Here is a 112,716-nt window from a genome sequence, read left to right as displayed (position 1 = left end):
CGGTCCAGTGCGTGCAGCAGCGCCTCGCCGTCGACGTACAAGCAGGAGAACGTCACCAGGTGCGGCAGCCGCTCGACCGGGTCGCCCACGACCTCCACGTCGGGCACGGTCGCCGCGACGGTCGCGCGGATGCGGTTCACCAGGCCGGACAGCCGCACGGCCTCCGTCTTCGCCTCGGCCAGGACCGCCCGCAGGCTCGCCGCGGCCGCGACGACGGCCGGCAGATCGAGCGCGCCCTGCGGCCGCGGCCTGTGAAGATCATCACCAGGGTACGGGGACAGCCAGCGCGTGCCTTTACGGACCACGAGGAGCCCCACCCCCGGCGGACCACCCCACTTCCTCGCGCTGGCGGTGAGCAACGACCAGCCCGGTGGCACCGGAGCGTGCCCGACGGACTGGGCGGCGTCGACGTACAGCGGCACGCCGGCCTCCGCGCACGCCTCCGCGGCCGCGGCCACAGGCTGCACCGTCCCCACCTCATGACTGGCGCTGATCAGCGCGGCTAATGCGACCCCCGGTCCGCTCACCGCGGTGCGCCAGGCGTCGAGATCCAGGCGGCCCTGGAGGTCCACACCGACCTCGGCGGCGTCGCCGTGCCGGGCCGCCGCGTGCAGCACGGCGGAGTGCTCGATGGCCGAGTGGACGAACGTCGTGCCTGCTCGTGCGCGTCCCCCGAGGCCGCCCAGCACGGCGGCGTGGGCTGCGGCCGTACCCGAGGACAGGAAGGTCACCTCGTCCGCGCGTACGCCCAGGCAGTCGGCGACGGTGGCCGTCGCCGCCTCCCTCAGCCGTTGCGCCCGCCGGCCCGCGGCGTGCAGCCGGTCCGGATCGGCCCAGCCGTCCTCCAGCGCGGCCACCAGCGCCTGCCGGGCGACCGGGTGCAGCGGCGCGGCGCTCGCCGCGTCCAGGTACGCGGGCGCAGCGGCTTGTTCCGCCGTGTATTCCACCTGAGGAACGGTATCGTCCACAGGATCAGGGGTATGCACGCCCGGGCGAAGATCCGACCCCCGGTAGCCGGACGGCCGGGCCAGGTCGAGTAGTGTGCGACCGTCGGTGACACCTTGCCGCCGGTGTCCGGATTCAGCGCACCGGGCGGTGCTCTAGGGAGGCAGGAGCAGGTGGTCTCAAGGAGTTCGGTCGGACGGCCGCGCGTCGTACGGCTCGCCGGGCTCGGTGTCGGTGGTGCCATGCTGCTGGCCCTGCTGTCCGGCTGTTCCGCGAACGACATCGGTGACAAGCTCGGCGGCTTCGGCTGGCCGCGGCACGGCATCACCGAGCAGGCCCACAGCATGTACGACCTCTGGATCGCCGCGGTCATCGCGGCGCTGGTCGTCGGCATCTTCGTCTGGGGCCTGATCTTCTGGTGCGTGATCCGCTACCGCAAGCGGGGCGACAACCTGCCGGTGCAGACGCGGTTCAACATGCCGATGGAGGTCCTGTACACGGTCACGCCGGTGCTGATCGTCGCGGTGCTCTTCTACTACACCGCGATCGTGCAGACCGATGTGGACAAGCTCTCGGCGAAGCCGGACCAGACCGTCGAGGTCGTCGCGTTCAAGTGGAACTGGCAGTTCAACTACCGTGACGCGCCCGGCGCGGACGCGAAGACGGTCGCCTCGACGCTGGGCTCGTCCGACGTGATCCCGCTGCTCGTGCTCCCCACCGGACGCAAGATCCGGTTCGAGGAGACCAGCCGCGACGTCATCCACTCGTTCTGGGTGCCGGAGATGCTGTTCAAGCGCGACGTGTTCCCCGGCAACACCCGCAACACCTTCGAGGTGACCCTCGACAAGGAGGGCCGCTACGTCGGCCGCTGCGCCGAGCTCTGCGGCACGTACCACGCCTTCATGCAGTTCGAGCTGGTGGTGGTCTCGCCGCAGAAGTTCGACCAGTTCCTCGCGGCGAAGCAGTCCGGGGCCAGCACGCAGGACGCGATGGGCGCGATCGGCTTCACCGGCGACCAGCGGTTCGCCGTGACGACCAGCCCGTTCGACACCCGCCGCCATGGACAGTCGTGGAACCAGTCGGGTAACACCCCCAACACCGTGGCAGCAGGGAAGTAGGAGCGCGCTGTGAAGACCGAATACAAGATCTTCGCTGGCGTCGCCGCCTTCCTCTTCGGCGCGGCCATCGTGTACGCCGCGTACACCAACGGCGAGGTCGGCCGCGTCGAGTGGGTCGGCACGGTCGCCCTGCTCCTGTCGGGCCTGCTCTGCTCGATGTGCGGCGGCTTCTTCTGGTTCGTCGCCCGCCGCATCGACCTGCGCCCGGAGGACCGCCCGGACGGCGAGATCGCCGACGCCGCGGGCGAGGTCGGCTTCTTCAGCCCGGGCAGCTACTGGCCGTTCGGCCTGGCGCTGGCCGCGGCCGTCGCCGCACTGGGTCTGGTGTTCTGGCAGTGGTGGCTGATCATGGCCGGCCTCATCGCGGTGATCTTCGCCGCGTGCGGCCTGCTCTTCGAGTACTACTCGGGCAGCCGGCACCCCGCCGAGCACTGACCGAACGCACGACCGGAGGCCCGCACCCTGAGAGCAGGGAGGCGGGCCTTCGTCGTTGCTGTCTCCGGCCCCTCAGGTTGCCGCTGGGGGCCTATCAGGCTTCCCGGTAGGTCCGATGGGTCGCCACGTCGCGCAGTAGCTGTCTCGCGACGCGTGTGGCGGCTCGGGCGGTCGGATGCCGGAGCGGCTGTCTTGCGGCGCACGCGTGGCGGCTCGGGCGGGCCGGACGTTGGAGCGGCTGTCCGGCGCTGAGCGTCTCTCTCGCGGCTGGTCGCTGGGGCGGCTGTCGTGCGCCGAGCGGGGTCAGGCGGCCCGTCGCTGCAGCGGGGCGACGCGATGATTGCCCGGGCGCAGCCAGACACGCACCTCGAGCGGCGCCAGGATCTCGGCGGCGTCGCAGCGGGTGCAGACCAGTTCGGGACAGTCGGCGCCGTGCCCGTCGGCGCACGGCGGCACCTCGAACGGCATCTCGGCGTCGCAGATGACGCAGCGCATCTCACGTTCCTGCACGGGTGGCTCCTCTTCGCCGGAAGGTGGAATTACCCGAATGTCATTCAAACGTTGTCACGTCGTCCTCCGCCACGGTTGGACGCGCCCCGGCGTGTCTTGCCGCCGCAAAAGGTCATACAACTCACCCTGCGACGCTACGCCGCGGGTCTCACGATTCGGCTGCGGCAAACCAGACCCGCCGGTCCGACGGTCCGCCGGTCCGACGGTCCGACGGGTGGCGGCCCGGCGGCCCGATGCTGACGGCCCGGCGCCCGGCGGCCCGGCGCCCGGCGGCGGCTTGGCGCCGGCGGCTTGGCGGTCCGACGCTCCGAGCCGGTGGTCGATGAATGCCGGCTCGGCGGGGGTGTCTCGCGGCCGCCGATCTCAGGACTCGGCGGCCTTGGCGGCCTTCGCCGCCTCGACCCAGCGGCCGAGCAGGGCCGTGGCCGCCCCGGAGTCCACCGTCTCGGCGGCGCGGGCGATGCCGGCGCGCATCGTGTCCTCGAAGGTTCCGGGGAAGCCCGCGTGAGCCGCGAACGCCGCCGCCGCGTTGACCAGGACCGCGTCGCGGATCGGGCCCGGCTCGCCGGCGAACATCGTCAGCGCCGCGTTCGCGTTGAAGGCCGCGTCGCCGCCGCGCAGGTCACCCGGGTTGCTGCGGGGGACCCCGAACTCGGTGGCGTCCACCACGGACTCGGAGACCGTGCCGTTGCTCACCACCCACACCCGGGTGGGCGCCGCGGTCGTGAACTCGTCCAGGCCGTCCTCGCCGCGCATCACCAGCGCCGAGTCGCCGCGGCGGGCGAAGACCTCCGCCATCACGGGGGCCATCCGCTGGTCGAAGCAGCCCACGGCGGCGTTGCGGGGCCGGGCCGGGTTGGTCAGCGGGCCCAGGACGTTGAAGAACGTCGGGTGGCCCAGCTCGCGCCGGGTGACCGCGGCGTGCCGCATGCCCGGGTGGAAGCGTGCCGCGAAGCAGAAGCCGATGCCCGCCTCCGACACGGTCCGCGCGACGCCCTGCGGCCCCAGATCCAGTGGGATGCCGAAGTGTTCGAGCAGGTCAGCCGTACCGCAGGCGGACGACGCGGCGCGGTTGCCGTGCTTGACGACCTTGACGCCCGCGGCGGCCACAATGATCGCGGCCATCGTGGAGATGTTGACCGTGTGCGCCCGGTCGCCGCCGGTGCCCACCACGTCGACGGCATCCGCGCGTACGGCGTCGGGCAGGTCCACGACGGTCGCGCTGGCGAGCATCGCTTCGACCAGGCCGGCCAGCTCGGCGGGGGTCTCGCCCTTGGCCCGCAGCGCCACCGCGAACCCTGCCACCTGGACCGGGGTCGCGTTGCCCGCCATGATCTCGCCCATGGCCCAGGCGGTGTCCTGCGTCGTCAGCTCCTCGCCCCGCAGCAGGGCGCTCAACATGTTCGGCCAGGTAGGTGCGCCCATTGTGGGCCTCCGGAAGGGCGAGGTGCGGGCGGGGGAGTGACGCGGGCCCCGGCTTCGACGGCGGTGGCTCGCGGTGCCGGCGACCGGCTGGACAACCCGTGATGCCGGCCGCCGGGCGCGTGACCGATGGTTCGGGCGGCCGGGCGCGTGACCGATGGTTCGGGCGGCCGGGCGCCTGACCGATGCGGCGGGCCGCTGGTCCGGCGCCCGGAGCGGCCGGCGCGGGGCCGGCCACGCGGGGTGCCGCGGGCCGCTGGTCAGCCCAGGGTGCCGAGCGTGCCCAGCGGGATCTGGCCGTCGCGGCGGGCCCGGAGCATGCCGGCCACCGTCTGGCCCGTGGTGACCGGGTCCAGCGGGTAGAACAGCGTGTGGTCGACCTGGGCGTACGCGGCCAGCCACCGGTCCGCGGCGCGGGCGAGCACGACGCAGGTGGGCGGGGGGCCGGCGTACTCGTCCTTGGTCTGGCGGGCGATGCCGAGGCCGCCGGCCGGGGACGCCTCGCCGTCGAGGACCATCAGGTCGATCTCGTAGTCGTCGAGCAGGCGCCGGCACTCCTCCCAGGTGGAGGCGTCCACGAACTCCACGGTCAGGTCGGCGGCGGGGCGTACGCCGATCGCCAGCCGGATCTTGTCGCGGACCGCGAGGTCGTCGCTGTACAGCAGGACCGTGTACTTGTCCGGCTTGGGCTTGCTGTCGTCGCTCATAAGTACGCCTCTAGTCCGGTCATGGGTTGCGGGTGGGGCGGTCGGACGGGCCGGTTCCCACGCTCGTAGGTGCCCGCTGATCGTACCGAACCGGTCAGTCGGCGTCGGGCTGTGGTCGTACCGCCGGACTTTCGGTTGTGATCTTGCTCGCGGCCGGCGCAGCCGGGGCCGCGGTCCGGTCCCGGGCCTCGACCCGGTCCTGCGCCTCGGCCCGGTCCTGCGTCTCGGCCCGGTCCTGCGCCTCGGCCCGGTCCAGGGCCCGGTCGATCCGCTTGGCCTCGCGTTCGGACTGCTTGATCCACTGCAGCACGAGGATGCCGAGCATCGTGACGCTGACGATCTCGCCGCCGGCCCACAGGATGCCGCCCGCCGTGACCTGGTCCTGTTCGGGGCTGATCCAGCCCAGGTGCAGGTTGGGGTACCAGTCGCCGCCGAGCAGCGTCTTGCTCTGCATGATCGTCAGGCCCAGCACCGTGTGGAACGGCACGGAGAGCACCATGAGCAGCGCGCGCGCCGGGTACGGCCACCGGTTCGGCAGCGGGTCCAGGCCCAGCAGCGGCCAGAAGAACAGACATCCCGTGACGATGAAGTGCACGTGGATGAACTCGTGCAGCCAGGCGTGCTCGAGCGTCGCGCGGTACAGGTCGGTGAAGTAGAGGACGAACGGGTTGGCGATGAACAGCCCGAACGCCACCAGTGGGAACGTCAGGACGCCGACCACCCGGCTGTGCAGGAACGCCAGCAGCACCTTGCGGTTCTTCAGCGGCAGCGTCCGCAGCGCCAGCGTGACCGGGGCGCCCAGTGCCAGGAAGATCGGTCCCACCATGGACAGCACCATGTGTTGCACCATGTGCACGCTGATCAGCGTCGTGTCGTACGCCTCGATGCCGGTGACCGTGACCGCGGCGATGGACCCGAGCCCGCCCGCGATGAACGCCACCGTGCGACCGGCGGGCCAGTGGTCCCCGCGCTGTCTGAGCCGGTGCACGCCGTACAGGTAGAGGGCGGCGCCGATGAGCAGGAAGAGCGCGATCAGGCTGGTCAGACGGATCTCGGTGAAGATCTGGGCGACGCTGAACGGCGGGGGGACAGTATCCCCCGCAGCCACGGCGGCGGGAGGCGTTTCGGCGAGCTGCACCATTCGAGGCTAGGCCCATCGGGGTGCCGCGCGTTCTACCGGGCGGCGACACAGACCGGATTAGGCCCCCCGCGACATGTTGAGGTGATCGCGGGGCAATAATGAGCCCGTGACAGCGGCAGCCATCGACAAGAGCCGGATCCACTCGCTGACCCGACCCAACATGGTCAGCGTGGGGACCATCGTGTGGCTCTCCAGCGAACTCATGTTCTTCGCGGCGTTGTTCGCCATGTACTTCGCCATCCGCGCGGCGGACTACAGCATGTGGGAGAAGCACACCGAGGTTCTCAAGATCCCGTACGCGACGACGTTCACGGTGATCCTGGTGCTGTCCTCGGTCACCTGCCAGCTCGGCGTCTTCGCGGCGGAGAAGGGTGACGTGTTCGCGCTGCGGCGCTGGTTCACGATCACCTTCGTCATGGGCCTGATCTTCGTGCTCGGCCAGGCGAACGAGTACCGCCACCTGGTCGAGGAGGGCGTGAAGATCAACGGTGACGGCTACGGGTCGATGTTCTACCTGACGACCGGGTTCCACGGCCTGCACGTCACGGGCGGTCTCGTCGCCTTCATCGTCTACATGATCCGCACGACCATGGGCCGGTTCACGCCGGCGCAGGCCACCTCGGCGATCGTCGTGTCGTACTACTGGCACTTCGTCGACATCGTGTGGATCGCGCTGTTCGCCATGATCTATTGGTTGCAGTAGATCCGCGCCGCCGTCCGTGAGTTTCAGGTCAAGACCCAGAGGGACACAACCCATGACTTCTGACACCCCCGCCGGACGGCGTCTCCGGGTGTTCAACCGGCGGCGGTCCGCGCCGAGCCGGGCGCGCCGGCGCCTCGGCGCCGCGGTCCGCATGGTCGCCGCCCTCGCGCTGGCCGGAGGCGTCTACACCGCCTTCGCGCCGGGCGCGCTCGCCGAGGACAACCGGCCGCTGTCCGCGGCCGCCCAGGAGGGCAAGGCGCTCTTCGACAACAGCTGCATCAGCTGCCACGGCCGCAACGCCGAGGGTGTCGAGGGTCGTGGACCGACGCTGATCGGCGTCGGCTCCGCCTCCGTGGAGTTCCAGGTCGGCACCGGCCGCATGCCGATGACCCGCCAGGAGGCCCAGGCGGAGCGCAAGACGCCGCAGTTCAACCAGGACCAGGTCAAGCAGCTCGGCCAGTACGTCCAGGAGATCGGCGGCGGCCCGCAGGTGCCCACCGGCCCGCTGACCGAGGACCTCAAGCAGAACCCGGAGGCGCTGGCCCGCGGCGGTGAGCTCTTCCGGATCAACTGCACCTCGTGCCACAGCTTCGGCGGCGCGGGCGGCGCGCTGTCCTCCGGCAAGTACGCGCCGAGCCTGCACGCGGCCACCGAGCAGGAGATCTACGCGGCCATGCTGACCGGGCCGCAGAACATGCCGGTGTTCGGGGACAACGAGATCACCCCGGACCAGAAGCGCGAGATCATCACGTACGTCACGCAGCAGCTCCAGCAGGACAAGGACCCGGGCGGCCTGTTCAACCTCGGCCGGTACGGGCCGGTCACCGAGGGCCTGGCCATCTTCCTGGTCGGCATCACCCTCCTGGTGTTCGCGGCGCTGTGGATTGCGGGGAAGTCATGACGGTGACCAAGGACGATCGGCACGGGTCCGAGCGCAAGCCGCTCGACCTGAGCGATCCCCGGCTGTCGCGCTTCGACATCGTCAAGGAAGGCGCGCGGCGCGACGACATCGAGATCGTCACGTACGAGTCGCAGTTCGCCGGGCCGAACACCAAGGCCGAGAAGCGCGTCGAGCGTGCCATCGCGCTGCTGTTCCTGCTCGCCGGGCTCCTGGGCCTGGTCTTCCTGGTCGCCTACATCTGGTGGCCGTGGGAGTTCGGGCTGGGCCACCAGACCAGCGACTACTACACGCCGATCCTGGGCATCTCGCTCGGCCTGGCGCTGCTGGCGGTCGGCTTCGGCATCCTCTCCTGGGCCAAGAAGCTGCTGCCGCACGAGGTCTCGATCCAGGACCGCCACGAGGCGATGTCCACCGACGAGGACCGGCAGATCACCGGCCAGACGATGCTGTTCACGGTCGACGAGCTCGGCGTCCAGCGCCGGCCGCTGCTCAAGGGCGCGGTCGCGCTCGGCCTGGCGCCGCTCGGCCTGGTCGCCGCCGCCCCGCTGGTCGGCGGTCTGATCAAGAGCCCGCACAAGCCCGACCGGGGCGAGAAGTCGCCGCTGTACAACACCGGCTTCAACGCGGACCTCAACCAGGGCAAGCCGGTCCGGCTCACCCGCGAGGACGGTACCGGGGTCCGGCCCGAGGACGTCAGCGTCGGCGGTCAGATCACGGTCTTCCCGGGCATCCCCGGGGGCGCCACCAACGAGTTCGCCGACTCGCCGACCCTGCTCATCCACCTGCGCGCCGGTGACGCCGAGGTGGCTCGCAAGGCTTCGGAGAACGACGAGCACAACAAGGGCGCGATGTGGGGCAATTACGTCGCGTTCTCGAAGATCTGCACCCACGCCGGCTGCCCCGCCAGCCTGTACGAGCAGCAGACCAACCGGCTCCTCTGCCCGTGCCACCAGTCGCAGTTCCTCATCACGGAGAACGCCCGCCCCATCTTCGGACCGGCCAGCCGCCGCCTGCCCATGCTCCCCATCACGGTGGACGACGAGGGCTTCCTTGTGGCAGCGTCGGACTACCGCGAGACCATCGGGCCTGACTTCTGGGAGCGGCCGTGAAGCGCCGAAAGTTCGATCTCGCCTCCGTACCGGGCAAGGCGGCCAAGGGCGTCGACGAACGCCTCCAGGTGGCCACCCCGCTGCGCGGCCTCCTCAACAAGGTCTTCCCCGACCACTGGTCGTTCCTGCTCGGGGAGATCGCCCTCTTCTCCTTCATCGTGCTGCTGCTCAGCGGCGTGTTCCTGACCCTCTTCTTCGACCCGTCGATGAAGGAGGTCGCGTACGAGGGCGCCTATCCGGCCCTGCGCGGCGCGGAGATGTCCGCGGCGTACGAATCGTCCCTGCGCCTGTCGTTCGAGGTGCGCGGCGGTCTGTTCATGCGGCAGATGCACCACTGGGCGGCGCTGCTGTTCATGGCGTCGATCGTGGTGCACATGGCGCGCGTCTTCTTCACCGGCGCGTTCCGCAAGCCGCGTGAGGCCAACTGGGCCATCGGCATCGCGCTGTTCCTGCTGGGCTTCCTGGCCGGCTTCACCGGTTACTCGCTCCCGGACGACGGCCTCTCCGGCACGGGCCTGCGGATCGCCTCGGCGATCATGCTCTCCATCCCGGTGGTGGGCACCTGGCTGTCCGCCTCGATCTTCGGCGGCGAGTTCCCCGGCGAGCTGATCATCGGGCGCTTCTACATCGCGCACGTGCTGCTCATCCCGGGCGGCCTGCTGGCGCTCATCAGCGTGCACCTGGGCCTGGTCTTCAAGCAGAAGCACACCCAGTGGCCCGGCCCCGGCCGGACCAACTCGAACGTGGTGGGCGAGCGCATGTTCCCGCGGTACGCGCTCAAGCAGGGCGGCTTCTTCATGACCGTCTTCGGCGTGATCTGCCTGCTGGCCGGCCTGTTCCAGATCAACCCGATCTGGCTGTTCGGTCCGTACCGGGCCTCCGAGGTCTCCTCGGCCAGCCAGCCCGACTGGTACGTCATGTTCATGGACGGTCTGGTCCGGCTCATGCCGGCCTGGCAGATCGACATCCCGATCGGCGACGGCTACGTGATCCCGCCGCTGTTCTGGCCCGCGGTCGTCGGCCTCGGCGCGCTGACCACGGTGCCCATGTTCTACCCCTGGATCGAGGCGCGGCGCACCAAGGACCACCGCTCGCACCACATCCTCCAGCGCCCCCGCGACGCGCCCGAGCGCACCGGCCTGGGAGCGATGGCGTTCACGTTCTTCCTGATCGCGACCCTGTCCGGCGGCAACGACGTGATCGCCGACAAGTTCCACATCAGCCTGAACGCGATGACCTGGGCGGGCCGCATCGGCCTGGTGATCCTGCCGCCGCTGGCCTACTACGTGTCCGTACGCATCTGCCTCGGCCTGCAGCAGCACGACCGCGAGGTCCTGGCCCACGGCGCGGAGACGGGCATCATCAAGCGCCTGCCCAACGGCCAGTTCGTCGAGGTCCACCAGCCGCTCGGCCCGGTCGACGACCACGGCCACCCGCTGCCGCTGGACTACGCGGGCTGGGTCGTCCCGAAGAAGATGAACCGCCTCGGCGCCCTGGCGCCCGCGGTGAAGGGCTTCTTCTTCCCGGTCGAGAAGCCGGTCGAGGCCCCGGTCTCCCCGGCGGTCCCGCCGGTGGCCGGCCGCGACGAGCGCGAGGAGATCACCTCCGGGCGCTGAGCCCGCACGACGAGAAAGGGAGCCCGGCATCGGGCTCCCTTTTCCGTGTCCGCTTCAGCTGTCCTGCGAGCGCGCGCTTGTGGCTGGCCGCGCCTGTCCGGGACGCCGGGCGGGCTCGGCCCGCCCAATGCGTCGCCCTGGGCGCTCTGCAGGCATGGCCCGCCTTGCTCCTGCGGCCCGGCGCCAGCAGGCGTGGATCTGCTTGCTCGGCGGCCCCCATGCGGTCCGGCCGCCCGCGGGCGTGGCTCGGCTTGCTCATCCGGTCTTGTGCGGCCCCGGCGCCCGCGGGCGTGGCTCGGCTGCGCGGACCTTTCGCCGGCGCGGTCTTGCGCCGTCGCCGGCCGTCAGTCGGCGTCGGGCAGGCCGATCGCGAAGGCATCCTCGAGGTCGTGTCGCGAGTACGCCCGGAAAGCGATGTGCGACTCGGTGTTCAGCACCCCCGGCGTCTTCGAGATCCGCCCGGCGATCACCTCGGCGATGTCGTCGAAGTGCGGCACCCGGACGATCGCGATGAGGTCCACGTTCCCGGCGACCGAGTACACCTCGCTGACCCCGGGCAGCGCCGCCAGCGCCTCGGCGACCTCGGGGATCGAGTCGGTTACGCAGTCGATGTGCACGATCGCGGTGTTCAAGGAAGGCTCCCTCGGGGTCGGCGTCGGTTCATGCTAGCGATCCCCGGAAGGCGCGACCGGCGGAAGGGCGGCGAAGCCCCGCTCAGGCCGCGGTGATGGTGAGGCCCGTCGCGCTCAGGCCGCCGCGACCGTCAGGTCCGTGCCGCTCAAGCTGCGGTGATGGTCAGGCCCGTCGCGGTCAGGCCGCCGCGACCGTCAGGTCCGTGCCGCTCAAGCTGCGGTGATGGTCAGGCCTGTCCCGGTCAGGCCGCGGCGACCGTCATGTCCGTGCCGGCGCGGATCACGTCCGTCAGCACCTCGTCCGCAGCCACCTCGGCGCCCGGCCAGATCACGCAGCGGGTGATGCGGCCCTCCACTGTGGCGCCCGGGCCGATCACCGAGTCCTCGGCGTGGCCGGTCACCGTCGCCGACGGGTCGGTCAGGCCGCGGGCGGCGTGGAGGTTGGCGGCCAGGTAGGTCGCCGGGGTGCCGGTGTCGATGTAGACACCCTCGTACGGGATCAGCTCGAGGTCGCCGGCGGCTTCCGCGGGGCGCCACACCGTACGGACGAGGTCCGAGAATTCGGGGCTCAGGTCGCGGACGTACCGCCATGGCAGCAGGGAGAAGCCCGCGAACCGGCGGCCGCTGAAGCCGCCCGTGTCGCCGGGCGGTACGGGCTTGGTGAGCATCCGTACCGTGTCACCGCTCCAGCCGTCCACCAGGGCCGCGATGTCCTCGCCGGGTTTGCGGTCCGGGTCGGCCAGGTAGGCGTCGGCGTTGCCGACCAGGACGCCGCGGCCGTCGATCCAGCCGCGCAGCCGGCCGATGCCGCCGGAGGTGCCCACCGGCCCGTCCGGTTCCACGGAGAGGTGGGCCCGGTCGCCGACGTGCGTGACGATCTGCCCGGAGAGGTACGCGGCGTTGACGGCGACCGTGTCCGCACCGGCGAGGCCGAGGCCGGCGACGCGGGTGAGCGCGCGGTCCAGCAGCGGTACGTTGCCGACCGGGCACAGCGCCTTCGGAACGAGCGTGGTGAGCGGGCGTAGCCGTTGGCCCTCGCCGGCCGCCAGGATCACCGCTGCGAGGTGCCCAGGCGGGCCGGGATCCGCGTGACCGGGGCGCGCGCGGGCTGTCACGGCGTCTGCCGGGCCGCGCGGGGGCCGATGCCGTACACGCCGAGGACGATCGCCGTGTTGGGCGTCAGGTCGGGGAGGTCGTCGAGCGGGAACCAGGCTGCCTCGAGGACCTCGCCGCCGTCCACGACGAGGTCGGTGGTGGAGGCGGGCACCGTACCCATGAAGACGGTGTCGACCCAGCCCTTGGGGTGCACGATCGCGTTGGGGACGGCCGGGGTGAGGTCGTCGGGGTCGATGTGGACGCCGGACTCCTCGTGCAGCTCGCGGGCCGCGCCCACGGCCGGGGCTTCCGCCTTCTTCAGCAGGCCCGCGGGCAGGCCCCAGCGGCGGCCCGGCGGCTGGCGCAGCAGCAGGAGGCGGCCCGGGTCGCCGGCTTCGGCGTCGCGGATGATGCAAACGGCGCCGACGAGGTATTTGGGCACGATGACCCGGACGATGCGACGCCGCACCCCGTGCGGCAACCGGTAGAACGCCTGATACGCGGCGCCACGCATCCGCCGGGGAAATTTCACGCCCCCAGGCTATCGGGACGCCGCACCGGCCTCGGCCGGGGTCGCCCGCGCCCGGCTTCCGCACCTCGCCGCAGGGCTCGGCTCGGCTGGCCCGCGCCCGCCGCGAGGGGCACGGCTGGGCCGGTCCGCGGCAAAGGGCACGGCTGGGCCGGTCCGCGGCTGGCCCGGTCCGCGGCGAGGGGCTCGGCTCGGTCGGGCCGCGCCAGCCCCGCGAAGGGCTCAGCCGGGCCGCGCCGGGCTTCGATCGCCGGTGGCGGGCTCAGTCGGGGTGGTCGACCAGGGCGATGAGCTGCTCCACCACCTGATCGGGCTCCAGGTTCCGCTCGGTCACCGCGACCAGCATCGTCTCGAGGTCGGGGTAGCCGAGCTCCTCCGCGAGCCGGCGCAGTGGCACCTCGCTGGCCAGGCCGCGGTCGTGCTTGCGCAGCGTCAGGCCGATCGTCGCGCGGCCCAGGCGCACCTTGTCGGCGATGCTGATGCCCGGGGCGTTCTCCTCCGCGAAGTAGCGGTTGATCTGCATCTGGGCCTGCGTGGACTTGACGAAGCCGAGCCACTCCTTGCGGGGCCCGCGCGGCGCCGCGCCCGGCTCGACGTCGACCTGGCCGTCCGACTCGGTGAAGATCTCCACGACGTCGCCGTCGCGGAGTTGCGAGCTGAGCGGGGCGAGCCGGCCGTTGATGGTCGCGGCGAGCGTCTGGTCACCCTTGTCGGGGCTGAGCTCGTACGCGAGGTCGACGGGCGTCGAGCCGGACGGCAGCTCGATCATGCGGCCCTTGGCGAAGACGGTGATCTGGGCCTCGGCGAGGTCGCAGCGCAGCGAGGCGAGGAACTGGCCCGCGTCGGTGGTGTCCTGCTCCCAGTCGAGCACCCGCTTGAGCCAGGTGAGCTGGTCGGTGCCGGGCAGCGACTCGGTGTCGGCCTTCGGGTAGCGGTAGCCGGTGGCGACGCCGTACTCCGCGCAGCGGTGCATCGACACCGTGCGGATCAGCACCTCGACCAGGCGTCCCTCGGGGCCGGTGACCGTGGTGTGCAGGGAGCGGTAGAGGTTGTTCTTCGGGGAGGCGATGAAGTCCTTGAACCGGCCGGCGACCGGGCGCCACTGGCCGTGGATGGCACCGAGAGCGGCGTAACAGTCGGTCTCCGGGCCGTCCACGATGACCGCGATGCGGGGCAGGTCGAACGGTACGGCGTGACCGCCCGCGACCGTGTCCTTCCAGATCGAGTAGTAGTGCCGGGGGCGTACCCGGACCTCGGCGCTGACCCGCTGGCGGCGCAGGGCCGTGCGCGCCTGGCCCGAGACGGCGGCGAGGTATTCGTCCCAGCCGGGACGGTTGCGCACGTGCTCGTCGATGCGCTGGTAGGAATCCGGCTCGAGGTGGTAGAGCACCACGTCGTCGAGGTCACGCTTGAGGGCCTGGATGCCGAGCCGGTCGCACAGCGGCACGAGCACGTCGAGCGTGGCGGTGGCGATGCGGGCCCGGGAGGCGGGGGAGCGGGCGTCGAGGGTGCGCATGTTGTGCAGCCGGTCGGCCAGCTTGATGATCAGCACCCGGACGTCCTTGCCGGCCGCGATGATCATCTTGCGGATGGTCTCGGCCTCGGCGGCCTTGCCATAGAACGCCTTGTCGAACTTGGTCACGCCGTCGACCAGGTGGGTCACCTCGGGGCCGAAGTCGCCGTGCAGCGTCTCGAGCGTGTAGCTGGTGTCCTCGACGGTGTCGTGCAACAGCGCCGCGACCAGCGTCGTCGTGTCCATCCCGAGCTCGGCGCAGATCTGCGCGACCGCGAGCGGATGGGTGATGTACGGGTCGCCGCTCTTGCGGAACTGGCCGCGGTGCATGTTCTCCGCCACCGCGTAGCTGCGGCGCAGGACGCCGGCGTCGGCCGACGGGTGGATCGCCCGGTGGGTCCTGGTCAGCGTGGTCACAGGGTCGTCGTCGTTGCCCTGGAAACTGAGGAAGGACCGCAGTCGCTGGGAGAGCGGCGCGGTCGGCAGGGCACGTCCAAGGGCGGCGCCGTGGCCGGCGTCGACGTCCACTCGGACACCCCCTCACGCTCGACCCGCACAACTCGACCCGCACCGTACGCGCGGAACCCACCGATTTCTCGGCTTTGCTGCCGCGTGCCCTACAGCCTAAGCGAGCGAGCGTCATCCGAACGGTCAGTTACCGATGAGCGAACGGACGAGTCTCTTCTCGACGCCGCGGCTTCCGCCCTGGTGAGAAGCCTACTGAACCGCGCTGCGCCACGCGCCGGTGACACCCAGTCGCCGGAAGTTTCCACCAGCCGGGTGTCAGGACGCTCGAGCCATGCCAGGATGCGCTCGGTCTCCTCGGCGGAGGCCGCCGGGACCGGTCCCGGCCCCGGAAGGACCGTCTCGGCCGTCGCCCGCGCGAGATCCAGGGTCGGCCGGGGGTGCAGCCGCGGCGGTGAGGTCGCCGCGGCCGCGAGGCGGCCGTGCCGGACGACGATGATCTCCCATCCGTACGCGTCGTTGCGCCGGGCCGCCACCAGCTCCCCGAGCCGGGTCAGCGCCCCCAGCCGCTGCATCCGCACGGTGGCGCGCAGCAGCGCGATGAGCCGCGACCGGATGACCGCCGCCTCCTCGTAACGTTGCCGCTCCGACAGCGCCTCGATCCTCGCGAGCAGCGCCTCGACCAGCGGTTCCGGATCGCCGTGGGTCGCCGTGCGAAAGGGCAGCGCGGCGCTGAGCGCGTACTCCTCGGGGGAGATCTTGTGCTCGCAGGGTGCCGGGCACCGCCCGAGCTCGGCCAGCGCGCAGGCCGGCGTGACCGTGCGGGTGGAGAGCTTGTGCGTGCACTGGCGCACCGGCAGCGCGTCGTAGACCCCGGCCGCGGCCAGCTCGGCGGTGCGCCGCGACGAGAACGGCCCCAGATAGGCCGCGCCATCGTCGGCGAGCTGCCGGACCACGGAGAGTCGCGGATATGCCTCCGTGGTCAGCTTCAGCCAGACGACCCGCTCGGGATACTTCGACCTGCGGTTGTACGGCGGCGCGTGCGACGCGATGAGCCGCAGCTCGCGGACCTCGGCCTCGAGCGAGTGCGCGCACTCGACGGCCTCCACCCGGGTCGCGGCGGCGATCATCTCGGACATCCGGGCGCGCTTCTCGCTGGCGGTGAAGTAGCTGCGCACCCGCGTGGCGATGTCGACCGAGGTGCCCACGTAGAGCGGCCGGTCGTCGGCGGCCCGGAACACGTAGACGCCGGGAGCATGCGGCAGGTCGTCGGCCAGGTGCCGCTTGCGCCGCTGCGCCGGGGTGACCGCCTTGGCGAACTCGACCGCGTCGCCGAGCGTGTGCACCTTGTAGCTGCCCAGCCGCTCGATCAGGCCGTGCAGCACGTCGACGGTGGCCTTCGCGTCGTCGAGTGCCCGGTGCGTGGGCTGCACGGCCGCCCGGAAGAACTGCGCGAGCGTGCCCAGCTTGCGGTTGGGCACTTCGTCGCGGGTCAGTGCCCGCCGGGCCAGGGCAGCCGTGTCCAGCACGCGCACCTGGGGCCACTGATATCCGTGCCGCGCGCAGGCCGCCTTCAGGAAGCCGACGTCATAGGGGGCGTTGTGGGCGACCAGCACCGACCCCCGCAGGAACTCCAGCAGGCTCGGCAGCACGACCTCGATCGGCGGCGCCGGAGCCAGCATCGCCTCGGTGATCCCGGTGAGGACCGTGATGAACGGCGGGATGCGCTCACCCGGGTTCACCAGGGTGCCGAAGACGCCGAGCTCCTCACCGCCGCGCACCTTGACGGCCCCGATCTCGGTGATGCCCGCGCCGTCGGGGGCGCCGCCCGTCGTCTCCAGGTCGAGCACGACGAACGTCGTGTCCCGCAGGGACAGCGCCGCCGGATCGACGGAGCCGTCGGCGCTCAGGAGGGTGTCCAGAGTGCCCTGCACGTATGCCGGTTGTACCACGGCGGGCAGATTAGAGGCCGGGTACGACAATCTCCGGGCCGGTGCCCGAAAAGATCACTTGCTTCGACAAGCTTTTCCGCTGCCCACGGTGGGAGAATGGAAAAATGTCCGCGCCGTACGAGCACGACGACCGCCCCTCCGCGGAGGTGGCGGCGCTCGGCGCGGACCCGGCGGGGCCGTCCTCCCCGGGCGCCGGGGACGATGTCTCGCCGCCGGCCGATGCCCCTCCCGTCGGTGACGGTGGGCACGGTTCTCCCGTCGGTGATGGTGGGCAGCGTTCTCTCGCCGGTGATGGTGGGCAGGGTTCTCCCGTCGATGACGGTGGACAGCCCGAGCCGACGCTGCCCGAGCCCGTCCGGCAGCGGATCACCGTGCTGACCGCGGCCGCGCTGCCGGCGCTGCCGGGTGATGAGATCCCCGTCGCGCTGCGCCGGGTCGCGCGCTTCGCCCCCAACCGGCGGGCGCGGCTCGGCGGCCAGGCACTCGCCGCGCAGCTCGCCGCCGACCCGCTGTTCCGGCAGCGCATCGGCGGCCGTGTCGTCGCCGATGCCGGCGACCTGGGCGCTGCTGTCGCGGGTGGCATGGCCCCGGCAGCCGCCGACCCCGTCGAGGTGGCCGCGCTCGCGTACCTCGCCAGGCCCGCCGGATGGCGCGACCTGATCGAGGCGGCCGGGGAGTCGGTGCGTGCCGAGGCCGACAGCGCCGCGGTCGCCAATCTCGTCCGCGAAGCCGAGCAACGTGCCGCCCGCGCCGAGCACGACCGGGCGGTCGCCAAGGTGGAGGCCGACAAGCTCCGCGACGAGCTTGCCCGCGTACGCGAAGAACTCGGGCAGTTGCGGGAGGAAGCCCGCACGACAGCTCGCGCGCTGCGCGAGTCGCAGGCCGCCCACAAGCGAGCCAGCGACCTGCTGGCCACGGAGAAGGGCCGCGCGGCCAAGGTGGCCACGGAGCACGATGCGGAGGTACGGCGGCTGCGCACGCGCCTGGCCGAGGCGGAAGCGGCGGCTGCCTCGGGCAAGCAGAGCGCCAAGGACGCCCGTGCGGCCGACGACGCCCGCCTCTGGCTCCTGCTGGAGACGATCGGGCAGGCCGCCTCCGGATTGCGCCGCGAACTGGCGATCGGTCCGGCGGACAAATTGCCCGCGGACTTCGTTGCCGACACAGCGGCAGACCGTCCCGGTGGCCAGGAGCGCTCCCGGCCCCGAGCGCAGGACACCGACGACCCGGGCCGCCTCGACCAGCTGCTCGCCCTGCCGCGCGCCCATCTGATCGTCGACGGTTACAACGTGACCAAGCGCGGCTTCGCCGACATGTCGCTGGAGCAGCAACGCAAACGGCTGATCACGGGGCTGGGCGGCATCGCGGCGCAGACCGGCGACGAGGTCACGGTCGTCTTCGACGGTGCCGAACGGGTCCACGGGCTCCCGCCGTCGCCGCGCGGCGTACGCGTGCTCTTCTCGCGCAAGGGCGACACCGCCGACGAGCTCATCCGCCAGCTCGTCCGGGCCGAACCGGTCGGCCGCCCGCTGGTGGTGATCTCGTCGGACCGCGAGGTCGCCGACGGGGTACGCCGGCACGGCGCGTACCCGATGGGAGCCGACTCACTTCTGCGACGGCTCGCCCGCGGCTGATTTTTGTCATACCCCTCGCATAGCGTGATTGTCACCGATGGTGGTCGGTCCGCGACAAGCTCTTCCCCCGAGATCGCGGCCGGACCACCGTCGGCACGAGGAGGAAGTGATGATCATCGACTGCGGCCGCTGCCCCGGTAGGGGACGCGGATGCGAGGGTTGCCTGATCAAGGCGATGGCGGAGACGCCGGAGGGCATCACCGACCTGACCCCGGGCGAGCTGCGCGCGATCGAGATGTTCGAGCAGGCCGGCTTCGACGTGCAGCTGCTGGAGACGCCGGAGCCGCCGGTCTCGGTCCCGCTCTTCCGCCGCCACGGCCACGTGGCGTGATCATGAGGGAGGGCGCGGTGGCCGCCGGCGGGTGACGCGGCCGTCGCGCAAGGCCGGATGTGATCATCGGGCGGGCCCGGGCGGGCGGCGAGCTGGGCCGGGCGGCGAGCTGGGCCGGGCGGCGAGCTGGGCCGGGCGGCGAGCTGGGCAGGCGGTGGGCTCGGCCGGGCAGCGGGCCGGGCGCTGGGCGGCGGGCCGGGGTGCCGGAAGGCGGGCCGGGCCGGGCGGCGGGTCGGGCTGGAAGGCGGTCCTGCCTGGCGGCGGTCCGGGCCGGGCGTGCGCGGCGCGCTGAGCTGGGCGTGCCGGCCCGGGTGGGCCGGTTCGGCCTGGTGGGTGGCTGCGGCCCGGGTGCGGCCGGTTCGGGTGGGGCCGGTTCGGGTGGCGGGTTGCCGCCCTAGGATGGGCGATCACGGCTGACGGTGACGGAGCGGGACGGAGGCGGTGGGTGTGACGCCTCGGTGGTGGGCTGCTTGCGCCTTGGGGGTGCTGGTGGCCGGCCTGGTCGTTTACGCCGCGGCGGCGATTCCGTGGCATCGGCCGCCGGCGCCGCGGGCCGATCAGGTGGCCGCGCTCGGGCAGTTGCCCGCGGACAAGGTCGCCCGGGCCCGGGAGTTTCATTCCGCCCTGCGGCCCGCCTCGTACGGGGGGATGGCGGTGGGGCTCGTCGCCGCGCTGCTGCTCGGGTTGACGCCGCTGGGGTCGCGGCTGGTCACGCTCGTGGGGCGGCCGTTCGCCGACCATTGGATCGCTCGGGCCGTTCTGGGCGGGCTCGTGATCGTGCTCGTCGTCGAGGTGTTGACCCTGCCGTTCGCCGCGTGGCGGCACACGATCGTCGTCCGGTACGGGATCTCCACCCAGGGGTGGGGCGCGTGGGCCGTCGACCTCGCCAAGTCGTACGCGGTGGGTGCTGTTCTCGGGGGTCTGGCCCTGCTCGGGTTCTTCACCGTCACCCGGCTCGCGCCGCGGTGGTGGTGGGCGTTTGGTGCCGCCGGTGCCGCCGCGCTGGTCGTGCTGCTGTCGTTCGTGCTGCCGGTGGTGGTCGAGCCGATCTTCAACAAGTTCACGCCGATGGCGGCCGGGCCGCTGCGGACCGAGTTGATGCAGGTGGCGGCGCGTGACGGCGTACCCGTCAAGGATGTGCTCGTCGCCGACGCCTCGCGGCGGACCAAGGCGGTGAACGCCTACGTCTCCGGGTTCGGGCCGACCCGGCGGATCGTCGTTTACGACACGATGCTCACCGAGGCGACGCCCGACGAGGTGGTCTCCGTGGCCGCGCACGAGCTGGGGCACGCGAAACGCCACGACGTGCTCACCGGGACGATCATCGGGGCCCTGGGGGCGGCCGTCTCCGTCATCGCTCTGTACCTGCTCGGGTCGCTCGGCTGGCTGCTGCGGTGGGCCGGCGTCGACGCGATGGGCGAGCCGCGGGCGATCGCGCTGCTGCTCGCGCTGGTCACCCTGGCCGGGCTGGCCGGCGGGCCGGTGCAGGCGCTCGTGTCCCGGCGGATCGAGGCGCGGGCCGACGCGCATGCGCTGGAGCTCACCCGTGATCCCGCCACGTTCGAGGCGATGCAGCGCCGCCTCGGCGCCGTGAACCTGTCCGATCCGGACCCGCCCGCCTGGGAGTACGTCATGTCCGCCTCGCACCCGTCCACCGTGGAACGCATGGCCGCGGCCCGCGCGTACGCCCGGGGCGAGCGCTGATGCCCCGCGCGCTGTTCGTCGCCACCCACGTCGCCGGGGGGCCGCGCTGATGGCCCGCACGCTGCTCGTCACCAACGACTTCCCGCCGCGTCCCGGCGGCATCCAGCAGTTCGTGCACAACCTGGCCGTACGGCAGCCCGCCGGCTCCGTCGTCGTGTACGCGTCGACGTGGCGGGGTGCGGAGAAGTTCGACGCGGAGCAGCCGTTCGAGGTGATCCGCGAGCAGACCGGCGTCCTGCTGCCCACGCCGGCGGTGGCCCGCCGGGCCGCCGAGATCGCCCGATCGCACGAGTGCGACAGCGTGTGGTTCGGCGCCGCCGCGCCGCTGGGGTTGCTGGCGGACGGGCTGCGCCGGCGGGCCGGGATCGAACGGGCGGTCGCGCTGACCCACGGGCACGAGATCGGCTGGGCCGCCCTGCCCGGCGCGCGGCAGCTGCTGCGCCGCCTCGCCCGCGGCAACGACGTGGTGACCTACCTGACCGAGTTCCAGCGGGTACGCCTCGACCGCGCCCTGCACGGCCTCACCACGCTGGAGCGCCTCACCCCCGGCGTGGACGTGGACGCGTACCACCCCGGCGTGGACGGTTCGCAGGTCCGGGCGCGGCACGGGCTGGGTGGGCGGCCGGTGGTCGTGTGCGTGTCCCGGTTGGTGGCGCGCAAGGGCCAGGACATGCTGATCCGCGCGCTTCCGGAGATCCGGCGCCGGGTGCCCGGGGCGGCGCTGCTGATCGTCGGCGGTGGCCCGTACCGGAAGAAGCTCGAAGCCCTGGCCCGCGCCGAGGGTGTCGCGGCCGACGTGGTCTTCACCGGCTCGGTGCCGTGGGAGGAGTTGCCGGCGCACTACGCGGCGGGCGACGTCTATGCGATGCCGTGCCGCACGCGCGGCGGCGGCCTCGACGTCGAGGGCCTGGGCATCGTGTACCTGGAGGCGTCCGCGACCGGGCTGCCGGTGCTGGCGGGCGACTCGGGCGGTGCGCCCGACGCGGTCCGCGAGGGTGAGACCGGGTACGTGGTCGGCGGGCGTGACGTTCCGGCGATCGCGGACCGGCTGGCCGGGCTGCTGGCCGACCCGGAGCAGGCGCGGCGGATGGGCGCGGCGGGCCGGGCCTGGGTGGAGCGGGAGTGGCGCTGGGAGACGAAGGCGGCGCGGCTGGCGTACCTCCTCGAGCGTGAATGAGTCCGTGAGCGCATAGACGGGTGTCGTGGCGGCGGGGTAGGAACGGCTGAGAGCCCACGGGACGGGAGCCGTTGATGCAGGACGCCACCCGGCAGGACGCGGCGAGCACACGGGCCCGCGAGGACCGCGCCGGCGACGCCCCGGCCGCCGAGCGCGCCGCCGAGGGCGATGGCGACCGCCCGGGCGGCGAGGGGGACGGCGACCGCCCGGGCGGCGAGGGCGACGGCGACTGCCCGGGCGGCGAGCGCGTCGCCGCCGAGGACGGTGAGGCCCCGGCGACCGACATCGCCGGTGAGGGTGACGATCTGGCCTTGCCGTACTGGCTGACCAGCACCGAGGAGGCCGCCAACACCAGCTTCACCCGGATGTTCCGGCGGCTGCCGCGGCTGTTGCGGTCCGCGTTGTCGCTCGCGTGGCGGGCCAGTCCCGGCAGCACCGTCGCCGTCGTCGTGTTCCAGGTGCTCGGCGGCCTCGCCAGCGCCGTCGGACTGATCAGCGTCGTCGGGGTGTTCGACGGGCTGCTGCGGGAAGGGCCGACGCCCGAGCGGGTGCGGGCCGCCGTACCGTCGCTGCTTCTGCTCGTCGGGGCCGTCGCCCTGCGCGGCGCCCTCGCGTCGGCGGCCGCGGCGGCCAACGGGCGGTTGACGCCCAAGGTCTTCCAGGCCGCGGAGATGCAGCTGCTCGAGCTCACCACCGGTGTGGACCTGTCCACGTTCGACGATCCGGGCTGGCGCGACGCCATGGAACGGGCCCGGGACCGCGGCATCAACGCGGCCGAGATGCTCGTCGACCGGGCCATCGAGCTCGGCACCAACCTGATCGGCCTGGTCGCCGCCGCCGGGGTGCTCGCCGTGCTGCATCCCGTGCTGCTGCCGTTGCTCGTGCTCGCCGTCGTACCGATCGCGTGGGCCGCCGTGCGCTCGGCCCGGCTCGGGTACCGGCAGGTGCTGCGGTTCATCGCGGTGTGGCGGCGGCAGCGGATGCTCGCCGAGCTGCTCGCGGCCCGCGAGTCCGCGCCGGAGCTGCGGGCCTTCACCGTACGCGACTTCCTGCTGGCAGAGATCAAGCGGCTGCTGGCGGCCGCGACGCTGCAGGAGATCCGGCTGTCCGAGCGACGCGTACGCACCACGCTCATCGGCAACGTGCTCAGCGGGCTCGCCACCGGGCTCACGTACGCGGTGCTGCTGTGGCTGCTGTGGACCGGCCGGATGGACCTGGCCGCCGCAGGCGCCGCCGCGTACGCGATCAACATGGGTATCGGAAAGCTGACGGAGCTCGCGTACAGCGCCAACCGGGTCTTCGAGCAGGGCCTCTACTTCGCCGACTTCGAGGGCTTCTGCGAGCTCTCGCGCGAGCGGCGAGAGACGATCACGGGGCGCGGCGCGCCCACCGGCTTCGCCGAGATCCGCCTCGACGACGTGACGTTCAGCTACCCGGACGCGGAACGACCAGCCGTCCGCAACGTCAGCATGACCCTGCGTCGCGGTGAGATCGTCGCCCTTGTCGGCGAGAACGGCTCCGGCAAGTCCACCCTGGCGCGGCTGCTCGCCGGCCTCTACCGCCCGCAGGGCGGCCACATCCGCTGGGACGACCGCGACCTCGGCGACTTCGACCCGGAATCCGTGCGGCGGCGGGTCGCGGTGGTCATGCAGGAACCGACCCGCTGGCCGTTCTCGGCCCGGACCAACATCACCATCGGACGGTACGACAGCAGCGCCGCGATGCCGCAGGTGGAGGCGGCCGCCCGGGCCGGCGACGCCCACGAGTTCGTGATGGAGCTTCCGCGGGAGTACGAGACGCTGCTGTCCCGCCACTTCACCGACGGCGCCGACCTGTCCGGCGGGCAGTGGCAGCGGCTGGCGGTGAGCCGCTCGTTCTTCCGGGACGCGCCGCTGCTGATCTGCGACGAACCCACCGCGAACCTCGACGCTCGCGCCGAACACGACGTCTACCTGCGGCTGCGGGAGCTGGCGGCGGGCCGTACGGTCGTGCTGATCACGCACCGGATGGCCAGTGTGCGGGAGGCCGACCGGATCTACGTGCTGGACCACGGCCGGCTGGTGGAGGAGGGCGACCACGGGTCGCTGATGGCCCTGGACGGGATCTACGCGCAGCTGTTCACGTTGCAGGCGAGCGCGTACCAGTCCTCGCCGTGAGCCGCGTCGCAGCCCGTGGGCGGCGGGTGGCAGGCGTGCCAGAGTGGGCGGGTGGACGTTCCCGGGCTGATCGCTGTGGCAGCGGTCCTCGTCGTGGGCGTCGCCGCGGGGGTGTGGCGGCGTTCGACCGACGGGCGGCTGCGGACGGTCGCCGGTGCGGCTGCCGTCGGTGCGGCCGCCGCTGGTGGGGCTGCTGCCGGTGGGGCTGCCGCCGGTGGCGCAGCGGGCATGGGTTCGGCGAGCGGGGAGTCCGGTGGCGCGAGGGACACGGCCAGGGATGACTCCGCGGCGCAGCCCGAGCGGATCGATCCCGATCTGCTGGGTGCGCTCGGTGTACGGGCCGGTGAGGTGACCCTGCTGCAGTTCTCGTCGGCGTTCTGCGCGCCGTGCCGGGCGGTGCGGCGGGTGAGCTCCGAGGTGGCCGGCATGCTCGACGGGGTGCGGCACGTGGAGGTGGACGCCGAGAGCCACCTGGACGCGGTACGGGCGCTGGGCATCTGGAAGACGCCGACCCTGCTGGTCGTCGGGCCGGACGGGCGGGTGGCCAGGCGGGCCACCGGGGTGCCGGGCAAGCCCCACCTGATCGCCGCCGTGGCCGACCTGCTGCCTTCCCGCTGACCCGGCGTCTCGGGACGGTTCCCTCCGGAGGGCCGCCCTGACCTGGCTTTCTGCACCTGCGCGCCGGTGATGGCTATCACGGTGGCGAAACCGTCCGGGCGTGCGACAGTCCAGGTCATGCAGCTGGATGCGCGTGGCCCGCGGTTCGCCGCGGTGGTGACCACCGTGGTGCTCGTCGTGGTGCTGGCGACCGGGTGGGGGTGGCTCGCCGCCGCGCAGGCGGTGGTCTTCGCGATCACGGCCGCCGATCCGCGCCGGGGTCCGTACGGCCTGCTCTTCCGTGCCCTGATCGCGCCGCGGCTGGGTCCGCCTGCCGAGCGCGAGGATGCGGCGCCCGTCCGGTTCGCTCAGCTGGTGGGGTTCGTCTTCGTGAGCGTGGCGGCCGTGGGGTATCTGGCCGGGGTGCCGGCGCTGGGCCTGACGTTCGCGGCGCTCGGGTTGCTCGCCGCCTTCCTCAACGCCGCCTTCGGGTTGTGCCTGGGGTGCGAGGCCTATCTGGGGATCCGGCGGCTCACGACCCGCCGTGCCTGACGGCGGGCCGCCGCCCGGACGGACCCGAGAAGTTCAGAAACGCCGAAGGTGCCCGGATCCTGCCCGGAACAGATGATCTGCGCGGGCCGGCGGCGCGCCCGTCCCGGCAAAGAGCGCCCCGCCCGCGGCGCGCCCGTCCCGCAAGGAGCCCCGCCCGCGGCGCAGCCGTCCCGCAAAGAGCGCGCCGCCCGCGGCGTGCCCGTTCCAGAAGCAGCGCCGCCCGCCACCGATCGGTGACGGGCGGAGCGGCGCGCGAGGGAAGCCCTCAGAACTTCGGTGCGTCCGGTGCCTCGAGCAGCCCCAGCCGCAGCGCCGTCATCAGCGCCTGGGCCCGGTTGGCCGCTCCGAGCTTCTCGTACAGCTTCGAGATGTGCGTCTTGGCCGTGGACTCCGAGACGAACAGCTGCTTGGCGATTCCCGCCACGCTCATGCCGTCGGCGAGCAGGCGCAGGACCTGGCCCTCGCGGGGGGAGAGCTGGGGGCCGGACGGGGCGAGCCGGCGCTTCATCGCCTCGGCGAGGTCCGCCGCCGTGAACGCGCTGGGGGCGGACGCCGCGTGGCGGGCCGCCGCGACGACCTCGTCGGCCGGGGCGGTCTTGGGCACGAAGGCGCTGGCGCCGGCCTCGAGGGCGCCGAAGAGCTGGTCGTCGCCCGCGTACATGGTGAGGACCACGATGCCCATGTTGGCGTTGTTCTTGCGCAGGGCCCGGGTCGCCTCGAGGCCGCTGCCGTCGGGCAGGCGCAGGTCCATGATGACCACGTCGGGCTGGAGCGCGCCGGCCTGGCGGACCGCCTCGGCGGCCGTGGCGGCCTCGCCGACCACCTCGAACTGCCGGTCCCGCTCGAACGCGTGCCGCAGCCCCTTACGGATCAGGTCGTGATCGTCGACGAGGAGCACCTTGGTGCGGGTCGTCGGCATCGGACTGGTCGACATGCTCGGGTTACTCCCCTTCTGGTGCGGAAACGCTATCCCGCACGCTATCGCGCCGAGCGGAGGTTCCGAGCACTACCGCTACGGTTGTCCCGCTGGGGTGTCGCGGCCGGATCTCCAGACGGCCACGGATACGTTCCGCTCTCTCCGCCATGATCGCAAGGCCGTAGCGGCCGTCGGGACGGTCGTCGGCGAAGCCCTTGCCGTCGTCGGAGACCTCGATCTGCGCGTACGGGGGGTCGACCGTGCAGGTCACCCACAGGTTGGAGGCGCCGGCGTGCTTGCGCGCGTTGGTGATCGCCTCCTGGGCGATGCGCAGCAGCTCGGCCTCCGTCGCGGCGGGCAGGCGGGCGGTCGACTCGTCGAAGGTGAAGTGCACCCGCAGGCCGGCCGACGTGCCGAGGGTGCGGGCGTACTCGGCGATGGCCGCGGCCAGACCGCCGTTGCGGTCCACCTCGGAACGCAGCTCGAAGAGGCTCAGCCGCAGCTCGGTGATGACCCGGGTGACCTCGCCGCGCAGCGTGCGCAGCTCCTCGGCGGTCTCCTCGGCGCCCTCGGGGAGCGTCGCCTGAGCGTTGTCGATGCCGTAGCCGACCATGACGAGCTCCTGCGCCACGCCGTCATGGATCTCGCGGGCGAGTCGCTGGCGTTCCTCGTTGGTGGCCAGTGAGCGCACCTCGTCGAAGAGCAGGGCGGCCTCCAGCCGCAGCGCGGCCGGGCCGGTCACCTCGGTCACCCGGGAGATCACCGCGGAGGGGTACGCGTTGGGCACGTCCGCCTCGAGGATCACGAGCCCGATCGTGCGTACGCCCGCGACGAGCGGCACCACCAGCGACGACGCGTCCCCGCCGCGGTGCGAGCGGGCCTGCGAGCGCGAGGCGGTCTGCGGCTGCTGGGTGGCCCACGCGTCGGCGATCGCGGAATCGGCGTCGAGGGTGACCTCCCAGTCGACGCGTTCGGCGCCGGTCTGGGCGAGCACCACGAGCCGGCCGCCGCCGCTGGCCGACAGCACGGCCGCGCGGTGCCCGGGCGCCACCACGCGCAGCTCCTCGAGCAGGTGCTCGGAGATGCCGCCCGGGTCGAGTGTGGCGCCGGGCAGGGACCGGGCGACGCTGCGCAGCTGGGTGAGCAGCCGGGTGGCCTCCGCGTACGGCTGGGGGGTGTTCTCGGCCGGCGCCATCAGCTGCCGCATGGTGTCGGCGGCGAAGGTGACGATCGCGCCGAGCACGAGCCACTGGCCGCCGGCGGCGAGGTAGCCGGCCTGGGTGATGATCGTGTCGCCGTCCTCCACGATGACCCCGCCGACCACCATCGCGACCGCGGCGACCCCGAGCAGGGCGGCGCCCTCGGTGGGCCGTCGGCGCAGGGCAGCGGTCAGCAGTGGCACGGCCAGGTACGGCAGGACGGCCTCGGCGCCGAAGCCGGCGTCGACGGTGCCGCGGATGTTGGCGGCGGCGGCGACCGAGCCGGCGGCGAGCCCGGTGACGGCGACCTCGGCGAGGCGCCCGAGCGGCGCGGCGATCCGGTGGTTCGGCGCGAAGAACGCCGGCAGCGCCGCGACCAGCAGCAACGCGATCCAGCGCAGCTGCCCCGCGTCCTGCGTGGCGATCAGGGTGAGCGCCGCGACGAGGGCGAGCATGACGAGGCGGGCCGCCACCGCGAGCGGGTGGACGCGCACGGGAGCGCTGGCTGAGGCTGGCACGTGACGGATCGTAGCCGGACCGCCGCCCGGCGGCCCATCGCCCGATGCGGCCGGACCCGGCGCAGCGGCCCGCGCCGGCGCCGGCCGCCGGACGCGACCGTCCAGCGCCGATGCGGCCGGGGCTCGTCGGTATCGCGGGCCGCACGGGGTAGCCTGCCAGCCATGGCGGACACCTCGACGCAGTCGATCCAGGTCCAGGCCTCCCTCGATCAGGTGGCCGCGGTGATCTGCGACTTCCCCCGCTACCCGGAGTGGGCGGACGCGATGAAGCAGGTGGAGGTCCTCGAGGAGTACGAGGACGGGTATGCGGCACAGGTCCGGTTCGTCATCGACGCCGGTCCGCTCGCCGACGATTACACCCTGGAGTACGCGTACGCCGAGGACCTGTCGCGCATCGAGTGGCATCTCGTGGCACCGTCGAAGATGCAGAAGACGCTGGACGGCTCGTACGACCTCACCGACGCCGGCGACGGCACGACGACGGTGACGTACACGCTCGAGGTGGAGCTCAACATCGGCATGCTCGGCATGTTCAAGCGCAAGGCCGAGAAGATGATCATGGATACGGCGCTGAAGGAGCTGAAGCGCCGGGTCGAGAGCCTCGCCCGCGCATGACGGCCGTTCTCCGCGAGCGCCGCGCGAAGGGCTGGGGACGATGACAGGCAGCACGGGAACGGCACGCCAGGAGGCGGAACGGCTGGTCGCCGCCCTGCTCGCGATGGCGCAGGGCGGTGGGAAGGACTCGGCCGGCCTGGGTGATCTGCTCAAGCTCTTCACGGGTACGGGGTCACAGCAGCACAACCGCAGCACCGGCTGGGCGACTGGCACGGCGGAGTGCTGCGTGTGCCCGATCTGCCGGGCGATAGCCGCAGTGCGCGATCCCGACCCGCACACCGCCGAACGCCTGGCCGCCGGTGCGGGCGACCTCGCGACCGGGGTGGCCAGCATCATGCGAGCGTTCGCGACGATCTCGAGCGTCACGAACGCCAAGCCGCAGCCCAAGCCCGCCCCACCACGTCCCGAACCCACCCCCGACCAGGCCTGGTCCACGGCCACGCGCGCGCATCGTGAGCCGGTGTCCGAGCCGGAGCGCCCGTCGCCGGTGGACGAGACCACCGACCCCTGGGGCGCGGCCACGCGCACCCCCGCACCGACTCCCACCTCCCTCCCCGCCTGGCACGAAGCCGGAACGCGCACCGCCGAGCCCGCCCCGCGCAAGGCCGCGCCCACGGCGAGAATGGACACAGTTCCTGCGGGTGGTGACCTGCGGCCCCGTACCGAAGAATCAGGGTCACCGAAATCCGTGACGCGCCTTACGGATCCGTGGGCTGCGGCGGTCGCGAACTACGCAAACGGGGAGTCGCGTGGCGAAACCGGCGTGGCGGGAACCGGCAGCGTAGATCATGATGTGGCGGCACAAGGGACACCGGCTCCGGCCGAGGACCGCGGCGGCGGTGCGGGCGACGACGCCCGCGGCGACGACGCGGTGTGACACAACAGAGGGGACGGGCAGCGTGACGCTGACCATCGGGATCGACGTCGGCGGCACGAAGGTGGCCGGCGGGGTGGTGGACGACCGGGGGACCGTGCTCTCGCACACGCGGCGCGAGACCCCGGCGGACGACCCGGCCGGCACGCGGGACACCATCGTCGCCGTCGCCTCCGAGCTCGCCGCCCAGCACCCCGGGGCCACCGCGGTCGGCATCGGCGCGGCGGCCTGGATCGACGCGGCCGGGGCGACCGTGCTGTTCGCCCCCAACCTGGCCTGGCGCGACGAGCCGGTCCGCGACTACGTCTCGAAGGCGGTCGGGCTGCCGACGGTGCTGGAGAACGACGCGAACGTGGCCGCCTGGGCGGAGTTCCGGTTCGGGGCCGCGCGTGACGCCGACGACTCCATGGTCATGATCACCGTGGGGACCGGCATCGGCGGCGGCATCGTGCTGAACGGCGCGCTGTGGCGCGGCGCGAACGGCATCGCCGGCGAGCTCGGCCACATCCAGTCGGTCAACGGCGGCCATCCGTGCGGCTGCGGCCGGCTCGGCTGCCTCGAGCAGTACGCGAGCGGCAACGCCCTCGTCCGCTTCGCCCGGGCCGGGGCGCGGCAGGAGCCGGACCGGGCGGCGCAGCTGCTGGGGCTGGCCGGCGGCGACCCGCTGCAGATCACCGGCCGGATGATCACCGAGGCGGCGCAGAGTGGCGACGGGGTGGCCCGCGACGCGTTCGCGCAGATCGGCTACTGGCTGGGGGTGGCGATGGCCGACCTGGCGCAGGCCTTCGACCCGCAGCTGCTGATCGTCGGCGGTGGGGTGATCGACGCGGGTGACCTGCTGATGGGCCCGACCGAGCGGACCTACCGCGAGCAACTCGCCCAGCGCGGGCGGTTCCCGGTGGCGGAGATCCGGGCCGCCGAGACGGGCAACACGGCCGGCGTGCTCGGCGCGGCCGACCTGGCCCGGCGGATCTGAGGGGGACGACGTGGCCGGGGTCCCGCTGCGGGTGCTGAGCTACAACGTGCACGGGCTGCGCGACGACCGCGCGGCCCTGACCGGGCTGGTCCGTGAGCTGGCCCCGGACGTCGTCATCGTGCAGGAGGCGCCGCGCCGGTTCCGCTGGCGGCACAAGTGCGCGGCCCTCGCCGACGACTTCGGCATGGTGGTGGCGGCCGGTGGCCTGCCGTCGCTGGGCAACCTGCTGCTGGTGAGCCTGCGCGTGCGGGTGCACGACACCTGGTGCCTGCGGTATCCGCTCACCCCGGGCCGCCACCTGCGCGGCGCCGCGTTCGCCAGCTGTTCGGTGCACGGCGGCCGCTTCACCGTCTCCGGCTCGCACCTCGCCACAGACCCGGCGGAACGCCCGGACCAGGCGGCGCTGTGGAAGCAGGCGCTGTCCGAGGTGGAGGGTCCGCTGGTGGCGGGCGGCGACCTCAACGAGGGCCCGGCCGGGGGAGCGTGGCGTACGGTCGCCGACGGGCTGGTGGACACCGCCGAGCCGGCCGGTGGCACCGCGCTGACGTTCCCCGCGACGCTGCCCCGGCTGCGTCTGGACGCCTTGTTCGTCTCGCCGGACGTCGAGGTCGCCCGCTACGAGGTGGTGGACTCGGAGGCGGCCCGCCGCGCGAGCGACCACCTGCCGGTCGTCGCGGATCTGATCCTGCCCGGCAACTGACGCGCCGGCGCTCTCGTCACCCGAGGTAGGTGCCCAGGGCGTCGAGCAGGCCCCGGGTGCCTTCCTCCCGGCCCTTCCCGCCGTCCCAGAACTGGTCGAAGAAGACGCCGTGCTCGGCGTGCGTGAACCGGGTGCCCGCGCCGGCCGGCTCGAACTCGAGCGACGCCACCGAGGTCGACATGTGAACGCCGTCGAGCCACATGTCGTACGTCGTGACGATGCGGACGTGCTCGACGATGTCGGTGTACGTGGCCTCGTACCGCGAGACCGGCCCGTCGTGGAAGGTCCCCTCGGCGATGTCCCGTCCGCCGACGCGGAAGTCGAACGCCCACTCGCCGGGCTCCATCGCGTCGCCGGCGCCCCACCAGGACAGCTTCTGCTGCTCGTCCGCGAACGCATCCCAGACGCGCGCGACAGCAGCGGGGTAGTCGCGGGTGAGGGTGAACCCAGAGTGGGCGAGCCGGCGTTCGATCGTCATTTGTCGTCCTGCCGCGTGAAGGTGACGTGGATGGTGCCGCTCTCGGCCGTCTCCGTCGTCACCTGGTGGGTGAGCTCGAGGCCCCGCAGGTCGTCCCACACCCGGGCGCCCCGGCCGAGCACGATCGGGGCGATCATCACGTGCAGGTCGTCGACCAGGCCGGCGCGCAGGAACTCCCGCGCGGTGCCGACCCCGCCACCGACGCGCACGTCCAAGCCGCCGGCCGCCTCGGTGGCCTCGGCGAGCACGTCCTGGATCGCGGTGTTGCGGAAGTGGAACGTCGTCCCGCCGGCCATCGGGAGCGAGGGCCGCGGCGCCGTGTGGGTGAGGACGTAGACCGGGGTGCCGAACGGCGGCTGGTCGCCCCACCAGCCCTTCCAGTCCGGGTCGTCGGGGTACGTGTGCAGGCCGTACATGCCCGCGCCCATGATTTCGGCGCCGACGCCCTCGAAGTGCGCGGCGGCGTGGGCGTCGTCGACACCGGTCGTGCCGCTGCCGCTGGTGTCGCCGAAGATGCGTGCGCGGAACGTGCGGGTCGCGGCCCAGGCCGCCGTGAGGCGTCCCCAGTCCTCACCCATCGGGTTCTCCGGGGTCGGGTCGTCCGGGGTGTAGCCGTCCAGTGAGGCGAACAGGTCGATGCGAACGCGGGTCATGTCAGGTTTCCTTGTCCTTCGGTGCGGGCCAGGTGGATGCCGAGCCGGTCGGCCTGGCGCTCCGCGGGGGTTCGTTGCTCGTCGAGCCACAGGTGCAGGACATCGAGGGCGCCCGGTCGCAGGCTCACGGTCCGGACCCGGCCGTGCTTCTCCGACGTGACGACTCCCGCGTTCTCCAGGACCCGCAGGTGCTGCATCAGCGACGGCAATGCCATGGCGAACGGCGCCGCGAGGTCGGACACGACGGCCGGGGACTTCGCCAGCCGTTCCACGACGGCCCGGCGCGTCGGGTCCGCGAGGGCGCGGAGCACGGCGTCGAGCTCGTCGTGATACTTAGGCACGAGCCTAACTATTCTCGCTGGGACGCGACCGGTCAACCGGGAACTTGCCCCTTCCGGGCGTACGCCGCGTTCTGCAAGGATTCCCGGGTGCACGACACCCCTGAGATCGCCGACCGGCACGACGCGGTCTGTGTGGTCGGCGCGGGCGCCAGCGGCCTCGCGGCGATCAAGAACCTGCGCGAGCAGGGTTTCTCCGTCGACTGTTACGAGCGCGAGACCTCCGTGGGCGGAGCCTGGAACTGGCGGCACGACCGCAGCCCGGTGTACGCCGGCACCCACCTGATCTCGTCCCGGCCGCTCACCGAGTTCCCCGACTTCCCCATGCCCGACGACTGGCCCGACTACCCCGACCACACCCGGGTGCTGACCTACCTCGAGCGGTACGCGGAGCACTTCGCCCTGCGCGACAGCATCTGGTTCGGCACCGAGGTCGTGGCCGTGACCCCGGTCGGCGACGGCCGCTGGGACGTGACGACGTGCAGCACCGGCGGCGGCGCCGAACGGGTGCAGCGCTACGCCGCGGTCGTGGTGGCCAACGGGCACAACTGGTCGCCGAAGGCGTTGTCGGTCGACACGTCGGCGTTCCGGGGGCGGATCATGCACGCGGCGGCGTACAAGGATCCGGCGCAGCTGCGCGGCCGCAAGGTGCTGGTGATCGGCGGCGGCAACACCGGCTGTGACATCGCCGTCGAAGCCGCCCAGCAGGCCACGACCGTCTGGCACTCGACGCGCCGCGGCTACTGGTACGCGCCCAAGTACGTCTTCGGCCGCCCCGCCGACCAGATCAACGCCAAGCTGCTCCAGCTGCGCCTGCCGCTGCGGGTGCGGCAGTGGCTGTACCACCGCACGGTCCGGCTCACGGTCGGCGACGTCACCCGGTACGGCCTGCCCGCGCCGGACCACCGCCCGTACGAGAGCCACCCGGTCGTCAACAGCCAGCTGGTCTACTACGTCGGCCACGGCCGGGTCACGCCCGTCCCCGACGTCGTGCGGATGGAGGGCTCCACTGTGGAGTTCGCCGACGGCCGCCGCGTCGAGCCCGACCTGGTCGTCACGGCCACCGGCTACCTGCCGCGCTTCGAGTTCCTCGCCCCGGAGCTGCTCGGCATGGACGCCGACGGCAAGCCGGACCTGCACCTGCACGCGTTCGCCCGGCGGCACCCGACGCTGGCCGTGGTCGGGTTGGTGCAGGCCGATGCCGGGCTGTTCCCGCTAGCCCACTGGCAGAGCGTCGCGGTGGCCCGCTGGCTGCGACTGCGCGCGACCGATCCGGAGCGGGCGGCCGCGGTGCAGCAGAAGGAGTCGGCGCGGCCGCTGCGCTCGTGGACCCGGCTGCACGTGGTGCCGTCGTCGCGGCACTGGTTCGAGGTGGGTTTCACGAGCTATCTGCGGGCCCTCGGTGACCTTCTGGACCGGATGGAGGCACCCGCATGAGTTCGCGGCTGTTGCGGTTCGAGGACTGGACGTCGCCGGTGCCGCCGGTGCGCCGCGAGGTGCTCAGCGCCCTGCCGCACCCCGACGAGGGGGAGCCGCCGCTGCTGTTCGTGCCCGGGCTGGGGCACGGCGGGTGGGCGTTCCGGGAGCACTGGCTCGGGCATGTCGCGTCGCGGGGCTTCGCCGCGTACGCGCTCACTCCGCGCGAGCGGGGGTCGCTGCGGGCGTACGTGCACGACGTCGTCCAGGTCGCTGCGGGCCTGCCCCGGCAGACCGTGCTCGTCGGGCACGGCACCGGCGCGCTGGTCGTGGCGCACGCGCTCGCCCGGTATCCGGCCCGTGCCGCGGTGCTGGCTGCGCCGGTGCTCGAGGGGTGGCCGGCGCTCGGCGCGGCGCTGCGGGCGAACCCGTTCGGCACCCTGCCCGCCCTGTTCGGTGGTGCGCTCAAGCTGAACCGCAAGCAGCTGTTCGGCGCGGAGGCGCCGGACGCGTACGCCGAACGCCTCACCCCGACGCCGTCCGCGGTCGCCCGGTCGCTGTTCACCGCCCCGGCGCCCGCCGCGCCGGCGGGATCGCCGCCCGTCCTGGTCGTCGGCAGCCCGGACGACCGGGTCGTCACCCGCAAGGCGCTCGACCGCACGGCGGCCCGGTACGGCGGCGCGCCGCTGCTGTTCCCCGGCATGGGGCACGACCTGATGCTGGACGCGGCCTGGCGCGACCCGATCGACGCGATCCTCGACTGGCTCGTCAAGGAGTTGGCCGACCAGCGGCATTCAGGGTCTTAGCCAGGCGGCGATCCCGCCGGTGCGGTCCAGCGCCGTCAGGTACGCCCGCGCCCAGGCGAGGATGTCGTGGCTGGTGAGGTGCGCCCGCATCGCGGCCATCCGGCGCTCCAGGTCTTGCGTGCCGGCCTCCATCGCGTGCAGCAGCGTCTCCTTGAGCCCGTCCACGTCGTGCGGGTTCACCAGGAACGCGTCCTCGAGCTCGGCGGCGGCGCCGGCGAACTCGCTGAGCACCAGCGCGCCGGAGCCGTCCGCGCGGGCGGCCACGTACTCCTTCGCGACCAGGTTCATGCCGTCGCGCAGCGGGGTCACCACCATCACGTCGGCGGTCTGGTAGAGCGCGGCCAGGTCGGCGCGGTCGAACGGCTGGTTGAGGTAGTGGATGGCGGTCTCGCCGACGCGGCCGTACTCGCCGTTGATCCGCCCGACCTCGCCCTCGATGCGGTCGCGCAGCACCCGGTAGTTCTCCACCCGCTCCCGGCTCGGCACCGCCACCTGGATCATCACCGTGTCGCGCACCTTGACCCGCCCGTCGCGCAGCAACTCGCTGTACGCCGTCAGCCGGTGCTCGATGCCCTTCGTGTAGTCCAGCCGGTCCACGCTGAGCAGCACCCGCCGCGGCCTGCCCAGGTCCGTACGCAGCTGCTCGGCCCGGTCCCGCACGTCGGGGCGCGCGGCCAGCGACTGCATCTCCGCCACGTCGATCGAGACCGGGAACGCCCCGGTGCGCACCGTACGCCCGTCCACAGTGATCTGATCGTTGGCGGTGACCGGCGCGCCCAGCAGCTTGACCGCCAGCTGGGCCACGTTGTGCGCGGCCTGCGGACGCTGGAAGCCGACGAGGTCGGCGCCGAGCATCCCGCGCAGCAGCTCCACCCGGCGCGGCAGCTGCATGAACAGCTCCGGCGGCGGGAACGGCACGTGCAGGAAGAATCCGATCAGCACGTCGGGGCGCAGCTCGCGGATCAGCTGGGGGACGAGCTGCAGGTGGTAGTCCTGCACCCAGACCGCGCCGCCGGGCTCGACCACCTCCGCGGCCGCCTCGGCGAAGCGCCGGTTGACGTCGCGGTACGTCTCCCACCAGCCACGGTCGAAGACGGGCTGCTCGACCGCGTCGTGGTACAGCGGCCACAGCGTGGAGTTGGCGAAGCCCTCGTAGTAGCCGCGCAGCTCGTCGGCGGAGAGGCCGACCGGTCGGATCCGCAGGGTGCCGATGTCGGGCAGGGGCGGCGCGTCCCCGACGCCGCCGGCCCAGCCCACCCACGTCGCGGGGGTCTGCTGCAGGATCGCGTGCAGGGCGCTGGCGAGGCCTCCGGGGCTGCGTCTCCACTCGCACGCCCCGTCGGGCGCGGTGCTGTCGTCCAGCGGGAGACGGTTGGCGACGACCACGAGCGAACTCTGGCGCATTCACGAGAGGTTACGCGACGGCTACCAAGCGATATAGAGGTGGGGGTCTATGGGAGGGTTTCAGACGACTGCGCCGTCGTCGAAGTCGTCGTCGTCCTCACCGGAGCGCAGCCGCCACACCAGCGTCACCGCGCCGGCGACGATCGAGGTGAAGCCGATCAGCGTCACGATGGTGCGCTGGATGGGCAGCAGCCACGGGAAGACGAACAGCACGAAGCCCAGGACGACGCCGAGCACCCCGGCGATCGCGTACTTGGAGATGTGCGGCAGCGGGGGCGGGGGTGGCGGCACGTACCGCTCGTCGTCCTCGTCGTCGATGCCGGTGCCGAACGTGTCGAGGCCGTCCAGCATGCTCGGCTCGTCCACCCGGTCGGTGCGGCGGCGGTTGAGCTGGATGCCGGTGAAGTCGGTGGCCGAGGTGAGCTTGTCGCCCGGCTGCGGCTTCGGCGGCTCGTACGCTGGCGGCTCGGGCGGCGCGGCGGTGGGATCGATGCCCTCGGCGGCTGGCCACGGCGGCGCGGTCGGGTCGACGGCGGTGTGGAAGCCCGCGACGATCTTGGCCCACTCGGCGTCGACGTCGGTCTGGTCGCCGCCGGCGAGCGGGTCCGGCCGGGGCGCGGGCGGGGTCGGGCCGGCGCCGCCGGTGAGTTTGTGCAGGTGCTCCCGGGCCGTCGCGAGGTGCAGGCGGTCGACGTAGAGCCGGTCGGTGGGCCGGGCCGGGAAGGTCGTGGCGCGCAGGATCGGGTTCAGATCGGCGGAGGGCTGCAGGTAGGCGGCGATCCCCCCGGCCGCCAGGACGTCGAGCAGGTGCTCTCCGACACGCGGATCCACGTCGCCCGCGGCCGCGTAGTCGGCCGCGTCGAGCCCGTTGTCCCGCCGCCCGCGACGGGCGCCACCCGCAGACACCCTGCACACTCCTCGCCCCCGCGCACCTCGCGCGCGTGCCTTGAATGGTGACACGACAGGTACCGCTTGCGGGAGTGCGTTGTGGCGTGCCGCTCCCGCTTCGTACGCTTTGGCTGCCCCTCGACGGGAAGGACACTGGTGTTCTACTGGCTGCTGAAGTTCGTCCTCCTCGGGCCGGTCCTCAAGGTCGTGTTCCGCCCCGACGTGCAGGGGCTCGAGCACGTGCCGGCGACCGGTCCGGTCATCCTCGCCTGCAACCACCTGTCGTTCTCCGACTCGATCTTCACACCGTTGCTGGTCAGGCGCAGGGTGACATTCGTCGCCAAAGCGGAGTACTTCACCGGCAAGGGGATCAAGGGCTGGCTGATGCGCCAGTTCTTCCTCGGCGCCGGCACGATCCCGATCGACCGTTCGGGCGGCACGGCGGCCCGCGCGGCCCTCGACACCCAGCTACGGGTGCTGCGCTCGGGCAACATCGCCGGCATCTACCCCGAGGGGACCCGCTCGCCGGACGGCCGCCTCTACCGCGGCAAGACCGGGGTGGCCCGGCTCGCGCTGGAGAGCGGCGCCCCCGTGGTGCCGGTGGCGCTGCTCAACACCGACGAGATCCAGCCGACCGGCAAGCTGATCCCGTACGTCAAACGGGTCCGCGTCCGCTTCGGCAAGCCGATGGACTTCTCGCGCTTCGCGGACCGGGCCGGCGACCGCTTCGTCGAGCGCGCGGTGACCGACGAGATCATGTACGAGCTCATGACGCTGACCGGCCGCGAGTACGTGGACGTCTACGCGGCCACCCTCAAGACGTCCGTGGAGGCGCCGGCGCCGGCCGCGGAGAGGAGCCGTACCGCGGCCGGATAGGGCTGCAACGGTCAGCGTTCCGCCATGCCGGCGCGCCGGCGCAGGGCCGACACGTCGGTGACCACGATGCGCCGGCCCTCGGTGCGCAGCCAGCCCCGGGTCGCGAACGAGCCGATCGCCTGGTTGACGCTCTGCCGGGAGCCGCCGGCCATCTCGGCGAGCTGGCTCTGGTTGAGCTCGATCGTGATCATCGGGGCCTGACTGTCGCCGGCGAGCCGTACGAGGGTCTTGGCGACCCGGCCCGGCAGGTCGAGGAACACGTGGTCGGCGTTCTGCTCGGTGAGGCGGCGGATGAGGCCGCCGACCGAGCGCATCACCGCGTCGAGGATGCGCGGGTTGGAGTGCACCAGGTCCATGAACGCCACGCGGGACAGCGCCAGCGCCTGGCTGTCCTCGATCGCCTCCGCGCTCGCCGAGCGGGTGGAGGCGTCCAGCAGCGAGACCTCGCCGAGCACGTCGGGCGGGCGGACCACGGTCAGCACCGCCCGCTCGCCGGTCGGCGCGGTGCGGAAGACGGCGATCGCGCCGCGGCGCAGCACGATGAGCGAGTCCCCGGGGTCGTTCTCGACGAAGAGGATCTGCCCCTTGCGGTAGGTGCGGGGCACGGCCGCGGCGATCACCCGCTGGCGCACGTCGGGCTCCAGCCCGGCGAACATCTCCACGCCCGTGAGCGCGTCGCCCGGCTCCGGCAGCCGATGGTCCACGGTCAGTCCTTCCCCCGGTCGGGACCACCGTCGACTCCGCTGTCCGACGCCGGCCCCTCGACGCGAACGATCACTCTTAGCATGTAGAGCGTCATCCACGCCATTTGATACCTGCAGAGCGCTTGCTCGATCATTTCGCGGATGTCGCTGGCTGTACACCCCCCAATCGCCGCTCGTGACAATCGACGGCCACTGTCGCCCACCGTGTCCGTTGATGTCACCGTGCGTACCGGGATAATCGCCGCCGTGCCGGACCACGACCTCCTTCGATCCACCCTGCGCGACCAGTGGCATCTCGTCCCCGCCGAGATATCGGCGCTGCCCGGCGGGCTGCTCTCCGACGGCTGGGACGTGACCGCGGGCGGTGAGCGCTTCGTCGCCCGCCTCGCGGAGTCCGCCTGCCGCCAGCCCGTCGAGGCCGGGCTGGCCGCCGCCGAGCACCTGCGCGGCACGGGGATCGAGGCGGGGCGGCCGGTACGGACCCTGGCCGGCGCGCTCACCGTCGAGACGCCGTACGGTGCCCTCGCCGTGCTGCGCCGCGCTCCCGGCCGCACGCTCGACGGCCGCGACCCGGTCGACCAGCAGTTCTGGGGCGACCGGCTGGGCGCGGTGCACCGGGCCCTGCAGGGTTTCCACCACCCCGGGCTGCGCCGCTGGAACCTGCTCGACCCCGACGCCCCGCACCTCGCGGTCGAGCCGTGGGTACGCCCCGCCGTCGCCGACGCGGTCACGGCGATGACCCGGCTGACCGTCACCGACCGGCTGACCTACGGGGTGCTGCACGGCGACCCGGCCCCGGAGATCTTCCTGGTCGACCCGGCGACCGGACGTGCCGGCCTGCTCGACTGCGGGGCGGGCGGCACCGGCCCGCTGCTCTACGACGTGGCCGCCGCAGTGGTGTACGCGGGCGGCCAGGACACGTCCGCGGAGCTGCTCGACGGCTACCTGGCGGCCGGCCCCGTGGAGCAGGACGAGCTGTGCGCCGCGCTGCCGGTCATGTTGCGGTTCCGCTGGGCCGTGCACGCCGACCGGGCCGCCCGCAGGCTCGCCGCGGGCGACGGCGACGCCGGCCTGGAGGTGCTCCGGCGGGCGCGGGAGGCCCTGACGGCGGAGGCGGACCCGCGGTAGGCGAGGATGGGCCCCGATGGTCTACCGCTATTTCTACGACTGCGAATTCATCGAGGACGGCCGCACGGTCGACCTGGTCTCGATCGGCATCGTCGACGAGTACGGCCGGGAGTTCTACGCGGTCTCGACGGAGTTCGACGACACCCGCGCCGTGCCGTGGGTGCGCCGCAACGTGCTCGACAAGCTGCCGTCGCCCGCCGACCCGGCGTGGCGCTCGCGCGAGCGCATCCGCGACGACCTGTACGCGTTCCTGGTCGAGCCGGTGCAGGGCCGCGGCGAGCAGATCGAGCTCTGGGCCTGGTACGCGGCGTACGACCACGTCGCCCTGGCCCAGCTGTGGGGCGCGATGCCGGCGCTGCCCCGCGAGATACCCCGGTTCACCAAGGATCTGCGGCAGCGCTGGGACGACCTGGGCCGCCCGCCGCTGCCGACCGCCCAGGGGCGCCACGACGCGCTCGTCGACGCCAAGCACAACCTGGCCCGCTGGAAGGCGATGGGCGGCTGACCCGCGCTCCGTTTCGCCGTTCGCGCCCCGGGAACGTCCGGGGTACGACCGACGGAAGGAACCTGTCATGGCAGACCACGCCGAGCACACCGAGCAGGACAAGCGCGAGAAGCTGAAGGAGCTCGTCAAGGACGCCCGCATCGGGATGCTCACGACGATGACCACGGACGGCAAGCACGTCAGCCGGCCCATGGCGCTGCAGGACGTGGAGTTCGACGGCGACCTCTGGTTCTTCACGTACGCCGACTCCGACCTGGTCGCGCAGATCCGGGCCAACCCGCAGGTGAACGTGTCGTTCAGCGACGCCAAGCAGCACGCCTGGACCTCGGTGTCCGGTTCCGCGGTGCAGACCGACGACCGGGCCAAGGCCGAGGAGCTGTGGAACCCGCTGCTCAAGGCGTGGTTCCCGGACGGCCTGGAGACGCCGAACCTCACGCTGGTGAAGGTGCACGCCGACTCCGCCGAGTACTGGGAGTCCGCGCACAGTTCGAAGGTCGTCACGCTGCTCGGGTACGCGAAGGCCGCCGTCACCGGCAAGACCCCGGACGCCGGGGAGAACGAAACCGTCCGCTTGTAGTGGGGCGTTTTGGTCCGGGGTGGGCCCGGCGACTACAGTGCGTTTGCGGCCCGCCCCCGGACTCGGCAGTGACGCCGGACGACGGATCCCAGGGAGCCGGGCATCTCGCGACCCGATCAGGGAGGACGAGTAATCATGCGTATCGGCGTGCTCACCGGCGGCGGCGACTGCCCCGGTCTCAACGCGGTGATCCGGGCGGTGGTGCGCAAGGGCGTCGCCGCGTACGGTCACGAGTTCGTCGGCTTCCGGGACGGCTGGAAGGGTCCGCTGGAGGGCCTGACGAAGCCGCTCGGCATCGCCGAGGTCCGTGGCATCCTGCCCCGTGGCGGCACGATCCTCGGTTCCTCCCGGACCAACCCGTTCAAGATCGACGGCGGCGTCGAGAAGATCAAGGCGAACCTGGCCGAGCAGGGCGTGGACGCGCTCGTGGCGATCGGCGGCGAGGACACCCTCGGCGTCGCCACCAAGCTCAACGACCTGGGCGTCAAGGTCGTCGGCGTGCCGAAGACGATCGACAACGACCTGAACGCCACCGACTACACCTTCGGCTTCGACACCGCGGTCAACATCGCGATGGAGGCCATCGACCGGCTGCACACCACCGCCGAGTCGCACCACCGCACGCTGGTCGTCGAGGTCATGGGCCGGCACGCCGGCTGGATCGCCCTGCACGCCGGCCTCGCCGGTGGCGCCAACGTGATCCTGCTGCCGGAGCGCAACTTCGACGTGGAGCAGGTCGCCACCTACGTGACCAAGCGCTTCCAGGTCGAGTACGCCCCCATCGTCGTCGTCGCCGAGGGCGCCCAGCCGCTCGAGGGCCAGATGAGCCTGCAGAGCCAGGAGCTCGACGCGTTCGGCCACGTCCGCCTCGGCGGCATCGGCCAGTGGCTCGCCGAGCAGCTGGAGGAGAGGACCGGCAAGGAGGCCCGTACGGTCGTCCTCGGTCACATCCAGCGCGGCGGCACCCCGACCGCGTTCGACCGGGTCCTCGCCACCCGCTTCGGCCTGCAGGCCATCGACGCCGTCCACGAGGGCGACTTCGGCAAGATGATGGCGCTGCGCGGCACCGACATCGTCCGGGTCCCGCTCATCGAGGGCACCGGCGAGCTCAAGACCGTGCCGATCTCGCGGTACGACGAGGCCGAGGTCTTCTTCGGCAGCTGAGCGAATTCATCGCGGACGGGGGCGGGCGGCACACGCCCGCCCCCGGTCTCTTTTCCGGGAGGACTCATGACCGTCGTCGCGGTGCTCGGCGCCGGCAAGATCGGTGAGCTGGTGCTCTCCGGCCTGCTGCGCGCCGGCTGGCCGGCCTCGAACCTGCTCGTCACGGCGCGCCGCCCGGCCCGGGGCGAGGAGCTGCGCGAGCGTTACGGCATCCGGATCGTCGACAACCTGACCGCGGTGGCCGAGGCCGACGTGCTGGCGATCGCGGTCAAGCCGCAGGACGCCGGCACGCTGCTCGGCGAGATCGGCGCGAAGGTCCCCGCCGACAAGCTCGTCGTCTCGCTCTGTGCGGGCCTGCCGACGAGCTTCTTCGCCGCCCGCCTGCCCGAGGGCACCCCGGTGGTGCGGGTCATGACCAACACGCCGGCCCTGGTGGACCAGGCGATGACGGCGATCTCGGCCGGCCCGCACGCGACCGGCGAGCACCTCGCGGTCGCCGAGGAGATGTTCAAGCCGCTGGGCTCGACGATCCGCGTGCCGGAGTCGCAGCAGGACGCGGTGACCGCGCTGTCGGGCTCCGGCCCGGCGTATTTCTACCTGCTCGTCGAGGCGATGATCGACGCGGGCATCCTGCTCGGCCTGCCCCGCCAGGTGGCGCACGAGCTCATCGTGCAGACCGCGATCGGCTCGGCCGTCATGCTGCGCGACTCGGGGGAGCACCCGGTGAAGCTGCGCGAGGCGGTCACGTCGCCGGCCGGCACGACGATCTCGGCGATCCGCGAGCTGGAGAACCACGGCGTCCGTGCGGCCCTGCTGGCCGCCCTCGAGGCGGCACGCGACCGGGCCCGGGAGATCGCCGCCCAGTCCGCCTGAGCCGGGGCCGGGTCTCAGCGCCGTCGGCCACGCCTGTGCGGCCTGTCGCGTCGCGGGTCGTCCCGGGGTGAGACGGTCAGCACGCGCGTCAGCGCCGCGGCCGTCACTGCGCGTACCGTGCCGTGGAAAAGGTCGGCGATGAGTCGTGCGGGGTCGAAGAGGTCCATGCCTCGAGCAAACCGGCCGGGCCGCCGCGGAGACAGCCTTTCGGACGGCCTCGGGCGGGTCCGGGCGCGCGTCGCCGTCCCCGGACGCCGTCGGACAGCGTCGTACGCTGTCGGACATGCAGGTGCCGAGCCCTGAGGCCGTCACGACCGTCGCCGACCTCGCCTACGAGCTGAGGCTGCTGAAGCTGCACGCGGGCGACCCGTCGGTGCGCGACCTGTCGCGCAGGGCCGCCCGCGCCGGTGCGGTCCTGCCGCACTCCACCGCACAGGACGCGCTCGGCGGCAAGCGCGGCCTGCCGCGCCTGGAGACGGTCCTTGCCCTGGTGAGGGCGCTGGACGTCGGGGACGCCGGACCGTGGCGGGACGCCTGGGTGCGCGCCGGTCAGCACCACCGCGGGCTCACCAGGCGTGGACCGGCCGCCACCGCGTCTGTCGCCCCTGCCACACCGGTCCGGCAGGGAACCCGGATCGCCGTGGTGAACGCCGCCCGGGGCGCCGCCCTGGTCGAGACGCTGCCGCTCGGCGAGGTGGTGACGCAGCTGGCGGAGATGTCCGACGAGGCCGCGGCGCGCCGCCTGGAGATCGCTCTGCCGGCGCGGACCGCCGAGGCGCTCGCGGAGATGGACGATCGCCGGGCCGCAGACATCCTCGCCGCCATGCGGACGGACCTCGCCGCGGCCGCGGTGGCCGTCATGCGTCCGTCCGCGGCCGCCCGCCTCTTCGCCGGTATGGACGCAAGCACGAGATCGGAGATCACTCGCCTGCTGACCACCGATCAGGTGGCGGCGATTCGCGCGGAGAGTTAGTACCAGATCGCGATCCGGGCGCCGTTGTTCTCCTCCGGGGGGCTGGGGTGGCTCAGCGCCGCCCCGGTCGCCATCCGGTGGGCGCTCCACGCCACGGCGGCCGCGTCCAGGATGTCGTCCGGCGGGGCCTGGCCGGCCGGGCCGAGCTGGTCGGGGAGCACGATGCCGTGCCGGGCGAGCAGGTCGCGGCGGCGGGCCTGACCGCTCCAGGTCTTCTTCGCGTACGCCAGCGGCTCGCCGGCCATCTGGCGGAAGGACACCTCGGGGTGGGCCTCGAACAGCAGGCCGGGGTGGCGTTCCCAGATGGCGTTGGCCTCGAGCAGCTTGGGCCGCAGCGCCCACGACTGGCGGCTCAGCCCGGCGCCGGTGAGCTCGCGGCAGAGCCGGTTGGCGGCGGCGAAGTCGGGCTCCTGCCAGACCGCGCGGGGCGGCACCCGGAACACGCTGCCGCGGCGTGGGCCGAGCTGATCGGCGGCGAGGGTGTCGGCGGCACGCCAGCGGTCGGGCAGCATGCCGAGCGGGATGTCGACGCCGATGACGGCCGCGCCGGAGCTGCCCGCGACGATCTCGTAGAGGGTGGACGCGAGCATGGCCCGCCCGAAGTGGCCGTCGCGCAGCTCCACTCCGACCCAGCCCAGGGCGTACGCGTCGACGCCGATGACGTGAAGACTCATGGGGAGGCCGCTCAGCGGGGGAGGAGCTTCTCGATGGCGGACACCAGGCGCTCGTCGTCGGGTTGCGTACCGGGGTCGAAGCGGGCCTCGACCGTGCCGTCCGGGCCGACGAGGAACTTCTCGAAGTTCCACTGGATGTCGCCGCCCTCGCCGACGAGCTCGCGGTAGAGCGGGTGCCGTCCCGGCCCGTTGACTTCGATCTTCTCCGTCAGCGGGAACGTGACGCCATAGTTGACCTGGCAGAACTGGTCGATGTCGGCGGCGCTTCCGGGCTCCTGGCCGGCGAACTGGTTGCAGGGCGCGCCCAGCACGACCAGGCCGCGCCCGGCGTAGGTGCGGTAGAGCTGCTCGAGGCCGGCGTACTGCGGGGTGAGGCCGCACTTGGAGGCCACGTTGACCACGAGGACGACATTGCCGCGGTACTGCCGCAGATCGGCGGATCCGCCGGTGAGGGCGTCGAGGTCGACGTCGAAGATGGTCATGACCGCAGACTACGCGCTGTGCCCGTATGAGTGCACGCCGTGGCGCCCTGAGCGGCGAAGTTAAAAGACCGTCTAATACCTCGTCACCTTCTTGACTCAAGTTCATAGATGTGACTACCGTCTCTTCAACTTCCCTTTGGAAAGTTTCCTAACTGTTGGTTGTGAGGAGACGCAGTGAAGAAATCCCTCCGCCGCGCCCTGTGGGCCGGGGCGATCGTGGCGGTGGCCTCCGCCGCGGTCCCCATGGTCCAGGCGTCCGCCGCCGCGGCCTGTGCTTCCCCGTGGAGTTCGACCGCGGTCTACACCAAGGACATGGCTGCTTCACAGAACGGTCACAACTACACCGCCAAGTGGTGGACGCAGAACGAGAGCCCGGCGACCCACAGCGGCCAGTGGGACGTCTGGATCGACAACGGCACCTGCGGCGGCGGCACCACGGACCCGACCACCCCGCCGACGACTCCTCCGACCACCCCGCCCACCACGCCGCCCACGACCCCGCCGACCCAGCCCCCGGGCCCCGGTGGCAAGAACGTCGTGGGCTACTTCGCCGAGTGGGGCGTCTACGGGCGCAACTACCACGTGAAGAACATCGTCACGAGCGGCTCGGCCTCCAAGCTGACGCACATCCTCTACGCGTTCGGCAACACCACCGGCGGCCAGTGCTCCATCGGTGACTCGTACGCCGACTACGACCGGGCGTACACCGCGGCGGAGAGCGTCGACGGCGTCGCCGACACCTGGGACACCGGCGCGCTGCGCGGCTCCTTCAACCAGCTGCGCAAGCTCAAGAAGGCGTACCCGAACATCAAGGTGATCTGGTCGTTCGGCGGCTGGACCTGGTCCGGCGGCTTCACCCAGGCCGCCGCGAACCCGACCGGCTTCGCGAACTCCTGCTACAACCTGGTCAAGGACTCCCGCTGGGCGGACGTCTTCGACGGCATCGACATCGACTGGGAGTACCCGAACGCCTGCGGCCTGTCCTGCGACAGCAGCGGCCCGGCGGCGTACAACAACGTGATCACCGCGCTGCGCAACAAGTTCGGCGCGAACTTCCTGATCACCTCGGCGATCTCGGCCGACGGCTCCAACGGCGGCAAGCTCGACGTGGCCGACTACGCCTCCGGCATCGCGAAGCTCAACCTGGTCTTCCCGATGACGTACGACTACTTCGGCGCCTTCAACGCGCAGGGCCCGACCGCCCCGCACTCGCCGCTGACGTCGTACGCCGGCATCCCGCAGCAGGGCTTCTGGTCCGACGCGGCGATCCAGAAGCTCAAGAGCAAGGGCGTCCCGGCGAGCAAGATGCTGCTCGGCATCGGCTTCTACGGTCGCGGCTGGACCGGCGTCACGCAGAGCGCCCCGGGCGGCTCGGCGACCGGCGCCGCCCCGGGCACGTACGAGGCCGGCATCGAGGACTACAAGGTCCTCAAGAACAGCTGCCCGGCCACCGGCACCGTCGGCGGCACGGCGTACGCCAAGTGCGGCAGCAACTGGTGGAGCTACGACACCCCGGCGACCATCGGCGGCAAGATGACGTACGCCAAGAACCAGGGTCTCGGCGGAGCCTTCTTCTGGGAGTTCTCCGGTGACACCAGCAACGGCGAACTGATCACCGCGATCAGCAACGGCCTGCGGTAAGCAGTCCTAGAGAGTGGGGCGCCGGGGATCCTCCCGGCGCCCCTTTCTCGTCCCTGGTTAGGCTTTCGACATGCGCCGAGAGTGGCATCAGCTCAGTCATCCCGGGGTCGGTGCGACCGCCCTGCAGACCTCCCGTCCGTCCACCGCCGAGGACTCGGCGCTCGGCCTCGACCGGTGGCGCGAGCTGCCGCGCGTGCAGATGCCGCCGTGGCCGGACATGCACGAGGTCGTCGAGGTCTGCAAGGTCCTCGACAACGTCCCCTCGATCGTCGCGCCGTACGAGGTCGACCAGCTGCGTCACAAGCTCGCCGAGGTGTGCGAGGGCCGGGCTTTCCTGCTGCAGGGCGGCGACTGCGCCGAGACCTTCGCCGACAACACCGAGAGCCACCTGCTGGCCAACGCGCGCACGCTGCTGCAGATGGCGGTGGTGCTCACGTACGGCGCCTCCATGCCGGTGGTCAAGGTGGCCCGGGTGGCCGGGCAGTACACCAAGCCGCGCTCCGCGCCGACGGACTCGCTGGGGCTGCCGGCGTACCGCGGTGACCTGATCAACTCGCTGGAGGCGGACGAGGCGGCCCGCGTCGCCGACCCGCAGCGCATGATCCGGGCGTACGCGAACAGCGCCGCGGCGATGAACATGCTGCGGGCGTACCTCGCGGGTGGTCTTGCCGATCTTGCGGGTCTGCACGACTGGAACAAGGACTTCGTCCGGGCGTCGCCCGCCGGTGAGCGCTACGAGGCCATCGCGCGCGAGATCGACCGGGCCCTCGACTTCATCCGGGCCTGCGGCATGACCGATGACGAGGCGCTGCGGACGGTCAGCCTGTACTGCTCGCACGAGGCGCTGGCGCTGGAGTACGACCGCGCGCTGACCCGGGTCTCCGACGGCAGGGCGTACGGTCTGTCCGGGCACTTCCTCTGGGTGGGTGAGCGGACCCGCCAGCTGGACCACGCCCACATCGACTTCATCAGCCGCATCGCCAACCCGATCGGCGTGAAGCTCGGCCCCGGCACCTCCCCGGAGACAGCGATCGAGCTGTGCGAGAAGCTGAACCCGGAGAACGTCCCGGGCCGGCTCACGCTGATCAGCCGGATGGGCAACGGCAAGGTGCGCGAGGCGCTCCCGCCGATCGTGGAGAAGGTGAGCGCGTCGGGCGCCAAGGTCGTGTGGCAGTGCGACCCGATGCACGGCAACACCCACGAGTCGTCCAACGGCTACAAGACCCGGCACTTCGACCGGATCGTCGACGAGGTGCTCGGCTACTTCGAGGTGCACCGCGGGCTCGGCACCCACCCCGGCGGCATCCACGTCGAGCTGACCGGCGAGGACGTCACCGAGTGCCTCGGCGGCGCGCAGGGCATCGAGGACCTCGACCTGCCGGACCGCTACGAGACCGCCTGCGACCCGCGGCTCAACACCCAGCAGAGCCTGGAGCTGGCGTTCCTCGTGGCGGAGATGCTCCGTGGCTGACCTGCGCTCGGACACCGTCACCCGGCCGACGCCGGAGATGCGTGCGGCCATGGCGTCCGCGCCGGTGGGCGACGACGTCTTCGGCGACGACCCGACCGTCAACGAGCTCGAGGCGCACGTCGCGCGGCTGTTCGGGCACGAGGCGGCGCTGTTCGCCCCGTCCGGCACGATGGCCAACCAGATCGCGATGCAGCTGGTCGTGCCGGCGGGGGAGGAGCTGCTCGCCGGGGCTGACGCGCACGTCGTCACGTACGAGCTGGGCGCCGCGGCCGCGCTGGGCGGCATCTCGACCCGGACCTGGCCCTCGCGGGGCGCCGCGCTGGACGTCGACGAAATCGCGGCGATGATCCGCCCGGCCGGCTACCCGTCGGTGCCGACGAGGGCGATCGCCGTCGAGCAGACCCACAACCTCGGCGGCGGGGGCGTCGTCCCGCTGGCCACGCTGCACCGCCTGCACGAGGTCGCCGTGAACGCCGGTGTGGCGCTGCACTGCGACGGCGCCCGCATCTGGCATGCGCACGTCGCGGACGGGGTGCCGCTGTTCGCGTACGGGCAGCTCTTCGACACCCTGTCGGTCTGCCTGTCGAAGGGGCTCGGCGCGCCGGTCGGGTCGCTGATCGTGGGCTCCGCCGAGCGCATCGCCCGGGCCCGGCAGCTCCGCAAGCGGATGGGCGGCGGCATGCGCCAGGTCGGCATCCTCGCGGCCGCCGGCCGGTACGCCCTCGACCACCACGTCGAGCGCCTCGCGCAGGACCACGCCCGGGCCCGCCGCCTCGCCGAGGCCCTCGAACCCTTCGGCGTGGTCGACGCCGCGGAGGTCCGCACGAACCTCGTCCCGCTGGACCTGACGAAGGCGCCGATGGACGCGCCGACGCTGGTCGCCCGGGCGGCGGAACGCGACGTCCGCATCACGGTGATGCTGCCCCGCCTGGCCCGCGCGGTCACCCACCTCGACGTGGACGACGACGACATCGACCGCACGATCGAGGTCCTCTCCGGCCTCCTGCGCGCCGCCTGAGCCGGCGCGTCCGACCCGCCACCGAAAGTGAGAACCCGCGATGAGCCGCCGTGCCACCGGCACCTTCACCACCACGTTCGAGCCGCTGTCGACCGACGACGAGACGCTCGGCCGCATGCGGGTCCACAAGACGATCGAGGGCGACCTCACCGGCACCGGCCGCGCCCAGATGCTGTCGGTCGGCACCCCGGTCGAGGGCTCCGCCGGCTACGTCGCCATCGACCGCATCACCGGCACGCTGCACGGCCGCAGCGGCAGCTTCGTGCTGCAGCACTTCGGTCTCATGGACCGCGGGTCGGGCACGCTGACCGTCCGGGTCGTGCCGGATTCGGGTACGGACGAGCTCACCGGCCTCACCGGCACGTTCGAGATCGACAACAGCTCGGGCGAGCACCGGTACGTCTTCGACTACGACATCACGCCGCACTGAGCCGGACGGCGAGGTTCGTCGGGAACAGCGCGAACGTCTCCCGCTCGCCCACCGGGCCGGCGGACGTGTCCGGCTCCATGGTGAACGCCTGGCACACCATGGCGACCAGCAGCGTCGCCTCCATGAGGGCCAGGTTGCGGCCCGGGCAGACCCGCGGGCCGCTGCCGAACGGCAGGTACGGCTGCTGCCCCGGCGTCGCGTGGCCCAGCTGCCGGTCGGGGCGGAACTCGCCGGGTTCCGGGTACCGGTCCGCGTCGGTGGCCGAGCCGTACGCCTGCAGCACGAAGATCGGCGTGCCCTTGCCGACGCGCAGGCCGCCGACCGTGGTGTCGGCCAGCGGCTCCATGATGACGAACGGCGACGGGGGCCGCAGGCGGAGCGCCTCGTCGACCACCGCGCCGGCGAGCCGCAGCCGGGTCAGGGCCGACGCGTCGCCCGGCGTGCCGTCCGGGCCGAGCACCTCGGCGGCCTCGGCGCGCACGCGGGCCTGCACGTCCGGATGCGTGGCCAGGTAGTGCACGGCCCAGGCGGTCGCCGCCGCGGTGCTCTCCTGCCCGGCGACGATCATGGTGAGCACGCTGCCCACCACGTCCGACGCGCTCAGCGGGTCATCGCCGTCGAGATCCGCGCGAGCCAGCGCGGTCAGGAAGTCGCCCGGGGTGCCGCCCTCGGCCATCCGGCGGCGGGCTTCGCCGTACCGTTCGAGGATGACCCGCCGGGCCTCGGCGACGGCCGCGTCGACCCGGCGGTCGGCGGGGAGCCGCACGAACCGCCAGTACGGCAGCGGGCTGTTCAGGCGGCGCCGCAGCGCGGCGAACACGAGCGTGAGGTGCCGGTGCAACCCGCCGTCACCGCCCGCGCCGAGGTCGTGCCCCATGGTCACGCCGGTCACCACCTCGAGCGTGTACCGCGTCAGATCGTCGAGCACGTCGACGCGCTCGCCGGTGTCCGCCGCGGCCCGCCAGCGGTCGCGCAGCCGCGCGGCCGACGCGGCGACCGTGCCGAACGACGCGCGCAGGGACGCGCCGGTGAGGCCGCGGGTGCCGATGCGGCGCAACCGGCGCCAGTCGTCGCCCTCGGCACTGAACAGGCCGTACCCGCCGAGTTCGTCGATCAGGTCGGAGACGAACCGGCCCCGGCGGAAGACGCCGGGGCGCTCCCGGAACACCGCCTCGACGACGGCCGGCTCCGAGGTGACCACGGCGGTCGTGCCGGGCAGGCGCATCCGGTACGTGGGGCCGTACCGCTCGCGCCACCGGTAGAGCGCCTTGTGCGGCGTGCCACCGCGGGCGAACGCGGGCAGGTTGCCGAGCAGGGGAAGGCCACGAGGCCCCGGCAGGGCGGCGACGGTCGTCGGTTCGGTGAGCATGCGGGCGAAGTTAACAGGTGTTCACATGAGTCCGGGCGGGTCCGGGCTGCGCCTGCCCGAAGAGACCGGCTACTCGGCGCGGAAATCCGCGGGACACTTCTAGCGGCACTGCGCCTGGATCAGGTCTTCGAAGTCGGGGAACTCCGCCCGCCCAGCGGCGATGATCTCGGCGGCCGACCGGCGGGCCGAGGCCGCATGACGCTCCGCCACGCCGGTCAGCCGCGCGTCCCGGCGCGGCGTGTGCTCGTGCTCCGGATACGCCGTGGCCTCCCAAGGTCCGAAGCCGTCGGCCAGCAGCCACAGATAGGACGCGAGATCGCCGGCCACGACTCCGGTCTCGCCCTCGGAGCCGAGGAAGACCACCGGCTGGTGTTCCAGCGGCGCATCCGGCCGGACCATCCAGAACGCCGCCACGCCACCGGTGCCGTCCTGACCGAACACCCTGAACGGGGCCCGGGTCGCCGATGCGTCGCCCGTCCACGAACGCCACCAGTCCACGGTCTCCGCCGCGGTCATGAAGTGCTCGTACGGCTCGAAGTCGACACCGTCGCCGCCGTCGTAGTCGAAGCCCCGCTCGTGGGCCTCCGAGAGCGCGGCGGGCAGCCCCAAATCCTCGCCGGAGCTCATGCCGGGCGGAGGTCCTTGAGCAGGGCGATGTCCGCGGCGTGACCCTCGTGCTGCTCGGTGGGGGTTTCCACGATCACCGGGATGCCCGCCGTGGCCGGGTGGGCGAGCAGCTCCGCGAACGCCGCCGTGCCGATGCGGCCCTTGCCGATCGTCTCGTGGCGGTCGCGGGTGGAGCCGCAGTCGTCCTTGGAGTCGTTGGCGTGCACGAGCATGAGGCGGTCCGGGCCGACCGTCGCGACCAGCGAGTCCAGCGTCTTCGTCATGCCGCCCGGGGTGGCCAGGTCGTGGCCGGCCGCCCAGGCGTGGCAGGTGTCGAAGCAGACGCCGAGCCACGGGTGGTGCTCGACCGCCGCCAGGTACGGCCCAAGGTCCTCGACCTTGGACGCGAGGCTGCGACCGCCGCCGGCGCTGGGTTCGACGAGCAGCTTCGGCAGGCCCTCGGCTGCCGCCCGGTCGAGCAGCGGCAGCAGCGCCTCGCGGAGCTGGTGCATCGCCTTGTCGTCGTGGGCGGGGTCGACCGAGCTGCCCGCGTGGTAGACGACCGCCGTGGCGCCGATCGCCGCGCCGCGTCGCAGGGCGTGCTCGAGGGTCTCGACCGAGCGGGTGACCGTGAGCTCGGTGGGGGAGCCCAGGTTCACCAGTAGCGACGCGTGGATGTACGCCGGCAGCCCCCGCTCGCCGCATCCGTCGCGGAACAATGTGTCCTGCTTCGGGTCGCCCGGCGGCAGCGCCCAGCCGCGGGAGTTGGAGACGTAGACCTGCACCGCCTCGGAGCCCGCCGCGTCCGCATAAGGCAGGGCAGCCTTGGCGAGGCCGCCCGACGTCTTCGTGTGCGACCCCACCGGACGGCTTACAGACAATTGAGCACTACTTCCGTCTGCGGCGGCACCGGGGTGTTCGGACCCGGGGACTGCTGCCGTACCAGACCGTTGGGGTTGAAGTTGATCTTCGCCGTGAGGCCCATGTTCTGCAGCGCCTGGGCGGCCTGCTGGCACGGCTGGTTGGTGAGGTCGGGCACGGTGACCTGCGGCGGGCCCTTGCTGACGTCGAGCTTGATCTCGTCGTCCTTCTCCGCGCCGGTGCCCTGCTCCGGCGACTGCCCGATGACCGTGTCCGCGGGCTGGTCGCTGTCCTTGTACTGCTCGACCACACTCAGGCCGAGGCCCTGCAGCTGGGCGCGGGCGTCGTTGACGTTCTTGCCGACGACCTGCGGCACGGTGATCGGGGCCTTGCCCTTGCTGATCACCGCGGTGACGGTCGCGCCGGGCTTGAGGGACTCGCCGGCCTTGGGGTCGATGGAGATGACCACGCCCTGCGGGAGGGTGTCGCTGTACTTGCCGGCGCCCTCCTTGAACTTGAGCTTGGTGCCCTCGATCTCGCCCTTCGCCGCGGCCTTCTCCATGCCGACCACGTCGGGCACCAGGTAGCGCTCCGGGCCGAGCGACAGGGTCAGGGTCAGCACGCCGCCCTTGACCAGGCGTTCGGTGGCCGGCGGGTCCTGCGCCAGGACGGTGTCCTTGGGCACGTTCTCGTCGTAGCGGCCGTCGTCGAAGCGCAGCTCGAAGCCCTTCGCCTTGGCCTCCTGCTCGGCCTGCGAGCGGGTCATGTTCACCATCTGCGGCGCGTCGGTGTAGCGGCCCAGCGTCACCCACCAGGTGCTGCCGATGATCGTCAGGACCATCAGGGCGACGGCGGCGAGGATGAGCAGCCGGCGGCGGTCGCCGAAGCGGCCGACGGCGCCGTACTCACCCGGGGCCGGGGCGTCGGGGCGGCGGCGCGCGCCGCGGGCGCCGGCCTGCTCGGGCAGGCGCGCCCACGGTGGCCGGTCCCCTGTCGCGGGCGGCATCACCGAGGTGACCGCGGGCACGAGCGCGGTGGCGTCGGCCACCGCGGGCCGGGCGGGCACCTGGCGCAGCAGCGCCGTCTCGACGTTGGCGGCGCCCAGGTCGTCGCGGACCACCTGCACCTCGGCGAGCAGCGCGCCGGCGTCGGTGGGGCGCGCGCCGGGGTCGCGGCGGGTCGCGCGGGCGACGAGGTCGTCGAGGACGGTCGGCAGCCCCTTGACGATGCTCGACGGGGCCGGCACGTCGTTGTCCACGTGCTGCCACGCCACCTCGACCGGCTCGTCGCCGTCGTACGGCACCCGGCCGGTGAGCATCTCGAACAGCACGATGCCGGCCGAGTACACGTCCGTGCGGGCGTCGGCGTGGCCGTCGGTGACCAGCTCGGGCGCCACGTACGCGACCGTGGCCATGAGCTGGCCGCCCTCGTCGGCGCTGGCCTCGACGGCCCGGGCCAGCCCGAAGTCGGCGACCTTGACGACGGCGTCGACGAGGTTGGCGATGCCGCCGCTGGGCGCCTCGGCGACCAGCACGTTCTCCGGCTTCACGTCGCGGTGCACCAGGCCGGCGCGGTGCGCGGCGGCGATGGCGGCGAGCATCTGCTCGAGGATCGCCAGCGCCTCCACCGGGTTGAGGCGGCGGCGCTGGGTGAGCAGGTCGCGCAGGGTGCGGCCCTGGACGTACTCCATCACCAGGTAGGGCAGGCCTTCGTGGCGGCCCTGGTCGTAGACGGCCACCACGTTGGGGTGGGTCAGCCGGGCGATCGTCTTGGCCTCGTCGGTGAACCGGTCGACGAAGTGCACGTTCGTCGCCTGCGACGGGTGGATGATCTTCAGTGCGACGGTACGCCCGAGCCGGTCGTCCACGGCGGTGTAAACGGTCGCCATGCCGCCGCGGGCGACGCGCCCGGTGATCCGGTAGCGCCCGTCAATCGTCGTGCCGATCAACGTGTCGGCGACAGTCGTGTCCATCGGCGTGAAGTGTATGTGCCCTTCCGGGAAAGGCGGTCCAGGATGTCACAGCTGAGACCGAATGGGTACGGCGCACTCCGGACGAGCTGCGCAGATGCACGATATCGGGCCGCGGTCGGGACGGGCCACGACCCTCTTATCGTGATAAATCGGATCAGTCCCCGGGTGTGACACGTGCCCGCTCGGTACCGCTCGGGTGCTCCGGGGCCGGGTACGTCGGATCGGGCGACGGGGAGTCCTCGTCCGGGACGCTCGGCGAGGGCGTCGGCGACGGGCTGTGCGGCGTGGACGGCGCCGCGGTCGGCGTCGGCACCGGCGGCGTGAGGCAGTCGCACGGGGTCGGCGCCGTCGCCGGTGACGTCCGGTGCACGGAGGTACGCCGGGGGGTCGGCAGGACGACGGCGCCGCGGCTGTCCGGCGTACCCGTGGTCGCGAGGGTGTGCGGCACGGTCCGGACCGTGCCGGCGGCGGCCGGTGCCTCCGCGGGGGCGGGCGCCTCCTGCGGCCCCCGGCCGAGCCCCTCGTTGGAGGTCTCGCCCGTCGTCCCGTCCGGCGCCGCCGCGGCCAGCGGGTACGGCTCGGCGCCCGCCGGCTGCTCGCCCAGCATCGCGCCGAGCCCGTTGACCACGGCGAAGTAGCTGCCCGCCGCGCCCGCGACGGCCAGCGTGCCGAACGCCGTGACCGCCACGAGGCGCCGGGGGCGGCGGGCGTAGCCGGGCCCGTACGAGGTGTGCAGCCCGCCGGTGAGGCCGGCGCCGCCGAACGTGCTGTAGCCGGTCGACGTCACGTCCGGGTGCGCCGGCGGGATACCGGCCCGCGCGCCGGTCTCATCGGGCTCGCGGCGGCCCAGGTCGTAACGCAGTGATCGCCACGCGCCGGCCACCTCGGTGCGGGTTCTCCGCCACAGGGTCATCGCGACCTCTCCAAAGATCTCGGGCCGGGACCGTCCCGGCGGGGGTCAGGGGCTCCGCGTGGTGCCGCGGGCACGGCCCGTGGCAGGCTGGTCGGGTGACCGATTCCGTAACCGTGGGCCCGGCGGCCGGACAGCCGGCCGGCCCGGCCGAGTGGATCAACCTCCCCGACGTGGCGGAGCGGCTCGGCGTGTCGATCAGCAAGGTGCACCAGATGATCCGCGACGGCGCGCTGCTCGCGGTCAAGCGCGACGGCATCCGCGTGGTGCCCGCCGAGCTGATCGCCAACAGCATCGCGCTCAAGCACCTTCCCGGCGTCCTCACGTTGCTCCATGACGCCGGGTACAACGACGAAGAGGCGCTCGGGTGGCTGTACGAGCCCGACGAGACCCTCGGCGGCTCGGGCGCGGTGGCGCTCGGCGGCGACCGCGCCCGCGAGGTCAAGCGGCGCGCCCAGGCGCTCGGGTTCTGAGCGGCGTCGATGAGCCACCTGGCTTACCTGCTCGTGCTCGCGGGCTGCCTCGTCTGCGCGTTGTGGCTGGAGCCGGTGCTCAAGGTCAACGTGCTGCGCCGCTGGCGCCGGTTGTTGCTCACACTGCTGCCGGTGATCGTCGTCTTCGTCCTGTGGGACCTGGCGGCGATCGCAGCGGGGCACTGGACCTTCGACCCCGAGCAGACCACGGGGATCCTCCTGCCCGGCGGCCTGCCGCTCGACGAGGTGCTCTTCTTCGTCGTGGTGCCGGTGTGCGCGGTGCTGGGCTTCGAGGCGGTCCGCGCGGTGCTGCGCCGGCCCGCCGGGGACGGTGACGAGTGAGCTACACGGCGGCGGCCCTGCTGGGCGTGGTCGGCTCGGTGCTGATCGACCTGTTCGTGCTGCGGACCCGGCTCGTGCGGCGGGTCGTGTTCTGGGCGACGTATCCGATCATCATCGTCTTCCAGCTGCTGTCCAACGGCATCCTGACCGGGCGGCACATCGTGATCTACGACCCGGCGGCGATCGTCGGCTGGCGGATCGCGTACGCGCCGGTCGAGGACCTGCTGTTCGGCTTCGCGATGGTGCTGCTCACGCTCTCGGTCTGGGTGTGGCTGGGCCGGCGCGGCGTGCAGCGCGAGCCCCGGGCCGGCGAGGGCAGCGCCGTGCTCCGGCTGCTGCGCGCGAGGACGGGTCGGCGCAAACCCGTCGATATGTGACACGATGCGCCGGTGCCTCTGCGCCCGATCCTCCTGGCCGGCTCCGCATTCCTGGCCGCCGTGCACGCGTTCGGCGTGCTGGCGGGCGCTCCGGTGCTGCCCTGGGCCGCGGTGGCCGCCTTCGGCCTCCTGGTGATCCACGCGGGGGCCGAGCCCCGCAACCGTCCTCTGCTCGCCGCTCTGGCAGTGCTTACGGTGCACGCGCTGATGACGATGCCGGAGAAGGTCAACCTCAGCGGTCAATACTTCTGGACCGCGACGTCGGCGACCGGCCACGAGCCGGACCTGATCGATGAGATCGCGTGGCGTGACTACCGCGAGGCCGGGCTCATGCTGCTCGTGGTGACCCTGCTGCTCGTCGCGTCGCTCGGCGGCGGCGCGGTGCCCACCCGCGGCGCCCTGCTCGGCGGCGGTGCCGCGATGGTGATCGTCGTGGGCTACCCCGTGGTCCGGATCGCCGACACCGCGAACCGGATCGCCGCGGAGGCCGCCCTCGGGCGCACCGACCAGAGTCCGTGGTCCACCGGCGCCGCCCTGAGCGTGCTCGCCGCAGTGCCCGTCGCGGCGGGGCTGGTCGCCGTTCTCGGCGCCGTGGTCGGGGTGCGCCGGCCCTGGGTGGTGGCGGGAGCGGTCCTGCTCGTGCTCGGTGCGGTGCTGCGGATCGACTACGGGCTGCGGTCGGTGCTGCTGCCCTACCAGGTCGCGATCCACAACCCCTTCGCCGCGTGGGACGGGCTCACGTCCTCCGCCGTCGTGCCCGGCCTCGTCGCCGGCCTGCGCACGGGCCTCGAGTTCGCCGGGATCATCCTCATCGCCGCCGGATTGTCACACCGCGCGGCGGGTGGCCGCGTCGGCCAGGGCTAGCAGCACCGAGCGTGCCTCGGTCTCGATGACCGGGGTGTCCAGCGCGGCGAGCGCTTCGGTGGTCAGCGCGGTGATCCGGGTCTCGGTGCGGGCCAGCGCGCCGCTGTCGGTGATCAGCGCGCGCAGCCGCTCCACCCGGGCGTCGTCCAGCTTCAAGTCGCCGAGGCCGCGGTCCAGTTCGCTGCGCCCGGCCGCGGGCAGCGCCTCGTACGCCGCCGCGATGAGGTACGTCCGCTTGCCCTCGCGCAGGTCGTCGCCGGCGGGCTTGCCGGTCTGCGCGGGATCGCCGAAGACGCCCAGCACGTCGTCGCGCAGCTGGAACGCCTCGCCGAGCGGCAGCCCGTACGCGGAGTAGGCGCCGGTCACCTCGGGCGGCGCGCCGGCCAGCGCGGCGCCGAGCAGCAGCGGGCGTTCGACCGTGTACTTGGCCGATTTGTAGCGGGCGACCTTGCCGGCGCGTTCCAGCGACGTGTCGCCGGTGACCGGGGTCAGCACGTCGAGGTACTGACCGGCCGTCACCTCCGTACGCATCTCGTCGAAGACCGGCCGGGCCCGGGCCAGCTCCTCCAGGCCCACGCCCGAGCTGTGCAGCAGCTCGTCGGACCAGACGAGGGCCAGGTCGCCGAGGAGCACGGCGGCGTTGTCACCGAACGCGTCCGCGTCGCCGCGCCAGGCGGCGGCCGCGTGCCGCGACGCGAAACGCCGGTGCACGGAGGGCTCGCCGCGCCGGGTGTCCGAGCGGTCCATCAGGTCGTCGTGGATCAACGCGCTGGCCTGGACGAGCTCCAGCGCGGCCACCGCGGCGACGACGTGGTCGGCGTCGATGCCGCCCGCGCCGCGGTAGCCCCAGTAGGCGAACGCCGGCCGCAGCCGCTTGCCGCCGCGCAGCACGAACGCCTCCAGGGCGTCCGCCACGTCGGCCAGCGCGTCGTCGATCGCGAGCAGGCGCGTGCGCTGGGCCGCGAGGAACGCGGCGAGGGCCTTGTCGACGCGGGGGCGCAGGCCGGCGCGCTCGAGCGGGGAGGTCACGGCGCCAAACCTAGCGGGTCTGGGGAAAGGCGCCAGCCGGTAGAGTCTGGGGTGTGTCTCTCGGACTTCCTTCCCGCCTCCCGGCGTCGCCCGCGATCGGTACGCTGATCCGTCGTCCGAAGCCCACATTCTCGTTCGAGTTCATGCCGCCGAAGACGCGCGAGGCCGAGCGGCTGCTCTGGCAGACCATCCGCGAGCTCGAGCCGCTGCGGCCGGACTTCGTGTCGATCACGTACGGCGCCGGCGGCAGCACCCGCGACACCACCGTCGAAGTGACCGAGCGGGTGGCCACCGAGACGACGCTGCTGCCCATGGCGCACCTGACCGCGGTCAACCATTCGGTCGCCGAGCTGCGCAACGTCATCGGGCGGCTGGCCGGCGCCGGCATCCGCAACGTGCTCGCGGTGCGCGGCGACCCGCCCGGCGACCCCAACGGCGAGTGGGTCCGCCACCCCGAGGGCGTGCTGTACGCCGAGGACCTCGTCCGGCTGCTGCGTGAGGCCGGCGACTTCAGCGTCGGGGTGGCCGCTTTCCCGTACAAGCACCCCCGCTCGCCCGACATCGAGAGCGACACCCGCAACTTCATCCGCAAGTGCCGTGCCGGCGCCGACTTCGCCATCACCCAGATGTTCTTCGAGGCGGACGACTACCTGCGGCTGCGCGATCGGGTGGCCGCGGCGGGCTGCGACACGCCCATCGTGCCGGGTGTGATGCCCGTCCTGAGAATGGCGACCATCGCTCGCTCGGCGCAGCTGTCCGGCGCGCCGTTCCCGCCCGCGCTGCTCGAGCGTTTCGAGCGCATCGCCGACGACGAAGCCGCCGTGCGCAAGCTCGGCATCGAGCTGTGCAGTGACATGTGCCGGCGGCTGCTCGACGAGGGTGTGCCGGGCATCCACTTCATCACGATGAACCGGTCGCCCGCGACCCGCGAGGTGTGGCAGCAGCTGTCCGCCGGCGCCGCCACGCCCGCCGCCGCCTGACCGGTGACCTGGGAGCAGTACGCCGTCGCCTGGTCGGCGCTGCACGGCGGTTTCGACCCGCGCACCGCCTCCCCGGTGGTGCGCGGCTGGATCCGGCTGGCGTACCGCGGCGGCGGGCTGCTCGCCCGCCTCGGCGCGGGCCCGAGCGCGGTGACCACGGTCGGCCTGCTGCTCTGCGCGGGTGTGCCGTTCGTGCCGTTGCTCGCCGGCGCGGTCCTCGTGCTGCTGGCGAGCTTCGCCGATGCGTTCGACGGTGCGGTGGCGGTGATCAGCGGCAAGGCCAGCCGGCTGGGGTTCGTCTACGACTCGGTGGCGGACCGGCTGGGCGAGCTGGCCTGGCTGGCCGCGTTCTGGGTGGCCGGCGTGCCGGGCTGGCTGGTTGTGGCGGCCCTGGCGGTGAGCTGGCTGCACGAGTACGTCCGCGCCCGCGCGGCGGCCGGCGGGATGAGCGGCCTCGGCGCGGTGACCGTGGGTGAGCGCCCGACCCGGGTGTCGGTGGCCATCAGCGCCCTCGTGGTCGGCGGTGTCGCCGGCCTGGTCCACCCGGGCTGGGACCGGACCGTGGTCGTGATCGCGGCGATCGTCTGGGTCGCGCTCGGCGTGATCGGGTTGGTTCAGCTGCTCGCCGCCGTACGCCGCGCGCTGATCGATTAATTGCGTTGTCCGTGCCTGCCCGTTCGTCCTAGTTTCTTCACCACGACGACGTGGCCCGGATCCCCGGGCCCGAGGGAGATCACATGACCGCCTTCCGGCACCACGGCAGGGGCTGCCAGCGGGGTTGACGCGTGCGCGCCGACCGCCGTCCGCCCCCTGCTGTCCGGGGCCGGGCGGCTTTTTCATGGCAGACCACAGGGGAGGTGACCCGCGGTGAGCGTGGTCCTCGTTCTCAACGCCGACTACGGGCCGCTGCACCGGGTCAGCGTCCGGCACGCGATCCGGATGCTCTTCCGCGAGGTCGCGGTGGTGCAGGAGGCCCGCCCGGACGCGCGCATCGGGGTCTTCCCGATCCCGACGGTGGTACGGCTCGTCAGCTACGTGGTGACGCGCTGGCGGCACAGCCGCGGTCCCGGCTGGTCGCGCGCCGGGGTGCTGAGCCGTGACGGGCGGCGCTGCGGCTACTGCGGCGGCGTCGCGTCCACGATCGACCACGTGCTGCCGCGCTCCCGCGGCGGCGCGAACACCTGGGAGAACACCGTCGCCGCGTGCGGGCGCTGCAATCAGCGCAAGGGGGACCGTACGCCGGCGGAGGCGCGGATGCCGCTGCGCTCGGCCCCGAGGGCGCCGGGCTGGGCGGAGCTGGCCGCGCGGTGAGGGCGACGGCCGGCGGGTGCAACGGGGGCCCGTCGGTCGTCCACCACCGTCGGCCGCCGCGGATAGGCTCACAAGCATGGCTTCCGACGTGCCCGCCCGTACCGTCCGCGACCTCACGGGCCTGCTGAACTCCGCCGGTCACGCCATGTCCAACCGGCTGGCCGCCGCGCTGGCCGACGTCGGGCTGACCCCGCGGATGCAGTGCGTGCTGGTGCACGCGCTCGAGGAGGACCGTACGCAGATCCAGATCGCCGCTCTCGCCGACCTGGACAAGACCACGATGGTCAGCACGGTCGACGAGCTGGAGCGCCGGGGTCTCGCCGAGCGCCGCCCGTCGGCGGCCGACCGCCGGGCGCGGATCATCGCGGTGACCGAGGAGGGCCGCCGGGTCGCCGAGGAGGGGCAGCGCATCGTCGACCGGGTGCACACCGAGGCGCTCGAGGCGTTGCCCGAGCCGGCCCGCACGGCGTTCGTCGCGGCCCTCCACCAGCTGGCCGAGAGCGGCCCGGGGGAGGGGCCCCGGCCGGTACGCCGGGCGCGGCAGCGGGCAACTGCGTGAGAAGTAGATAGTCTGCATCTGGACTATCTGTTACGGTCTGGTCCATGGCCGTTCTCGCATACCCCCGTCACCGGGCCGCCGCCCTCGCCGTGCTCTGCGCCATGGCGCTCATGATCGTGCTGGACAGCACGATCGTGGCGGTCGCGGTGCCCGCCATCCAGTCCGACCTCGGCTTCTCCGCCGCCGGGGTGGCCTGGGTCGTCAACGGATACCTGGTCGGCTTCGCCGGCCTCCTGCTGCTCTCCGGCCGGCTCGGTGACCTCGTCGGCGCCCGGACCGTCTTCCTCGCCGGGCTGATCGTGTTCACCGCCGCCAGCCTGCTCTGCGGCCTGGCCGGCACCGCGGGCCTGCTGGTGGCGGGCCGCTTCGTGCAAGGCGTCGGCGGCGCCCTCGCCTCGGCGGTGATCTTCAGCCTGATCGTGCGGCTGCACCCCGAGCCGGCCGCCCAGGCGCGCGCGATCGGCGTCTACAGCTTCACCCAGGCCGGTGGCGCGGCGGTCGGCTTCGTCGCGGGCGGGCTGCTCACCGAGGCCGCGGGCTGGCCCTGGATCTTCCTGGTGAACGTACCCATCGGCGCCGGGGTGCTGATCGCGGCGCTGCGGGTGCTCCCGCGCGAGACCGGCCCCGGCCTGCGGACGGGCACCGACGTCGCCGGCGCGGCCCTGATCACCGTCGGGTTGTCGGCCGGCGTGTACGCCATCGTGGACGGAAGCCTCGCGTACGGGATCCTCGCGGCAGTGCTCGTCGGCGCGTTCCTCGTCCGGCAGCGTTCCGCCCGTCACCCCCTCGTGCCGTTGCGCGTCCTGCGCAGCCGCCGTCTCCTGCTCGCGTGCGCCGCGCTGATCCTCGTCTTCGCCACCGGCATGGGCTTCCAGTTCGTCAACGCGCTGTTCCTGCAGCGGGTGCTCGGGCTGGACGCGATCGGCACCGGGCTCGCGTTCGTGCCCACACCGATCGTGATCGGCCTGGTGTCGCTGGTCGCCGCGCCCCGGCTGACCGCCCGCCTCGGTGCGAAGCCCGTGCTGCTGGCCGGGCTCGCCGTGCTGTCGGCCGGCCTGCTGCTCCTGACCCGCATGCCGGTCGCCGCACACTACGCCACCGACGTCCTGCCGGGCCTGGTCGTCATGGGCCTCGGCGTCGGCGTGGTGATCCCGGCGATCATCATGCTCGCGATGGCGAGCGCCGGGCCGGACGACACCGGGCTGGTCTCGGGCCTGGCCAACACCGCGCAACAGGCCGGGGCGGCGCTGGGGCTGGCGGTGCTGGCCGTGGTGGCCGCCCGGGTCACCGGCGCGCACGCGGCCGACGGCGTCGCCCCGGTCGAGGCGTTGCGCGACGGCTATGCCCGCGCCTATCTGACCGCGGCCGGCTTCGTGGTGGGCGCGTTCATCCTGACGGCCCTCGTGCCGGCCGGGTCACCGGCCACTCAGGACCGGCGGCCGGCTCCGGGCGGCACCCCGGTCGGTGACGGGGACCCGGCGGCTGCGGCCGCGGTCGAGCCACCACTCTGCCGCCAGTAGGGGCAGCGTCCACCCCAGCCACGCGGCGATCGCCGAGACGGTCCACGAGAGCAGCTTCCCGTCGCCGTGGAAAGTGGTGTCGAGCTGCGGCGTCAGCGCGACGGCCGCCACGACGCCCCAGACGCGGTTCGAGATGATCGAGGCGGTGAGTGCGAAGCTGCGGACCATCCAGCGGCGGTGGTCGGCGTACCGGCGACGGCGGGCCATGCGCCAGCCGGTGAGCGTGATCGCCAGCCACAGCAGCGCGAGCAGCACGTCGCTGGCCGCGGTCACCGGCCCGAACGGTGTGAAGAACCCCACGACCGGCGCGGTCAGGCCGGCCGGCAGCACGCCGCCGAAGACGTACAGCCGGCCGGCGCGCCGGTGCCAGGCCGGGTGCCTGCGGCGGAACCAGGGCCAGATCTGCACCACCGCGGTCGCGAGCGCGATGCTGCCGAACAGCACGTGCGGCACGAGCGTCCAGAAATGCGCCACCCCGAGCGTCTCCGGCTGCGGGACCCGGGAGCGGCCCGGGTCCAGGCTCAGGTACGGCGGAAGCGAGAACGCCAGGAACATCGCCACCACCGCCCCCAGCGGGAAGATCCACGGTCGCCGCCACCATGCCCTCGTCATCATTCGACATCCCTCGATCTCGTGCGTATGTCGTACGCATGAGCGTATGCCATACGCACACCGGTGCGGAAGGCCCGTCCGTACGATGACCGCGTGACTGGCGAGATTCCCCGTACGCTGCAGCTGCTCTGGGAGGAACCGCGGCGGCCGGCGGCGCGCGGGCTCAGCCGCGAGCGCATCGTGGCCGCGGCCGTGGAGATCGCCGACTCCGACGGCCTCGGCGCCCTGTCGATGTCCCGGCTCGCCGAACGGCTGGGCAGCGCGCCCATGTCGCTCTACCGGCACGTCGCCAACAAGGACGAGTTGCTCACGTTCATGCTGGACGCTGCGCCCGGACCGCCGCCGGAGCTGCCGCCGGACGGCTGGCGTCCCGCCCTGGAAGTCTGGGCGCGAGCCCTGCGCGGCGTCTACTACGCCCACCCGTGGATCCTCCAGGTGACCGCCGGCCGGCCGCCGCTCGACCCCGGCCAGCTGTCCTGGCTGGACAGCGGACTGTCCGCCATGGACGGCACCTCGCTGAGCCACGCGCAACGCTTCGAGGTGCTGATGACGGTGCTGAACTTCGTCCGGGGCGAGGCGCAGATCGGCGCGGTGCTGATGAGCGGCGAGCCGGAGGGCGACTATGCCGCGCTCATCGCCCACTTCGTCCGGCCCGACCGGCTGCCCGCGCTCGCCGCGGCCTCCGACGCGGGAGTCTTCACGCCCGGCCCCGACGACGCCGGGGACTCGTTCGCGTTCGGCCTCACCCGCATCCTGGACGGTGTCAACGTACTGTTGACAGAGTGACGGATCTCGATCAACTCGCCGAGATCGGCCCCGCGCGGGCCCGGCTCGACGAGCGGGAGCTCGAGCTCATCGACCGCGCCCGGCAGGGCGGCGCGACCTGGACACAAATCGCCGCCGCCCTCGGCCTGGCCAGCCGGCAGGCCGCCGAGCAGCGCCGGCAACGACTGCTGGCGGCGGCCCGGGCGCGGCGCACGGACCAGGATCTCCGGTACGCCCACAGCATCGTCGTCCTCCGCGAAGCGGTGTCCGACCTGCACCGCGCCATCGCCGCCGACCGGCGCTGGACCGCACGCTTCACCCGCGCCGCCCTCGTCCGTGACACCGTCGCGATCGCCGTCGACGCGCCTCCGGGCGGCCTGTACGCGTTGGCGCGCGAGGCGGCCGACGACCTCGCCACCGTCGGCGATGGACGGCTCCCGGGCTATGTCCGACTGGCAGTCCGCAAGCTGACCGAGGCCTTGTCAACGTCACGTTGACACATTGCTACGACTGAACTCAACCTCCGACGATGACGGGCATGTCCCGTAACGCCGTGCTGTTCGTGGCGATCTCCGTCCTATCCGGCTTCGGCAGCAGCGCCATGGCCCTCGTTGCCGGCATCTGGATCCTCGACCTGACCGGCTCGCCCGCCCGCGCGGGCCTGGCCGGCCTCTGCGTCTACGCCCCGGCCCTCGCCGGACCCTGGCTCGGCGCCCTCCTCGACCGGCTACCCCGCCGGCCGCTGCTCATCGGCACCGACCTGGCCCTGGCCGCCGCGCTCCTCACGCTGGTCACCGTCCGGTCCGCGGGTCAGGCCTGGTTGATCTACGCGGTCTCCCTCGGGTACGGCCTGAGCTACCTCCTGCTGGACGCGGGCGAGTCCGCGCTGCTGCCCGCCGCCCTGCCCCCGGACCGGCTCGGCGACGTCAACGGCTGGCGCTCCAGCGCCCAGGAAGGCATGAAACTCGTCGCTCCGCTCGCCGGCGCCGGCCTGTACGCCTGGCACGGCGGCGCGGCGGTCGCCGTCCTCAGCGCGCTCATGCCGCTGACCACGGTGGTCCTGTACGCGCTGCTGCGGCTGACGGCCGTACCGTCGCGGCCTGGCGCCGGGGACCGAGGGCTGCGGGCCGGCTTCGACGTCCTGCGGCGTACGCGAGCCCTCCGCCGGACCGTCGCCCTGGCCGGCATCGCCATCGGCATGTCCGGCTTCACGAGCGCACCCCTGTACGCCGTGGTCGTCGACGACATGGCGCTGCCGAGCACGTTCCTCGGCGTGCTGCTCAGCGCCCAGGGCGCCGGCTCCATCATGGCCGGCCTGGCCGCGGGCCGCCTCATCGCCGCACGCGGCGAACTCGCCGCCGGCGTCGCGGGCACGGTCCTCTTCGCGGCCGGCACCCTCTGCCGGTGCCTGCCCTGGTGGCCGGCGATGATCGCCGGCGCGGTGCTCAGCGGGATCGGGCTGCCGTGGACGCTGATCGCGGCGGTCACGGCGGTGCAGGCCCGAACGCCGGACCACCTGCTGGGCCGCGTCTCGGCCACCGCCACCACGGCCATGTTCGGACCAGTGGCGCTGACCAACCCGCTCGGCTCGGCCGCGGTCCACGCCGGCGGACGCCCGGCGATGATCGCGGCGGCGGTGGTGTGCCTGACCTCGGCCGCCGCGGCGCTGCGCCCCGGCCGTCAGAACAGCCGCCCGAGCACCCCTGACTCGACCAGGATGACGACGCCGATCGCGACGAACACCAGCGGCACCAGCCAGTGACCGTACCGCTGCACCACCGCGATCACCCGCCGGTGCGATCCCAGCCACGACGCCACTGCGCACCACACGGCGACCAGCGCGGCGAAGACCAGGCAGGTGACGACGCTGCCGCCCAGGCCCAGGCTGCGGAACACCGGCGTGTACACGGCGATGTTGTCGGCCCCGTTCGCCACGGTCACGCCGGCCACGGCGAACGCATTCGCCGCGGTCATCGGCTCCGGCGGCCCGTCGCCCCGGTCCCGCACGGCGGCGACCAGGCCCCGCACCCCCAAAGCGATGGGTACGAGCCCGAGCAGGCCGACCCACCGATCCGGCACCAGCGTCAACCCGAGCGCGGCGACCGCCGAGACGGCGACGAGGGCGGCGATGCCGGCGTACTGACCCACCCAGATGTGCCACGGCCGGGGACGGCCGGAGGCGCGCGCCGACAGGAACAGAACGGTCAGCACAACGAGGTCGTCGACGTTCGTCCCGGCGAACACACCCGCCGCGGCCGCAATGATCTCACCCATCCGCGCCCAGCGTAGTGAGCTGCCGATGATGCAGAACGGCGGCCCGTCCGGGGACGGGCCGCCGTTCTGGGTGGCGTACGCGGGTCAGCGCTTGCCGACCGCCTTGCGGTAGTCGTTGTTGAGCCGGCCGATCAGCGTGAGCGGGATGCCCTTCGGGCAGACCGTCGTGCACTCGCCCATGTTGGTGCAGCCGCCGAAGCCCGCCTCGTCCTGGGCCTCCAGCATGTCCACGACGCGGCTGTCGCGTTCGGGCTGGCCCTGGGGGAGCAGGCCGAGGTGGGCGACCTTGGCCGCCGTGAACAGCATCGAGGAGCCGTTGGGGCAGGCCGCCACGCAGGCGCCGCAGCCGATGCAGGTGGCCGCCTCGAAGGCCGCGTCGGCGTCCGGCTTGGGGACGGGGGTGGCGTGCGCGTCCGGGGCCGTGCCCGTGGGGGCGGTGATGTAGCCGCCGGCGGCGATGATGCGGTCGAAGGCGCCGCGGTTGACCACGAGGTCTTTGATGACCGGGAAGGCCGCCGCGCGCCACGGCTCGACGTCGATGGTGTCGCCGTCCTTGAAGTGGCGCATGTGCAGCTGGCAGGTGGTGGTGGCCCGCTCGGGGCCGTGCGCCACGCCGTTGATCATCATGCCGCACATGCCGCAGATGCCCTCGCGGCAGTCGTGGTCGAAGGCGACCGGGTCGTCGCCGTCGAGGATCAGCTTCTCGTTGAGGACGTCCAGCATCTCGAGGAAGCTGGCGTCGGGGGAGATGTCCTTGACGTCGTACGTGACCATCCGGCCCTTGTCCTCGGGGCCGGACTGACGCCAGACGCGTACCTGAATGTCCATTACTTGTAGCTCCGCGTGCTGGGGTGGACGTACTCGAACGTGAGGTCTTCCTTGTGGAGCGTCGGCACGTCGCCGTACTCCCAGGCCGCGACGTAGCCGAACTCGTCGTCGTGACGCAGGGCCTCGCCGTCGGGGGTCTGGCTCTCCGCGCGGAAGTGGCCGCCGGCCGACTCGGCGCGGTGCAGGGCGTCGATGCACATCAGCTCGGCGAGCTCGAAGAAGTCGGCGACGCGGCCGGCCTTCTCCAGGTTCTGGTTGAGCTGCTCGCCGGTGCCGGGCACCTTGACCCGGGTCCAGAACTCCTCGCGCAGGCCACGGATCAGCCCGATCGCCTTGGTGAGGCCCTCCTCGGTGCGCTCCATGCCGCAGTACTCCCACATGATGTGGCCGAGCTCGCGGTGGAAGGAGTCGACCGTGCGGTCGCCGTCGACGGCGAGCAGGCGGGTGAGGCGGTCCTCGACCTGGGTGCGCGCCTCGACGACCTCGGGGTCGTCCGGGGAGACGGGCTCGAACGGGCCGGCGGCGAGGTAGTTGTTGATCGTGTTGGGCAGGACGAAGTAGCCGTCCGCGAGGCCCTGCATGAGCGCCGAGGCGCCGAGCCGGTTGGCGCCGTGGTCGGAGAAGTTCGCCTCACCGATCACGAACAGGCCCGGGATCGTGGACTGCAGGTCGTAGTCGACCCAGAGGCCGCCCATCGTGTAGTGCACGGCGGGGTAGATGCGCATCGGGACCTCGTACGGGTCCTCGCCGGTGATGCGCTGGTACATCTCGAACAGGTTGCCGTACTTGGCCTCCACCGCCTTGCGGCCCAGCCGCTGGATGGCGTCGGCGAAGTCGAGGTAGACGCCGAGGCCGCCGGGGCCCACGCCGCGGCCCTCGTCGCAGACGTTCTTCGCCGCGCGCGACGCGATGTCACGGGGGACCAGGTTGCCGAAGGACGGGTAGATCCGCTCGAGGTAGTAGTCCCTGTCCTCCTCGGGGACGTCGGCCGCAGGCTTCCCGCAGTCCTCGGCTTTGCGAGGGACCCACACCCGGCCGTCGTTGCGCAGCGACTCGCTCATCAGCGTGAGCTTGCTCTGGTGCGTACCCGATTCGGGGATGCAGGTGGGGTGGATCTGGGTGTAGCAGGGGTTCGCGAACAGCGCGCCTTTGCGGTGCGCGCGCCACGTCGCCGTGACGTTGCAGCCCTTGGCGTTGGTGGACAGGAAGAACACGTTGCCGTAGCCGCCGGAGGCGAGCACGACCGCGTCGGCGAAGTCGGTGGTGATCTCGCCGGTGACCAGGTCGCGCACGACGACGCCGCGGGCCCGGCCGTCCACCACGATGAGCTCCAGCATCTCGTGCCGGGCGTTCATCTCGATGTTGCCGAGGCCGATCTGCCGCTCCATCGCCTGGTACGCGCCCAGCAGCAGCTGCTGGCCCGTCTGGCCGCGGGCGTAGAACGTACGGGAGACCTGCGTGCCGCCGAACGAGCGGTTGTCGAGCAGGCCGCCGTACTCGCGGGCGAACGGGACGCCCTGGGCCACGCACTGGTCGATGATGTTCACGCTGACCTGGGCGAGGCGGTACACGTTGGACTCGCGGGCGCGGAAGTCGCCGCCCTTGACCGTGTCGTAGAACAGCCGGTAGATCGAGTCGCCGTCGTTGCGGTAGTTCTTGGCGGCGTTGATGCCGCCCTGCGCGGCGATCGAGTGCGCGCGCCGCGGGCTGTCCTGGTAGCAGTACGAGCGCACCTTGTAGCCCGCCTCGGCGAGCGTCGCCGCGGCCGAGCCGCCGGCCAGGCCGGTGCCGACCACGATGACGGTGAGCTTGCGGCGGTTGGCCGGGTTCACCAGCTTGGCCGAGAACTTGCGGCGCTCCCAGCGGGTCTCGATGGGACCGTCCGGTGCCGCGCCGTCGGCGATCGGGTCGCCTTCGTTCCAGAAGGAGTCGGTCATGTCAGTCCACCAATCCGGTGAGCACGGCGAACGGCACCGACAGGTAGCCGGCGACCAGGGCGACGGAGAGGACGAGGGCGGTGGCCCGGGCGATGCGCTCGCCGCGCAGGGTGCGCTGGCCCAGCGTGCGTGCGGCGCTGAACAGTCCGTGCCGCAGGTGGAAGCCGACGCTCACGACGGCGAGCGCGTAGAACAGGGTCACGTACCAGCGGCCGGGCGCGAAGTCCGCCACCACGTTGCGATACGGGTGCTCCGGGTCCGCGACCGGGTTCAGCGTGCCGGTGGTCAGGTCCAGGATGTGGTAGATCACGAAGAGCAGGATGATCACGCCGCCCCAGCGCATCGTCCGCGCCGCGTAGCTGCCCTGCACCTTGGGGCGATGCACGTAGCGCACCGGGCGGGCCCGGCGGGCGCGGCGGGCCAGCACCGTCGCGGCGGTGATGTGCCCGATCACGGCGGCCGTGAGCGCGGCCCGCTGGATCCACAGGAACCAGTCCTCCGGCAGCAGCGGCACGCCGACGGTGCGCAACCAGTGCGCATAGTGGTTGAAGCTGTCGGCGCCGAAGAAGATCTTCAGGTTCCCGAGCATGTGCATGTACAGGAAACCGACAAGCAGCAGGCCGCTGACCGCCATCAGGATCTTGAGCGAGACCGAGGAGCTGAGGCCCCGGGGGCTCCGCTTCGCCGGCGCCTTCTTGTCGAGCGCCTTCTTCGCGGGCTCGGCCGTCGCCTTCGGGGGAGGAGTTCTGGTATCTACCGCCACCCCATGGACGGTAGGAACGCCGGAGCGATTCGTCTAATGCATGATCGACCTGGTGATCATAGCTGTAGGCTATGGACGTGCAGCTTCAACAGCTCCGATACTTCCTAGCAGTGGCAGAAACCCGGCATTTCACCCAAGCGGCCGATTCCCTGGGCGTCTCACAGCCAACTTTAAGTAAGCAGATTCACACCCTCGAAGACGCGCTCGGCGCCCCCCTCTTCGAACGGGTCCGGGGCGCCGTCGCCCTCACCGCGGCCGGCGAGACGCTGCTACCGCTCGCCCGCCGCATGATCACCGACGCGGACGCCGCCCGGGACGCGGTCCAGGAGATCGTCGGCCTGCGCCGCGGCCGGGTCCGGGTCGGCGCGACCCCCAGCCTCTGCTCGTCACTGGTCCCGATGGTGCTGCGCCGATTCCGTACGGAGCACCCGGACATCGAACTGCACGTCAACGAGGGCAGCTCGCAGGACCTCATCGCCGACCTCCTCGCCCGCGACCTCGACCTCGCCCTGATCGTCCAGCCCGAACACGGCGCCGACCCGGCCCTGCACGCCGCGCCGGTGCTGCGCGAAAGCCTCGTGGTCGCCTCCGTCGCCGCCGGGCCCCCGCCCACCCCCAACACCCAGCTCGCGCTCACCGACCTGCGCGACACCCCGCTGGTCATGTTCCGCCCCGGCTACGACCTGCGCGACGTCACCCTCGAGGCCTGCCGGCGGGCCGGCGTCACCCCGCGCTTCGCGGTCGAGGGCGGCGAGATGGACGCGGTCCTCGCGTTCGTGGAGGCGGGTCTGGGCGTCGCGCTCGTGCCGAGCATGGTGCTGGCCAACCGTCCCCTGTTGCGCGCGACCCCGCTCGCGCCGCCGGGCATGCGCCGCACGATCGCCCTCGCGCACCGCCGCCGCGCGATCCTCCCGCACGCGGCCGAGGCGCTGCGCGCCACGGTCCTCGACCACCTCGCCACCGGCGAGCTGCCCATCGGCGTCCACCCCCTGTAGGTTGAGGGCCCGTGATCACCCTCAGTGCAACCCTGTCGTTCATCGCGGTTGTCGGCCTGCTCACCCTCACGCCGGGCATGGACACGGCCCTGATCCTGCGTACGGCCGCAGTCGGCGACACCCGCCGCGCGTGGGGCGTGGTGACCGGCATCCAGACCGGCACGCTCGCCTGGGGAGCCCTCACCTCGGCCGGCGTCACCGCCCTGCTCACCGCTTCGCACGTCGCGTACGAGGTGCTGCGCTGGGCCGGGGCCTGCTACCTGACCTGGATGGGCCTGACCATGCTCTGGTCGACCCTGCGCCGGCGCGGCATCGCCCCGGACGTCCCGCCGGAGCCCACCGGCGACGCGTTCCTGCCCGGGTGGCGGCGCGGGGCGCTGACCAACCTGCTCAACCCGAAGGTCGGCGCGTTCTACGTGGCGCTGCTGCCGCAGTTCATCCCGGCGGGCGCGCCGGCGTTCGGCGCCGGGCTCCTGCTCACCGCCGTCCACATCGGACTCGGTGCGGTCTGGTCGACCGTGCTCGTACTGCTGGCCCGCAGGTTGCGCCGGGCGCTGCAACGGCCGCTCGCGCGGCGGGTGCTCGACCGGATCACGGGGACGGTCATCGCGGGATTCGGCGTACGCCTCGCCCTCAGCGACCATTGACCCCCGCGGACAGCGTGCCCGCGGTGCCGGGTTCACGGTCCTGTACGAGCGCCCGTCCTGGCGGTGGGAAGGGGCGCTGACCAGACATCAGTCGGCCGGGACTGCGATGTGCGAGGGGTCGAGGTAGGGATATCGACCTGTTTGTCCGCGATGGCGAATCGCCACGCGATCCGCGGCTGCGGCGTTTTGGGCAGAACTTGGCCGGTTCCTAACCTTCGGCTGGCCGGCCCTTGGAGCGCACCCGCCTAGCGTTCTGGTGTCCGCCGGAACGCCTGCGGACACCCCTCCCGTCCGCGACCAAGGAGAGCCCTCCTCGTGAAGCTCAAGGATGGTGCAGGGCCTACTCGCCCTGTCCCGCCTGGACAACACGGCGACGCACCCCGTACCGGTCGACGCCGACGCCGTCATCGACGACCGCGTCGCCACCTGGGCGCCGTTCGCCGCCGATCACCAGGTCGACCTGCAGGTACGCGGCGCACCCCTCGGCTTCGTCCAGGCTGTCGACGGCGCCCTCGAGCAGGTCCTGGACAACCTGCTCGCCAATGCGCTGCGCGTGGCACCGTCCGGCAGCACCGTGAGCATCGACCGGCGCCTCGATCGCGACGGCACGGCGCTCGTACATGTCATCGACCAGGGGCCCGGCATGAGCGCGACGGACCGGCGCCGCGCTTTCGACCGGTTCTGGCGTGCCTCCGACTCCGCCGACGACGGCAGCGGACTGGGTCTGGCCATCGTCGAGCGCCTCGTCCGCGCGAGCGGGGGGCAGATCAGCCTGGAACAGGCACCGGGCAGCGGCGTCGACGCCACCATCCGCCTCCGATGCCCCCGGCCCGCCGGTCGCGGCAACCCGGCGCACGCGCGGCCGGCGCGATCCGGCCCCGCCGGGGGTCCTCCGCGTCGCCGGATCGACATCCAGCCGCAGTCGCCGCAGCGCGCCGGGGCCGGGGCGTAACGCGTCGGAACGACGACCGTTCACATGCGACGCGGCTCGGCAATATTCCTCTCGTACCGTCTGGCGCGTGATGATCCAGATGGTGATGGTGACCGCTCTGATCGGGTTGACGCTGTACTTCGGCTTTTTCGCCTTCTACAACTACGCCTATGCGTTCGCGGCGCTGTCGCGGCGGCGGCCGCCAACGGTGGCCGTCTCCTCCGATGCATCGGTCGCTGTCGTCATCGTGTCCTTCAACGAGCGCGAGGTGATCGCCGACACGGTGGCGGCTTGTGGGAAGTTGTCCTACCGGAACAAGACCGTCATCGTCGGTGACGATTCGAACGACCCCGAGACGATCGCGATGCTCCGGAGGCTGGCTGACGAGCACGGCTGCGTCCGCAGGGAAGGCGCTCGCTACGCCGGGACTGACGTCGAACTGTGGGAGTCCGAGAAGTTCGTCCTGTTCCACCGTGCGGACAACGTCGGATTCAAGGCGGGCAACCTGTCGACCATGGAGGGATATCTACGGGAACGCGGCTTTTCCCACATGTATCTGCTGGACGCTGACTGGCGTCCTCAGGCCGACGCGATCGAGCGCTGCCTCGAGGCCATCGAGGTCGCGCCCGATATCGGCTACGTCCAAACCAAACGGCTCTACCACTACGGGCACACCGACCACTTCCAGCGCTGCCTGGCCATCAACGAGGAGGCCTGTTACCTGTCCGATCTGCCGGGCCGGCAACGGCTCGGTCACATGATCCTCTTTTCGGGCTGCTGCGCCATGTTCGACCTGCCGGCCCTCTACGCGGTGGGCGGCTTCCGCGCCGGGCATCTCACCGAGGACATCGACCTGTCCAACCGGTTCTACCTGGCCGGCTACCGGGGCGTCTACCTCGAGGACGTGGCCAACGTCGGCGAGGTGCCGCCCAACTACAAGGCCTTCCGGCGGCAGCAGGAACGGTGGGCGATCGGGTCGGCCCGCACCTTCAAGGAGAACCTCCGGCCCGTCCTGCGATCCGGGCTCGGCGTGCAAACGAAGCTGAGCTTGCTGCGGCAGAACGCCTACTACACCGCCGCACTGGGCATCGAGGCGTCCGCCGTATGGAGCGTGCTGGCCGCGGCGCTTGCCACCTTCGGTCCCCGGCGCGGCTGGACGGCGCCCGAGGGCCCGCTGCGTACCGTCGCATACACGGTGGCGCCGATCATTCTGTTGATGTTGTTCAGCGCCGTCGTGCCACTGATCGTGACGGTCGTGAAGAATCGTCGATGGGTCAACCTTCTCTACATTCCGGCCTGCTGCTGGTTCGCTCTGTCCGTCGTACACACCTATGCGATCGCCAACATCAAGGGCTTCCGCGACACGGCACAAACGTGGTTCGTCACCCCGAAAACCAATCGGAAGAAAGGCGCTGTGGCGGTTCGGCCTGCGCGGCGGATGCGGGCCCTCAACACCATGACGTTGGGCGCGCAGGTCGTCACGTACCTGGTCGTCTGGCGCCAGCAACCGCAGCCGTCGGTGCTGGCGATCGTCGCGGTGTTCGCCGTGTTGTGGATCCCGTCCATGGTCATCGCCTCCCTCAAGAGCTGACGACGAGCCGGGCTCCCGCGCGACGCCGTTACGTGCGACGTCCCGACACGCGGCCGACCGATTGCGGCATTTTGGGGAGAACTTGGCCGGTTCCTAACCTTCAGCTGGCCGGTCCTTGGAACGCACCCGCCTGGCGTTCTGGTGTCCGCCGGAACGTGTGCGGACACCCCCGTCCGCGACCAAGGAGAGCCCCTTCGTGAAGCTCAAGCTCATCATCCCCGCCGGCCTGCTCCTGCTCGGTGGTCTGACGGCTTGCTCCAGCGACCCCGCCACCTCGGCCACGAACCCGGCGGCCAACCAGCAGGCCGCCGGCGGTCAGCCGGCCGAGCAGCCGGCCGCGGAGGCCGGCGAGCAGAAGGAGGAGCCGCTGACCGGTGAGACCAAGGAGAAGGCCGAGAAGGCCGCGCTGGCGAAGTATCCGGGCACGGTGAAGAAGAGCGAGCACGACGTCGAGAACCCCGGCCTGTACGCCGTCGAGATCGCGCAGGACTCCGGTGGCGAGATCGAGGTGTACCTCGACAAGGACTTGACCATCGTCAAGACCAAGGCGGACGAGGGCGACGACGACTGAGGCCGCCGCTGATTCGATCCGTGGCCGCGCCCATACCAGGGTGCGGCCATGCTCGACGACGACGCGGTGAGGACCCCGATGCTGAGTGCCGGGCCCAGCGGAGCAGCGACGACGGTGCTGCTGGTGGAGGACGACAACCGTATCGCCGGGCCGCTCACTGAGGGGCTGGGCCGCTACGGGTTCGCCGTGCATCGCGTCGGCACGGGGCGGAGGCGCTGGGCGCCGAGCGGGCCGATCTCGTGCTGCTGGACCTCGGCCTGCCCGACATGGACGGTATCGACGTGTGCCGGGAGCCGCGGGCGGCCGCTGCAGTGCCCAAGGAGTTCGACCTGCTGGCCTGCTCGCGCTCTGTCGACGGCGCCCTGGAACAGGTCTTGGACAACCTGATCGCCAATGCGCTGCGGGTGGCCCCGCCCGGCAGCACCGTGAGCATCGACCGGCGTCTCCACCGCGACGGCGCGGCGACCGTCCACGTCATCTACCAGGGCCCCGGCATGAGCGTGACGGACCGGCGCCGCGCCTTCGACCGGTTCTGGCGCGCCCCCGACGCCGCCGACGACGGCAGCGGGCTGGGGCTCGCCATCGTGGAACGCCTCGTCCGCGCGAGCGGTGGGCGGATCAATCTCGAGCAGGCGCCGGGCAGCGGCGTCGACGCCACCGTCCGCCTCCGCACGTCCCGGAGTGCGGCGCACGCCCGGCCCGCATCTCACCCTGTCCGCCATCGGCCGGCGCGCTGATCCGCCGCGGCTGGAGCCGGACCGGTCAGCGACCGTCGACGCCCGCCGAGATCTGCTCGGCCGGCGAGATCGTCCCCAGGGTGACCACGGCGTCGTACGCGGCGGCCACATCGGTCTCCTGCCAGCCGTCCAGCACCCGGATGAACGACGCCGTCCCGAGCGCGTCGCGCAGCAGCATCCCCGCCCCCGTCGCCTCCACGCTGTCCTTGCGAGGCGGCGGCAACTCGGCACCGATCACCAACACGCCTCCGGGTGCGTCCGGGTCGCGGCGGCGGGTCGGCGTGATGCCCGAGACGGCGGTCAGCGCGACGGGCACGTACGCGTCGCCCAGCCGTTGGGTCAGATGGGCGCCCATGGTCGGGACCGTGACGCCCGGCAGCGCCATCGGGATTCGCTGGATGTGGCCGTTCGCGGCGCCGACGACGACCTTCGTCCCCGGCTCCAGCAGCGACAGCACCGTCTCCGCCATGCCCAGATCCCGGGCCGCGACATCACCCCGCAGCAGCTGATCCAGCAGCACCAACAGCCGCAGCTCACGCCGTTCGGTCCCGCTGAGGTCGCCGGCGGTCAGACCCGCCAGCAGCGCGGTGATCCGGTCGCGGTCAGCCTCGGGCATGGACGCGTACGCGGCGTACGCCGCCAGACCTTCCCGGTGGGCGAACGGCTGCACCAGGTCGATGATCTCGTCGACCTGAGGACGGACGTGGGGCAGGTGGCGCAGGTGCAGGAGCGCGGGCAGCGGCGACGTGGCCGAGCCGGGCACGTCGATGCCGCTGAAGCCCACCCCGGCCGTGCGCATCCACGCGAGCTGCTCCCGCATCTGCGCGCACCGGCCCATCCGGTACGTGATGTGCCGCGCGGCCAGCTCCTCGAGGTCGCCGGGGCCGCCGCGCGTCCACGCGTCCACGGCCAGGCCCTCGCTGTAGCCGGACTCCATCGCGAACACCGAGAAGCCGCAGCGCTCGACGAGGAACCGGGTGAGCTGGAACCGGACGTCGTAGTACTCGCGGACGTGGTGGGCACTCTCGCCGATCGCCACCACGCGCGCGTCGCGGACCACGTCGGCGATCGCGTCGAATTCTCCCGGCGACAAAGAAGACATTCGCCGACCTTATCGGCCGGTGGAAGGGCCGTCCTACAGTCATGGGTGCGGTCTCCCCGCGAAACAATGCGTGGAAGGGAGCAGCCCGTGAGCAGGTCGGCCAGGAAGCGGAAGCGCCGCGAGGGCGCCGAGGAGACGTCCTCGTTCCGGCGCGAAGGGCCGGACGACGACACCGGCGGTGGGGCGCCTGTCCGGGAGCCTCGACGCCCGAGACCGAAGGATTCCAGCGGAGCCGCCGCCGCGGCGATCGAATACCAGGACGCCTGATCCGCCCGGCTCAGGCCGTCCCGATGGCGTCGGCGACGATCTTCGCCGAGAGGGTGACCATCGGGAGGCCGCCGCCCGGGTGGGTCGACCCGCCCACCAGGTACAGCCCGTCCACCGGGCCCCGGTTGCCCGGCCGCAGCAGTCCTCCCGCCGTACCGTAGATCGCTCCGCCCGGGGCCCCCGTCGCCGCCGCCAGATCGGCGGGCGTGCGGGTCTCCACGAATTCCAGGCGGTCGCGGACGTCGAGGCCGCGGGCCGCGAGGCGGTCGAGGATGTGCGCCGCGTACGTGTCGGCGAGGCCGGGTCGTTCCCAGTCGACCGTGCCCGCGGACCGGCCGTGGCGGGGTGCGTTGACCAGGATGAACCAGGCTTCGCTGCCGGGTGGGTGGACCGCCGGGTCCTCGGCGCGGGTGACGAAGACGGCCGGGTCGGACGGGGGCCGGGCGGGCCGGCCGTGGGCGGGGTCGCCGAAGACCGCGTCGAACTCGGCGTCGTAGTCGCGGGGGAAGAAGACCGTGTGGTGGGCGAGCTGCGGGGTTTCGCCGCGCACGCCGAGCAGCAGCACGAAGCCGGCCAGGCTGCGGTCGGACAGGCCGGCCAGGCGTGCCGGGGACGGCAGCAGGTCGCGGTAGAGCGTGGCGGCGTCCACATCGGACACGATGGTGTCGGCGGTCGCCTCCGAGCCGTCGGCCAGCGAGATGCCCGTCGCGCGCCCCGCGGACGTGCGGATCGCGGTGACCGGCGTGGAGGTGTGGATCGTGACGCCCAGGGCGCGGCAGCGGTCGAGCAGGGCGGTGCCGAGCACGCCGAGGCCGCCGGGCAGGTACCAGCCGCCGAAGGTGAGCTCCGCGTACGGGATCGCGGCGAGGGCGGCCGGCGCGCGACGCGGGTCCGCGCCGGTGTAGGTCGCGTACCGGTCGAGCAGCATCCGCAGCCGCCAGTCGCGCAGGTAGTGGCGGCCGAGCGTGCGCAGCGTACGGCCCGGTGCGATCGCGGTGAGGTCGCCGACGCGCCACGACAGGCGGGCCAGCGTCGCCGGGGACACCTCGCGCTGCAGCACCGAGCGCCACGATGCCGCCCAGATGCGTTCCGCGCGTTTCCAGAAGCGGCCCCAGTCCGCGGCCGCCCCCGCGCCGAACGCGTCGGCGATCCGGTCGCGGAAGACCTCCGGATCGGCTGACGAGTCCAGAGTGGATCCATCCGGGAACACGTGGCGTACCACGGGATCCAGCGGCACCGGGTCGAGCGTCAGGCCGAGGTCGGTGAAGACCTGGGGGAGCGTGAGCAGGCTGGGGCCGGTGTCGAACAGGAAGCCGTCGCGCTCGTAGCGGCCGAGCTTGCCGCCGATCGCCGCCGCCTGCTCGTACACGGCGACCTCGTGGCCCGCCGCCGCCAGCCGGGCCGCCGCGGCGAGCCCTCCGACGCCCGCACCGATCACCAGGATTCTGCTCATACCGGCCGCCCCCGCCAGCTCAGGGCGCCGCGCCGGCGCAACACGAACGACCGGGCGACGAGCCACCCGAACACCAGGATCGAGATCGGCTGCGCCAGCGGATCGGGCCAGGTCCGCCCGCCCGTCGCGGCCGCGGCGATCACCCTTCCGAGCACACCGATCCCGTACGCGGACAGCGTCACCAACGCAAGATCCACCCTTGCGGACATCAGGAGCGGGATCGCGGTCACGGGCGGCGCCGCGTACAGCAGGATCAGCAGGACCACGACGGCCGCCGCGCCGGTCAGCGACCCGAACGACGCCCACATCGACTTGCTGTAACCGCCGACGAGCTCCCGCCACGACGCGTACATGTGGCACTCCGCCAGCCGCGACCCGTCCGCGAGGGCGATCCGGCCGCCGGAGCGCTTGACCGCCCGGGCCAGCCCGATGTCCTCGAGCACGTCGTCGCGCACGGCCGCGTGCCCGCCGGCCCGTTCGTAGCCGGTCCGGTCGGCGACCAGCCACTGCCCGCCCGCCGCCGCCAGCGACGGCCGGGGTGAGCGTTCCATCAGCCGCAGCGGCAGGAACGTCAGCCACGACCACTGCAGCAGCGGCTGCACGAGCCGGCCGGCCCCGGTGATCCGCGGGTACGGCGACAGCAGCGTGACCTGCGCGGACCGCAGCAGCGCGACCCCGCCCGCGACGGCGTCGGGGGCCAGGACCACGTCCGCGTCGACGAAGACCAGCACGTCGCTGCCCGCAGCCGCGGCGGCGAGCTGCGCGCAGGCGTGCGGCTTGCCGAGCCATCCGGCGGGCAGCGGCGCGCCGGTCAGCAGCCGTACCTTGTCGCCGGCGACCCGGCGCACCACCTCGGCCGTGCCGTCGGCCGACCCGTCGTCGAGCACGACGATCTCCAGCTCGGGGACGCCCCGCTGACTGAGCAAGGATTCCAGGCACGGCGTCACCCGGTCCGCCTCGTCACGCAGCGGAAGCAGCACCGCCACGCGCTCCGTGACCGAGGCGTCGCGGGGTGGCCGCCGCAGCAGCATCGCGTTGACGAGCGTGTGACCGGTCAGGGCCAGCCAGGGCAGCAGGGCGAGCCAGATCATGCGCGTCGTCGCAGAGCCGGGAGCAGCGGCAGCACGACCGCGCCCATGAGCACGCCGCCCCAGAGCGCGGACCAGGGCAGCCCCAGGAACACCGCGTGGGCGAGCACGGAGGAAGCGTACGTCCACAGCCACAACGCGATCATCGGGGCGTCCCCGCCGAGCGCCCGGCCGCCCGCCGGGCCCGTGGCCGCCGCGAGGACGGCCATCAGCACGAGCGCGAAGCCCAGCCATCCCAGATAGTTGCCGATCGGGATGCCCGGCACACCCGGCAGCGTCGGCGTCGGCGACTGCCACACCCAGTAGCCCTCGGCGACCATCTGCGGATCCAGGAACAGGTCCCACGCCGCCAGCCCGGCCGCCGCCAGCGCGACCCGGGCCGCACGCGAGCGGGCCAGCCGCAGCGCCGCGAGCCACGCCGGCCACGCCATCCACGTCCACGCCAGCGGGATGATCAGCGGGACGCCGAGCACCTTCGGGCCGAGCTGGCCGGAATAGTCGTACGTGCCGAACGGGAACCCCGTCGCCACCCCGACCGCCTCCACCACGAACCCGCCCAGCGTGGCCGTACCCACGAGCGCGGCCGCCGCGCGCGGGCCCCGGCTGAGCAGCGCGTGGCTCACGGACAGCAGGTAACCCAGCACGACCGTGGTGACGGTGAACCCGGCCCGTACGCCCCCCGAGGTCAGCGGGTAGCAGATCTGGACCAGGACGAGCGCGCCGAGCAGCGCCCACGACGGCCGCTCGGCCACCGCGACAGCCGGGCGCACCCAGGAGGACCGCTCAGATGCCGACAATGCCCGGTGCGTCCTCGGCCGGGGCGCGCTCGGTCAGCGGCAGGCCGCGCCCGAGAATGGCGAACGCCCGCTCGTCGCCCGGGAACATGAAGTCGCGCAGCACGTCCTCGAAGCCGAAGCGCCGGTAGAGCCGCCAGGCCCGGGAGTGTTTCTCGTCGGCCTCCGGCGTCGACAGCAGCACGGTCGAGCCGTCGGCCATCGACAGCAGAGCCCGCAGCTGGCGGGCGCCGATCCCGTGGCCCTGCGCGCTCGGGCGCACGTGCAGCTCGACCACCTCGAAGCAGTCGGACAGCCAGCGCCGCCGGGCCGTCTCGTCGAGCGCCGACCGCACCTGGTCGTGCCACCACTGGCCGGGGCCGGAGGCGTAGCCGTACCCGAAACCGGCGAGGTGCCCGTCGGTGGTCAGGGTGGCGACCGCCCGGAAGCCGGCGCGGCGTACGTGCGCGCCGATGTAGCCGCGGCGGGTCTGCAGCAGCTCGGCGCGGTAACCCATCGCCTCGCCGTACACGCTCACCACGTCGTCCAGCCGCCGGAGCATGTCGTCCGGCTGCCAGGGGACGAGCCTCATCGCTCTCCTTCCCGCCAGCCCAGTACGGCTTTGTCGCCGCTGATGCCGCGCACCGCGAAGCGGGCGAACAGGTCCTCCGCGTACCAGCGGACCTCCCGCGTCCGCGCGATCACCGCGCGATGCTCCGGCTGACGGTACGCGAACCGGGTGAGATCCGCCGCGCCGCGCCACACGCTGACCGTGCCCTGCCAGACCACGGGCGCCTCGCCGACGCCGAAGCGCGCCAGCAGCCCCGGCGCGGCGGCGAGCTCGCGGGCGACCGGCGGCACCGCACGCCAGAACGTCAACGCCCGCGCGGGCCGCAGCCGCGCCCGGGTCAGCGCGAGCACCATGCCGTCGTGCCGCCCGTCCGACGGCTGGCCGAACGGGGTCAGGCCGGACCAGCGACCGTGGCTGGTCAGGGGCGTCAGGTCCACCCGCGCGGAGGCCGTGGCGATCCGGTCCCAGGCCGCGCCGACCGCGCCGAGGTCGCCGCCGTCCGGGCCGTCCCAGGCCACGACGGCCGCGTACCGGGTCAGGTCGGAGTCGCCCGGCCCGAAGCTCGTGCCCGTCCCGGTGCCCAGCAGCTTGCCGAACCGCGCCCCGGGCACCCGACGCAACCGGCGCGGATCCACCGCCATCCGGACGAAAGCCCGCCCCACAGCCCGCCGCGGCACCTGCCACACGTGCAGCGTGACCAGCGGCGGTACGGACGTCATCCCGTCACGCTACCCACGCGGGCCGGCGTCACGCCTGGGCGGGTCGGTCACTTCCACCGAGGCAGTCGGGCCGCTTTTGCGTCGGTCACATGCGCCCACGCCGATCTACGGCCGGTCACTTGCGAGGCGGCTTCCGGACGAGTTCGGTCACCCAGACGCGGTGGAACTGGACGTGCAGCACGACGTTGTAGCGGCGCTGGACCGCCTTCTGCTGGGAGCCGGGCAGCGGGCTGAACGGGCTCAGGCCGCTGGGATCCGTGGACACCAGCCAGATCCGCTTCGTGTCGGCCAGGCACACGACGGTCGGCATGCAGCGCAGGTGCTCCCACGACCAGGCCTCGTCCGGCGGCTGGTCGACGAGCAGCTCCTGCGGCTGCTGTTCGCGGGGCTGGTGGCGCCACTCGTACCGGAAGCCGCGGTGCGCGTACCGGTAGCCGGTGAAGATGATCCCGTCGCCCGGCTCCTCGCGGGCGGCGATGAGCCGCGCGGCGAGCCGGAACGCGAACTCGTTCTCGACCGCGTCGCTGCGGATGTCGCCCTGCTGCGGCCACCCGGCGAAGGTGAGCCCCGCCGCGGCCGCGACGGCGACCACCACCACCTTGGCGGTCGCCACGACGCGGCCCGTCGCGGCGGCCGCCGCGGCCAGCCGGCGCAGCGCGAACCCGGCGAGCAGGATCCAGGCCGGGACCGTGAAGAGCATGTAGCGAGGCCAGAAGAAGTGGTAATCGTGGAAGGTGTAATACGCGACGATCGGCGGCAGCAGCGCCCACACGAGCAGCAGCCCGCCGCGGCCCTCGAAGGCCAGCACGAACATCGCACCGAGGCCGGCGACCAGGAAGAACCCGGCCACCGCGGGGCTCATGAACACCTCGCCGGGGAATTCCTGCACCCGCGCCCACGTCGTGTCGGGGATCCAGGAGATCTGCTCGCCCTGGCGCTGCCCGAGCATGATCAGCGGCGAGATGGCGAGCACCGCGGCCATCACGGACAGCGGCCAGCCGAGCACTGTCCACAGCCGCCGGCGTCCCCGCGCGCGGATCACCGCCGCGACCCACACCACCAGATGCGCGGCGAGGCTCATGAGCGCGACGATGTGAGTGCAACCGACCGCGATCACCGCCAGCGTGTACGGAATCCAGCGCCACACCGTCGGGCGTTCCACCGCGCGCAGCAGCAGCCACACCGCGGCGACCGTGGTGAGCATCGCCAGCGCATACGGTCGCGCCTCCTGCCCGTACCGGCTGATCACCGGGACCGCCGGCACCAGCAGGCCCGCGACCAGGCCGGCCCGGGCGTCGAACAGCCGCCGCCCGATCAGCGCGATCAGCGCCGCCGAGAACGCCATCGCCAGCGCGGCCGGCATCCGCAGCGCCGTCTCGGTGTCACCGAAGAGCGAGACCCAGCCGTGCATGAACGCGTAGTACGGGAACAGCACGACATCGACCGTCTGCACCATCTTGCGCAGGTCGGCGATCTCGAGCGAGGCCGCCCACCAGGTCGCGTTCTCGTCGCGCCACAACTGCCGGTTGCCGATGCCGATCAGCATCACCGTGAGCGTCGCGGCGAACGGGAAGGTCACCAGGGCCAGCGTGGGGACCATCCGGGTCCGCACCCACGCCCACGCCCGGCCGGCCCGCGAGGGCGGCGGCGGTGCGGGCGGCGGGGTCGGCGGGGTGTCCTGGACCGCCGGTGGTTCCGGCTCCGGTGGGGCGGCCTGCTCGGGCGGCGCGGCCTGGTCCGGCGGCGGGTCCTGGACGGTGGCAGGTGTCGCTACCGCTTCCGTTTCCGTGGCGGTATCGGCGGCCATGGTGTCGGGCTCCGAGGGGGTCAATGGGTATGGATGACGCAGTCCTCCATCTTAGGGACGCGCGCCACCTCCGCCCGTCGAGGCGCAGTTCAGTCCAGTGATCAATGACTCAGGCGACATCGGTGGGTACACCGTTGGTGACCCGCAGCAACTCCGCGTACGTGATGGGGAAGACCGCCTGCGGCACGCCGCCCGCGGCCCACACCTCGTCGTACCGCGCGAGGGTGGTGTCGACCAGGGTGCGGACCGGCTTCGGATGCCCCAGCGGCGCCACCCCGCCGATCGCCTGACCGGTGTGGGCCCGGACGAACTCCGGCGTGGCCCGCCCCAGCTTGCCGACGCCGAGCCCGGCGGCGACCTTGCGCGTGTCGACCCGGTGCGCCCCGGAGGTCAGCACCAGCAGCGGCGCGCCGTCCGCCTCGAAGATCAGCGAGTTCGCGATCTGTCCGACCTCGACACCCAGCGCGGCGGCCGCGGCGGCGGCGGTGTGCACGCCCTCGTCGAAAAACACCATGTCAGGCGTGGTGCCCGCGGCGGTCCGCGCATCGGCGCCGGCGAGCGCGGCGCGTACCGCCTGCACGTTGGGATGGTTCTCCATCCCGTCATTCTGCTCGATCGACCGTCCACCATCCGAAGCGTTCCCGGTGCAGCCGCGCCGCCGGGGTCCGGCAGCCCGAAGCGGCGCCCGCCCGCCGGCGGCCAGCCGTTCGTGAAGCGGGTGAGGGGAGGCGGACTAATGCTTGTCCGCGCAGGCTTTCTCGCTGGCTTCCCAGAGCCGCGCCGCGAGCCGGGGATCCGCGCTCCGCCGATCGGGCTCGGTCACCTTGTGCCCCACGTAATAGGCGCCGTTGCGCAATTCCTCCGCCGGCGCCGTCGCCAGCCACACCAGCAGCGCACCCGCGTCGCGGGGACTGGTCAGGAACGGCGCGACCTTGTAGAAGAACCGCGTCACGGAACCGGCGCCGAAATTGCTGCGCACCACGCCCGGATGGAACGCGACCGACAGGATGTCCGGCCACCGGCGCGCGGCTTCGGCAGTGAACAGAATGTTGGCCGCCTTGCCGGCGCCGTAGGACCGCCACCCGTTCCACGAGGCCGGATCGCCGGTGAGATCGTCCGGGTCGACGCGGGCCCGCTGGTGCGCCCGCGAGGACGTGTTCACCACGCGCCCGCCGCGCAGCCGCTCCCGCAGCAGATTGGTCAGGAGAAAAGGCGCGAGGTGGTTGCTCTGGACGGTCGCCTCGAAGCCGTCCACGGTCTTGCGGTACGCGCCCAGCATGCCGCCGGCGTTGTTCGCGAGCACGTCGATGACCGGGTACGTCCCCAGCAGATGATCCGCGAGCCGCCGTACGTCGCCGAGGGACTCGAAGTCGGCCCGGAACTCGTCCGGCTCCGGGCCCGTCGCGGCCGCCCGGATCTGCGCCATCGCCGCGCCCAGCCGGCCCGGATCCCGCCCGACGACGACCACCTGGTCACCCTGCGCGGCCAGCTGACCGGCCGCGGCCAAGCCCACCCCGGAGCTGGCCCCTGTGACGACGATCGTGCGCATGCCGAACCCTCCGTCCGCCGGTGCGGGTGTCGTACCCATGGTGCACCCTGGCAGATCGATGAGCGTTGTGCCCGGCTTTCGGGCTTGCTTCGTTCCCTTCGCCCCAGGGATTGCCGCGCCTACGTCCCCAGAGACTGTCGCGCCTTCGCTCCCAGAGATTGTCGCGCCTTCCCTCCCAGGGACTGTCGCGCCTTCGTTCCCAGGTACTGCTGCCAGAGCAGGCGGGCCGCGACCGCCCGCCACGGCCGCCAGGCCTCCGCGCGCAGGACGGTCTCGGCCGGGGAGGGCAGTGCCGGCAGGTGCCACAGCTGAGCGATCCCGGCCGCGACGGCGAGGTCTCCGGCCGGCCATGCATCGGGGCGCCCCAGAGCCGACAGGCGGTAGATCGCCGCGGTCCAGGGACCTATGCCCGGCACCGCCCGCAGCTGCCGATCGACGTCATGGTCGTCGAGGCCGGTCAGCGCCTCCAGCCGTAGCGAACCCGCGACGACGGCGCCGGCCGCGGCCCGGGCATATCGCGCCTTCTGCCTGCTGAGCCCCGCCTCGCGCAACTGGCGATCGGCGAGCGCCAGCAGGTTCTCGGCGGTGAGCGGATCGGCAAGCGCCCGGAGACGGTCGAACGTCGCCCGCGCCGAGGCGAGCGACACCTGCTGCTCCAACATGATGTGCACGAGCGAGGCGAACCCCGGAGCGCGGTCCCACATCAGCGGAAGCCCGTGACGTTCCTCGACGGCGGCGAAGAGCGGCTCACGTGCGGTGAGCTCGTCCACGCCGAGGCGCAGATCCGCCGGGGTCATCGGGCCGGTGAGCATGCCGTCTACGGTAGTGACCCGTCCCGCCCGTTTTGTCTCGCTTTGTCTCACACGGAGCGCGGCTCCCGAGCCGGCGGGACCGGCGACCCAGGGTCGTCCCCCAGGCTGCCGTCGGTCGCGGTCTTCTTTGTCTTCCAGTTTCTTGCCTTCCGGGCTGCGACCATCCGGTTCTGTCCCTTCTATCCGGGCTGCGGCGGTCGGTTTTGTTCTTGTCTTCCTGAACGTCGGCCTCGGTTCATGGCTTCCTTGTCGGGTCGCCGCTCCGGCTGCCACCACAGTCCCCGCACCGCCTGTCCCCAGTCCCGAAGATCACCTCTGACCTGCGGCGCTGCGTCGTTGCTTTTTTGTCGGAGGGTGGTGTTACTCTCTCCAGTAGTTAGAACGAGTGTTCGATTGGTTCGAACGGCTGTTCCAGCCGGTCGGCGCCGGTCGGGCGGCCGCCCCTCCTGGTGGTCGCCGGGCCCGGTCGCCTCCGCCAGGGCGGCCGGGCCGGACCGGCCGGCCTCGGGCTGACTGATCGGGATCCGCGTTCGCGGCGTGGTTCCCGGGCGCGACGCCCGCGAAGCGTCGCGCCACAAGGTCCGGGCATTCGCGGGTCTGGGCCGTAACAGGCAGGACCGCTGTCCGCCACCCTCGACCCCCGGGTGGCGGACGGCGGACCCGCCGGCGCAAGTCCGGCCGGGTGTGGTGTGGGGAAGCTTCACACCCGGCCGGCGGCACCACCGCTGTGCCTTCCTCAGCAGCGACCGGTTCGACCAGCACGTCGGATGCGACACACGCGAGGAGAGACCATGGTGAGCAACCCGGCACCGGGCCTGAGCCACCCCGTTCCGCAGGCGCCCCCTGCGGTGCCCGAGCCTCGGGACGCCGGTTCGCCCTATGCGGTGCCCGAGCCCCGGGATGCCGGTTCGCCCCGCGCGGTGCCCGAGCCTTGGGACGCGGGTTCGCCCTATGCGGTGCCCGAGCCCCGGGACGCTCGCTCGCCTTACGCGGTTCCCGAGCCGGGGGACGCCCGCTCGCCCGGGATGCCCGCCGAGCCGGGCCCGCGAGCGTACGGCCTGGCCCACGCGCCCACGGCCGGCACCCAGGCGGCGCCCACGATCCCCGCCAACCTCCTGCCCAACCGCACCCCGGCGCAGCTGCTCGCCATCGCGCGCCAGGGCCTCGCGGAAGCGGCCCGCACCCGCCCCGACGGCCTGCGCTACGCGGCCGCCCACCTCGCTGCCCTCCGAGCGGCCGCCGCCGTGCTCGCCGCCCGTGCCAGACCGGCCGCACCCACCCGCCGCAACCGTGTCACCAGCACCTGGTCCCTCCTGGTCCTGGTGGCGCCCGAGTTCGGCGACTGGGCCGGCTACTTCGCCCTCGGCGCCACCAAACGAGCAGCCGCCGAGGCCGGCATCCCCCGCGTGGTCACGGCCCGCGAGGCAGACGACCTCCTGACGGCGGCGGGCACCTTCGTGTCCCTGGTGCAGGCGGCCCTCGGCCTGGCATACCAACCCAGCCTCGAAGCCGCCTGACGCCTCGCGCGAGGCGCGGCACAGCGGAAGCCGTCGCGCCCAGTCGTTCGTCGCTCGCGGCGGTGCGTCGGGGTGTCCGGTGCGTCGGGGTGTCCGGTGCGTCTGGGCTACGGCATCTGGGCCTACGGGCGTCTGGGCTAGGGGGTCTGGGCCTACGGGCATCTGGGCCTACAGGCGTCTGGGCCTACGGACGTCTGAGGGCTTAGGCCTCGCTGCTCCTTTGCTCGCGGCCTTTGGCCGTGGCGTCCCGCGCTCCGTGCCCACCCGGCGCGCTGGGCGAGGCTCCCCGGTTCCCTCGACGCCTTCGAGCGGTCTGCCGGTGCTGCTTATGCCTCAACGGACTGCCGCGCCACGTAAGGCCTGACGGACTGCCGGAACCATGGATGGACCTGCCCGACCCGGCGGATCCATAAAGATCAACTTCAGTGAGTGCACAGCGGGGCGGAGCGATGGCCGGGCGCATGATCAACAGTGCTGCGGCTCTTGCTGAGCTGGTACGGCCGGCCGGGGAGACCGGCGAGAGCGGGATGCACCGGGTGCTGCCGGTGCATGCCGAACTGGAAGAGCTGCTGCCGGGCCGCGGACTTCGCCGGGGCAGCACAGTCGCGGTCGGCCTGACCTTCGATTCCGCCCGGCAGCCGGGAAACTCGCGCGGCCCAAGGGAACGGCGCGGCCTCGGAGAGGAGCGCGGTCTGGGGGAGGGGCGCAGCCTGGGGGAGGGGCGCGGTCTGGGGGAGGGGCGCGGGCCGGAGGAGGATCGCGGGTCGAGGACGCCGGGCCTTCCGCTGAATCAGTCGGGAAAGCTGAATCGGCCGGTAAAGCTGAATCAGCCGGGAGGGCTGAATCAGCCAGGGAAGAAGGCGCAGCGCCCGGAATCGTGGGAAACCCCTTCCCTGCCGGAGGTTCCGTCGCGGACCGACCCTCGGCCGGCTGGTCCTGCGTCGACGGGTCCTGCTTGGACTGGTCCTGCGCCGACCGGCTCCGCGCCGACCGGCTCCGCGCCGACCGGCTCCGCGCCGACCGGCTCCGCGCCGACCGGCTCCGCGCCGACCGGTCCTGCTTCGGCTGGCCCGGCTTCGGCTGGTCTTGCGCCGGTTGGCGCTGCTCCGGCCGGGTGGTCGCCGGCCGGTTCGCCCGGGGCGGCGTCCTCCCTTGCCCGGGGGGCCTCCTCGATGGCGAGCCGTGGCCGGCCGGTTGAGCGGGTCGGTAACGGTGGCACCTCTCTTCTGCTGGCGCTTCTCTCCGCCGCCTCCCATGCCGGATCCTGGTGCGCTGTTGTGGGCGTACCCGCGCTCGGCGCGCTCGCTGCCGCGCAGAGCGGGATCGCTCTGGAGCGGTTGGCGTTGGTGCCGAATCCCGGGCCTGAGTGGCCCACCGTGGTCGCCGCGCTGATCGACGGGGTCGATGTGGTCGTGGTCGCGGTTCCCGGACCCGTCGCGCCTTCCGTGACCAGCCGGCTCGTGGCGCGGGCCCGGCAGCGGGGGTGTGTGCTCGTGCCGTACGGGCGGTGGGAGGGCGCCGACGTCACCCTGCAGGTCACCCGGGGGCGGTGGGAAGGGCTCGGCGACGGGCGGGGGCGGCTGCGGCGGCGGGAGGTGACCGTTGTCGCCCGGGGGCGGGGGGCTGCGGCGAGGCCCAAGGAGGTGACCTTCTGGATGCCGGCGATCCCGGCGTCCCCGGCCATCCCGCCCATGCAGGATCCCGCTGCGGCGCCGGAGAAAGAGGCGGGACCCGGGAAGAAAGCGGGCCCCGCGGAGAAAGCGTGGCCGGGGGAGGAGGCCGGACCGGGGAAGCAAGCGGGACCGGGGAAGGAAGCGGGACCGGGGAAGCAAGCGGGACCGGGAAGGGAGGCCGGGCCGGGAAGGGAAGCCGGGCCGGGAAGGGAAGCGGCCAAGCGCCGGGGCGGCCTGTCCGTCGTGGAGACCGCATGAACGCCCCCCGCGCCCTGCTGCTCTGGTGCCCGGACTGGCCGGTCATCGCCACCGAGATCGTCGATGGCGTACGCGCCGACGGGCCGGTGGCCGTGCTGCAGGCGAATCGGGTGGTGGCCTGTTCCGAGGCGGCCCGGGCCGAGGGCGTACGGCGGGGGTTGCGGCGGCGGGAGGCGCAGGGACGCTGCCCCTCGCTGGTGGTCGTCGAGCACGATCCGGGGCGGGATGCGCGGGCCTTCGAGCCGGTCGTCGCCGCCGTGGAGGAGGTGGCCGTCGGGGTGGAGGTGGTGCGGCCGGGTGCGTGTGCGCTGGCCGCGCGGGGTCCTTCGCGGTATTTCGGGGGTGAGGAGCGGGCCGCCGAGCGGATCGTCGAGCAGGTCGCGCAGGCCTGCGCCGTGGAGGCCCAGGTGGGCATCGCCGACGGGGTGTTCGCGGCGGGGCTGGCCGCGCGGGCGGGACAAATCGTCGCTGCCGGGCGTACCCGGGAGTTTCTGACGTCGGTGACCGTCGAGGCGCTGGAGCGGCCCGCCCTGGCCGACCTGCTGCGCCGGCTCGGGGTGAAGACGCTGGGGGATTTCGCGGCGCTGCCCGCCTCGGACGTGCTGAGCCGGTTCGGGTTCGACGGGGCGCTCGCGCACCGGCTCGCCGCCGGGCTGGACCATCGGCCGCTCGCCGTCCGGCAGCCGCCGCCCGACCTGGACGTGGCCGACACGTACGAGGAGCCGCTCGAGCGGGTCGACGTGGCCGCGTTCGCCGGGCGGGCGCTGGCCGAGCGGCTGCACGAGCGGCTGGCCGCGTACGGGATGGCCTGCACCCGGCTGGGCATCGAAGCCGTCACCGCCGACGGTCAGGAGTTGCACCGGGTCTGGCGGCACGACGGGTTGCTGACCGCCGCGGCCATCGCGGAGCGGGTGCGCTGGCAGCTCGACGGCTGGCTGACCGGGGCGCGGCGCGGTGCGCCGGCGCGGCCCACCGCGGGCCTGGTCCGGTTGCGGCTGGTGCCCGACGGCGTGCTCGTCCACCTGGGACTGCAGCCGGGACTGTGGGGGGACGCGGGGGCGGAGAAGGAACGGGCGCATCGGGCGCTGAGCCGGGTCCAGGGTCTGCTGGGGCCGGAGGCGGTGGTGACCGCGGTGGTCGGCGGGGGCCGTTCCGCCGACGACCAGGTCCGGTTCGTGCCGTGGGGTGACCAGCGGGAACCGGCCCGCCCGGCCGCGCCGCAGCCCGGCCCGCACCCCGTGGTGGTGGCCATCGGCGACCCGCCGGACAAAGAGAGAGCGCCGGCGAAGCAGGACAAGCGGCCGCCCTGGCCGGGGCGGATCCCCGGACCCGCGCCGGCGCTGGTGCTGCCGCAGCCGGCGCCCGCGGTGGTCCTGGACGACACGGGTACGCCGGTGGGAGTGAGCGCCCGCCTCGAGCTGACCGGCCGCCCGGCGGTGCTGGTGCTGGGCGAGGAGGCCGCCGAGATCATCGGGTGGGCGGGCCCGTGGCCGGTGGACGAGCGCTGGTGGGCCGAGGGCGAGGGGCGGCGGCGCGCCCGCTTCCAGATGGCCGTGGCCGACGGCCGGGCGTTCCTGCTCAGCCTGGCATCGGGCCACTGGGCCGTCGAAGCGATCTACGACTAGGCGGGGGAGATGGGTTTCCACAATCCACGGATGTCGTGGGGCGAGCTCGAGAGGACCCTGACGGGACAGCGGCACCTGCACGTCGTCGACCCCCTCGCGGTCGACGGCGACGGCGGTGACTCGCCCGCGTGGAGCCGCAAGCGGCAGCCGTACGAGGCCCCGGCGCTGATCCGCACGGTCAGCGAGGACCGGTACGCCGAACTGCACTGTCACACCAACTTCAGCTTCCTCGACGGCGCGAGCCACCCCGAGGAGCTGGCCGAGGAGGCGGCGCGGCTGGGGCTGACCGGGCTGGCCGTCACCGACCACGACGGGTTCTACGGGGTGGTCCGGTTCTCCCAGGCCGCCCGCGAGCTGGGCCTGCCCACGATCTTCGGCGCCGAGCTGTCGCTGGACCTGAGCGCGCCGCAGAACGGCGAGGCGGATCCCGAGGGCCGGCACCTGCTCGCGCTCGCGCACGGCCCCGAGGGGTACGCCCGCCTGGCCCGGACGATCTCGCGCGGACAGCTGGCCGGTAAGGAGAAGGGCAAGCCGGCGTACGGGGACCTGGAACAGATCGCCGAGGTGCTGCGCGACCACGTGCTCGTGCTGACCGGCTGCCGCAAGGGCAGTGTCCCGCGCGCACTGGCCGCCGAGGGACCGGTGGGGGCGGCCCGGGAGCTGGACCGGCTGGTGCGGCTGTTCGGGCGCGGCAACGTCGCCGTGGAGCTGACCGATCACGGGGACCCGTACGACGACGACCGCAACGAGGTGCTGTACGAACTGGCGCGCAGCCGCAAGCTGGAGGTGGTCGCGACCAACAACGTGCACTACGCGACCCCCGGGCGGCGGCGGCTCGCGACGGCGCTGGCGGCCGTACGGGCCCGGCGCAGCCTCGACGAGCTGGACGGCTGGCTGCCCGCGGCCGGCACCGCACACCTGCGCAGCGGCACGGAGATGCGTAAGCGGTTCGCCGCGTACCCGGGTGCGGTGGAGAACGCGGCGATGTTCGGCGAGGACCTGGCGTTCGACCTGAACCTGGTGGCGCCGCGGCTGCCGGACTTCCCGATCCCGGAGCCGGGGCACACCGAGATGAGCTGGCTGCGGGAGCTGACCATGCGCGGCGCGCGGGAACGCTACGGGCCGCCGCAGGCGCATCCGAAGGCGTACGCGCAGATCGAGCACGAGCTGCGGATGATCGAGGAGCTGGACTTCCCCGGCTACTTCCTCGTGGTCTACGACATCGTGCGGTTCTGCCGCGAGAAGGGCATCTACTGCCAGGGGCGCGGCTCGGCGGCGAACTCGGCGGTCTGTTACGCGCTGCGCATCACCAACGTGGACGCGGTCGAGTACGACCTGCTGTTCGAGCGGTTCCTCGCGCCGGAGCGGGACGGTCCCCCCGACATCGACGTGGACATCGAGTCGGACCGGCGCGAGGAGGTGATCCAGTACGTGTACGCCAAGCACGGCCGGGAGCACACCGCGCAGGTGGCCAACGTGATCTCGTACCGGCCGCGGTCCGCCGTACGCGACATGGCCAAGGCCTTCGGGTTTTCGCCGGGGCAGCAGGACGCGTGGAGCAAGCAGATCGACCGCTGGGGCAGCGTGGCGGCGATCGACGTGGAGGACGTCCCCGAGCAGGTGGTCGCGTTCGCCAACGAGGTCCAGAGTTTCCCGCGGCACCTGGGCATCCACTCCGGCGGCATGGTGATCTGCGACCGGCCGATCATCGAGGTGTGCCCGGTGGAGTGGGGGCGCATGCCGGGACGCACGGTGCTGCAGTGGGACAAGGACGACTGCGCGGCGATCGAGCTGGTCAAGTTCGACCTGCTCGGCCTCGGGATGCTGTCGGCGCTGCACTACGCGTACGACATGATCGAGTCCGACCTGGACCTCAGCACGATGCGTCTCGACGATCCCGAGGTCTACGAGATGTTGTGCCGGGCCGATTCCGTCGGGGTGTTCCAGGTGGAAAGCCGCGCGCAGATGGCGACGCTGCCCCGCCTCAAGCCGGAGGAGTTCTACGACCTCGTGGTGGAGGTCGCCCTGATCCGCCCCGGACCGATCCAGGGCGGCTCGGTTCACCCCTTCATCAGAAGAAAGAACGGCCGCGAGCCGGTCACCTTCCCGCATCCGCTGATGCGCAACGCCCTGGAGAAGACGCTGGGCGTGCCGCTGTTCCAGGAGCAGCTCATGCAGCTCGCGATCGACGTCGCCGGGTTCGACCCGTCCGAGGCCGACCAGCTGCGCCGAGCCATGGGGTCGAAGCGGTCGATGGAGAAGATGGAACGGATCAAGCAGCGGCTCTACGAGGGGATGGCCGAGCGCGGCATCACCGGCGAGCTCGCCGACGACCTGTTCCTCAAGCTGTCCTCGTTCGCCAACTACGGCTTCCCCGAGAGCCACGCGATGAGCTTCGCCTACCTCGTATACGCGAGCGCCTGGCTGAAGCGCTACCACCCGGCGGCGTTCTGCGCGGCCCTGCTCAACGCGCAGCCGATGGGCTTCTACTCGCCGCAGTCGCTGGTGGACGACGCGCGCCGGCACGGGGTGGAGGTACGCCGCCCCGACATCAACCTCAGCGCCGCCGCCGCGACGCTGGAGTCCACGGCCACCACGCGGTGGGGTTCGGCGCCGGGGGAGCCGCCGCACGCGTGGGGGCTCGGCGGCCCGGCCGTACGGATGGGTCTGCAGAGCGTGCGGACCCTCGGCGAGGAGCTGGCGAAGGCGGTCGAGGACGAGCGCGCCGCGCACGGGCCGTACCGGGACATGGCCGACCTGGCCCGCCGGACCGGATGCTCGACCGCCCACCTGGAGGCCCTGGCGACCGCCGACGCCTTCGCCGCCTTCGGTCTGTCGCGCCGGGAGGCGCTGTGGGCGGCGGGGGCCGCGGCGCAGGACCGGCCCGGCCGCCTGCCCGGCACGGTCACCGGCACCGAGGCGCCCACCCTGCCGGGCATGGGTGACGTGGACAAGCTGGTCGCGGACGTCTGGGCGACGGGCCTGTCCCCGGACGCGCACCCGGCGCAGTTCGTCCGCGAGCAGCTGACCCGCCGCGGCGCGCTGCCGATCTCGGGGCTGGGCCGGGTCGAGGCCGGGACCCGGATCCGGGTGGGCGGCATCGTCACCCACCGGCAGCGACCGGCGACCGCGGGCGGGGTCACGTTCATCAACCTGGAGGACGAGACCGGGATGCTCAACGTGACCTGCTCGCCGGGGCTGTGGCAGCGGTACCGGCGGGTGGCCCGGACCAGCGCGGCGCTGCTCGTGCGGGGACGGCTGGAGAAGTCCGAGGGGGTGCTGAACCTGGTCGCCGACCGGCTCGACGCGGTCACCCCGCCGGTCACGCCGGCTTCCCGTGACTTCCGCTGAACAGCCGCTATATTTCCGTTCCGCGTGCCTTGCTCCTTTTGCGGAGTAGACCGGATGTGCACGGAAACGTACGACGGGGGAGTCGCGTCATGATCCGTACCATCGGGCTGTCCGCGGTCCTGGTCCTCGCCCTGGCGAGCCCGGCCGCCGCGGCCGCGAAGCGGACCGAACTGGTGCTGAGCTACGAGGCCGAAGCGGGCTACGCGGCGGCGGTCGTGCTGCGCTGTGACCCGGCCGGCGGCGCGCACCCGAAGAAGGGCAAGGCCTGCCAGGCGCTCGAGAAGGTCAACGGCAAGCCGGCGAAGTTCCAGCCCGCCAAGGTCATGTGTACGCAGGAGTACGCGCCGATCACCGCGCACATCGACGGCACCTGGCGGGGCCGCACGGTCGACTGGTCCCGGACCTTCGGCAACCGCTGCGACATGGTCCGCACGACCGGCGTGGTCATGGCGTTCTGATCTCTGCCGGATCGCCCCGGTTCCGCGGGCGCCGGCTTCCCCGGCTCGCCGCCCCCGTGCCTGCGGCGGGCCGATACGCTGCGCAGGTGGACACCGCATCGACGCGTACCCCCCGCCCGCCCGTCACCGTGCGTACGGCCGCCGTCTGGGCCGTGCTGCGCCGCGAACTCGAGCGGCACGCCGGTCGCGAGCTGACCGTCCTCGACGTGGGCGGCGGCACCGGCGGGTTCGCCGTGCCGCTGGCCGAGGCCGGGCACGCGGTCACCGTGGTCGACGCGAGCCCGGACGCGCTCGCCGCGCTCACCCGGCGTGCCGCCGAGGCCGGGGTGGCCGACCGGGTCCGCGCGGTGCAGGGCGACGGCGACGCGCTGGCGGCGCTGGTCGCGCCCGGCAGCGTCGACCTGATCCTCTGCCACGCCGTGCTCGAGGTCGTCGACGAGCCCGCCCGGGTCGTCGACGCGGTCGCGACCGCGCTGCGCCCCGGGGGAGCGGTCAGCCTGCTGGTCGCCGGCCGCGCGGCCGCGGTCCTCGGGCGCGCCTTCAACGGTCACCTCGGCGCGGCGTCCGCCCTGCTCAGCGACCCCGACGGCCGCGCCGGGCAGCGCGACACGCTGCGCCGGCGCTACGACACGGAGACCGCCGTCGCGCTGCTCACCACGGCGGGGCTCACGGTCGAGGAGACCCACGGCGTACGCGTGCTCGCCGACCTGCTGCCCGCCGCGGTGGTCGAGGACGACCCGCAGGCGATGATCGACCTGGAGCTGGCGCTCTCCGCGCGGCCGCCGTTCCGCGACATCGCGTCCCAGCTGCACGTCTTCGCCCGCCGCCCGTGATCATCCCCGCGCTGCCGGACCCCTTCTCGGTGGTCCGGCCGGCCTACGGGCACGGCAGTCTCGCCGATCTGCTGCCCAGCGTCTCGGCCGTGCTCGGGGTGCCGGGCGCCGTCGACGTGCTCGGGCTGGTTGAGCAGCTCGGCGGCGTCGACCGGATCGCGATGCTGCTCGTGGACGGTCTCGGCGCGTACCAGCTTCCGGTCGCCGCGCCGCACGCGCCGATCCTCACCGAGCTCACCGGCCGGACGCTCACCGCCGGCTTCCCGTCGACCACCCCGGTCAGCCTCGCCACGCTCGGGACGGGCCGGCCGCCGGGCGCGCACGGGATCCTGGGTTTCACCGTACGCAGACCCGACGGCACCCTGCTCAACCACATCAGATGGGGCAAGGACCCCGACCCCGCGCTGTGGCAGCCGGAGCCCACCCGCTTCCAGACCGCGGCGGCCGCCGGTGTCCGCGCCACCCTCGTGACCCAGCCGCACTTCGAGGGCAGCGGACTGACCGTCGCGGCGTACCGGGGAACCGGCTTCACCGGCGCCGCCGATCCGTACGCGCTCTCCACCGCCATGCTCGGCGCCCTGTCCCGCCCCGGCCTCGTGTACGGCTACTACGCCGACCTCGACCACCACGGCCACGGCTCGGGCATCGACTCGGAGCCGTGGCAGGCCGCCGCCGCGGAGGTGGGCGAGCTGATCACCCGCCTCGCCGACGGGCTGCCGCGCGGTGCGGCGCTGCTGGTCACGGCCGACCACGGGCAGCTGAACATCCCGCCGGAGAACCGGCTCGACCTCGCCGCGGACCCTTCGCTGAGCGCCGGGATCACCGGGGTGTCCGGCGAGCCCCGGGTCCGCTACCTGTACGCCGAGCCGGGCGCCCGGGACGACGTGGTGGCCGCGTACCGGGCGGTGCTCGGCTCGTCGGCGTGGGTGCTCACCCGCGAGGAAGCCGTCGACAGCGGGCTCTACGGCACGGTCGCGCCGGGACACCTCGACCGGATCGGGGACGTGGTGATCGTCTGCCTCGATCACACGCTCGTCCTCGCGGGCGGGTGGGAGCCGCCGTCGGTGGGGTCGTTGGTCGCGTACCACGGGTCGGTGACCGCCGCCGAGATGATGATTCCGCTGCTCAGTTTTGTCGGACCCCCGCTCTAGTCTCCTTCGGGTGGGACGCAGCCAGGCGATCGGCCGGGGACGGGACCCGCGGTTCGGGCCGGGCGCCGACGACGCGGGATGCCCGATCCTGCACGTCGACATGGACGCGTTCTTCGCCTCCGTCGAGATCCGCCGCCGTCCGGAGCTGCGGGGAAAGGCCGTCGTGGTCGGCGGGGTCGGCCCGCGCGGCGTCGTGAGCTCCGCCAGCTACGAGGCCCGGCGGTACGGCGTCCGCAGCGCGATGCCGTCCGCGCGGGCCCGCGCGCTCTGCCCCCACGCCGTGTTCCTGCCACCCGACTTCACCGAGTATTCGGCCGCCTCCCGGGCCGTCATGCAGATCTTCCGCGACGTGACCCCGCTGGTGGAGCCGCTGTCGCTGGACGAGGCGTTCCTCGACGTGGCCGGCGCCCAGCGGCTGCTCGGCCGCCCGGCCGCGATCGCCGCGTCGATCCGCCGCCGGGTCGTCGAGGAGCAGCGGATCACCTGCTCGGTCGGGGTCGCCCCGAGCAAGTTCCTGGCGAAGCTCGGCTCCACCCGCGCGAAACCCGACGGAATGATCGTCGTCCCGGCCGGCCTGACCCTCGACTTCCTGCACCCCCTGCCCGTCGACGCGCTCTGGGGCGTGGGGGAGAAGGCGGCCGAGCACCTGCGCCGGCTGGGCCTCACCACGGTGGGCGACCTGGCCCGGGCCCCGGTCGGCATGCTGCGCGCCGCGCTGGGTGAGGCCTCCGCCGGTCACCTGCACGAGCTGGCCTGGGGACGTGACCCACGCCGGGTCACCCCGGAGCACGAGGAGAAGTCGATCGGCGCCGAGCTGACGTACGACACCGACGTCACCGACCCCACGGTGATCCGCCGCAGCCTGCTCGCCCTCTCGGACAAGGTCGGCGCCCGGCTGCGCGCCGCGGGCACGGTCGGCCGGACGGTCTCCATCAAGGTCCGTTTCGCCGACTTCCGGACGGTCAGCCGCTCCCGCACGACGCCCACGACCACCGATGTGGCACGCGAGGTGTTCGAGACCTCCTGGGCGCTGTTCCGAGCCCTGGGCCCCGTCGAGCCGATCCGGCTCATCGGCGTACGCGTCGAGGGCCTGACCCCGGCGGTGACCGCATCCCGGCAGCTCACCCTGGGTGAACCGGAACGCGGCTGGCGTGAGGCGGAGGCCGCCGCGGACGCCGTGGCGGCCCGCTTCGGCCGGGCCATCGTCGGACCGGCCAGTCTTTTGGGACGAACTGATCTGCGCCGGACCGAAAATCACCCGCACTCGACGGTCGTCCCGCTTTCCGACCCGCCAACCCCCTCGTAGACTTGCGGTAAGGCAGCCGGTCGGCTGTCTCGCACCATCGGCCGCCCGCACCACCGCCGGGTGGCCGGACATGCGCCCGGGGAGGAATGCCGTGCCGCTCTCGGAGCACGAGCAGCGGCTGTTCGATCAGATCGAGCGGTCGCTTGCCGAGGACCCCAAGTTCGCCTCGGCTGTGCGGAACAGTGACCCACGTTTCCACGCCCGGCGCCGGCTGGTCGTCGCGGCGTTCGTGATCGTCCTGGGTCTCGCACTGGTTGTCTACGGCACGGTGAGCCGCAACACGCCGCTCGGCGTGGCGGGCTTCGTGGTCATGCTGGCAGCGGCCGCGTTCGCGATGCAGAGCCGCCGGAAGGGGCAGGCACCCGACCTGCACGCCGTCGGCGGCACCGCCACCCGCCGCACCCGGCAGACCCGCAAAGCCGGCCTCATCGACCGGCTCGAGGATCGCTGGCGTCAGCGCCCCGAAGGCCACCGCTAACCACGACGACCGGCGACAAGATGGCGGCCAACCGGCCGCCATCGCCGTATGTCCGGACCACGCCGGCCGCGCTGTTTTTCGTCGGACCGACTTCATGCCGGGCCGCCCTTCGCGCCGCGCCGTTTCCGGGCCGCGCTGCTGCTTCACCGGGGCGACTTCGTGCCGGGCCCGCCCCTTGTGCCGGGCCCGCCCCTTGTGCCGGGCCCGCCCTTCACCGCAAGCCCGCGCCGCGCTGCGCCCGCTCTCCGCGCCCGGCCCCCCTGCGTGCCGGGCCCGCCTTCCGCGACGGGTCGCACGGACGCGCCTACCGCGACGGACCGCACCGGCCCGCGGTTCGTGCCCGGCCACCCTCCGTGCCGGTTGCTTTCGTGCGGCCCGAGTTGCTCTTCGTGCCGCATCGCCCGCTTCACGCAAACCGCCCGCCCGTCGGGCCCACCGTGCCGGGCCACCCTGCCGGTTTCCACCCGCCGGGTCGCGCCTATTTCACCCCGCCGGGGCCACCCTGCCGGTTTCACCCCGCCGTCGGCCAGGGCGTGACGGCCGGGGGATCCCGGATATGCCGATGCCGCCCACGATCAGCGTGGGCCGGCATCGGTCCGGGTGAGGGTCAGCGGCCCCGGTTGGCCAGGAGCCGGCGGGGGCTGAAGCGGACCAGGCCGTCGCGGCCCCGGCTGAGCGTGCCCATCCAGCGGGCCGACGCGTCGGCCAGGCTCATCCGCCAGCGGAGCATCACCGACGGCGGAAGGAGGACCGCGGCGAGGCGCGTACGGCGGGGGGCCGTCTGGGCCAGGCCGTGGCGGACCCGGGTGAGGGCCGAGGTGAGGCCTTCGCCCTGCAGCGGGGTGGGGGCGTACCGGGCGCGTTCCTCAGCCTGGCCGAGCAGGGTCGCCGCGTCGGCGGGGGCGCCTTCCAGTTCCGCCTCCCGGATGAGGCGGCGGGCCGTGTGCCTCGGGGTTTCGGTCGGGTCCACCGTCACGCGGTAGTCGACCATCGTGTCGACGAGTTCGTCCCAGGCGGCGTGGGCGTCCTGGCGGGCGCGGGCCGACTCGGTCGTCACCGTCACGTCGCGGGTGCCCGGTGGCGCCGGTCCGGCGGAGGCCGCGACGGTGACCGGGGTGGTGGCCGCGTGGCGGCGCCGGCGTACCAGGATGCGGCGCAGGGCCGGGACCAGGAGCAGCGCGATGATCAGGGCCGCGCTTCCCGCCATGATCAGGCCGGTGGTGGAGCCGCCCGACGAGGGCGGGGCGCCCGCGTTGTCGAGGGCGCCGGCGCCGAGGTCACGGTCCGGGCGGTCGTTGGAGTCGGGACCCGCCGAGGTGTTCGCGCCCGGCGCCGTCGAGGAGCTCGACGTCGCGGTCGGGGTCTCGACGCGGTCGTTGTCCGGGGCCCATTCGGATCGGCTGGAGCCGACGACCGCCGCCGCCGGGGTGGCGTCGAACGGAATCCAGCCGAAGCCGTCGAGGTAGACCTCGGTCCAGGCGTGCGCGTTGCGGTTGGTGAGGACGTACGTGTCGCCGTCGCGGGTGCTGCCGCGGGTGAAGCCGAACGCCACCCGGGCGGGGACGCCGGCCTCGCGGACCATCCAGGCGAGCGCCGCCGCGTACTGCTGGCAGTAGCCGGTCTTGTTCTGCAGGAAGGCGGAGATCGCCGAGGCGCCGCCGGTGGGGTCGGCCGCCTGCAGGCTGTACGAGAACCCGTTCTCCCGGGAGAAGTAGCGGTACAGCGCCAGGATCTTGTCGTACGGGGTGTCCTCGCCCTTGGTCAGCGTCGCCACCAGCGCCTCGACCTTGGGGTCGTCGGGGACGGAGGTGTACTGCGTACGGATCGGGTCGTCGTCGGCGAGCGGCTCGGAGCGGCGCAGCTCGCCGGGGGTGTACTTGGCGCGGATGTAGTCGAAGGAGTACTTCTGGCCCTTCGTGGTGGTGCGGTTGGAGAACACCACCTGCGAGTTCGGGTCGTACGACCAGGCGCCGTCGAGGCCGTCGACGTCGACCGGGGACGAGTACACCGGCGCGAGGGTCTGGCCGAAGTCGTCGGTGACCTCCACCTCGGCGTGGTACTGCTGGTAGTTGCCGCCGTCGATGCGGTCGTCACGCCGCGGGTCGTCGATGCCCCGCGACAGCGGCCGGCCGGTCGGGGTGCGGTTGCTGAAGCCGTCCGAGCTGAGCACGTCCGCGACGCCGAACCGCAGGTAGAACGGGTCCCGCTCGTTCGTGCGCACCCGGACGTAGTCGGTGGTCTTGCTCTGGTTGAGCTGGCCGGTCAGCGACGCGAAGAGGTTGATGCGCCCGTTGCCGCCGGTGCCCGTACCGTTGCCGCCCACGCCCGTGCCCACCTGGGTGAGCCGGTTGAGCAGCCCGGTGTTGAGGCCGGGCACGACCAGCGGGAGCAGTACGGCCGCGGCGACGCCGATCATGGCGAGCCGGCGGCCCGCGGCGGCGAGCGGGGAGGGTTCCCAGACGTCCACGTCGCGGCCGTCGCCGGTGAAGCGGCGGCCGAAGCGGCGGACCCGGTCGACGTTGTCGGCGACGAGCAGCCAGAGGAACCCGACCGCGCCGATGATGAACGGCACCACGGGAACGCTGTCGACGTACACGGCGACGGGCACCGAGTAGATGGCCAGCATGGGCAGTCCGGCGAGGGCCGGCCGGCGGGCGATCACCGTGAGCACGTCGACCGCGACGGCGACCGAGCCGATGCCCAGCGCGGCGAGGAACAGCAGGCCGTCGCGGTCGGGGACGGGTACGCCGTACGAGCGGGTGTCGTTGCCGGCCTCGGTGAACAGCTCGCCGAAGTGGTTGAAGGTCGACGGCGTGGGGATCAGCGCCAGCAGCTCCTCGCCGCTGGGGAACATCCAGGTCAGCGTCAGCAGCAGCACCAGGATCATGCCGGCCACCTGGGCCCACGTCGGGAACCGCAGGGTGCGGGCCAGCACGGCCGCGCCGGCGATCAGGCCGACCGCGAGGATGCACTGCAGCAGCCAGGTCCAGGTGTCGAAGATGGCGGAGAGCGGTGCGGCGGCCAGCAGGGTCGCCGCGGCCGCCACCAACCCGAGTCGTCGTCGCCCGGTCACAGCACTACTCCCGTCTTCCCATGCCCGCTCGTCGTCGTCAGGTGCCCGTTCGTGCGCACAGGTCTGCCCGTTCTCACATGCCCGCCACTGTCTCGGCCATCGCCGCGCGGTAGGCGAAGCCCTGCGAACCGCGGCCCGCCGCCGGCCAGAGCGTCGCCAGGGAGTCGCCGTGTGTCACCGGCACCGAGCGCCAGCCGCTGCGGACCAGCGCGAGCGACGTCGCGGCGTGCTGCCGGTCGGTCTCCTGCCGGTCGGGGGCGGTCATGTTCACCCAGGTGGAGCTGTCGATCGCGAAGCCGATGCAGGTCGCCCCGTTGCCCCGCAGCCCGCTGAGGACCTCGGCCTCGGCGACGCTCAGCGCGCCGAAGAGGCCGATCACCAGGCCGCCGTCGGAGCGGCGCCGGACCGCGTCGACCAGCACCGAGATGTCGCCGGTCTGGCTCAGCTTGACGTCGGCGAGGGTGTCGAGGATGGCGCCCTCGCCGCCCGCCTCGGTCGCGTCGAGGTCGATGCCCGTACCCGTGACCAGGCGCAGCTTGTAGCCCGCCTGCCGGAGGTGGACCGCGATGCTGGCGGTCGCCGACACCGCCCATTCGAAGCTGGACGTCGGCCCCTCACCGCGGTGGGCGTGCTGCCGGGTGTCCAGCACGACCGTGGCTCGCGACTCCCAGGGCTGCTCTTCGCGGCGCACCATGAGCTCGCCGGTGCGGGCCGTCGAGCGCCAGTGCACCCGGCGCAGGTCGTCGCCGCGGCGGTACTCGCGGGTGGCCGCGTCGTCCTCGCCGTGGACCGCCACCGAGCGGGCGCGGCTGTCGCCGGTGCCCGCGTACTCGCCGGCCAGGCGTACGGAGGGCAGCGGCACGACCTGCGGGATGACGGTGAGCCGGTCGACGCTGGGGAACGAGCGGGTCAGCTCGCACAGGCCGAACGGGTCGGTCAGCCGGATCACCAGGGGACCGACCGGGTAGCGGCCGCGGACGTCGGCGCGGACCGTGTACGCCACCGAGCTGGCCGTGTGCGCGCCCAGCCGCTCCAGCACGACGCGCGGACGGCTGCCCAGCGCGTACGGAAGCCGGTCCTCCAGCAGCAGCGTGCCCGTGGGCAGCCGCGACATGTTCTGCAGCCGCAGGATGACGCGCGCGCTCGAGCCGACCGGGGCCCGGCCCGGCTCCAGCGAGCGCGTGCAGGCCAGCTTGTAGCGGCTGCGTCCCACGTACGCGGCGGCGAGCAGGGGGAGCGCCGCCAGCAGGATCGCCACGCGCAGCAGGTCGCGTTCGCCGAGGATCACGGCGGAGATCGCGGCGGCGGCGGCCGCCGCGAGGAAGGAGCGGCCCCGGGTCGTCATGCCCCGCATGGCCTCCCGCATGTCAGAGCCCCCGCGACTCGTACTGTGCCCGGCCGTCGCCCGTGGCGCGGGTGTCGTACGGGGAGCGGCTCCGGTCGTGCGGCAGGGGCAGCCGGTGCACGATCTCGGCCACGATCGCGTCCGTGGTGCGCCGGTTGAGCTGCGCGTCGGCCGTGGGGATGATGCGGTGCGCGAGCACCGGGACGGCCAGTGCCTGCAGGTCGTCGGGGAGCACGTAGTCGCGTCCCTCGAGCGCGGCGACGGCTTTGGCCGTACGCAGCAGCTGCAGCGTCGACCGCGGGGAGGCCCCCAGCCGGATCTCGGGCGCCTCGCGGGTGGCGGTGACCAGCGCGATCGCGTACTGCTGGACCGCGTCGGCGGCGTGCACGTCACGGACCGTGGCGATCAGCCGGCGCACGAGCGCGGCGTCGGCCACGGCGCGCAGGTCGTTCAGCGGGTCGTGGGCGCCGTGCCCGCCGAGCATCGCCAGCTCCGCGCGCGGGTCCGGGTAGCCCATCGCGATGCGCGCGGTGAAACGGTCGCGCTGCGCCTCGGGCAGCGGGTACGTGCCCTCCATCTCGATGGGGTTCTGGGTGGCGATGACCATGAACGGCGCCTGCAGCTCGTACGTGGTGCCGTCGACCGTGACCTGCCGCTCCTCCATGCACTCGAGCAGCGCGGACTGGGTCTTCGGCGAGGCCCGGTTGATCTCGTCGCCGACCACCAGGTTGGCGAAGACGGCGCCCGGCTTGAACTCGAAGTCGCGCGTCTCCTGGTTGTAGACGCTGACCCCGGTCACGTCGCTGGGCAGCAGGTCCGGGGTGAACTGGATCCGGCGGACCGAGCAGTCGATCGAGCGGGCCAGGGCCTTGGCGAGTTTGGTCTTGCCGACGCCGGGCACGTCCTCGATCAGCAGGTGGCCCTCGGCCAGCATCACGGCGAGCGCGAGCCGCACCGTCGCGCTCTTGCCCTCGATGACCTGCTCGATGTTGGCGATGATCGCCTCGCTCGCGGCGCGGAACTCGTCAGCCTGCAGCGGGCCGCCGGGCTCGTCCCAGGTGGGGGTTGTCACGGGCCTCCTCCATGTCGTTCTGCCCCTTTCCCTGCGCTGACGCCGAAAGGGAACCGAAGGTTCGCGGGCGGCCGGGGTGTCCGTGGGCCTCCGGCGCCGCCGCCCGTTCCTGACAGGTTAGCCCGGTCACAGCAAGTCGCCGAGTGGGGCGCGAACCACTACTACGACACGTGGTCAACCAAGCACGCATATCGGATGCGTTACGAATGAACTCTTTTCAACGTGGCGAGGCCGCGCCGGGCCGCCGCCGGTCGGCGGCCCGGCGCTCTCGGGCTCGACGCCAGGTTGAAAAGAGTTCACTACAGGAGGGGTGATACCGGTCGCCGCGGCGAGAGCGGGGCGAGTAACATGCCCGTATGGCCCGTGCCTTCCTGCTTCTTATCTAGCCGCGCCGTCGTCCACGAGGACGACGAGAAGCGCGGCGCCCCCTCCTGTCGAAGGGGGCTTTTTTGTGCCCTAGGCCCGGCCACGACGACGAGAACGAGATGGTGACGATGAGCGAGTCCGAGACCAGCGCGGACATCCCGCCGTACCGATACACGGCGGCGATGGCCGCGGAGATCGAGCCCCGCTGGCAGGCGTACTGGGCCGACAACGGCACCTTCCACGCGCCGAACCCGACCGGCGAGCTGGCCGACCCCTCGCACCCGCGCGCGGGCGCGCCCAAGCTGCACGTGCAGGACATGTTCCCGTACCCGTCGGGCGCGGGCCTGCACGTCGGCCACCCGCTGGGCTACATCGGCACCGACTCGTACACCCGCTACAAGCGCATGGCGGGCTACAACGTGCTGCACCCGATGGGCTTCGACGCCTTCGGCCTGCCCGCCGAGCAGTACGCGGTGCAGACCGGCACGCACCCGCGCACGACGACCGAGGCGAACATCGAGCGCTACCGCGGGCAGCTGCGCCGGCTGGGGCTGGCGTACGACAACCGCCGCAGCTTCGCCACCACGGACCCGGACTACTACCGCTGGACCCAGTGGATCTTCCTGCAGGTCTTCAACTCGTGGTTCGACCCGGACCTGGGCAAGGCGCGCCCGATCGACGACCTGATCGGCGAGTTCGAGGCCGGCACCCGTGAGGTCCCCGACGGCCGCGCCTGGTCGCAGCTGTCGGCCGTCGAGCGGCGCAAGGTGATCGACGGCTTCCGGCTGGCGTACGTCAGCGAGGCGCCGGTCAACTGGTGCCCGGGGCTGGGCACCGTGCTGGCCAACGAGGAGGTCACCCCCGACGGGCGCAGCGAGCGGGGCAACTACCCGGTCTTCCAGCGTTCACTGAAGCAGTGGATGATGCGGATCACCGCGTACGGCGACCGCCTGGTCGACGACCTGGACGCGCTGGACTGGCCGGAGCCGGTCAAGCTGATGCAGCGCAACTGGATCGGCCGCTCGCGGGGCGCGCACGTCGACTTCCCACTGGACGGCGACGACGTCATCTCCGTCTTCACCACGCGCCCCGACACGCTGTTCGGCGCCACGTACATGGTGCTGGCGCCCGAGCACACGCTGGTCGACTCGATCGTGCCGGCCGCGTGGCCCGAGGGCACCAAGGACGCGTGGACCGGCGGGCACGCCACCCCGGAGGCGGCCGTCGCCGCGTACCGGGCGCAGGCCGCCGCCAAGACCGAGGAGGAGCGCACCGCCGACGCGAAGGTCAAGACCGGCGTGTTCACCGGCGCGTATGCGACGAACCCGGTCAACGGCGCGCGCATCCCGGTGTTCATCGCCGACTACGTGCTGGCCGGCTACGGCACGGGCGCGATCATGGCGGTGCCCGGCCAGGACGAGCGCGACTGGGCCTTCGCCGAGGTCTTCGACCTGCCCATCATCCGTACTGTTCAGCCGCCCGGGTTCTCCGCGCCGTCCGAAGGACCAGGCGTCGGAAGCGGCACAGCACCGGAAGGTTTCGACGGCGCCTTCACCGGCGAGGGACCGGCGATCAACAGCGACTGGCTGAACGGCAAGGGCGTCGCCGAGGCGAAGGCCGCGATGATCGCGTGGCTGGAGGAGAAGGGACACGGTCGCGGCGCGACCACCTTCCGGCTGCGCGACTGGCTGTTCAGCCGCCAGCGCTACTGGGGCGAGCCCTTCCCGATCGTGTACGACGAGACGGGCCTGCCGGTCGCCCTGCCGGAGTCGATGCTGCCGGTGGAGCTGCCCGAGGTCGACGACTTCTCCCCGCGGACGTTCGACCCGGACGACGCCGACAGCGAGCCGGAGACGCCGCTGTCGCGCAAGAAGGACTGGGTCAACGTCGAACTGGACCTGGGCGACGGGCTGAAGACCTACACCCGCGAGACCAACACCATGCCGCAGTGGGCCGGCTCCTGCTGGTACGAGCTGCGCTACCTGGACCCGCACAACGACAAGGCGCTGGTCGACCCGGAGAACGAGGCGTACTGGATGGGCCCGCAGCGGCCGGGCGACCCGGGCGGCGTCGACCTGTACGTCGGCGGCGTCGAGCACGCGGTCCTGCACCTGCTGTACGCGCGCTTCTGGCACAAGGTCCTGTTCGACCTGGGTTACGTCTCGTCCTTCGAGCCGTTCCGCACGCTGTTCAACCAGGGCTACATCCAGGCGTACGCGTACCGCGACGCGCGCGGCGTCGTCGTGCCCGCCGAGGAGGTCGTCGAGCGCGACGGCAAGTACTACTACGGCGACCAGGAGGTGGCCCGCGAGTACGGCAAGATGGGCAAGTCGCTGAAGAACGTCGTCACGCCGGACGAGATGAGCGAGCAGTACGGCGCCGACACGTTCCGGGTGTACGAGATGGCGATGGGCCCGCTGGACGTCTCCCGCCCGTGGGAGACCCGCGCGGTGGTCGGCTCGCAGCGCTTCCTGCAGCGCGTCTGGCGCCTGATCGTGGACGAGGAGACCGGCGCGATCCGGGTCACCGACACCCCGCTGGACCCGAAGACCCGCCGGGCGCTGCACCAGACCATCGCGGGCGTCCGCGAGGACATGGACGAGCTGCGCTTCAACACGGCCATCGCCAAGCTGATCCAGCTGACGAACACGCTGACGCCGCTGCAGACGACGTCGCGCGAGGCGATCGAGCCGCTGGTGCTGATGATGTCGCCGTTCGCCCCGCACCTGGCCGAGGAGCTGTGGCGCAAGCTGGGCCACGACGACAGCCTGGCGTACGCCGACTTCCCGGTCGCCGACCCGGTCCAGCTGGTCGCCGAGTCCGTCACGTACCCGGTGCAGATCAACGGCAAGGTCCGCGGCCGCGTCGAGGTCGCGCCGGACACCGCCGAGGACGCCGTCCGGTCGGCCGCGCTGGCGTCGGTGGCCGACGCGCTCGCGGGCCGGGAACCGCGCAAGGTCATCGTGGTGCCGGGCCGGCTGGTCAGCGTCGTCGTCTGAGCGATCCACCTGGTGGAACGAGGCCCGCCGCGAGTGATCGCGGCGGGCCTCGCGCCGTCAGAATGGCGTCGTGCCTGATCTCCCGGATGTGCTGCCCGTCGCCCCGCTGACCGCACCCCTGGACGCCACGGTCCGCCCGCCGGGCTCCAAGAGCATCACCAACCGCGCGCTGATCTGCGCCGCGCTGACGCCCGGCACGTCCGAGCTGTCCGGTGTGCTCTTCGCCGACGACACCCGGGCGATGATGGACGCGGTCGCCGCGCTCGGCGCGCGGGTCGACAAGGACGAGGCCACGCGTACGGTCACCGTCACGGGCATCGACGCGCGTACCGCCGCGACGGCCGGGATGATCGACGCGCGGCAGTCCGGCACGACGTCCCGGTTCATCCTGCCCGCGGCGGCGCTGCTCTCCGGCCGTACGGTCGTGGACGGCTCCGCCCAGCTGCGTGCCCGGCCGTTCGGGCCCGTCCTCGCGGCGCTGCGGGACGCCGGCGCGGTGGTCGAGGAGCTCGACCGGCCCGGCTACCTGCCCGCGGCCGTACGCGGCCCGCTGCGCGGCGGACCGGTCGAGGTCAGCGGGCACATCTCCAGCCAGTTCCTGTCCGGGCTGCTCATGGCGGGCCCGCTGATGACCCGGGGCCTGTCCGTGTCGGTGACCTCGCCGTTGGTCTCGGTGCCGTACGTGGAGATGACCAAGGCCGTGATGGCGGCGTTCGGGGTGACCGTCGACGGCCTGGTGGTGCCCCCGGGCGGCTACCGGCCGACCCGCTACGCGGTCGAACCGGACGCCAGCGCCGCCTCCTACTTCCTCGGCGCGGCCGCGGTCGCGGGCGGCCGTGTGACGGTCTCCGGGCTGGGCACCGGCAGCCTGCAGGGCGACGTCCGGTTCGCGGACGTCCTCGAACAGATGGGTGCCACGGTGTCCCGCACGGCGGACTCGGTGACGGTGAGCGCGGCCGGCCGGCTGCACGGCGTGGACGTCGACATGGCCGACATCTCGGACACGGCCCAGACGCTCGCGGCGGTCGCCGTGTACGCCGACACCCCGACGCGTGTCCGCGGCATCGGCTTCATCAGGAAGAAGGAGACCGACCGCCTCGCCGCCGTGGTGACCGAGCTGCGCCGGGCCGGCATCGACGCGACCGAGGACGAGGACGGCTTCACGATCCACCCGGGGCGGCCGCGGCCGACCCGCTTCGCCACGTACGAGGACCACCGGATGGCGATGAGCATGGCGCTGCTGGGCCTGCGGACGCCGGGCATGGAGATCGAGGACCCGGGCTGCGTCGCCAAGACCTACCCGGACTACTTCACAGACCTGGCGGCACTCGCCTGAGCCGGGCGGGCCCGCAGCCCGGCCGTGGGGCTTGCGCTGGTCGGCCCGGGGGTGGCGCGCTGGCCGGCCGAGTGCCCGGCGGCCGGATGCGGGTCGACCGGATGGGCCAGCGGCGGACCGGCTGGGACCGGCTGGCCGGCGACGGACTGGCCGGCGCGGGCCGGGTGGCGCGGACCGTCCAGCCGCGGATTGGTCGGCGGCGGGCTGGCTGCCGCGGACCGTCCGGCCGCGGGTCGGCCGGCGGCGGGTCGGCCGGCGGCGGGTCGGATGGAGTGGCCGCGGCGGTGGTCCGGCCCGAAGGTGATGGTTCGTGTCAGGCGGTCGCGGGCGTGATCGGGGCAGCGGCGGCGGCGCGGCGGGCGGCGAGGCGCCAGCGGAGGACGATCGTCGTGGTGAGGCCGAAGCCGATCGCGGCCGGCGCCAGCGTGACCGGGTTGAGTGAGCCGGGGGAGGCGACCGCGGCGCCGATGACGGCGTACGAGACCGCCGACGGGATCGCGGCGATGGTGGTGCCGAGGAGGTAGCGCTTGCGGCAGACCGACGTCGTGCCGTACGCGTACCCGATGAGGCCGTAGGGGGCGAGCGGGAGGAAACGGACCAGCAGGACCGCCGCCAGGCCGCGGCGGTTGAGCCAGCCGTCGAGGCGCTTGAGCCGGCTGCCGTTCTTGGCGCCGAGCGCGCCGCGGCCCGCCCAGCGGCCCGCGTAGTAGGTGGCGATGGCCGCGATCACGGCGGCGGCGAGCGCGGTCGCCGCGCCGGTGGCCGGGCCGAGGAGCGCGCCGCAGGCCAGGGTGATCGCCGTACGGGGCACCAGGACCGACAGGAGGAGGCCGCCCACCACCGCGATCGCGACGGCGGCGGCGGGGCCCAGCGCGACGACGGAGTCGGCGATCGACTGCAGGGGCAGCAGCGCCGCGGCGCCGCCCAGGACCGCGACGACGGCGGCGAGGACGCCGAAGCGCAGGGCCCGGCGGCGCCAACCCATCGGGGCCGGCTCGTGCTCGGCGCCCACCGGGGTGTCCGGGGTCTGCTGGCTGGCCTGAGGGTCCGCGGGGGAGATGTGCGCGCCCCGCGGGGCGATCAGGGTGTCAGTCATGCAGGCTTACCGCCCCTTGTCTCGTCGGTCCAGGAAAGTGCAGGTCAGGCGCTTGCTGCGGCGAGCCGCTCGCCTCGGAGCCGGTCGGCCCAGGTGTCGTCGAGAGGTGCAAGGCTATCCGCGCCGATGGCCCAGCGCAGGAGCAGATCGGCTATATCTGGGTTGCGGGCGAGAGCGGGCCCGTGTGCGTACGTGCCGAGGATCTTCCCGTGCCACGCGCCCTCGGTGTGGCCGTCGTTGCCGATGCCGGCGGTGACCCGGGCCAGCGGCGCGACGTCCGGGCCGAGGTGGGTGCGGCCGCCGTGGTTCTCGAAGCCGGTCAGCGGCGGGAGGCCCAGCCGGGGGTCGATGTCGCCGCGCACCTCGCCGACCGCGCGGGTCTCGCCGCGGTCCGAGGAGATGTCGAGCAGGTCGAGCCCGGCGCACTGGGCGCCCTTGGCGTAGAACGAGCGACCGAAGAGCTGGTAACCGGCGCAGACCGCGAGCACGGCCGCGCCCTGGGCGACCGCCCGGTGCAGGCCGCCGTCGGCGATGAGGCGCTGCGCGGCGAGGGCCTGCGGGCCGTCCTCGCCGCCGCCGATGAGGTAGATGTCGGCGGTCGAGGGCATGGCCTGGTCGGAGCGGACCTGGTAGGTCTCCACCGGGATGCCGCGCAGCGCGGCGCGGCGGGCCAGGATCAGCATGTTCCCCCGGTCGCCGTACGTCGACAGCAGGTCCGGGTAGATCCACACGATCCTGAGCGTGCTGTCAGTTGACACGGTCCAACTCCGCTCGGATGTCCTGGAACGCCGTGTAGTTGGCGATCACCTCGAGGCGTCCGGGCGGGGTGGCCTGGATCGCCTCGTCGAAGGTATGCACGTGCCGGAACGGCACTTCGTTCACCTCGAGGCGTACGGCGAGGTCGAAGGCGCGGTCGCCGGTGATCAGCACGGGGCGCCCGCGCAACGGCGAGAAGTCGACGTCGTAGAGCCACGAGGTGTCGAATCCGTCGGGGTCCCGCGCGTTGATCGACAGCAGCGTCGGGGCGTCCTCGGCCATGTCGAACGCCTCGAGCCAGCTCGCCGGGTTCTTCGCCAGCAGCAGCCGGATGGTGCGCCCGTCCCGCTCGACCTGCGCGTAGCGGCCGGCCACGGACGCCACGCTCGCCAGGCGGGGCACGGCCTCTATGGGGCGTACGCCGAATTCCGCGGCGACGGCCAGAGCGGTGACCGCGTTGCCCAGGTTGACCTGCCCGGGCAGTTGCAGCTTGACCAGGTGCCAGTCGCCCTTGGGGTCGACGACGCCCTCGTCCTCGACGGTCCACTGGGCCTGCGGGCGGCGCAGGGTGCAGCCGGTGCACCACCAGTCGCCCTGGGCCCGGTTGATGGGTGCGCCGCACTCGGGGCAGACCCACGAGTCGTCCGTCCACCGCTGGCCGGCGCTGAACCAGGTGACGTGGGCGGCGCCGACGGCGGACCAGACCACCATCGGGTCGTCGGCGTTGGCCACGACGTGCACGTCGGGGTGGGCGGCGAGCGCGGTGCGCCAGAGCTGCGCCATCATCGCCACCTCCTTGGCCCGGTCGAGCTGGTCGCGGGAGAGGTTGAGCAGGGCGACGACGCGCGGGGTGGTCTCGTCGATCACGCGGGCGAGGTAGTGCTCGTCGACCTCGAGGACGGCGAACGGGGTGGCGCCCGCCTTCGCCAGCGCGGAGGTGTGCCCGGTGGGCATGTTGGCGCCGAACGAGTTGGTCGCGACCGGCCCGAGCACCCCGAGCGCCGCGGCGGCGAACCGGGTCGTCGTGGTCTTGCCGTTGGTGCCTGAGACGAGCGCGATCGCCCGCCCGGAGGCGAGGTTGCGCAGCAGGTCAGGATCGATCTTCAGGCCGATCCAGCCGCCGATCACGGAACCGTCGCCGCGACCGGCCGCGCGTGAGAGCGCGGCGGCCGTGCGCGACACGGAACTCGCGACCTTGGCCCGCAGGGGCATCTTCCCGTCCGTCACGGGACACGAGGGTACCGGAAACGGACACTACGTCGAGTGGCGCCGGGGGGCCTGTGGACAACGGCGGACGGAGGGGGAGCCGGTTCCGCCGATCGGAGGAGGCCGGTCGGTCGTCCGGTGCCGAGTTTGCGCCGGTGGGAACGTTTGGGGAGGCATTCGCCCGACCTTCCGGCCGTCCATGATCTGTCCACCCGCGGCTTTTTGTGTGTTCTGATTCACCCGTAACCTTCGACGGTTCGTGATCGTCTGACCGCTTTCCGTGTCGGCATTTGTCACCGGGCGATCACAAAACGGACACGGCTGATCGTGCCAAACACGCAGAGTGACCGAGGTGGGGCTGACGGTCGGCCGGAAAATCGGGTAGGCAGGGTGGGCCGGTGAGCGCCCGCTCGCCGCTCGTACCGCACTGGCCACGCCGAGCCCTGCCCCGGCCCGCGCGGTACGACCACACAGCACGCGAACAACCACAAAGGCATACGGGGGCAGGGACGGGGGACCCATTTCCGGTCCGCTGCGAGTCGTCGAGACCCGCAGGACCTTGGGGTGAAGCCGCCACCTGAGCGGCCGGGCACACCTTCCCGCCCGAACCCGACAGCTAACCTCGCAGGCGTGCCGGAGGGATATCTCTACCGTGCACGAACGCAGTTCGAGCCGGGGCCGCCGCATGTCCGTCGGCACCGGAACCGTCGCACTGTCCCTGGGTCTCTGCCTCTGCGCCGGCCAGCTGGTCGCGACGCCGGCAGCGTCCGCCGCTCCGATCTCCACGGCGGCAGCGGTCAAGTCCGTCAAGCCCAAGCAGACCGTCAAGTACAGCAAGCGGACGGTCACCTGGGGCTCGTCCGTCAAGGTCACCACCAAGCTGATCGACCCGAAGAACGGCAAGAAGGTCGTCTACGGGTCGGTCCGCCTGCAGTCGAAGATCAACGGCAAGTGGAAGACCTGGCAGACGAAGCGGACGAAGACCGGGACGGTCAGCTTCACCACGAGGCCGGGGACCTCCTCCTGGTACCGCACGTACTACACCGGTACCAAGGGTCTGACCCCCGCCGCCACCAAGGCCGTCAAGATCAACGTCAAGGCCAGCGGTGCGAAGATCCTCGCCGAGGCCAAGAGGCACAAGGGCGCCCCGTACCGCTTCGGCGCGTCGGGCCCCAAGCGCTTCGACTGCTCCGGCTACACCATGTACGTGTACCGCAAGGCGGCGGGCAAGAAGCTGCCGCACAAGGCCAACTCGCAGCAGCGGTACGGGTCGGCCGTCAGCAAGAGCAAGAAGAAGGCGGGCGACCTGCTCGTGTTCCGGTCCGGCTCGTACGGCACCCACGTGGGCATCTACGCGGGTGGCGGCTACATGTGGGCCGCGCCGCACAGCGGGTCCTCGGTGAAGAAGCAGAAGGTCTACGCCAGCAACTACGTCGTCCGGCGACTCGTCTGACGCTCGTGAGCGCAGTGAAGTAGGCAAGTAGTACGACAGTTCAGTGGGGGGGGGGCCCGGGGGGGGGGGGGCCCCCCCGGGGGGGCGCCCCCCCGCGGCGCCCCCGCCGGGTAGGGAAAAAACACCCCCGAAAAAAAAGAAACAGGGTTTTATAAGGGGAT

106 protein-coding genes, 1 pseudogene and 1 riboswitch (1 of these 108 only partly in view) are annotated in these 112,716 nt (G+C 72.7%); of the genes and pseudogenes, 60 read left to right on the top strand and 47 right to left on the bottom strand.

Features of this window, described 5'->3' with window-relative positions:
- Positions 1–947 carry the 5' portion of an aminotransferase class V-fold PLP-dependent enzyme gene (locus AB0K03_RS16530; protein ID WP_364685076.1) on the bottom strand. Its footprint begins 202 nt before the window's first position, so the window shows 947 of its 1,149 coding nt (coding positions 1–947); its start codon is at positions 945–947; its stop codon lies beyond the left edge, outside the window.
- Positions 948–1,187: 240 nt separating this feature from the next.
- Between AB0K03_RS16530 and coxB the strand changes: the two genes are divergently transcribed.
- Both coxB and AB0K03_RS16520 read left to right on the top strand, forming a co-directional pair.
- Entirely contained in the window at positions 1,188–2,063 is an 876-nt protein-coding gene (coxB, locus tag AB0K03_RS16525; protein ID WP_364685467.1) for a cytochrome c oxidase subunit II, read from the top strand.
- Between the two features lie 9 nt (positions 2,064–2,072).
- On the top strand, positions 2,073–2,498 hold the full coding sequence (locus AB0K03_RS16520) for a cytochrome c oxidase subunit 4 (protein ID WP_364685074.1): 426 nt from the start codon (positions 2,073–2,075) through the stop codon (positions 2,496–2,498).
- 303 nt (positions 2,499–2,801) lie between these two features.
- Here the strand turns inward: AB0K03_RS16520 and AB0K03_RS16515 are convergent, their stop codons facing one another.
- From AB0K03_RS16515 to AB0K03_RS16500, 4 genes are all read right to left on the bottom strand, one after another.
- A complete protein-coding gene (locus AB0K03_RS16515; protein WP_364685072.1) occupies positions 2,802–3,008 on the bottom strand; it encodes a hypothetical protein in 207 nt (68 codons plus the stop codon).
- A gap of 363 nt (positions 3,009–3,371) precedes the next feature.
- Entirely contained in the window at positions 3,372–4,433 is a 1,062-nt protein-coding gene (gene trpD / locus AB0K03_RS16510; RefSeq protein WP_364685070.1) for an anthranilate phosphoribosyltransferase, read from the bottom strand.
- A 257-nt stretch (positions 4,434–4,690) separates the two neighbouring features.
- On the bottom strand, positions 4,691–5,137 hold the full coding sequence (locus AB0K03_RS16505; RefSeq protein ID WP_364685068.1) for a hypothetical protein: 447 nt from the start codon (positions 5,135–5,137) through the stop codon (positions 4,691–4,693).
- A gap of 94 nt (positions 5,138–5,231) precedes the next feature.
- The gene (locus tag AB0K03_RS16500; protein ID WP_364685067.1) at positions 5,232–6,278 is read right to left on the bottom strand and encodes a cytochrome c oxidase assembly protein; all 1,047 of its coding nucleotides are present in this window, start codon (positions 6,276–6,278) and stop codon (positions 5,232–5,234) included.
- 106 nt (positions 6,279–6,384) lie between these two features.
- Between AB0K03_RS16500 and AB0K03_RS16495 the strand changes: the two genes are divergently transcribed.
- From AB0K03_RS16495 to AB0K03_RS16480, 4 genes are read left to right on the top strand one after another with little or no spacing between them, the layout of a single operon-like run.
- Positions 6,385–6,981, top strand: a complete 597-nt coding sequence (locus AB0K03_RS16495; RefSeq protein ID WP_364685065.1) for a heme-copper oxidase subunit III — start codon at positions 6,385–6,387, stop codon at positions 6,979–6,981.
- 52 nt (positions 6,982–7,033) lie between these two features.
- Complete coding sequence (locus tag AB0K03_RS16490) at positions 7,034–7,882, top strand: c-type cytochrome (protein WP_364685063.1); 849 nt, start codon at positions 7,034–7,036, stop codon at positions 7,880–7,882.
- Positions 7,879–8,991, top strand: coding sequence for a Rieske 2Fe-2S domain-containing protein (locus tag AB0K03_RS16485; RefSeq protein ID WP_364685061.1), 1,113 nt, complete (start codon positions 7,879–7,881; stop codon positions 8,989–8,991). The genes AB0K03_RS16490 and AB0K03_RS16485 overlap by 4 nt, the downstream gene beginning before the upstream one ends.
- The gene (locus AB0K03_RS16480) at positions 8,988–10,607 is read left to right on the top strand and encodes a ubiquinol-cytochrome c reductase cytochrome b subunit (RefSeq protein WP_364685060.1); all 1,620 of its coding nucleotides are present in this window, start codon (positions 8,988–8,990) and stop codon (positions 10,605–10,607) included. The genes AB0K03_RS16485 and AB0K03_RS16480 overlap by 4 nt, the downstream gene beginning before the upstream one ends.
- Before the next feature lie 344 nt (positions 10,608–10,951).
- Here AB0K03_RS16480 and AB0K03_RS16475 read toward each other — a convergent pair whose 3' ends face one another.
- The 5 genes from AB0K03_RS16475 to AB0K03_RS16455 all read right to left on the bottom strand — a co-directional run bounded on the left by AB0K03_RS16475 (position 10,952) and on the right by AB0K03_RS16455 (position 16,793).
- Complete coding sequence (locus AB0K03_RS16475) at positions 10,952–11,239, bottom strand: Lrp/AsnC family transcriptional regulator (RefSeq protein ID WP_199516107.1); 288 nt, start codon at positions 11,237–11,239, stop codon at positions 10,952–10,954.
- A gap of 242 nt (positions 11,240–11,481) precedes the next feature.
- Positions 11,482–12,354 carry a sugar phosphate nucleotidyltransferase gene (locus AB0K03_RS16470; protein WP_364685058.1) on the bottom strand — a complete coding sequence of 291 codons (873 nt, stop codon included), beginning with the start codon at positions 12,352–12,354 and terminating at the stop codon, positions 11,482–11,484.
- Positions 12,351–12,848, bottom strand: coding sequence for an NUDIX domain-containing protein (locus AB0K03_RS16465; RefSeq protein WP_364685464.1), 498 nt, complete (start codon positions 12,846–12,848; stop codon positions 12,351–12,353). The genes AB0K03_RS16470 and AB0K03_RS16465 overlap by 4 nt, the downstream gene beginning before the upstream one ends.
- Positions 12,849–13,125: 277 nt before the next feature.
- Positions 13,126–14,904: a RelA/SpoT family protein gene (locus tag AB0K03_RS16460; RefSeq protein ID WP_364685057.1), complete on the bottom strand. Its 1,779-nt coding sequence runs from the start codon at positions 14,902–14,904 to the stop codon at positions 13,126–13,128.
- A gap of 89 nt (positions 14,905–14,993) precedes the next feature.
- Positions 14,994–16,793, bottom strand: coding sequence for a DEDD exonuclease domain-containing protein (locus AB0K03_RS16455; RefSeq protein WP_364685056.1), 1,800 nt, complete (start codon positions 16,791–16,793; stop codon positions 14,994–14,996).
- 104 nt (positions 16,794–16,897) lie between these two features.
- Between AB0K03_RS16455 and AB0K03_RS16450 the strand changes: the two genes are divergently transcribed.
- The 7 genes from AB0K03_RS16450 to AB0K03_RS16420 all read left to right on the top strand — a co-directional run bounded on the left by AB0K03_RS16450 (position 16,898) and on the right by AB0K03_RS16420 (position 24,941).
- Entirely contained in the window at positions 16,898–18,424 is a 1,527-nt protein-coding gene (locus AB0K03_RS16450; protein ID WP_364685054.1) for an NYN domain-containing protein, read from the top strand.
- 109 nt (positions 18,425–18,533) lie between these two features.
- Entirely contained in the window at positions 18,534–18,755 is a 222-nt protein-coding gene (locus AB0K03_RS16445) for a hypothetical protein (RefSeq protein WP_364685052.1), read from the top strand.
- Between the two features lie 447 nt (positions 18,756–19,202).
- Positions 19,203–20,459: a M48 family metallopeptidase gene (locus AB0K03_RS16440; protein ID WP_364685050.1), complete on the top strand. Its 1,257-nt coding sequence runs from the start codon at positions 19,203–19,205 to the stop codon at positions 20,457–20,459.
- 49 nt (positions 20,460–20,508) lie between these two features.
- A complete protein-coding gene (locus AB0K03_RS16435; protein ID WP_364685048.1) occupies positions 20,509–21,636 on the top strand; it encodes a glycosyltransferase family 4 protein in 1,128 nt (375 codons plus the stop codon).
- A 74-nt stretch (positions 21,637–21,710) separates the two neighbouring features.
- Positions 21,711–23,792 carry an ATP-binding cassette domain-containing protein gene (locus AB0K03_RS16430; RefSeq protein WP_364685046.1) on the top strand — a complete coding sequence of 694 codons (2,082 nt, stop codon included), beginning with the start codon at positions 21,711–21,713 and terminating at the stop codon, positions 23,790–23,792.
- A gap of 51 nt (positions 23,793–23,843) precedes the next feature.
- A complete protein-coding gene (locus tag AB0K03_RS16425; protein ID WP_364685044.1) occupies positions 23,844–24,410 on the top strand; it encodes a thioredoxin family protein in 567 nt (188 codons plus the stop codon).
- Between the two features lie 117 nt (positions 24,411–24,527).
- Complete coding sequence (locus AB0K03_RS16420) at positions 24,528–24,941, top strand: DUF4395 domain-containing protein (protein ID WP_364685042.1); 414 nt, start codon at positions 24,528–24,530, stop codon at positions 24,939–24,941.
- Positions 24,942–25,206: 265 nt separating this feature from the next.
- Here the strand turns inward: AB0K03_RS16420 and AB0K03_RS16415 are convergent, their stop codons facing one another.
- Together AB0K03_RS16415 and AB0K03_RS16410 are read right to left on the bottom strand one after the other, a co-directional pair.
- Positions 25,207–25,875, bottom strand: coding sequence for a response regulator (locus tag AB0K03_RS16415; RefSeq protein WP_023359837.1), 669 nt, complete (start codon positions 25,873–25,875; stop codon positions 25,207–25,209).
- A gap of 7 nt (positions 25,876–25,882) precedes the next feature.
- The gene (locus AB0K03_RS16410; RefSeq protein ID WP_364685461.1) at positions 25,883–27,511 is read right to left on the bottom strand and encodes a GAF domain-containing sensor histidine kinase; all 1,629 of its coding nucleotides are present in this window, start codon (positions 27,509–27,511) and stop codon (positions 25,883–25,885) included.
- A 225-nt stretch (positions 27,512–27,736) separates the two neighbouring features.
- Between AB0K03_RS16410 and AB0K03_RS16405 the strand changes: the two genes are divergently transcribed.
- The 4 genes from AB0K03_RS16405 to AB0K03_RS16390 are packed head-to-tail and all read left to right on the top strand — an operon-like array spanning position 27,737 to position 30,739.
- A complete protein-coding gene (locus AB0K03_RS16405) occupies positions 27,737–28,189 on the top strand; it encodes an SRPBCC family protein (RefSeq protein ID WP_364685040.1) in 453 nt (150 codons plus the stop codon).
- 40 nt (positions 28,190–28,229) lie between these two features.
- Positions 28,230–29,066: a hypothetical protein gene (locus AB0K03_RS16400; RefSeq protein WP_364685038.1), complete on the top strand. Its 837-nt coding sequence runs from the start codon at positions 28,230–28,232 to the stop codon at positions 29,064–29,066.
- Positions 29,067–29,088: 22 nt separating this feature from the next.
- Positions 29,089–30,039 (top strand): ROK family glucokinase, encoded by a 951-nt coding sequence (locus AB0K03_RS16395; RefSeq protein ID WP_364685036.1) that lies wholly within the window; start codon positions 29,089–29,091, stop codon positions 30,037–30,039.
- A gap of 10 nt (positions 30,040–30,049) precedes the next feature.
- Positions 30,050–30,739: an endonuclease/exonuclease/phosphatase family protein gene (locus tag AB0K03_RS16390; protein ID WP_364685034.1), complete on the top strand. Its 690-nt coding sequence runs from the start codon at positions 30,050–30,052 to the stop codon at positions 30,737–30,739.
- A 16-nt stretch (positions 30,740–30,755) separates the two neighbouring features.
- Here AB0K03_RS16390 and AB0K03_RS16385 read toward each other — a convergent pair whose 3' ends face one another.
- From AB0K03_RS16385 to AB0K03_RS16375, 3 genes are read right to left on the bottom strand one after another with little or no spacing between them, the layout of a single operon-like run.
- The gene (locus AB0K03_RS16385; protein WP_364685032.1) at positions 30,756–31,217 is read right to left on the bottom strand and encodes an SRPBCC domain-containing protein; all 462 of its coding nucleotides are present in this window, start codon (positions 31,215–31,217) and stop codon (positions 30,756–30,758) included.
- The gene (locus tag AB0K03_RS16380; RefSeq protein ID WP_364685030.1) at positions 31,214–31,870 is read right to left on the bottom strand and encodes a dihydrofolate reductase family protein; all 657 of its coding nucleotides are present in this window, start codon (positions 31,868–31,870) and stop codon (positions 31,214–31,216) included. The genes AB0K03_RS16385 and AB0K03_RS16380 overlap by 4 nt, the downstream gene beginning before the upstream one ends.
- Positions 31,867–32,211 (bottom strand): metalloregulator ArsR/SmtB family transcription factor, encoded by a 345-nt coding sequence (locus tag AB0K03_RS16375; RefSeq protein ID WP_364685028.1) that lies wholly within the window; start codon positions 32,209–32,211, stop codon positions 31,867–31,869. Before AB0K03_RS16375 ends, AB0K03_RS16380 begins: the two co-directional genes overlap by 4 nt.
- 87 nt (positions 32,212–32,298) lie before the next feature.
- Between AB0K03_RS16375 and AB0K03_RS16370 the strand changes: the two genes are divergently transcribed.
- On the top strand, positions 32,299–33,645 hold the full coding sequence (locus AB0K03_RS16370; RefSeq protein ID WP_364685026.1) for an NAD(P)-binding domain-containing protein: 1,347 nt from the start codon (positions 32,299–32,301) through the stop codon (positions 33,643–33,645).
- The gene (locus tag AB0K03_RS16365; RefSeq protein WP_364685024.1) at positions 33,642–34,430 is read left to right on the top strand and encodes an alpha/beta fold hydrolase; all 789 of its coding nucleotides are present in this window, start codon (positions 33,642–33,644) and stop codon (positions 34,428–34,430) included. The genes AB0K03_RS16370 and AB0K03_RS16365 overlap by 4 nt, the downstream gene beginning before the upstream one ends.
- On the opposite strand, the gene AB0K03_RS16360 is transcribed toward AB0K03_RS16365, so the two are convergent.
- Together AB0K03_RS16360 and AB0K03_RS16355 are read right to left on the bottom strand one after the other, a co-directional pair.
- The gene (locus AB0K03_RS16360; protein WP_364685022.1) at positions 34,419–35,834 is read right to left on the bottom strand and encodes a trehalose-6-phosphate synthase; all 1,416 of its coding nucleotides are present in this window, start codon (positions 35,832–35,834) and stop codon (positions 34,419–34,421) included. The genes AB0K03_RS16365 and AB0K03_RS16360 overlap by 12 nt on opposite strands.
- Positions 35,835–35,894: 60 nt before the next feature.
- A complete protein-coding gene (locus AB0K03_RS16355; protein ID WP_364685020.1) occupies positions 35,895–36,740 on the bottom strand; it encodes a DUF308 domain-containing protein in 846 nt (281 codons plus the stop codon).
- Between the two features lie 138 nt (positions 36,741–36,878).
- Here AB0K03_RS16355 and AB0K03_RS16350 point away from each other — a divergent pair, with 138 nt between their 5' ends.
- Positions 36,879–37,598, top strand: a complete 720-nt coding sequence (locus AB0K03_RS16350; protein ID WP_364685018.1) for a lysophospholipid acyltransferase family protein — start codon at positions 36,879–36,881, stop codon at positions 37,596–37,598.
- 11 nt (positions 37,599–37,609) lie between these two features.
- Here AB0K03_RS16350 and AB0K03_RS16345 read toward each other — a convergent pair whose 3' ends face one another.
- Positions 37,610–38,302 (bottom strand): Crp/Fnr family transcriptional regulator, encoded by a 693-nt coding sequence (locus AB0K03_RS16345; RefSeq protein WP_199516082.1) that lies wholly within the window; start codon positions 38,300–38,302, stop codon positions 37,610–37,612.
- Positions 38,303–38,506: 204 nt separating this feature from the next.
- Between AB0K03_RS16345 and AB0K03_RS16340 the strand changes: the two genes are divergently transcribed.
- From AB0K03_RS16340 to AB0K03_RS16315, 6 genes are all read left to right on the top strand, one after another.
- Positions 38,507–39,430 (top strand): phosphotransferase, encoded by a 924-nt coding sequence (locus AB0K03_RS16340; protein ID WP_364685016.1) that lies wholly within the window; start codon positions 38,507–38,509, stop codon positions 39,428–39,430.
- Positions 39,431–39,446: 16 nt separating this feature from the next.
- The gene (locus tag AB0K03_RS16335) at positions 39,447–39,935 is read left to right on the top strand and encodes a polyadenylate-specific 3'-exoribonuclease AS (protein ID WP_364685014.1); all 489 of its coding nucleotides are present in this window, start codon (positions 39,447–39,449) and stop codon (positions 39,933–39,935) included.
- A gap of 67 nt (positions 39,936–40,002) precedes the next feature.
- The gene (locus AB0K03_RS16330; protein WP_364685012.1) at positions 40,003–40,512 is read left to right on the top strand and encodes a pyridoxamine 5'-phosphate oxidase family protein; all 510 of its coding nucleotides are present in this window, start codon (positions 40,003–40,005) and stop codon (positions 40,510–40,512) included.
- A 135-nt stretch (positions 40,513–40,647) separates the two neighbouring features.
- The gene (locus AB0K03_RS16325) at positions 40,648–41,676 is read left to right on the top strand and encodes a 6-phosphofructokinase (RefSeq protein WP_364685011.1); all 1,029 of its coding nucleotides are present in this window, start codon (positions 40,648–40,650) and stop codon (positions 41,674–41,676) included.
- A 66-nt stretch (positions 41,677–41,742) separates the two neighbouring features.
- On the top strand, positions 41,743–42,549 hold the full coding sequence (proC, locus tag AB0K03_RS16320) for a pyrroline-5-carboxylate reductase (protein WP_364685009.1): 807 nt from the start codon (positions 41,743–41,745) through the stop codon (positions 42,547–42,549).
- Between the two features lie 283 nt (positions 42,550–42,832).
- Complete coding sequence (locus AB0K03_RS16315) at positions 42,833–43,522, top strand: magnesium transporter MgtE N-terminal domain-containing protein (RefSeq protein WP_364685007.1); 690 nt, start codon at positions 42,833–42,835, stop codon at positions 43,520–43,522.
- Here the strand turns inward: AB0K03_RS16315 and AB0K03_RS16310 are convergent.
- Together AB0K03_RS16310 and AB0K03_RS16305 are read right to left on the bottom strand one after the other, a co-directional pair.
- The gene (locus tag AB0K03_RS16310; protein ID WP_364685005.1) at positions 43,519–44,196 is read right to left on the bottom strand and encodes a DUF429 domain-containing protein; all 678 of its coding nucleotides are present in this window, start codon (positions 44,194–44,196) and stop codon (positions 43,519–43,521) included. The genes AB0K03_RS16315 and AB0K03_RS16310 overlap by 4 nt on opposite strands.
- Positions 44,197–44,207: 11 nt before the next feature.
- Entirely contained in the window at positions 44,208–44,678 is a 471-nt protein-coding gene (locus AB0K03_RS16305) for a glutathione peroxidase (protein WP_364685003.1), read from the bottom strand.
- 174 nt (positions 44,679–44,852) lie between these two features.
- Between AB0K03_RS16305 and AB0K03_RS16300 the strand changes: the two genes are divergently transcribed.
- The 4 genes from AB0K03_RS16300 to AB0K03_RS16285 all read left to right on the top strand — a co-directional run bounded on the left by AB0K03_RS16300 (position 44,853) and on the right by AB0K03_RS16285 (position 49,238).
- Positions 44,853–46,319: a glycosyl hydrolase family 18 protein gene (locus AB0K03_RS16300; protein WP_364685001.1), complete on the top strand. Its 1,467-nt coding sequence runs from the start codon at positions 44,853–44,855 to the stop codon at positions 46,317–46,319.
- 70 nt (positions 46,320–46,389) lie between these two features.
- Positions 46,390–47,790, top strand: coding sequence for a class II 3-deoxy-7-phosphoheptulonate synthase (locus tag AB0K03_RS16295; RefSeq protein ID WP_364684999.1), 1,401 nt, complete (start codon positions 46,390–46,392; stop codon positions 47,788–47,790).
- Positions 47,783–48,808 carry a GntG family PLP-dependent aldolase gene (locus tag AB0K03_RS16290; protein WP_364684998.1) on the top strand — a complete coding sequence of 342 codons (1,026 nt, stop codon included), beginning with the start codon at positions 47,783–47,785 and terminating at the stop codon, positions 48,806–48,808. Before AB0K03_RS16295 ends, AB0K03_RS16290 begins: the two co-directional genes overlap by 8 nt.
- Positions 48,809–48,848: 40 nt before the next feature.
- Positions 48,849–49,238: a DUF3224 domain-containing protein gene (locus AB0K03_RS16285; protein WP_364684996.1), complete on the top strand. Its 390-nt coding sequence runs from the start codon at positions 48,849–48,851 to the stop codon at positions 49,236–49,238.
- Here the strand turns inward: AB0K03_RS16285 and AB0K03_RS16280 are convergent.
- The 5 genes from AB0K03_RS16280 to AB0K03_RS16260 form a co-directional block, all read right to left on the bottom strand.
- Positions 49,225–50,607: a cytochrome P450 gene (locus AB0K03_RS16280; RefSeq protein WP_364684994.1), complete on the bottom strand. Its 1,383-nt coding sequence runs from the start codon at positions 50,605–50,607 to the stop codon at positions 49,225–49,227. The two genes, AB0K03_RS16285 and AB0K03_RS16280, sit on opposite strands and share 14 nt — an antisense overlap.
- 99 nt (positions 50,608–50,706) lie before the next feature.
- On the bottom strand, positions 50,707–51,234 hold the full coding sequence (locus tag AB0K03_RS16275; RefSeq protein ID WP_364684992.1) for an SMI1/KNR4 family protein: 528 nt from the start codon (positions 51,232–51,234) through the stop codon (positions 50,707–50,709).
- Complete coding sequence (locus AB0K03_RS16270; protein WP_364684990.1) at positions 51,231–52,094, bottom strand: deoxyribonuclease IV; 864 nt, start codon at positions 52,092–52,094, stop codon at positions 51,231–51,233. Before AB0K03_RS16270 ends, AB0K03_RS16275 begins: the two co-directional genes overlap by 4 nt.
- Entirely contained in the window at positions 52,085–54,046 is a 1,962-nt protein-coding gene (gene pknB / locus AB0K03_RS16265; protein ID WP_364684989.1) for a Stk1 family PASTA domain-containing Ser/Thr kinase, read from the bottom strand. The genes AB0K03_RS16270 and pknB overlap by 10 nt, the downstream gene beginning before the upstream one ends.
- A gap of 154 nt (positions 54,047–54,200) precedes the next feature.
- Positions 54,201–54,959: a hypothetical protein gene (locus AB0K03_RS16260; protein WP_364684987.1), complete on the bottom strand. Its 759-nt coding sequence runs from the start codon at positions 54,957–54,959 to the stop codon at positions 54,201–54,203.
- Positions 54,960–55,054: 95 nt separating this feature from the next.
- Here AB0K03_RS16260 and AB0K03_RS16255 point away from each other — a divergent pair, with 95 nt between their 5' ends.
- Genes AB0K03_RS16255 through AB0K03_RS16240 form a run of 4 tightly spaced genes read left to right on the top strand, consistent with a single transcriptional unit; the run spans position 55,055 to position 57,012 of the window.
- The gene (locus tag AB0K03_RS16255) at positions 55,055–55,429 is read left to right on the top strand and encodes an Rv2175c family DNA-binding protein (protein ID WP_364684985.1); all 375 of its coding nucleotides are present in this window, start codon (positions 55,055–55,057) and stop codon (positions 55,427–55,429) included.
- Positions 55,430–55,438: 9 nt separating this feature from the next.
- A complete protein-coding gene (locus AB0K03_RS16250; RefSeq protein WP_364684983.1) occupies positions 55,439–55,771 on the top strand; it encodes a lycopene cyclase domain-containing protein in 333 nt (110 codons plus the stop codon).
- The gene (locus tag AB0K03_RS16245) at positions 55,768–56,148 is read left to right on the top strand and encodes a lycopene cyclase domain-containing protein (protein WP_364684981.1); all 381 of its coding nucleotides are present in this window, start codon (positions 55,768–55,770) and stop codon (positions 56,146–56,148) included. Before AB0K03_RS16250 ends, AB0K03_RS16245 begins: the two co-directional genes overlap by 4 nt.
- A gap of 12 nt (positions 56,149–56,160) precedes the next feature.
- Complete coding sequence (locus AB0K03_RS16240; protein WP_364684979.1) at positions 56,161–57,012, top strand: hypothetical protein; 852 nt, start codon at positions 56,161–56,163, stop codon at positions 57,010–57,012.
- On the opposite strand, the gene AB0K03_RS16235 is transcribed toward AB0K03_RS16240, so the two are convergent.
- Positions 56,974–58,041, bottom strand: coding sequence for a polyprenyl synthetase family protein (locus tag AB0K03_RS16235; RefSeq protein ID WP_364684977.1), 1,068 nt, complete (start codon positions 58,039–58,041; stop codon positions 56,974–56,976). The two genes, AB0K03_RS16240 and AB0K03_RS16235, sit on opposite strands and share 39 nt — an antisense overlap.
- Before the next feature lie 53 nt (positions 58,042–58,094).
- Between AB0K03_RS16235 and metF the strand changes: the two genes are divergently transcribed.
- The 5 genes from metF to AB0K03_RS16210 all read left to right on the top strand — a co-directional run bounded on the left by metF (position 58,095) and on the right by AB0K03_RS16210 (position 62,411).
- Positions 58,095–59,021: a methylenetetrahydrofolate reductase [NAD(P)H] gene (gene metF / locus AB0K03_RS16230; protein WP_364684976.1), complete on the top strand. Its 927-nt coding sequence runs from the start codon at positions 58,095–58,097 to the stop codon at positions 59,019–59,021.
- A 3-nt stretch (positions 59,022–59,024) separates the two neighbouring features.
- A complete protein-coding gene (locus tag AB0K03_RS16225; protein ID WP_364684974.1) occupies positions 59,025–59,675 on the top strand; it encodes a CDP-alcohol phosphatidyltransferase family protein in 651 nt (216 codons plus the stop codon).
- 213 nt (positions 59,676–59,888) lie between these two features.
- Complete coding sequence (locus tag AB0K03_RS16220; RefSeq protein WP_364684972.1) at positions 59,889–60,332, top strand: HNH endonuclease; 444 nt, start codon at positions 59,889–59,891, stop codon at positions 60,330–60,332.
- Positions 60,333–60,408: 76 nt separating this feature from the next.
- A complete protein-coding gene (locus AB0K03_RS16215; RefSeq protein ID WP_364684970.1) occupies positions 60,409–60,891 on the top strand; it encodes a MarR family winged helix-turn-helix transcriptional regulator in 483 nt (160 codons plus the stop codon).
- 44 nt (positions 60,892–60,935) lie between these two features.
- Complete coding sequence (locus tag AB0K03_RS16210) at positions 60,936–62,411, top strand: MFS transporter (protein WP_364684968.1); 1,476 nt, start codon at positions 60,936–60,938, stop codon at positions 62,409–62,411.
- On the opposite strand, the gene AB0K03_RS16205 is transcribed toward AB0K03_RS16210, so the two are convergent.
- Entirely contained in the window at positions 62,307–63,026 is a 720-nt protein-coding gene (locus AB0K03_RS16205) for a DUF2306 domain-containing protein (RefSeq protein WP_364684966.1), read from the bottom strand. The two genes, AB0K03_RS16210 and AB0K03_RS16205, sit on opposite strands and share 105 nt — an antisense overlap.
- Positions 63,027–63,116: 90 nt before the next feature.
- Between AB0K03_RS16205 and AB0K03_RS16200 the strand changes: the two genes are divergently transcribed.
- The 3 genes from AB0K03_RS16200 to AB0K03_RS16190 are packed head-to-tail and all read left to right on the top strand — an operon-like array spanning position 63,117 to position 65,550.
- The gene (locus AB0K03_RS16200; protein ID WP_364684965.1) at positions 63,117–63,809 is read left to right on the top strand and encodes a TetR/AcrR family transcriptional regulator; all 693 of its coding nucleotides are present in this window, start codon (positions 63,117–63,119) and stop codon (positions 63,807–63,809) included.
- Positions 63,806–64,285 carry a hypothetical protein gene (locus tag AB0K03_RS16195; RefSeq protein WP_364684963.1) on the top strand — a complete coding sequence of 160 codons (480 nt, stop codon included), beginning with the start codon at positions 63,806–63,808 and terminating at the stop codon, positions 64,283–64,285. Before AB0K03_RS16200 ends, AB0K03_RS16195 begins: the two co-directional genes overlap by 4 nt.
- Before the next feature lie 41 nt (positions 64,286–64,326).
- Positions 64,327–65,550, top strand: coding sequence for an MFS transporter (locus AB0K03_RS16190; RefSeq protein WP_364684961.1), 1,224 nt, complete (start codon positions 64,327–64,329; stop codon positions 65,548–65,550).
- On the opposite strand, the gene AB0K03_RS16185 is transcribed toward AB0K03_RS16190, so the two are convergent.
- From AB0K03_RS16185 to AB0K03_RS16170, 4 genes are all read right to left on the bottom strand, one after another.
- Positions 65,469–66,062: a cadmium resistance transporter gene (locus AB0K03_RS16185; protein ID WP_364684959.1), complete on the bottom strand. Its 594-nt coding sequence runs from the start codon at positions 66,060–66,062 to the stop codon at positions 65,469–65,471. The genes AB0K03_RS16190 and AB0K03_RS16185 overlap by 82 nt on opposite strands.
- A gap of 84 nt (positions 66,063–66,146) precedes the next feature.
- Positions 66,147–66,890, bottom strand: a complete 744-nt coding sequence (locus tag AB0K03_RS16180; RefSeq protein WP_364684957.1) for a succinate dehydrogenase/fumarate reductase iron-sulfur subunit — start codon at positions 66,888–66,890, stop codon at positions 66,147–66,149.
- A complete protein-coding gene (locus AB0K03_RS16175) occupies positions 66,890–68,827 on the bottom strand; it encodes a fumarate reductase/succinate dehydrogenase flavoprotein subunit (protein WP_364684955.1) in 1,938 nt (645 codons plus the stop codon). Before AB0K03_RS16175 ends, AB0K03_RS16180 begins: the two co-directional genes overlap by 1 nt.
- A 1-nt stretch (position 68,828) precedes the next feature.
- Positions 68,829–69,590 carry a succinate dehydrogenase cytochrome b subunit gene (locus AB0K03_RS16170; protein ID WP_364684953.1) on the bottom strand — a complete coding sequence of 254 codons (762 nt, stop codon included), beginning with the start codon at positions 69,588–69,590 and terminating at the stop codon, positions 68,829–68,831.
- A 71-nt stretch (positions 69,591–69,661) separates the two neighbouring features.
- Here AB0K03_RS16170 and AB0K03_RS16165 point away from each other — a divergent pair, with 71 nt between their 5' ends.
- From AB0K03_RS16165 to AB0K03_RS16140, 6 genes are all read left to right on the top strand, one after another.
- Positions 69,662–70,585 carry a LysR substrate-binding domain-containing protein gene (locus tag AB0K03_RS16165; RefSeq protein WP_364684951.1) on the top strand — a complete coding sequence of 308 codons (924 nt, stop codon included), beginning with the start codon at positions 69,662–69,664 and terminating at the stop codon, positions 70,583–70,585.
- Positions 70,586–70,596: 11 nt separating this feature from the next.
- Positions 70,597–71,232 carry a LysE family translocator gene (locus tag AB0K03_RS16160; protein WP_364684949.1) on the top strand — a complete coding sequence of 212 codons (636 nt, stop codon included), beginning with the start codon at positions 70,597–70,599 and terminating at the stop codon, positions 71,230–71,232.
- Positions 71,233–71,560: 328 nt separating this feature from the next.
- Positions 71,561–72,184, top strand: coding sequence for a HAMP domain-containing sensor histidine kinase (locus AB0K03_RS16155; protein WP_364684947.1), 624 nt, complete (start codon positions 71,561–71,563; stop codon positions 72,182–72,184).
- Between the two features lie 70 nt (positions 72,185–72,254).
- A complete protein-coding gene (locus tag AB0K03_RS16150; RefSeq protein ID WP_364685458.1) occupies positions 72,255–73,754 on the top strand; it encodes a glycosyltransferase family 2 protein in 1,500 nt (499 codons plus the stop codon).
- Between the two features lie 196 nt (positions 73,755–73,950).
- Positions 73,951–74,325, top strand: a complete 375-nt coding sequence (locus AB0K03_RS16145; RefSeq protein WP_364684945.1) for a hypothetical protein — start codon at positions 73,951–73,953, stop codon at positions 74,323–74,325.
- Positions 74,326–74,564: 239 nt separating this feature from the next.
- A complete protein-coding gene (locus AB0K03_RS16140) occupies positions 74,565–75,062 on the top strand; it encodes an ATP-binding protein (protein WP_364684943.1) in 498 nt (165 codons plus the stop codon).
- A gap of 25 nt (positions 75,063–75,087) precedes the next feature.
- On the opposite strand, the gene AB0K03_RS16135 is transcribed toward AB0K03_RS16140, so the two are convergent.
- The 10 genes from AB0K03_RS16135 to AB0K03_RS16090 all read right to left on the bottom strand — a co-directional run bounded on the left by AB0K03_RS16135 (position 75,088) and on the right by AB0K03_RS16090 (position 85,203).
- Positions 75,088–76,164, bottom strand: coding sequence for an erythromycin esterase family protein (locus AB0K03_RS16135; protein WP_364684941.1), 1,077 nt, complete (start codon positions 76,162–76,164; stop codon positions 75,088–75,090).
- A gap of 277 nt (positions 76,165–76,441) precedes the next feature.
- The gene (gene crtI, locus AB0K03_RS16130) at positions 76,442–77,884 is read right to left on the bottom strand and encodes a phytoene desaturase family protein (RefSeq protein WP_364684939.1); all 1,443 of its coding nucleotides are present in this window, start codon (positions 77,882–77,884) and stop codon (positions 76,442–76,444) included.
- A complete protein-coding gene (locus AB0K03_RS16125) occupies positions 77,881–78,975 on the bottom strand; it encodes a glycosyltransferase family 2 protein (protein ID WP_364684937.1) in 1,095 nt (364 codons plus the stop codon). Before AB0K03_RS16125 ends, crtI begins: the two co-directional genes overlap by 4 nt.
- Positions 78,972–79,742 (bottom strand): carotenoid biosynthesis protein, encoded by a 771-nt coding sequence (locus AB0K03_RS16120; protein ID WP_364684935.1) that lies wholly within the window; start codon positions 79,740–79,742, stop codon positions 78,972–78,974. Before AB0K03_RS16120 ends, AB0K03_RS16125 begins: the two co-directional genes overlap by 4 nt.
- Positions 79,743–79,755: 13 nt before the next feature.
- Positions 79,756–80,337, bottom strand: a complete 582-nt coding sequence (locus AB0K03_RS16115) for a GNAT family N-acetyltransferase (RefSeq protein ID WP_364684933.1) — start codon at positions 80,335–80,337, stop codon at positions 79,756–79,758.
- The gene (locus tag AB0K03_RS16110; protein ID WP_364684932.1) at positions 80,334–81,035 is read right to left on the bottom strand and encodes a monooxygenase; all 702 of its coding nucleotides are present in this window, start codon (positions 81,033–81,035) and stop codon (positions 80,334–80,336) included. Before AB0K03_RS16110 ends, AB0K03_RS16115 begins: the two co-directional genes overlap by 4 nt.
- 115 nt (positions 81,036–81,150) lie before the next feature.
- The gene (locus AB0K03_RS16105; RefSeq protein WP_364684930.1) at positions 81,151–82,842 is read right to left on the bottom strand and encodes a glycosyltransferase family 39 protein; all 1,692 of its coding nucleotides are present in this window, start codon (positions 82,840–82,842) and stop codon (positions 81,151–81,153) included.
- 109 nt (positions 82,843–82,951) lie between these two features.
- A complete protein-coding gene (locus tag AB0K03_RS16100; RefSeq protein WP_364684928.1) occupies positions 82,952–83,440 on the bottom strand; it encodes a YbaK/EbsC family protein in 489 nt (162 codons plus the stop codon).
- Between the two features lie 135 nt (positions 83,441–83,575).
- A complete protein-coding gene (locus tag AB0K03_RS16095) occupies positions 83,576–84,391 on the bottom strand; it encodes an SDR family NAD(P)-dependent oxidoreductase (protein WP_364684926.1) in 816 nt (271 codons plus the stop codon).
- A 119-nt stretch (positions 84,392–84,510) separates the two neighbouring features.
- Positions 84,511–85,203: a DNA-3-methyladenine glycosylase 2 family protein gene (locus AB0K03_RS16090; protein WP_364684924.1), complete on the bottom strand. Its 693-nt coding sequence runs from the start codon at positions 85,201–85,203 to the stop codon at positions 84,511–84,513.
- Positions 85,204–86,228: 1,025 nt separating this feature from the next.
- On the opposite strand from AB0K03_RS16090, the gene AB0K03_RS16085 reads away from it, so the two are divergent.
- From AB0K03_RS16085 to AB0K03_RS16045, 9 genes and pseudogenes are all read left to right on the top strand, one after another.
- Positions 86,229–86,720: an SAV_6107 family HEPN domain-containing protein gene (locus tag AB0K03_RS16085; protein WP_364684922.1), complete on the top strand. Its 492-nt coding sequence runs from the start codon at positions 86,229–86,231 to the stop codon at positions 86,718–86,720.
- 1,208 nt (positions 86,721–87,928) lie between these two features.
- A pseudogene (locus tag AB0K03_RS16080) lies at positions 87,929–88,651 on the top strand (hypothetical protein); the annotation flags it as partial.
- Positions 88,648–90,276 (top strand): DNA polymerase Y family protein, encoded by a 1,629-nt coding sequence (locus tag AB0K03_RS16075; protein ID WP_364684920.1) that lies wholly within the window; start codon positions 88,648–88,650, stop codon positions 90,274–90,276. The pseudogene AB0K03_RS16080 and the gene AB0K03_RS16075, both read left to right, overlap by 4 nt.
- 9 nt (positions 90,277–90,285) lie before the next feature.
- Complete coding sequence (locus AB0K03_RS16070) at positions 90,286–93,627, top strand: error-prone DNA polymerase (protein ID WP_364684918.1); 3,342 nt, start codon at positions 90,286–90,288, stop codon at positions 93,625–93,627.
- Positions 93,628–93,716: 89 nt separating this feature from the next.
- A complete protein-coding gene (locus tag AB0K03_RS16065) occupies positions 93,717–94,085 on the top strand; it encodes an SSI family serine proteinase inhibitor (RefSeq protein ID WP_364684916.1) in 369 nt (122 codons plus the stop codon).
- Between the two features lie 86 nt (positions 94,086–94,171).
- Entirely contained in the window at positions 94,172–94,918 is a 747-nt protein-coding gene (locus AB0K03_RS16060) for a methyltransferase domain-containing protein (RefSeq protein WP_364684915.1), read from the top strand.
- Entirely contained in the window at positions 94,915–96,069 is a 1,155-nt protein-coding gene (locus AB0K03_RS16055) for a nucleotide pyrophosphatase/phosphodiesterase family protein (RefSeq protein WP_364684914.1), read from the top strand. Before AB0K03_RS16060 ends, AB0K03_RS16055 begins: the two co-directional genes overlap by 4 nt.
- Before the next feature lie 10 nt (positions 96,070–96,079).
- Positions 96,080–97,375, top strand: coding sequence for a DNA polymerase IV (locus AB0K03_RS16050; protein ID WP_364684912.1), 1,296 nt, complete (start codon positions 96,080–96,082; stop codon positions 97,373–97,375).
- A 91-nt stretch (positions 97,376–97,466) separates the two neighbouring features.
- A complete protein-coding gene (locus AB0K03_RS16045) occupies positions 97,467–97,853 on the top strand; it encodes a DUF3040 domain-containing protein (protein ID WP_364684910.1) in 387 nt (128 codons plus the stop codon).
- Positions 97,854–98,460: 607 nt separating this feature from the next.
- Here AB0K03_RS16045 and AB0K03_RS16040 read toward each other — a convergent pair.
- The 3 genes from AB0K03_RS16040 to AB0K03_RS16030 form a co-directional block, all read right to left on the bottom strand.
- Positions 98,461–100,926, bottom strand: a complete 2,466-nt coding sequence (locus tag AB0K03_RS16040) for a DUF3488 and transglutaminase-like domain-containing protein (RefSeq protein WP_364684908.1) — start codon at positions 100,924–100,926, stop codon at positions 98,461–98,463.
- Between the two features lie 73 nt (positions 100,927–100,999).
- Positions 101,000–102,292 carry a DUF58 domain-containing protein gene (locus AB0K03_RS16035; RefSeq protein WP_364684906.1) on the bottom strand — a complete coding sequence of 431 codons (1,293 nt, stop codon included), beginning with the start codon at positions 102,290–102,292 and terminating at the stop codon, positions 101,000–101,002.
- A 1-nt stretch (position 102,293) separates the two neighbouring features.
- Positions 102,294–103,343: a MoxR family ATPase gene (locus AB0K03_RS16030; RefSeq protein ID WP_364684904.1), complete on the bottom strand. Its 1,050-nt coding sequence runs from the start codon at positions 103,341–103,343 to the stop codon at positions 102,294–102,296.
- Positions 103,344–103,837: 494 nt separating this feature from the next.
- Between AB0K03_RS16030 and leuS the strand changes: the two genes are divergently transcribed.
- On the top strand, positions 103,838–106,708 hold the full coding sequence (gene leuS, locus AB0K03_RS16025; protein WP_364684902.1) for a leucine--tRNA ligase: 2,871 nt from the start codon (positions 103,838–103,840) through the stop codon (positions 106,706–106,708).
- A gap of 70 nt (positions 106,709–106,778) precedes the next feature.
- The gene (aroA, locus tag AB0K03_RS16020; RefSeq protein ID WP_364684900.1) at positions 106,779–108,044 is read left to right on the top strand and encodes a 3-phosphoshikimate 1-carboxyvinyltransferase; all 1,266 of its coding nucleotides are present in this window, start codon (positions 106,779–106,781) and stop codon (positions 108,042–108,044) included.
- Positions 108,045–108,357: 313 nt separating this feature from the next.
- Here the strand turns inward: aroA and AB0K03_RS16015 are convergent, their stop codons facing one another.
- Genes AB0K03_RS16015 through AB0K03_RS16005 form a run of 3 tightly spaced genes read right to left on the bottom strand, consistent with a single transcriptional unit; the run spans position 108,358 to position 111,108 of the window.
- Positions 108,358–109,140, bottom strand: coding sequence for a VTT domain-containing protein (locus tag AB0K03_RS16015; RefSeq protein ID WP_364684898.1), 783 nt, complete (start codon positions 109,138–109,140; stop codon positions 108,358–108,360).
- Between the two features lie 44 nt (positions 109,141–109,184).
- Positions 109,185–109,898 (bottom strand): glutamine amidotransferase, encoded by a 714-nt coding sequence (locus AB0K03_RS16010; RefSeq protein WP_364684896.1) that lies wholly within the window; start codon positions 109,896–109,898, stop codon positions 109,185–109,187.
- Positions 109,888–111,108 carry a MurT ligase domain-containing protein gene (locus AB0K03_RS16005; RefSeq protein ID WP_364685455.1) on the bottom strand — a complete coding sequence of 407 codons (1,221 nt, stop codon included), beginning with the start codon at positions 111,106–111,108 and terminating at the stop codon, positions 109,888–109,890. The genes AB0K03_RS16010 and AB0K03_RS16005 overlap by 11 nt, the downstream gene beginning before the upstream one ends.
- Before the next feature lie 462 nt (positions 111,109–111,570).
- Positions 111,571–111,748, top strand: a riboswitch (cyclic di-AMP (ydaO/yuaA leader).
- 39 nt (positions 111,749–111,787) lie between these two features.
- Between AB0K03_RS16005 and AB0K03_RS16000 the strand changes: the two genes are divergently transcribed.
- Positions 111,788–112,555 carry a C40 family peptidase gene (locus tag AB0K03_RS16000; RefSeq protein WP_364684894.1) on the top strand — a complete coding sequence of 256 codons (768 nt, stop codon included), beginning with the start codon at positions 111,788–111,790 and terminating at the stop codon, positions 112,553–112,555.
- The last annotated feature ends 161 nt before the right edge of the window (positions 112,556–112,716 follow it).

This window comes from Actinoplanes sp. NPDC049316 (assembly GCF_040677315.1).
GTDB lineage: Bacteria > Actinomycetota > Actinomycetes > Mycobacteriales > Micromonosporaceae > Actinoplanes.
Note: the sequence above shows the minus strand (reverse complement) of the source record. Positions and strands in the feature narration are given on the sequence as shown.

Excerpts from the sequence above, each read along its gene's own strand:
- leuS (WP_364684902.1), top strand. The coding sequence starts at position 103,838 with ATGAGCGAGTCCGAGACCAGCGCGGACATCCCGCCGTACCGATACACG.
- AB0K03_RS16215 (WP_364684970.1), top strand. The coding sequence starts at position 60,409 with ATGGCTTCCGACGTGCCCGCCCGTACCGTCCGCGACCTCACGGGCCTG.
- AB0K03_RS16155 (WP_364684947.1), top strand. The coding sequence starts at position 71,561 with ATGGTGCAGGGCCTACTCGCCCTGTCCCGCCTGGACAACACGGCGACG.
- AB0K03_RS16405 (WP_364685040.1), top strand. The coding sequence starts at position 27,737 with ATGGCGGACACCTCGACGCAGTCGATCCAGGTCCAGGCCTCCCTCGAT.
- AB0K03_RS16100 (WP_364684928.1), bottom strand. The coding sequence starts at position 83,440 with ATGGAGAACCATCCCAACGTGCAGGCGGTACGCGCCGCGCTCGCCGGC.
- AB0K03_RS16015 (WP_364684898.1), bottom strand. The coding sequence starts at position 109,140 with ATGACTGACACCCTGATCGCCCCGCGGGGCGCGCACATCTCCCCCGCG.
- AB0K03_RS16125 (WP_364684937.1), bottom strand. The coding sequence starts at position 78,975 with ATGATCTGGCTCGCCCTGCTGCCCTGGCTGGCCCTGACCGGTCACACG.
- AB0K03_RS16500 (WP_364685067.1), bottom strand. The coding sequence starts at position 6,278 with ATGGTGCAGCTCGCCGAAACGCCTCCCGCCGCCGTGGCTGCGGGGGAT.
- AB0K03_RS16315 (WP_364685007.1), top strand. The coding sequence starts at position 42,833 with ATGCAGGTGCCGAGCCCTGAGGCCGTCACGACCGTCGCCGACCTCGCC.
- AB0K03_RS16065 (WP_364684916.1), top strand. The coding sequence starts at position 93,717 with ATGATCCGTACCATCGGGCTGTCCGCGGTCCTGGTCCTCGCCCTGGCG.
- AB0K03_RS16365 (WP_364685024.1), top strand. The coding sequence starts at position 33,642 with ATGAGTTCGCGGCTGTTGCGGTTCGAGGACTGGACGTCGCCGGTGCCG.
- AB0K03_RS16310 (WP_364685005.1), bottom strand. The coding sequence starts at position 44,196 with ATGAGTCTTCACGTCATCGGCGTCGACGCGTACGCCCTGGGCTGGGTC.
- AB0K03_RS16360 (WP_364685022.1), bottom strand. The coding sequence starts at position 35,834 with ATGCGCCAGAGTTCGCTCGTGGTCGTCGCCAACCGTCTCCCGCTGGAC.
- AB0K03_RS16450 (WP_364685054.1), top strand. The coding sequence starts at position 16,898 with ATGTCCGCGCCGTACGAGCACGACGACCGCCCCTCCGCGGAGGTGGCG.
- coxB (WP_364685467.1), top strand. The coding sequence starts at position 1,188 with ATGCTGCTGGCCCTGCTGTCCGGCTGTTCCGCGAACGACATCGGTGAC.
- AB0K03_RS16285 (WP_364684996.1), top strand. The coding sequence starts at position 48,849 with ATGAGCCGCCGTGCCACCGGCACCTTCACCACCACGTTCGAGCCGCTG.
- AB0K03_RS16410 (WP_364685461.1), bottom strand. The coding sequence starts at position 27,511 with ATGCTCGCCCTCGTCGCGGCGCTCACCCTGATCGCCACGCAGGACGCG.
- crtI (WP_364684939.1), bottom strand. The coding sequence starts at position 77,884 with ATGAGCAGAATCCTGGTGATCGGTGCGGGCGTCGGAGGGCTCGCCGCG.
- AB0K03_RS16280 (WP_364684994.1), bottom strand. The coding sequence starts at position 50,607 with ATGCTCACCGAACCGACGACCGTCGCCGCCCTGCCGGGGCCTCGTGGC.
- AB0K03_RS16110 (WP_364684932.1), bottom strand. The coding sequence starts at position 81,035 with ATGACGTCCGTACCGCCGCTGGTCACGCTGCACGTGTGGCAGGTGCCG.
- AB0K03_RS16135 (WP_364684941.1), bottom strand. The coding sequence starts at position 76,164 with ATGTCTTCTTTGTCGCCGGGAGAATTCGACGCGATCGCCGACGTGGTC.
- AB0K03_RS16400 (WP_364685038.1), top strand. The coding sequence starts at position 28,230 with ATGACAGGCAGCACGGGAACGGCACGCCAGGAGGCGGAACGGCTGGTC.
- AB0K03_RS16305 (WP_364685003.1), bottom strand. The coding sequence starts at position 44,678 with ATGACCATCTTCGACGTCGACCTCGACGCCCTCACCGGCGGATCCGCC.
- AB0K03_RS16105 (WP_364684930.1), bottom strand. The coding sequence starts at position 82,842 with ATGGCCGCCGATACCGCCACGGAAACGGAAGCGGTAGCGACACCTGCC.
- AB0K03_RS16205 (WP_364684966.1), bottom strand. The coding sequence starts at position 63,026 with ATGATGACGAGGGCATGGTGGCGGCGACCGTGGATCTTCCCGCTGGGG.
- AB0K03_RS16295 (WP_364684999.1), top strand. The coding sequence starts at position 46,390 with ATGCGCCGAGAGTGGCATCAGCTCAGTCATCCCGGGGTCGGTGCGACC.
- AB0K03_RS16420 (WP_364685042.1), top strand. The coding sequence starts at position 24,528 with ATGCAGCTGGATGCGCGTGGCCCGCGGTTCGCCGCGGTGGTGACCACC.
- AB0K03_RS16165 (WP_364684951.1), top strand. The coding sequence starts at position 69,662 with ATGGACGTGCAGCTTCAACAGCTCCGATACTTCCTAGCAGTGGCAGAA.
- AB0K03_RS16070 (WP_364684918.1), top strand. The coding sequence starts at position 90,286 with ATGGGTTTCCACAATCCACGGATGTCGTGGGGCGAGCTCGAGAGGACC.
- AB0K03_RS16090 (WP_364684924.1), bottom strand. The coding sequence starts at position 85,203 with ATGCTCACCGGCCCGATGACCCCGGCGGATCTGCGCCTCGGCGTGGAC.
- AB0K03_RS16185 (WP_364684959.1), bottom strand. The coding sequence starts at position 66,062 with ATGGGTGAGATCATTGCGGCCGCGGCGGGTGTGTTCGCCGGGACGAAC.
- AB0K03_RS16175 (WP_364684955.1), bottom strand. The coding sequence starts at position 68,827 with ATGACCGACTCCTTCTGGAACGAAGGCGACCCGATCGCCGACGGCGCG.
- AB0K03_RS16190 (WP_364684961.1), top strand. The coding sequence starts at position 64,327 with ATGTCCCGTAACGCCGTGCTGTTCGTGGCGATCTCCGTCCTATCCGGC.
- AB0K03_RS16180 (WP_364684957.1), bottom strand. The coding sequence starts at position 66,890 with ATGGACATTCAGGTACGCGTCTGGCGTCAGTCCGGCCCCGAGGACAAG.
- AB0K03_RS16275 (WP_364684992.1), bottom strand. The coding sequence starts at position 51,234 with ATGAGCTCCGGCGAGGATTTGGGGCTGCCCGCCGCGCTCTCGGAGGCC.
- AB0K03_RS16210 (WP_364684968.1), top strand. The coding sequence starts at position 60,936 with ATGGCCGTTCTCGCATACCCCCGTCACCGGGCCGCCGCCCTCGCCGTG.
- AB0K03_RS16005 (WP_364685455.1), bottom strand. The coding sequence starts at position 111,108 with ATGCCCCTGCGGGCCAAGGTCGCGAGTTCCGTGTCGCGCACGGCCGCC.
- AB0K03_RS16485 (WP_364685061.1), top strand. The coding sequence starts at position 7,879 with ATGACGGTGACCAAGGACGATCGGCACGGGTCCGAGCGCAAGCCGCTC.
- AB0K03_RS16335 (WP_364685014.1), top strand. The coding sequence starts at position 39,447 with ATGGTCTACCGCTATTTCTACGACTGCGAATTCATCGAGGACGGCCGC.
- AB0K03_RS16385 (WP_364685032.1), bottom strand. The coding sequence starts at position 31,217 with ATGACGATCGAACGCCGGCTCGCCCACTCTGGGTTCACCCTCACCCGC.
- AB0K03_RS16325 (WP_364685011.1), top strand. The coding sequence starts at position 40,648 with ATGCGTATCGGCGTGCTCACCGGCGGCGGCGACTGCCCCGGTCTCAAC.
- AB0K03_RS16260 (WP_364684987.1), bottom strand. The coding sequence starts at position 54,959 with ATGACCCTGTGGCGGAGAACCCGCACCGAGGTGGCCGGCGCGTGGCGA.
- trpD (WP_364685070.1), bottom strand. The coding sequence starts at position 4,433 with ATGGGCGCACCTACCTGGCCGAACATGTTGAGCGCCCTGCTGCGGGGC.
- AB0K03_RS16075 (WP_364684920.1), top strand. The coding sequence starts at position 88,648 with ATGAACGCCCCCCGCGCCCTGCTGCTCTGGTGCCCGGACTGGCCGGTC.
- AB0K03_RS16465 (WP_364685464.1), bottom strand. The coding sequence starts at position 12,848 with ATGCGTGGCGCCGCGTATCAGGCGTTCTACCGGTTGCCGCACGGGGTG.
- AB0K03_RS16250 (WP_364684983.1), top strand. The coding sequence starts at position 55,439 with ATGAGCCACCTGGCTTACCTGCTCGTGCTCGCGGGCTGCCTCGTCTGC.
- AB0K03_RS16445 (WP_364685052.1), top strand. The coding sequence starts at position 18,534 with ATGATCATCGACTGCGGCCGCTGCCCCGGTAGGGGACGCGGATGCGAG.
- AB0K03_RS16000 (WP_364684894.1), top strand. The coding sequence starts at position 111,788 with ATGTCCGTCGGCACCGGAACCGTCGCACTGTCCCTGGGTCTCTGCCTC.
- AB0K03_RS16380 (WP_364685030.1), bottom strand. The coding sequence starts at position 31,870 with ATGACCCGCGTTCGCATCGACCTGTTCGCCTCACTGGACGGCTACACC.
- proC (WP_364685009.1), top strand. The coding sequence starts at position 41,743 with ATGACCGTCGTCGCGGTGCTCGGCGCCGGCAAGATCGGTGAGCTGGTG.
- AB0K03_RS16330 (WP_364685012.1), top strand. The coding sequence starts at position 40,003 with ATGGCAGACCACGCCGAGCACACCGAGCAGGACAAGCGCGAGAAGCTG.
- AB0K03_RS16435 (WP_364685048.1), top strand. The coding sequence starts at position 20,509 with ATGGCCCGCACGCTGCTCGTCACCAACGACTTCCCGCCGCGTCCCGGC.
- AB0K03_RS16150 (WP_364685458.1), top strand. The coding sequence starts at position 72,255 with ATGATCCAGATGGTGATGGTGACCGCTCTGATCGGGTTGACGCTGTAC.
- pknB (WP_364684989.1), bottom strand. The coding sequence starts at position 54,046 with ATGGACACGACTGTCGCCGACACGTTGATCGGCACGACGATTGACGGG.
- AB0K03_RS16095 (WP_364684926.1), bottom strand. The coding sequence starts at position 84,391 with ATGCGCACGATCGTCGTCACAGGGGCCAGCTCCGGGGTGGGCTTGGCC.
- AB0K03_RS16035 (WP_364684906.1), bottom strand. The coding sequence starts at position 102,292 with ATGCGGGAGGCCATGCGGGGCATGACGACCCGGGGCCGCTCCTTCCTC.
- AB0K03_RS16115 (WP_364684933.1), bottom strand. The coding sequence starts at position 80,337 with ATGAGGCTCGTCCCCTGGCAGCCGGACGACATGCTCCGGCGGCTGGAC.
- AB0K03_RS16490 (WP_364685063.1), top strand. The coding sequence starts at position 7,034 with ATGACTTCTGACACCCCCGCCGGACGGCGTCTCCGGGTGTTCAACCGG.
- AB0K03_RS16505 (WP_364685068.1), bottom strand. The coding sequence starts at position 5,137 with ATGAGCGACGACAGCAAGCCCAAGCCGGACAAGTACACGGTCCTGCTG.
- AB0K03_RS16415 (WP_023359837.1), bottom strand. The coding sequence starts at position 25,875 with ATGTCGACCAGTCCGATGCCGACGACCCGCACCAAGGTGCTCCTCGTC.
- AB0K03_RS16430 (WP_364685046.1), top strand. The coding sequence starts at position 21,711 with ATGCAGGACGCCACCCGGCAGGACGCGGCGAGCACACGGGCCCGCGAG.
- AB0K03_RS16085 (WP_364684922.1), top strand. The coding sequence starts at position 86,229 with ATGCCCGCCGAGCCGGGCCCGCGAGCGTACGGCCTGGCCCACGCGCCC.